This window comes from Streptomyces virginiae (assembly GCF_040638905.1).
Lineage (GTDB): Bacteria > Actinomycetota > Actinomycetes > Streptomycetales > Streptomycetaceae > Streptomyces > Streptomyces virginiae_B.
Genome location: NZ_JBEZYV010000008.1, coordinates 55,658 through 171,000 on the forward strand (window position 1 = coordinate 55,658; position 115,343 = coordinate 171,000).

Consider the following 115,343-nt stretch of genomic DNA (forward strand, 5'->3'; position numbering starts at 1 on the left):
CATGAAGAGCGCCAGCACCGCGAAGACCGGGACCGCCCGTCCGACGTTGGAGACGTTCACCGCGAGGGTGCCGCCCCGGCCGAGGTGGCCGAGGTACAGGCCGACCGGCAGCGCGACCGCACAGGCGATCGCCAGCGCGAGCCCGCTGACGTAGGCGTGCTCGCCGAGCCGGTGCCAGACGCCGCTCTCCCCGGACCAGTTGGCGCCGTCCGCGAGCCAGTCCCAGGCCCCTGCCGCCACGCCCATGCCGTCAGGCCCCCTTCGCGGGGGCGGCCGGGCGGGCGCCGGCCCGGGTCCACGGCGTGAGCAGCCGCTGCAGGCCGAGCAGCAGCAGGTCCGCGACGAGCGCGAGCAGGACGCACAGCACCGATGCGGTGAGCACCTGCGCCTTGAAGGAGCTGTTCACCGCGGGGGCGATGAGGTTGCCGAGGCCGCCCTTGCCGACGATGGAGCCGACCGTGGTCAGCGCGATCGTCGAGACCGTGGCGATCCGTACGCCCGCGAGCAGCGCGGGCAGCGCCAGCGGCAGTTCCACCTGCCACAGCAGCCGCCCGGGGCCGTAGCCCATGCCGCGCGCGGCCTCCCGGACCTCCTCGGGGACGGCTTCCAGGCCGGCCATCGCGTTGCGGACCAGGATGGTCAGCGAGTAGAGCACCAGGCCGGTCACGACCAGCGCCGCCGACAGCCCGAAGACGGGCAGCAGCAGGGAGAACATGGCCAGCGAGGGAACGGTGTAGAGCAGGGTGGTGAAGGTGAGCACGGGCGCCGACCAGCGCCGGCCGCGGCGGGCCAGCAGGGCCAGCGGCACGGACACGACCAGGCCGATCAGGACGGACGCACCGGTGATCCACACGTGTTCGACGGTGGCGTCGGTGAGTTCCTGAGAACGGGAGGTGACGTAGTCCCAGCAGATCCAGTCGTTCGCCACCAGGCAGTTCTGCGCCGGCATGCACCTCACCCCCCGTCATGAAACGTACGTATGCTCGATCGACCGCCCTTGGACGACCCTAACCCCCGCCGGTCCCGATGGCCGGAATCTTTCGCAGAGGGCAACACGCCCTTCACATTCGGACGACGCCCGTGGGGAAAGATGGGTCCGTGATCCGATTCGAGCATGTGACCAAGCGCTACCCCGACGGGACGACGGCCGTCGAGGACCTGTCCTTCGAGGTGGCGGAAGGAGAGCTGGTCACGCTGGTCGGACCGTCCGGCTGCGGCAAGACGACCACCATGAAGATGGTCAACCGGCTCATCGACCCGACGTCCGGCCGGATCCTGCTGGGCGGCGAGGACATCGCGGCCGCCGACCCGGTCGAACTGCGCCGCCGGATCGGGTACGTCATCCAGCAGGTCGGGCTCTTCCCGCACAAGACCGTGCTGGAGAACACCGCGACCGTGCCACAGCTGATCGGCACCCCCAAGGCGGCGGCCCGCGCCCGGGCGGCCGAGCTGCTCGAACTGGTGGGGCTGGACCCGTCGGTGTACGGCGGCCGGTACCCGGAGCAGCTGTCGGGCGGGCAGCGCCAGCGCGTCGGCGTGGCCCGCGCGCTCGCCGCCGACCCGCCGGTGCTGCTGATGGACGAACCCTTCGGCGCGGTGGACCCGGTGGTCCGCGAGCGGCTCCAGAACGAGTTCCTGACCCTGCAGAAGACCGTGCGCAAGACGATCCTGCTGGTCACCCACGACCTGGAGGAGGCCATCCGGCTCGGCGACCGCATCGCCGTCTACGGAACGGGCAGCATCGAGCAGTTCGCCCGCCCGGCGGCGGTGCTCGGCGCGCCCGCCACCCCGTACGTGGCCTCCTTCGTCGGCGCCGACCGGGGGCTCAAGCGACTCGCCGTCACCACGGTCGGGGCCGCCGACCTGACGCCGCCGGACGGGACGGCAACGGCGCCGCCGGTGTCGGTCCGGCTGGGCGCGACGCTGCGCGAGGCGCTCGCCGCACTGCTCCAGGAGGACTCGGGGCGGATCGCCGTCACGGACCCGGACACCGGCGAGCTGGCCGGCGTACTCACCCCCCAGGACATCCACCGGGCGCTGCGCCGGGCCGAGTTGCAGGAGGCATGAGAAGGGGCCCGACCTCAGGGTCGGGCCCCTTCCCCGCTGCCGTACCGCCCGGCCGTCAGGCCTGGATGCGGCCGCTCATCCACATCAGCATCGGCGGGATCTCACGGCGCCACGTGTTGAAGTTGTGGCCACCGCTGTCGAGGATGATGGAGGAGACCCGGTCCGGTCCCTGCACCTTCTTGATGAACTTCTTGGTGTCCGCGAGGTTCGGCTCGCCCTTCTCGCTGCTGGTGACGAGGAAGGACGTACCGGCCGGCTTCTTGTGCTCCATGACGTGCAGGATGTCCGCGCGCTTCTTCAGCTTCTCGTCCCCGTGGAAGAGGTCACCGGTCGTCGGGTCGTCAGGAGCGTCGTAGTACGCGGACAGCCCGGCGGCGGCACCGAAGGTCTGCGGGTAGTGCGCGGCGATCTTCAGGGCGCAGTAACCACCCGTGGAATTGCCGATGAAGCCCATGTTCTCGGGCTTCTTGCCGACCCGGAAGGTGTCCTGGATGGCCTGCGGGAGGTCCACCCCGAAGAAGGTCTCGGTCTGCGGGCCGCCGGGTATGTCGACGCACTCGGTGTCGCGCGGCGGCGCCACGGTCGGGCGCAGCATGACCAGGATCATCGGCTTCATCTTGCCCGCCTTGGACAGGCTGAAGGCCTTCATCGGGTAGTCGAGCCCTTTGATCAGGTTCTCGGCGGTGCCCGGGTAGCCCGTCAGGACGATGGACGCGGGGAAGTTCTCGTCCTTGTGCTGCGGCTGGAAGTACTCCGGCGGGAGCCACACGTAGCCGGGGCTCGTTATCTTCGACTTCTGCCCCGATATGGCAACCTTCAGGATCTGACCGCCCACCTGGGGCTTGGCACCACCGGGGACGTCCAGCTTCTGCTTGTCGACGACCTTGATGTCCTTGCTGCTCATCGAGTGGTCGACGACCTTGCCCATCGACGTCTCCCGGCCGAACAGGTCGGCCCAGGAACCGTAGAAGAGGAACGACTTGTTGGCCGCGAGACCCACCGCCGAGAACAGCGCCAGCTGGGTCGCCAGCAGGAGCCCGATACGGCCGGCGAACGCACGCCAGGTGCGGCCCGAGAGCTTCGGCCAGAACCAGATGGTGGCCGCGAACAGCAGCACACCGGCGAGGACGGCCAGCGCCAGGACCGTATTACTGGTGAGACCCATGAGCAGTCAGTCGACTTTCTGATGGCAGGACTGGAAATTTCCGACGGAAGAGTGAACCCGCTGTCCGTCGATGTCGTCCTAAGGGACGCACCACACACCGGAGGCTGTCGCGGCCTTCGGCCACATGATCTCTCGCGGAGCAACGGGAAGCGATGTCTAGCAGGATAGATGGCGATAAGTCGGGACAGGTTCCGAGCAGGGTCCGCCGAATCCTCCGAGGCCCACAGCCGGAGTCGGTGCCCGGCCTGGTAGGTACGGCCGTCATGATCGTCGGCCTTCTGGACATCGCGGCGGGCGTCTTCCCGCGTTTCCGGCACAGCCGGATCCACGCGGTCACCGAGGTGCTGCCGGGCTCCCTCGGCCCGTTCGCGGCCGCCCTCTCCATCAGCGCGGGCGTGTTGCTCCTGCTGCTCGCCCACGGCCTCAAGCGGCACAAGCGGCGCGCCTGGCGGGCCGCCGTCGTCCTGCTGCCCGCGGGCGCGGCGGCGCAGTTCACCTACCGCCACTCGGTCATCGGCGTGGTCATCGCGGCGGTGCTCCTCGCGCTCCTCCTGCGCCACCATGGTGAGTTCAAGGCGCTGCCGGACCCGCGCAGCCGCTGGAAGGCCCTCGCGAACTTCGTCCTGATGAGTGCCGGCTCCATCGGCCTCGGACTGGTCATCGTCAACGTCCACCCGGGCAAGGTCGTCGGCAACCCCGGCCTGTACGAGCAGATCACACACGTCGTCTACGGCCTCTTCGGCTTCGAGGGCCCCGTCGACTACGCAGGCCGGGTGTCCTGGACCGTCGGCTACTCCCTCGGCGCGCTCGGCATGCTGACCGCCCTCACCACCATCTACCTGGCCTTCCGCCCCGAGCACCCGGCCGCCCGGCTCACCGTCGACGACGAGGGCAAGCTGCGCGAGCTGCTCGCCAAGCACGGCGGCCGCGACTCCCTCGGCCACTTCGCGCTCCGCCGCGACAAGGCCGTCGTCTTCTCCCCCAGCGGCAAGGCCGCCGTCACCTACCGCGTCGTCTCCGGCGTGATGCTCGCCTCGGGCGACCCCATCGGCGACGTCGAGGCGTGGCCGGGCGCTATCGAGCGGTTCATGGAGGAGGCCAAGGCCCACTCCTGGACCCCGGCCGTGATGGGCTGCAGCGAGACCGGTGGCGAGGTCTGGACCCGCGAGACCGGCCTGGACGCCCTGGAGCTGGGTGACGAGGCGATTGTCGATGTCAAAGACTTCTCCCTCTCGGGCCGCGCCATGCGCAATGTCCGCCAGATGGTGAAGCGCATCGAGCGCAACGGCTACACCACCAAGGTCCGCCGGGTCAGCGAACTCACCGAGGAGGAGCTGGAGCAGGTCCGCGGCGCCGCCGAGGCCTGGCGCGGCACCGATACCGAGCGCGGCTTCTCGATGGCGCTGGGCCGGGTCGGCGACCCGGGCGACGGCGACTGCTTCATCGCCACCGCGCACCGCGTGGAAGAGGGCGACACCAGCCCCTTCGGCGACCTGAAGGCCATCCAGCACTTCGTGCCGTGGGGCAAGGACGGCATGTCGCTGGAGCTGATGCGCCGTGACCGCGGCGCCGACCCGGGCATGAACGAGCTGCTGATCGTCGCCTCCCTGGAGGCCGCCCCCTCGCTGGGCATCGAGCGGGTCTCGCTGAACTTCGCGATGTTCCGCTCGGCGCTTGCCCGCGGCGAGAAGATCGGCGCCGGGCCCGTGCTGCGGATGTGGCGCAGCCTGCTGGTCTTCCTCTCCCGCTGGTTCCAGATCGAGTCGCTGTACAAGTTCAACGCGAAGTTCCGCCCGCGCTGGGAGCCGCGCTTCGTGGTCTTCCGCACCACCCGCGACCTGCCCCGCATCGGCTTCGCCGCGATGCAGGCCGAGGGCTTCGTCACGCTGGCCCTGCCGCGGCTCTTCGCGAGCCGCCGCCGTCCCAAGCCGGTCCGTACCTGCTCGCACAACCTGATGGCGCCCGTCGCGAAGCAGCCCGAGCGCGAGGTCCAGGCCGCGTAGCCCCCGACCGCCCCGCGACGCGACACCCGAAGGCCCGGCAGGTTCCCTGTCCGGGCCTTCGCCGTGCCCGGCCCCGGCCGCGAGCCGTCCCGGGCGGCGGCGCCCGGGGAGGGCCGGGGCAGTGCCGGGGCGGGCCGGCGGCAGTCCCCGGACTGGGCCTGGGCAGTGCCCGGACTGGGCCTGGGCAGTGCCCGGACTGGGCCTGGGCAGTGCCCGGACTGGGCCGGGGGCAGTGCCCCGGGGTGGGGCGGGCGGGGCAGCCCTACCCTGGAGCCATGAACACCAAGCGCGGAGCCACCGGCAGGGGCCGGGTCGCAGGTCTGCCGGAATGGGACCGCTGCGCGGTCATGGGCGTCGTCAACGTGACCCCTGACTCCTTCTCCGACGGCGGCCGCTGGTTCGACACCACCGCCGCCGTCAAGCGCGGCCTCGACCTCGTCGCCCAGGGCGCCGACCTCGTCGACGTCGGCGGCGAGTCCACCCGCCCCGGCGCCTCCCGCGTCGACGAGGACGAGGAGCTGCGCCGGGTCGTCCCCGTCGTGCGCGGTCTGGCGTCCGAGGGCGTCACCGTCTCCGTCGACACGATGCGCGCCGCCGTCGCCGCCCGGGCCGTCGACGCCGGCGCCGCCCTGGTCAACGACGTCAGCGGCGGTCTCGCCGACCCCGGCATGGTCCCGGCCGTCGCCGCGGCCGAGGTGCCCTTCGTGGTGATGCACTGGCGCGGTTTCAGCGCCGGCATGAACAGCCTCGCCGTCTACGACGACGTCGTGGCCGAGGTCACCTCCGAGCTGCGGGCCCGGATCGACGCGGTCGTCGCCGGCGGCATCGCCCCCGAGCGGCTCCTGGTCGACCCCGGCCTCGGCTTCGCCAAGAACGCCGAGCACGACCTGGCGCTGGTCGCACACATGGGGGACCTGCGCGCCCTCGGCTTCCCGCTGCTGGTCGCCGCCTCGCGGAAGCGTTTCCTCGGCCGGGTCCTGGCCGGCGGGACGGACGCCACCCCGCCGCCGGCCCGCGAACGGGACGCCGCCACGGCCGCCGTCTCCGCGATCGCCGCCCACCAGGGCGCCTGGGCCGTACGGGTCCACGAGGTACGGGCGACGGCAGACGCGGTTCGGGTGGCCCGCGCCGTGGAAGGGGCTCTGTGATCCTCAACGACCGACAAGGAGCCCAGTGAGCAGAACCGACATCGAAGCGGTCGAAGAGGTCAACACGGCCTTCTACGAGGCAATGGAGCGGGGGGACTTCGACGCTCTGTCGGCGCTCTGGCTGGAGGACGAGATCTCCTGCGTGCACCCCGGCTGGCCGGTGCTCTCCGGCCGCGGGGAGGTACTGCGCTCGTACGCGCTGATCATGTCCCACACCGAGTACATCCAGTTCTTCCTGACCGACACCAAGGTGGCCGTCATAGGCGACACGGCACTGGTGACCTGCACGGAGAACATCCTCAGCGGCGGCCCCGCCGAGGACGGCGGGGAGCTCGGCCCGCTCGTCGGCCAGCTGGTCGTCGCCACGAATGTGTTCCGACGCACATCCGAGGGATGGCGCCTGTGGTCCCACCACGGTTCTCCCGTGCTCACGGAGTCCGACGAGGACGACGAGGACGACGCCTCCTGACCCCTACGGCGGGGGCCGGACTGTTTCGCAGGTAAATTCGAAGTCGGACGACGCCGACCGCACTCGGCGCAAGCCCATGGCCGCGGGGAGCCCCGAGGCCGGAAGCACCTACGAAAGCAGGAGTGATTCGCGTGGATCGTGTCGCGCTGCGCGGCCTCAAGGCTCGCGGGCACCACGGCGTCTTCCCCCGGGAACGCGAGGAAGGCCAAACCTTCATCGTCGACCTCGTGCTGCACCTGGACACCCGCCCCGCGGCGGCCGGGGACGACCTGACGAAGACCGTGCACTACGGGGTGGTCGCCGAGGAGGTCGTCGACGTGGTCCAGGGCGAGCCCGTCGACCTGATCGAGACCCTGGCCGAGCGGATCGCCCAGCAGTGCCTGAAGCACGAAGCGGTGGCGCAGGTGGAGGTCGTCGTCCACAAGCCGGACGCGCCCATCACCGTCCCCTTCGACGACGTGACCATCACGATCACCCGGAGCCGCGCGTGAACAACGGACTGAACGCTCAGAGCGACCCCACCGTCCAGCCGGTACCCGCCTCCGTCGTCGAGGCGGTCGACGCGGCGGACGTGACCCTGTCCAACCCCAAATGGGCCGTCATCGCGCTCGGCGCGAACCTCGGCAACCGCCTGGAGACCCTCCAGGGCGCCATCGACGCCCTCGGCGACACCCCCGGCCTGCGGGTCAAGGCCGTCTCCCCCGTCTACGAGACCGAGCCGTGGGGCGTCGAGCCCGGCTCCCAGCCCTCGTACCTCAACGCGGTCATCGCGGTGAAGACCACCCTGCCCCCGTCCTCCCTGCTGGAGCGCGGGCACGCCATCGAGGAGGCGTTCGACCGCGTCCGCGAGGAGCGCTGGGGCCCCCGCACGATCGACGTCGACATCATCGCGTACGCCGACCGCGTCTGCGACGACCCGGTCCTCACCCTCCCGCACCCGCGCGCCCACCAGCGTGCCTTCGTGCTGGCCCCCTGGCACGACATCGACCCGGAGGCCCAGCTCCCGGGCCGCGGTCCGGTGTCCGCCCTCCTGGCCGGAATCGGTCTGAGCGGCGTCACGCCGCGCCCCGACTTGGAACTCCACCTCCCCGAGTAGTCGTTAGTAGCCTGTTCACGGCTACTCGCTGAAAGTGGGGAACGGGCAAGTGAAGCAACTGAGGCCGGGGATCCTGGCAGGCATCTTCGTGGTCGCCGGGGTCCTGTCCTGGGCCGGCGCCCGGCTGTGGAACGCGTACGGCACCCTGCCGGGCGTTCCGCTGGCCGCGCCGATCGTCCTGGGGGCCATCGCGGTGGTGCTGCTGGACACGGCGCTGTCGTTGAAGGCCCGGCTGAAGGCCCAGCGGGAACGCCGGCCGGGCGCCAAGGGCGTGGAGCCGCTGATGGCGGCCCGCGCGGTGGTCTTCGGGCAGGCCAGCGCCCTGGTGGCCGCGCTGGTGGCGGGCATGTACGGCGGCGTGGGCGTCTTCCTGCTGACCGACTCCCTCGACGTCGCCGCCCGCCGCGACCAGGCCTGGTACGCCGGCTTCTCGGTCCTGGCGGGCATCGCGGTCATCGCCGCAGCCCTCTTCCTGGAGCGCGTCCTGAAACTCCCCGAGGACGAGGACCCCGCCCCGGAGCCCCCGGCCGCTCGGGCGTGACCGCCGGCTGGGTGCCCGGACGAGGTGCCCGCGCACCAGGAAGTCGGTGTCGCCCCCCGCGGGGGGTCTCGCCTGGGCGGCACCGGCGAGACCCGTTCACGATCTGCTTGCTCGGCAGCCCGCCCGTCCCGCCCCTGATCAGCTCAATGCTCTGATCGAGGACGTGGTCGGGCGGATCCGGCGATCCGGCTAGCGGGCCATGATCAGGGACATGGCTTCGGCGCGCGTGGCGGGGTCGCGGAGCTGGCCGCGGACGGCCGAGGTGATGGTCTTCGCGCCGGGCTTGCGGACCCCGCGCATGGTCATGCACATGTGCTCGCACTCGATGACCACGATGACCCCGCGCGGGTCCAGGATCTCCATCAGGGAGTCCGCGATCTGCGTGGTCAGGCGCTCTTGCACCTGGGGGCGGCGGGCGTACACGTCCACGAGGCGGGCCAGCTTCGACAGGCCAGTGATCTTGCCGTCGGTGGACGGGATGTAGCCGACGTGCGCGACACCGTGGAACGGGACCAGATGATGCTCACACGAGCTCATGACCTCGATGTCCTTCACGAGGACCATCTCGTCGTGACCGAGGTCGAACGTCGTCGTCAGGACCTCCTCCGGCTTCTGGTACAGGCCGGCGAATATCTCCCGGTAGGCGCGCGCCACGCGCGCCGGGGTCTCCAGGAGGCCCTCTCGGTCCGGGTCCTCGCCGACCGCGAACAGGAGCTCTCGGATCGCCGCCTCGGCGCGCTTCTCGTCGAACTCGCCGATCGTGCCCTCGTCACCGGTCAAGGTCACTGGGTCGGTCATTTCTTCCTCGTTCCTGTCCGCACACACGCGGTCGTACAAATGTGCCGCGCCCCCCAGGCTAGAACCTGGGGGGCGCGGCTTCCATTCCGGGTGGGTCGACCTGCCCTTACTCCGGGCGGTCCTCCGGAGCCACCTCGATGCCCTTCTCCGTGGAGACCGGCGCGACGGAGGCCGACGTGCCGTTCGCCGCGTTCGTCAGCTGCAGCTCCTTGGGGGAGAGCACCGGCGGGCGGGTGGAGGGGGTGCGGCGGGCGGAACCGGTCCACGCGGGGCGCGCCGGACGCTTGACGATGGTCGAGAAGATCTCGGCGATCTCCTGCTTGCCCAGCGTCTCCTTCTCCAGCAGCGCGAGGACCAGGTTGTCGAGGACGTCACGGTTCTCGACGAGGATCTCCCAGGCCTCGTTGTGCGCGGTCTCGATGAGCTTCTTGACCTCTTCGTCGACCAGCGCCGCGACCTCTTCCGAGTAGTCCCGCGGGTGCGCCATCTCGCGCCCCAGGAACGGCTCGGTGTTGTCGCCGCCGAACTTGATCGCACCCAGACGCTCGGTCATGCCGTACTGCGTGACCATGGCCCGCGCCGTGGCGGTCGCCTTCTCGATGTCGTTCGCCGCGCCCGTGGTCGGGTCGTGGAAGACCAGCTCCTCGGCCGCGCGCCCGCCCAGCATGTACGCAAGCTGGTCGAGCATCTCGTTGCGCGTGGTCGAGTACTTGTCCTCGTCGGGCAGGACCATGGTGTAACCCAGGGCCCGGCCGCGGGACAGAATCGTGATCTTGTGGACCGGGTCGGAGTTCGGGGAAGCCGCCGCGACCAGGGCGTGTCCGCCCTCGTGGTACGCGGTGATCTTCTTCTCCCGGTCCGACATGATCCGGGTCCGCTTCTGCGGGCCCGCCACGACGCGGTCGATCGCCTCGTCCAGCGAGTGGTTGTCGATCAGCTTCTTGTCCGAGCGGGCCGTGAGGAGCGCGGCCTCGTTCAGGACGTTGGAGAGATCGGCACCGGTGAAGCCGGGCGTGCGGCGGGCGACGGCGCCCAGGTCGACGTCCGGGGCGACCGGCTTGCCCTTCTGGTGGACCTTGAGGATCTCCAGACGGCCCTGCATGTCCGGGCGGTCGACCGCGATCTGCCGGTCGAAGCGGCCCGGGCGCAGCAGCGCCGGGTCGAGGATGTCGGGGCGGTTCGTGGCGGCGATCAGGATGACGCCGCCCTTCACGTCGAAGCCGTCCATCTCGACGAGCAGCTGGTTGAGGGTCTGCTCGCGCTCGTCGTGGCCGCCGCCGAGGCCCGCACCGCGGTGCCGGCCGACGGCGTCGATCTCGTCGACGAAGACGATCGCCGGCGCGTTGGCCTTGGCCTGCTCGAACAGGTCGCGGACACGCGAGGCACCGACACCGACGAACATCTCGACGAAGTCGGAACCGGAGATCGAGTAGAAGGGAACACCGGCCTCGCCCGCGACGGCGCGCGCGAGCAGGGTCTTTCCGGTGCCGGGCGGGCCGTAGAGCAGCACGCCCTTGGGGATCTTGGCGCCGACGGCCTGGAACTTCGCCGGCTCCTGGAGGAACTCCTTGATCTCGTGGAGTTCCTCGACGGCCTCGTCCGAGCCCGCGACGTCGGCGAACGTCGTCTTCGGGGTGTCCTTGGTGATGAGCTTGGCCTTGGACTTCCCGAAGTTCATGACTCGGGAGCCGCCGCCCTGCATCTGGTTCATCAGGAACAGGAAGACGACGACGATGAGGACGAAGGGCAGGAGCGAGAGCAGCACGCTCAGGAACGGGCTGGTCTTGTCCGGCGTGACGGAGTATCCGTCCGGGATCTGACCGGCGTCGTACTTGGTCTGGAGGCTCTGGGCGAGCTGGACGCCCTGATCCCCGATGTAGTTGGCCTGGAACTTGGTGCCGTCGTGCTTGCCGAGCTTCTCGCCCTGCTTGAGCTCAACCTTGATCATCTGGCTGTCGCCGGTGGTCAGCTTGGCTGTCTCCACCTGGCCAGTGTTGATCGCCTTGATGACCTCGCTGGTGTCCACCGACTTGTAGCCGCCGCCGGAGCCGACGACATTCATCAACACGACCACGGCGAGGACGGCCAGCACGATCCACATGACCGGCCCACGGAAGTATCGCTTCACGTCCATCCATACGGGGCGCCAGGCGCCCCGTCCCTCCTGCCCGTAGGTAAATGCTGCTGTGTGAGTAAAGACTGTTCTTCGGAATGTACCCCTGAATTGTCACCCGCGGCCCGTGGGACGGCTGACAGACCCGCCTTCCCCTGCTCCAACGGCGGGAATCGCCCCCAGGTTCCCCGGCGGCGCCGCGGATTCCCGGGGGCGGGGCGGGGTCAGCCGCCGTAGACGTGCGGGGCGAGCGTGCCGACGAACGGCAGGTTGCGGTACTTCTCCGCGTAGTCGAGGCCGTAGCCCACGACGAACTCGTTGGGGATGTCGAAGCCGACCCACTTCACGTCGATCGCGACCTTCGCGGCCTCGGGCTTGCGCAGCAGCGTGACGACCTCCAGGGAGGCCGGCTGGCGGGAGCCGAGGTTCGACAGCAGCCAGGACAGCGTCAGACCGGAGTCGATGATGTCCTCGACGATCAGGACGTGCTTGTCCTTGATGTCGGTGTCCAGGTCCTTGAGGATCCGCACCACACCGGAGGACTGGGTCCCGGCGCCGTACGAGGACACCGCCATCCAGTCCATGGTGAGCGGGGTGGACAAGGCGCGTGCCAGGTCCGCCATCACCATGACGGCGCCCTTGAGCACGCCGACGATGAGCAGGTCCTTGCCCGCGTACTCCGCGTCGATCTTCGCGGCCAGCTCGGCCAGCTTCGCGTCGATCTCTTCCTTGGTGATGAGCACCGACTGGAGGTCGCTGCCCATGTCCTTCTCGTCCACCCGCATCACTTTCGTTGTCGGCCGGGGCTCCGGGGTGGCCCCCGGAGGACTCAGCCGTGTTTCAGCACCAATCAGCCCTGCCGGATGACAAGTCTGCCACCCTGCCGCTGGGCCTCCACCCGGCCGGGCAGGTTGATGGCGCCCTGGCCGCGCCATCCGGTGATGAGGCGGTCGACTTCCTCGATGTGGCGGGCGAAGAGGGAGCCCGCGGGAGAGCCCGCGGCGACGACGGCCCTGCGCAGCACCCGGCGGCGGACGGCCGGGGGCAGGGCGTACAGCTTGGCGCACTCCAGGCGGCCGTCCTCGTCGCGTACGCCGCCCTCCGCCTCGGCGGCCCAGGCGTCCAGGGCGTCGGCGTCGTCACGGGAGAGCTGGGCGGTGCGGGCGAGGGCCTCGACGACGCCCTTCCCGAGCGCCTTCTCCAGGGCGGGCAGTCCCTCGTGGCGCAGGCGGGAGCGGGTGTAGGCCGGGTCCAAGTTGTGCGGGTCGTCCCAGACGGCCAGGGACTGGACCATGCACGCCTTGCGGGCGGTCTGCCGGTCGACCTGGAGGAAGGGGCGGCGGTAGCGGTGGCTGCGGCCGGGGCCGCCGGGGCCCTGGGAGACTTCCGGCATGCCGGAGAGCGAGCGGATGCCGGATCCGCGGGCAAGGCCCAGCAGGACGGTTTCCGCTTGATCGTCCCGGGTGTGGCCGAGCAGCACGGCGGCGGCGCCGAGGCGGTCGGCGGCCTCGTCCAGGGCGCCGTAGCGGGCGTCGCGGGCGGCGGCCTCGGGACCGCCGCCACGGCCGACGCGCACGGCGACGGACTCCACCGGGTCGAGGCCGAGTGCGGTCATGCGGGTGACCACCTCGGCGGCGCGCTGGTCGGAGCCGTCCTGCAGTCCGTGGTCGACGGTGATGCCGCCGGCCCGGATGCCGAGTTTGGGGGCCTCGAAGGCGAGGGCCGAGGCGAGGGCCATGGAGTCGGCGCCGCCGGAGCAGGCGACGAGCACGAGTGGCGCGGTGCCCGCGCCGGTGCGAGGGTCGGCGCAGGGGACGGCTCCGGACGGGGTCCGGGGGCGGTCGGTGAGCTCGGTGAGGACGTCGTGGAGTACGCGGCGGACCGCCAGGCGTATCGCCGCGACCGCAGGATGGGGACCCATGTCCGGTGCCCTTCGATGGAGTTCGGATGCCTCGGAGGCTTCGGGGTGGTGTGCTGGGAGGTGCTTGCCCGGCTGCCCCCGCGGAACGGGAGGTTGTCACTCAGAGTGCGTCGATGGTGACAGAACCGAGCCGTTCCCCGAGCATCGCACGCCCTTATACGGCTCACGGTCCCTCGGACGGGTGATGCTGCTTCCCCCAGGGGGACATGTTTAGGCCTCTCCGTCACGTGTGGCGCGGGTGAACGGGAGGGAAGCGGCGGGGCGCCGTGGGGCCGCCCCGGCGGTGCGGGGCGGGCCCGTTCCCCGAAATCACCCCTGCCGGTCCTCTCCGCCCCCCTCGCTCCCCTTGCCGTGGACCCGGGCCACCCAGTCCGCGGGCCGGTCGATCTCCGCCTTGGTGGGCAGCGTGTTCGGCGAGGTCCAGATCCGGTTGAAGCCCTCCATGCCGACCTGGCCCACGACGGCGCGCACGAAGCGCTCGCCGTCGCGGTACTGGCGCAGCTTCGCGTCGAGGCCGAGCAGTTTGCGCAGGGCGGCGTCGAGGCGGCCCGCCCCGCTGGCGCGGCGCTGCTGGAACTTCTCGCGGATCTCGGCGACCGAGGGCACCACCTGGGGGCCGACGCCGTCCATGACGAAGTCGGCGTGCCCCTCCAGCAGGGACATGACGGCGGTGAGGCGGGCGAGGATCTCGCGCTGCTCGGGGGTCTGCACGAGTTCGACGAGGGAGCGGCCCTCGTCCCCGTGCTCGGCGTCCGGGCGGGCGCCGGCGAAGGACTGGGCGGCCTCCCGGATGCGCTCCAGGACCGTCATCGGGTCGATTTCTGTGGCACCCAGAAACGTCTGGATTTCGCCTTCGAGGTGGGCGCGCAGCCACGGGACGGCCGTGAACTGGGTACGGTGCGTCTCCTCGTGCAGGCAGACCCACAGCCGGAAGTCGTGCGGGGCCACCTCCAGCTCGCGCTCCACGTGGACGATGTTCGGGGCGACGAGCAGCAGCCGGCCGCCCGAGGCGGAGGCCGGCAGGTCGCGGGAGACGGGCGCGAAGGTCTCGTACTGTCCCAGGACCCTGGAGGCCAGGAAGCTCAGCAGCATGCCCAGCTCGACGCCGGTGACCTTGCCGCCGACCGCGCCGAGTACGGCTCCGCCGGGGGCGCCGGCGCGGCGCTCCTGCATCTTGCCGAGGAGCGGCGTGAGCAGCTCCCGGAAGCCGGCGACGTTGGCCTTGACCCAGCCGGCCCGGTCGACGACCAGGACGGGGGTGTCGGGGACGGCGGCGCCGTCGGGGATCATCCGGGTGAACTCGCGCACGTGCCGTTCCGAGGTCCTGGCGTGCCCGCGCAGTTCGGCGACGACGGCCCGCGCCTCGTCCCGGGTCACCTCCGGGCCGGGTCGCACCAGCCGGGTCGCGGTCGCCACCGCGAGGTTCCAGTCGACCATCTCCGCACCACTGATGCTCGTCATGCGTCAACCGTACGTGGGCGAGCCCTCCTGCGGACCCCCTACGGAGCGGCCGCGACGGCCGCGGCCAGCTTGTCGAGGCCCTTCTCGGCGCCCTCGGGGCCGGGGCTGTTCGCCGTGAGGAAGGCGAAGGCGAGGAGCCTGCCCGTGGAATCGACGACGGTGCCGGCCAGGGAGTTCACTCCGGTGAGGGTGCCGGTCTTGGCGCGGACCAGCCCGGCGGCCGGTGAGGTGCCGGCGTTGCGGGCGCGCAGGGTGCCGGTGAAGCCGGCGACGGGGAGCCCGGTGAGGACGGGCCGCAGCTCGGGGTGGTGGGGGTCGGCAGCCTTGGCGAGCAGGCCGGTCAGCAGGCCGGCGCTGACCTTGTCGGCGCGGTTCAGGCCGCTGCCGTCGGCGAAGCGGGAGCCGCTCACGTCGACGCCGAGGCCGGCGAGCCGGGCGGTGACGGCCTTCTCGGCGCCCTCGAAGCCGGCGGGCTGTCCGGAGGCGAGGGCGGTCTGGCGGGCGAGGGCCTCGGCGATGTCGTTGTCGCTGTTGGTCAGCATCCGTTCGACGAGCCCGGCCACCGGGGTGGACTGGGTGACGGCCAGCGGCTGGGCGCCGGCGGCGGCCTTGGCCCGAACCGGTTCCGCGCCGACCTTGATGCCGCGTTCCGCCAGGAGGGTGCGGAAGGCGCGGGCGGCGGCCCTGGCGGGGTCGTCGGTGCGGTCCACGGGCCCGGACGTGGAGTCGTCGGGGCGGCCCTCGTCGGCCGCCAGGGCGGTCACGGGGGCGATGTTGGGGTTGACGCCGATCGGGTGCCGGACGGGGCCGGTGTAGAGGCTGTCGTCGTACCCGAGGGTGACGGTGTCGGTGCCGGCGGCCTTGAGTGCCTGGGCGGCGTCCGCGGCCAGGGCGACGAGGCTGCCGCCGGATCCGGCGGGGCTCTTCTTCTTCGCGGTGAGGGAGGGGTCGCCGCCGCCGACCAGGACGATCTGTCCGGAGGTGGTGCCGGGCACGACGGTGGTCCTGATCCGGTGCTCGGGCCCGAGCGCGGCCAGCGCGGCCGCCGCGGTGGCGATCTTGACGGTGGAGGCGGGGGTCATCGCCTCGCGCGCGCCGGACTCGAAGAGCACCTGTCCTGTGGCGGTGTCCACGACGGAGGCGGTACGGACGGTGCCGAGCGCCGGGTCGGCCAGCAGCGGCCGCAGCCGGGCGGCGAGCCCGTCCGCGGGTCCGGCCGCGGCGGCCTGCCCCCGCGGTACGCCGGGGCCGACGGCTCCCAGTACACCCGGGGCGCTGGGCGCGGCCTGCGGGAGGGGCCCGGAGCCGGCCGCTCCACCGTGATCTGCGCCACCCGTAAGGCCCCAGGAGGCGGCTGCGTCCCGCTCGGCCTTACGCTGGCCGGAGTCCCACGGACCGGCGGCGGCCACCGCTGCCACCGACAGGGCGAGGCCGGCGACGGCCGCACCCGCGGTGAGCTGCCACGTCTTGACCAATGGCACCTCGGACCAGCCCCTTTCGCGATCACACATATGCGTGAGGGACACTTAACCACTGCGTCTTGCCGCGAGCATGGCACCCCACCCGACAGGGCTGGGCCGGACGCGCACGCAGTTGAATCAATGCCGTCTCGAAGCAATGAAGCTGATCATGGAGGAGCAGGACGTGGAGTTCGACGTCACCATCGAGATCCCCAAGGGTTCGCGGAACAAGTACGAGGTGGACCACGAGACCGGCCGGATCCGTCTGGACCGTCGCCTCTTCACCTCGACCAGCTACCCGGCCGACTACGGCTTCGTCGAGAACACCCTCGGCGAGGACGGCGACCCGCTGGACGCGCTGGTCATCCTTGACGAGCCGACCTTCCCGGGCTGCCTGATCAAGTGCCGCGCCATCGGCATGTTCCGCATGACGGACGAGGCGGGCGGCGACGACAAGCTCCTGTGCGTGCCGGCCTCCGACCCGCGTGTGGAGCACCTGCGCGACATCCACCACGTGTCCGAGTTCGACCGCCTGGAGATCCAGCACTTCTTCGAGGTCTACAAGGACCTGGAGCCGGGCAAGTCCGTCGAGGGCGCGAACTGGGTCGGCCGTACCGAGGCCGAGGCCGAGATCGAGGCCTCGTACAAGCGCCTGGAGGCGCAGGGCGGCCACCACTGAGCTCAGGCTCGGCGGCGGTGACGGGCCGGGGGTCTGCCCCCGCGCCCCTGTGACATGGCGGGCGGCATCCCTTGGGGGTGCCGCCCGCCGTCGTGTTCCCGGGCGGTGCGGCCGGGCTGGGTATGCGGAGGGAGGAAACGATTCCGCATACTGATGCTCCGGGTGATCACGGACTGGAGGACGCGTGGCGCAGGCCGACGGGGCAGAAGACAGGAAGCCCCTGTCCGACGAGGCGCACAGCGCCTTCACGCCGCCGCCGGGGGTCGGGCCGGAATCCCCGGAGGAGGACCAGCCCACCTCGGAATTCGCTCTTCCGGCGGGCGCCGAGCCGGTGCGGCCGGAGCCCGAGGGGTCGGCCTTCGCCGCCCCCGCCACCTATCGGGCCGCGCATTCCCCGCCCGCCTACACCCCGGGTCAGGGCTTCCCCGTCGTGCGGATGACGGAATCGCCCTGGCAGGACCGCATGCGCACGATGCTGCGCATGCCGGTCGACATCCGGCCCGTACCGGAGCTGGTCCAGCGGCAGAGCGAGGCCGGCCCCGCCGTGGGCCGTGTGCTCGACCTGACGCTGCGCATCGGCGAGCTGCTGCTCGCCGGCGGCGAGGGCGCCGAGGACGTGGAGGCCGCGATGTTCGCGGTGGCCCGCTCGTACGGGCTGGACCGCTGCGAGCCGACCGTCACCTTCACCATGCTGTCGATCACCCACCACCCCTCGCTGGTGGGCGACCCCGTGTCGGCCAACCGGACCGTGCGGCGCCGGGGCACCGATTACAACCGGCTGGCGGCGGTGTTCCGCCTCGTGGACGACATCAGCGCGCACGAGATCGACGTGTCGCTGGAGGAGGCCTACCGCCGCCTCGCCGAGATCCGCCGCAACCGGCACCCGTACCCGGGCTGGATGCTCACCGCCTCCGCCGGGTTGCTCGCGGGGGCCGCCTCCACCCTCGTCGGCGGTGGGGTCCTCGTCTTCTTCGCCGCCGCGATCGGGGCCGTCCTCGGTGACCGGCTGGCCTGGCTGTGCGCCGGGCGCGGGCTTCCCGAGTTCTACCAGTTCGTGGTGGCCGCGATGCCGCCCGCCGCCATCGGGGTGGCGCTGAACATGACGGGGATCGACGTCAAGGCCTCCGCGGTGATCACCGGTGGGCTGTTCGCGCTGCTGCCGGGACGAGCCCTGGTCGCGGCCGTGCAGGACGGTCTGACCGGCTACTACATCACCGCTTCGGCCCGGCTCCTGGAGGTCATGTACCTCTTCATCGGCATCATCATGGGCGTACTGGTGGTGCTTTACGTCGGGCTGCAGTTCGACGCCTCGCCGCGGCCGGAAGAGGTGCTCCAGATCCAGCAGCGGCCGCTGATCCAGATCGCGGCCTCCATGGTGCTGGTCTTCACCTTCGCGATCCTGCTCCAGCAGGAGCGCTCCACGGTGTGGATCGTGACCCTCAACGGCGGAGTGGCGTGGGTGACCTTCGGGGCGCTGCACTACGCGGGCGGGATCCCACCGGTGCCGTCCACGTGCGTCGCGGCGGGACTGGTGGGCCTCTTCGGACAGCTCTTCTCCCGCTACCGCTTCGCCTCCGCCCTGCCGTACGTGACGGCCGCCATCGGCCCGCTGCTGCCCGGCTCGGCGACGTACTACGGGCTGCTGCTGATCGCCGAGAACCGGCTGAACGAGGGCCTGGGCTCGCTGGTGAACGCCGCGGCCATCGCGCTGGCCATCGCCATCGGGGTCAACCTGGGCTCGGAGGCCTCACGGCTGTTCATGCGCATCCCCGGCGCCGCGAGCGCCGCCAAGCGCCGGGCGGCGAAGCGGACCCGGGGCTTCTGACCGGCGCCCGGACACGCGTACGCCCCCGCATGCGGGGGCGTACGCGGTGACTCCGGCGTGTCCGGATCAGCGCTTGGCGTGGCGGCCGCGCTGGCCCGGGGACTGCGGGCCGCTGCCGTCGACGGCGGCGACCGCGTCGGGTGCCTGGCCGGCGTTCGCCCTGTTCTCCTTGCGGGCCTTCAGCACCTCGAAGATCACCGGGATGACGGAGAGGAGGACGATGCCGACGAGGATCGCCTCGACGTTCGTCTTGATGAAGTCGATCTGGCCGAGCCAGTAGCCCGCGACGGTGACGCCCGCGCCCCACCCGATGCCACCGATGATGTTGTAGGTCAGGAAGGTGCGGTACTTCATCGTGCCGGCGCCCGCGACCATCGGGGCGAAGGTGCGGATGATCGGCACGAAGCGGGCGAGCACGATGGCCTTGGGGCCGTGCTTGTCCATGAACTCGTGCGCCTTGTCCAGGTTCTCCCGCTTGAAGAGCTTGGAGTTCGGACGGTTGAAGAGCTTCGGCCCGAAGAACTTGCCGATCATGTAGCCGACCTGGTCGCCGATGACCGCCGCGGCGACGATCAGGGTGCAGACCAGCCACAGCGGCTGCTTGATGTACTGCCCGTCCGCGACCAGCAGGCCCGCGGTGAAGAGCAGGGAGTCGCCGGGCAGGAAGGCGAAGAGACCCGACTCGGCGAAGACGATGACCAGGATGCCGATCAGGCCGAAGTGCGAGATCAGGTAGTCCGGGGACAGCCACTCAGGGGTGAGCGCAAGCGTATACACGGGTTCCGGGCTCTCCTGGATCGGGGGGAAGGCAGGTGGGGACGGTTTCAATTATCAACGCACACGACCCCCGCCCGGTTCCAGGTACCGGCGGGGGTCGCCTACGTGACTTTCCGCCTACGCCTTGCGCACGCCGTTCGCGAAGATCGCGTCCCGCAGGTGTACGGCCATGCCCGGCTTCACCGCGTCGTAGAACGCCGTGAACCGCTCGTCCGCCACGTACATCTCACCGAGGCACGTGTGCATCTCGTACGGGCAGTCGTAGAACCACTTGTGGATGTGCAGGCGGTGCTCCTCGGCCAGGTCCATCGCGGCCTCGCCGTCGGCGGGTTCGCCGGCCTCCATGGCCGCCGCGTACCGGCGGCCCCACTCGGCGGACTCGTCCTGGATCCGCTGCCAGTCGTCCTTCGTGTACGAGGCCGCGCGGCGCTGGGACTCGGCGTACGCCTCGGTGTCGCCCCAGCGCTCCTCGACCTCCTGCGCGTAGCTCTCGGGGTCCACGTCCCCGAAGACCTCGAACTTCTCCTCGGGCGTGAGGTTGATGCCCATCTTCTTCGCCTCCATGGCGTGCTCAACGGCCTTGGCCATCTGCTGGAGCCGGGCGATCCGGTCGGTCAGCAGGGCATGCTGCCGGCGCAGATGCTCCTGGGGATCCGATCGCGGGTCGTCCAGCAGGACCGCGACCTCTTCGAGGGGGAAGCCGAGCTCCCGGTAGAACAGGATCCGCTGCAGCCGGTCCAGGTCGGCGTCGTCGTACCGCCGGTGTCCCGCGTGGCTGCGGCCGCCCGGGGAGAGCAGCCCGATCTCGTCGTAGTGGTGCAGGGTGCGCACCGTGACCCCGGCGAAACCGGCGACCTGGCCCACGGAGTAGCCCATTTCTTCCCTCCTCTGCTCGGGTACGCCCTTCACTGTGGTTCCTCACGCCGCGTGAGGTGCAAGTCCTCTTTCGCGGGCTGCTTGCCCAGACCCCGCTTTCGCGGGCTACTTGCTCAGCCCCCGGTAACGGCCCACCGCCAGCGGGAAGAAGACCGCGAGCAGCAGGAGCGGCCAGGCGACCGCCAGCAGGCCCGCGTGGTCGGCGGCCCACGAGGGGGGCGCCGCGGCCGGGTTGCCGAACAGGTCGCGGACGGCGGTGGCCGTCGCCGAGAGCGGGTTCCATTCCACCACCACGCCCAGCCAACCCGGCATCGACTCCGGCGTGGCGAACGCGTTGGACAGGAAGCCCACCGGCCACACCAGGATCTGCACCGCCTGGACCAGCTCCGGTCGGCCGGCGACCATGCCGAGCCAGATCCCGATCCACAGCATCGCGAAGCGCAGCAGCAGGAGCAGCCCGAAGGCGAGCAGCGCCGCCGCCGCGCCGCCGTGCCAGCGCCAGCCGAGCAGCAGCCCGACCGCGGCCAGGACCAGCAGGCCCACCGCCGACTGGAGCATGTCGGCGGTGCTGCGGCCCACCAGGACCGCCGAGGAGGACATCGGCATGGCGCGGAAGCGGTCGATCACCCCCTTGTTCAGGTCCTGGGTGACGGCCGTCATGGTGGCCTCCAGCCCGAAGGCCATGGTCAGGGCGAGCATCCCCGGCACGAGGAACTCGACGTACTCGCCGTCGATCCCGCGGCCGCCGCCCACCAGGAAGCCGAACATCAGCAGCATCATCACGGGGAAGACCAGGCCGACGACCATCTGCACGGGCTGCCGCGCCCAGTGCGCCAGCTCGCGCCGGGTCATCGTCCAGGAGTCCGAGACCACCCAGACCGCGCTCACGCGGCCACCTCCTCGCGGTCGGTCAGGTGCAGGAACACCTCGTCCAGCGTGGGGCGCCGGACGGTCAGGTCGGCCGCCTCGACGCCCGCCTCCTCCAGCGTCCGCAGGGTCCGGGCGAGACCCGCCATCCGGTCCTGGACCGGGAAGCTCAGGGTCAGGGTGTCGGGGTCGACGGCCGGGTCGGGCAGCAGCCGCGCCGCCTGGGCCAGCCTGGCCGCGTCCCGCAGGACCACGACGATCCGGTCCGCGCCGACCAGGGCCTTCAGTTCGTCGGCCGTGCCCTCGGCCGCGACCCGGCCCCCGTCGACGAGGGCGATGCGGTCGGCCAGCTGGTCGGCCTCCTCCAGGTACTGCGTGGTGAGCAGGACGGTCGTGCCGCCGCCCACCAGCGAGCGGACGGCGCTCCACACCTCGGCGCGGCCGCGCGGGTCGAGGCCGGTGGTCGGCTCGTCCAGGAACAGCACCTCCGGGTCCGTGATCAGGGAGGCGGCGAGGTCGAGCCGGCGCCGCATTCCGCCGCTGTACTGCTTCACCGCCTTGCGGCCGGTGTCCGCGAGGCCGAAGCGCTCCAGGAGCTCGTCGGCGCGCCGCCCGGCCCGGCGCGCGCCGAGGTGGTGGAGGCGGCCGAACATCTCCAGGTTCTGCCGCCCGGCCAGTTCCTCGTCGAGCGCCGCGTGCTGGCCGAGCAGGCCGATGCGGGAGCGCACGGCCGCCGGGTCCGCGGCCACGTCGTGGCCCGCCACCCGGACCGTCCCCTCGTCGTGCCGGAGCAGGGTGCTCATGATCCGCACGGCCGTGGTCTTGCCGGCGCCGTTGGGGCCGAGCACGGCCTGCACGGTGCCGCGCGCCACCTCCAGGTCGAGCCCGGCCAGGGCCTGCTTGTCGCCGTACCGCTTGTGGACGCCTTCGACGGAGATCGCCAAAGCCACTCCCTCACTAGTCAAATTTGATTACCGCGAGCCGCAAAGGTAGTGCCCCCTCACGGGCTAGTCAAACTTGATTAGGCGTAGGGGTTCTCCTGGCCCTCCGCCAGGACCCCCACGAAGGGCTCGCCGCCCTCGCCCGCGAAGGAGTACGCGCCTCCCTCGACCCGGGCGATCAGCCCCCGCGTCCACTCCGCCTCGGCATCGGCGGAGTGGACCCACATGTGCATGATCTCGCCGATGTGTCCCAGCGCCTCCGGGCCGCCCTCCGGCGTGTAGTAGTCGGTCACCGACGACCGCCAGCCCGCCAGCTTCGCCAGCCGCTCCCGCAGGAGCGCCAGCACCTCGTCCCTCGGCAGGTCGACCATGAATCCGATCGCCGCCGACAGCACGTCCGTCTTCTGGTCGTACGCCGAGAGCGCCTCGCGCAGCAGCCTGAAGTACTCCTCACGGCCGGCGTCCGTCACTTCGTACTCGGTGCGCGGCGGTCCGCCCGCCGCGCTCGGCGCCACCTCGTGGGCGTGCAGGACGCCCTGCTTCGCCATCTGCTTCAGCGCGTGGTAGATGGATCCCGGCTTGGTGTTCGACCACTCGTGGGCGCCCCAGTACTCCAGGTCGTTGCGCACCTGGTATCCGTGGGCCCGCCCGTGCTGGCGGACCGCGCCGAGGACAAGAAGCCGGATCGCTGACATGGGGCCAGGCTAAGCCCCTGCCCTGATCCGCCGGACACCCCCTAGCCCATGGCCTTGGTGCCGTCGATGGACTCGCGGACGATGTCCGCGTGGCCCGCGTGCCGGGCGAACTCCTCCACCAGGTGCAGCAGCATCCAGCGGATGGAGACCTTGCCGTCCTGCGGGAACCAGGGCGCGGGCGGCAGCGGGAAGGTGACGTCCAGGCTCGGCACCGCGGCGACGAAGGCCTCCGTCTCCTGCCGGATCCCGTCCCAGAAGGCCAGGACCGAGGCCACGGACTCGCCGTCCACGAGCCGGAAGGACTCGCTGCGGTCCTCCTCGGTGCGCTGGAGCTCGTTCGGCCGCTGCTGGGCCATGCGCAGCCAGGCCAGTTCGCACTCGGCCACGTGCTTGAGCACCCCGGACAGGCTGAGTTCGCTGACGCTCGGGCGGCTCGCCGCCTGCTCCTCGTCGAGCCCGAGGAGGGTCTCGCGGATCGCCGCGCGCTGGGACTCGACGAAGGCGAGGAGCGTGCCGCGCTCGTCGCCGAGGACCTCGGTGGAAATCTGGGCCATGACCGGACCGCCTCTGCGTGGTGTTGCCGGGGGCCTCTCCCCCGACAACCCACACGCTACGGAGCCTTGCGGTCAGATGCTGTCCTAATTCCCGGCTCGGTTCGACGCGTTCTCCTCGTCCGGCCGAATCGCGGGCAGCGCCGTGGCCGGCTTCGGGAGCAGGGCCTTGGAGAGGTCCTGCCTGCCCGTCGGGTCGAGCCCGTACATCGCCTCGTAGATCTTGCGGACGGCCGGTCCGGAGGCGCCGGAGCCGGTGCCGCCCTGGGAGATCGTCATGACGATCGCGTAGTCCTCGGTGTAGGAGGCGAACCACGAGGTGGTCTGCTTGCCCTGGACCTCGGCCGTGCCGGTCTTGGCGTGCATCGGGATCTGCTTCTGCGGCCAGCCGCCGAAGCGCCAGGCGGCGCTGCCGTCGGTGGCCACGCCGGCGAGGGCCTTGTCGATGTTGTCGCGCGTCTTGGCGTCCATCGGGAGCTTGCCCTGCTCCTTGGGGGCGATCTCCTTCACCGACGTCCCGTCGGCACTGACGATCGCCTTGCCGACGCTCGGCTGGTGCAGGGTGCCGCCGTTGGCGATGGCCGCGTAGACGGACGTCATCTGGAGCGGGGTGACGAGGGTGTCTCCCTGCCCGATCGAGTAGTTGATCGCGTCACCCTCGCGCAGCTGGTTGCCCTGGCGGCAGTTCTCGTAGGCGATCTTCTCGGCGAAGCTGCCGTTCTTCTTGCCGTCCCGGCACCAGGCGTCCTTGTTGGCGTCGAAGAAGTCCTGCTTCCACTTGCGGTCGGGGACCCGGCCGGGCACCTCGTTGGGCAGGTCGATGCCGGTGCGCTTGCCCAGGCCGAATTCGTGGGCCGTCTTGAGGAACCAGTCGTTCGGGTCCTTCTTCGGCTTGATGCCCCCGTCCTTCTTCCACTCCTGGTCGGCGATCAGGTAGTAGACCGTGTCGCAGGAGACCTCCAGGGCCCGGCCGATGGTGATGTCGCCGTGGCCCTGCGACTCGAAGTTCGTGAAGGTCTGGTTGCCCACCGAGTACGAGCTGGGGCAGGGGTAGCGGTTGTTGAAGGGATAGCCCGCGTTGACCGCGGCGGTCGAGGTGACCACCTTGAAGATGGAGCCGGGCGCCGCCTGTCCCTGGATCGCGCGGTTCAGCAGCGGGTAGTTGGACTCCTTGTCCGTGAGGGAGGCGTAGTCCTTCGCGGAGATGCCGCCCACCCAGGCGTTGGGGTCGTAGGTCGGGTTCGAGGCCATCGCGACGATCCGGCCCGTCTTGGTCTCCATCACCACGACCGCGCCCGAGTCGGCCTCGTAGTTGCGGCCGGTGTTCTTGTCGTGGACCTTGCGGGCGTCGATCATCGCGTTGTTCAGCTCCCGCTCGGCGACCGCCTGCACGCGAGAGTCGATCGAGGTCACGATGTTCGAGCCGGGCTGCGCCGGGTCGGTCTGGCCCTGCCCGATGACCCGGCCGAGATTGTCCACCTCGTAGCGGGTGATGCCGGCCTTGCCGCGCAGCTCCTTGTCGTACGTGCGCTCCAGGCCGGAGCGGCCCACCTGGTCGGAGCGCAGGTAGGGGGAGTCGGTCTTCTTCGCCTTGGCGATCTCCTCGTCGGTGACCGGCGAGAGGTAGCCCAGCACCTGGGAGGTGTTGGCCTGGTCCGGGGCCGCGTAGCGGCGCAGCGCTGTCGCCTCGGCCGTGATGCCCGGGAAGTCCTCGGGGTGCTCGCGGATCTGCAGGGCCTGCTCCGTGGTCGCCTCGTCACTGACCGGGATCGGCTGGTAGGGCGAGCCGTTCCAGCAGGGCTGCTTGGTCTGGGAGTCGCAGAGGCGGACCTTGTCGACGACCTCCTGCGGGTCCATGCCCAGCACCCCGGCGAGCCGGGTCAGCACGGACTTGCCCTTGTCCTTCATCTTCAGCAGCTCGGTACGGCTCGCGGAGACCACCAGGTGGGTGGCGTTGTCGGCGAGCGGAACCCCGCGCGAGTCGAGGATCGAGCCGCGCACGGCCGGCTGGACCACCTGCTGGACGTGGTTGTTCTTCGCCTCGTCCGTGTACTCCTGGCCGTTGCGGATCTGGAGGTACCAGAGCCGTCCGCCCAGCGTGAGCAGCAGGGAGAAGACCACGACCTGGATGACGACGAGCCGGTTCTGGACCCGAGGGGTCCGGCCGGTCTCCGGTATGTTGCTCAACTCGTTCTCCCCCGGGCGGCTGCCTACGCCCGGCCGAGTCTAGGGGCTGTCCGATCCTGATCCGCCGGACACCGCCTGGTGACCTAGAAAGGGAACGCCGTCCGCCCGTGCTGCACGGAGATCCACTTCTGCGTGGTGAACGCCTCGACCGTGGCCTCGCCGTTCAGCCTGCCCAGGCCCGAGGCCTTCTCCCCGCCGAACGCGGCCAGCGGTTCGTCCCCGATCGTGGAGTCGTTGACGTGGATCATCCCCGTCTCGATCCGCTGGGCGAAGCGCACGCCCCGCTCGACGTCCCGGGTGTGCACGGCGCCGCTGAGCCCGTAGGGGGTCGCGTTGGTCAGCCGTACGGCCTCGTCCTCGCCGTCGAAGACCACCAGCAGCGCGACGGGGCCGAAGATCTCCTGGCCCAGCAGCGGGGAGTCCTCGGGGATCCCGGCGAGCACGGTCGGCTCGACCAGGTTGCCGCGCGTAGACCCCCGTACGAGCGCCTGCGCACCGGATTCCACGGCCTGGTCCACGAGCGCGGTCAGGGCGTCGGCCTGGAAGGAGTTGATCAGCGGTCCGATGTGGGTGTCGGCCTCGTGCGGGTCGCCGGTCTTCAGGGCGCGCACGCGCGCGGTGAACTTCTCGGTGAACTCCTCCGCGACGGAGGCGTCGACGAGGATCCGGTTCGCGGCCATGCAGACCTGGCCCTGGTAGACGAAGCGGCTGAAGACGGCCGCGTCCACCGCGTAGTCGAGGTCGGCGTCGTCGAGGACGACGAGCGCGCTGTTGCCGCTGAGCTCCAGGACCGTGCGCTTGAAGTGGCGGGCGGCGATCGCGCCGACGTGCCGGCCGACGCGGTCCGATCCCGCGAAGGAGATGACCTTGGGGACGGGGTGCGTCAGGAGCGCGTCGCCTATCTCGGCGATGTCGGTGACGAGGACGTTCAGCAGGCCGGCGGGCAGCCCGGCGTCCTCGAAGATCTTGGCGATGACGCCGCCGCCGACGACGGGGGCGTTCTGGTTGGGCTTGACGACCACCGCGTTGCCCAGCGCCAGGGCCGGGGCGACGGACTTCAACGTGACCAGGAAGGGGAAGTTGAAGGGGCTGATCACGGTGACGACGCCGACGGGCAGCCGCTGGACCCGGTTCTCCTTGCCCTCGACCGGCGAGGGCAGGATCCGCCCTTCGGGGCGGACGGCCAGCTGGAGCGACTCCCGGATGAACTCCATCGCGAGGTGGACCTCGTACTCGGCCTTGGGACGGGTCCCGCCGAGCTCGTCGATCATCGCCTCGACGATCTCCTTCTCGCGCTCCTCGGTGATCCGCAGGGCGCGCTCCAGGACCGCGCGTCTGATGTACGGGCTGGTGGCGGCCCACTCCCGCTGGGCGCGCTCGGCGCCGCGGTACGCCTGGTCCACCTGCTCGACGGTGGCCACGGTGATGGCCGCGAGCTTCTCCCCGTTGTACGGGTTGACGTCGATGATGTCCCATGAACCGTTGCCGGCCAGCCATTCGCCGTCGATGTACTGGTGAGCGAGGTCGCTGAATATGGACATGCCATCCCTTACTGCGAGCGCGCACCCGTGCGCTGCACCGGAGACCGATCGGTCATCATGCACTGATCAGACGTCATACTACGTGCGGATCAAGACAGTTGGAGTAGGCCGCGAAGAAGATCCCGGGTCCGGTCGGGGTCGGGGCAGTCGGCCTGGAGCCGCTCCATCGCCCGCCCGTACTGCCCCACTTCCTCGTCCTTGTCCAGGTAGAGGGCACTGGTGAGCTGTTCCAGATAGACGATGTCCTGCAGGTCGGACTCGGGGAAGCGCAGCAGGGTGAAGGCTCCGCTCTCGCCCGCGTGCCCGCCGAAGGAGAAGGGCATCACCTGGAGCTGCACGTTGGGCCGCTGCGAGACCTCGATGAGGTGCTCCAACTGGCCGCGCATGACGTTGCGGTCGCCGTACGGGCGGCGCAGCGCGGCCTCGTCGAGGACGGCGTGGAAGACGGGGGCGCTCTCGGACACGAGCACCTTCTGCCGCTCCAGGCGCAGCGCGACGCGGCGGTCGATCTCGGCGGCGGTGGCGCCGGGCATGCCGCGGCTGACGACGGCGTGGGCGTAGGCCTCGGTCTGCAGCAGGCCGTGGACGAACTGCACCTCGTAGATCCGGATGAGCGACGCGGCGCCCTCCAGCCCGATGTAGGTCTGGAACCAGCCCGGCAGCACGTCACCGTAACTGTGCCACCACCCGGTCGCGTTGGCCTCGCGGACCAGCCCCAGGAGGGACTCGCGCTCGGCGCTGTCCGTGACCCCGTAGAGCGTGAGGAGGTCCTCCACGTCCCTTGCCTTGAAGCTCACCCTTCCCAACTCCAAGCGGCTGATCTTCGATTCGGATGCGCGGATCGAGTAGCCGGCCGCCTCACGGGTGATGCCGCGGGATTCTCGGAGTCGCCTGAGCTGGGAGCCCAGGAGGATGCGGCGCACCACAGAACCGCTTGCTTCTGCGGTCACTAGTACTGCCCTCCCCATCGCATTGGCGTGCGCGTGGTGTGCGCGGCGTCCAGGGGCCCCCGTACCCCAGGGGCCGCAGTCTGCCACCAAAACGCATCGGGTCGTACTCGTTCTGTAACGGAATCCCTTCTCCGGGGAAAGAAGTCCGTAAGTATGCGTAGGAAGAAATGAGCAAGAACCGTCACGTGAGCGGACAGGTCCGGCGCGTGCACGTGCATCTGCCCTTGCATCCGGCCCGAGCATTCGGAACGATGGTCCCCGCGCACCTGCGTGCTCTTCGCGCCGGCGCGGGACCCACCCCGCAGTTCTCTTTGGACACAAGCCACCGCTTCGTCCGCGAATCCCGGGAGTGCCTCGCATGGGGACGAATGGATCGACCATGCTCGAGCCGTTACGGCAGGGGCTTCCCCCGGTCGACCCCACGGCTGTCTCCGGGTCCGCCTCATGCGCTCTGCCCGCGCGGTTCGACGCGGTGCGGGGCGCGCGCACTTTCACCCGCTCGACGCTGACCCAGTGGGGCCTCGACGGCCGCTTCGACGATGTCGCCCTGGTCGTCTCCGAACTCGTCACCAACGCGCTGCGGCACGCCCTGCCGGACGAGTCGCGGGGGCCGGACGCCGAACCGGAGCCGCCGGTACGGCTGCACCTGATGCGGTGGAGCACCCGACTGGTGTGCGCGGTGCGCGACCCCAGCGAGGACCGGCCCGGCGGGGCGTTCTCGCCGGAGCGGACCGAGGAGAACTTCGACCTGGAGTCCGGGCGCGGGCTGTTCCTGGTGGACTCGTACAGCGACGGCTGGGGCTGGCACCCGCTCGCGGGGCGGCTGACCGGCAAGGTGGTCTGGGCGCTGTTCCTGCTCCACGACTGAGCCACCCGTACACGACCACTGGCCGGGACCGATCACTGTGATCAGTCCCGGCCAGTGCACGTGCATGGCTTGATGAATGCGCTGTTCCGTCAGCCGATCAGGTGATCGAACTCGCCGTCCTTGACGCCCAGGAGCAGGGCTTGTATCTCGGCCGGCGTGTAGACGAGCGCCGGACCGTCCGGGAAGCGCGAATTGCGCATGGCGACGTCGCCTCCGGGCAGCTTCGCGAACTCCACGCAGGAACCCTGCGAGTTGCTGTGTCTGCTCTTCTGCCACGTCAGCTCAAACAAGGAAGCGAGTTCTGCAGCTGCCATCCCGTTGTACGCGTGGTCCACAGGAAGCCCCCGATAGTGCAGATGTCAACTCCACCGGATCATAGCTGTGTTCACTGGCTGCTGCATGCGCAGATGCACGTGCACGCGGGGTGTTCCGGTGATCACAGACAGGTCCGCCCCCAGGGCCGGAGGGCGTCCGGGACCGCGTCGCGGCGAGCCCGGCTGCCCCGCCGGCCCGGTCCCCCCGCTCCGTCCACACCGCCCACACCGAATCCGCCGGTACGGCCCCCTGACGCCGCCCCACCGCAGAACGGGGCGCTCTCGCACCGCTAGGACTTGGGGAGCGGGCGGCGGCGGCCGCCCATGTGGGCCCGGTCCGCGGCCGCCGTGCCGTCCTCCCAGCCCGCGTGGTCGGTGGCGCCGCGGAGCCGGGTCGTGGTGGTCCGCGGGAACATCTCCTCGGCCCGGGAGGTGACCGCCACGTCGCGCGCCACCAGGGCCGGGAGGTTGTCCGGGGCCTCGGTCGCCGTGTGCTCGGCGGTCGCGGCGAGCCGGTGGCCGAGCCGGCTGGCGTAGGCCAGCAGGAACGACTGCCGGAAGGTCTTGGTCCGCTTGCGTCCGCCCGACCGCTGCGCGGCCTCGGCGCGGGTCATCGCGGCCGTCCCCTGCACCAGGAGCGAGGTGTAGAGCAGCTCCACCGCCTCCAGGTCGCTCTCGAAGCCGACCACCGTGGAGAACTGGAAGCCGCTGTTCCACACCGCCCGGCAGCGGTTGGCGGTGGCCACCGCGTCGAGCAAGACCGCCTTCGCCTCCTCGTACGGGGGCTCGACACCGATCCGGCAGGCCGCCGGCACCCGCGCCGGGCCGCCGCCGCGCGCGGCCAGCAGGGCCTCGTCCACGGTGTGCCGGGCCATCAGCTCCTGGGCCTTGGCACTCAGCGCCTCGGCCTCCTCCGGGTAGGTGGTCGCCTCGGCCTTGGCGAGCAGGGCCCGGATGCGGGCCAGCATGCGCGGTTCGATGTGGGCGTGCTCCGCGAGGGCGTCGACCGGGTCGCCGGGCAGCGGACCCACGGGCTCGACGGAGGGCAGCCGGATCAGCAGCCGCAGCACCTCCAGGAAGGCGGTCGCCAGCGTGAACCGGTCGGCCCGCTCCCGCTGCGCGAGCCCGTCGGCGTACTCCTCGTCGCTCTTCCACCACACCTCGGCGGTGCTCCAGCGCTCCGGGAGCCGGGCGTAGCGGCGCCCTTCGGCGGCGATGAGGTCCCCGGTGATCCGCAGGTGCCGCTCGTCGAGGTCCCGGCGGACCAGCCGGAGCACGTCGGCCGGCTGCCAGCCCCGCTCCCAGCCCTGCCGTACGTACGCCTCCCCGCGCGCCAGCAGCTCGCAGCCCACCCCGGGCCAGCTCCGGGAATCGGCGACGAGCAGCGAGGCCCCGGTGTCCAGCCCGGCGTCGTCCTGGGCGTAGAGGGCTGCGGCGAAGGCTCGGTCGACGGTCTCGGAAAGGTCTTTCACACCTCTCAGCTTGGCATGTCCGCCTTCGCGTCCCCCGCCCGGCGGGCGGCCTCGCTCCGCGGGCGGTGCGCGCCGGGCCGCTCCCCGCGTCCGGCCCCGGAGCCGGCGCCAAGACCGCCACGGCCGCCGGCACCCGAGGCGCGGAGCGGGGGCCGGCCCGGCGCGGCGCCACTGTCGGACCCCGGTGGGACACTCGCACCCATGAGCGACCGCACTCCCCGGTGGGCCCTCGCCGAGGACGGCGACGGGTGGTGGCACGCCGCCCCCGTGCACCCCGCGGACGCGACCCGGGCGGACGCGGCCCCGCTCCGCGTCCGTGATCCCGCCGAGGCGATCCGCCGCGCCCCGGCCGGCACCCGCTGGATCTGGCGGTCCACCGCCGCCGTGTACCCGCGCCTGCTCGCGGCCGGCGTCCGCGTCGAGCGGTGCCACGACATCGAGGACGCCGAGCTGCTGCTCCTCGGCCACGAGGGCCGCTCCGGCGAGCCCCGCTCGGCCGCCGCCGCCTGGGCGCGGCTGAACAACGCCCCCGTGCCGCCCGATCCGCCCCAGCGCGCGGCGGACCCGCGCGCCCAGGACTCGCTCTTCGACCCGCAGCCCGCCCCGCTCTCCCTCGACGCCCTGCTCGCCGTCCACGCCGACCAGGCGGGGCGGCTCGACGCGACCGCGCACCCCGACCGGATGCGGCTGCTCGTCGCCGCCGAGTCCGCGGCCTTCCTCGTCGCCGCCGAGATGAACCGGGCCGGCCTGCCCTGGCGGGCCGACGTGCACCGTGCCCTGCTGGCCGAGCTGCTCGGCGAGCGGTACGCGGGCGGCGGGGAGCCCCGGCGCCTCGCCGAGCTGGCCGACCGCGTCTCGGCCGCCTTCGGCCGACGCGTACGCCCCGACCTGCCCGCGGAGGTCATCAAGGCCTTCGCCAAGGACGGGATCAAGTTGAAGTCCACCCGCCGCTGGGAGATCCAGGAGCTGGACCACCCCGCCGTCGAGCCGTTGATCGAGTACAAGAAGCTGTACCGGATCTACACCGCCCACGGCTGGAGCTGGCTCGGCGACTGGGTCCACGCAGGCCGGTTCCGCCCGGAGTTCATTCCCGGCGGCACGCTCACCGGCCGCTGGGTCACCAACGGCGGCGGGGCCCTGCAGATCCCGAAGGTGATCCGCCGGGCCGTCGTGGCCGACCCGGGCTGGCGGCTCGTCGTCGCCGACGCCGACCAAATGGAACCGCGCGTGCTCGCCGCGATCTCCCGCGACCCCGCCTTCATGGAGGTGGCCGGCCGGCCCGAGGACCTCTACACGGCCGTCTCCCGCCAGGGCTTCTCCGGCGACCGCGACAAGGCCAAGATCGCCGTGCTCGGCGCCGTCTACGGGCAGACCTCCGGGGACGGCCTGAAGAACCTGGCCGCGCTGCGCCGCCGCTTCCCCCGGGCCGTGGCGTACGTGGACGACGCGGCGAAGGCCGGGGAGGAGGGCCGGCTCGTACGCACCTGGCTGGGCCGCACCTGCCCGCCGCCCGCCGGCTCCGGCGAGGGCTACGAAGCCGGCGACGGGGGCGTCGACCCCGGCGGCAGCGAGCCCGAGGGCGGGGCCGGGACCTCCCGGGACCGGGAGGACGGCTGGACCCCGAGCTACGCCTCCACCAACACCCGGGCCCGCGGCCGGTTCACCCGCAACTTCGTCGTCCAGGGCAGCGCCGCCGACTGGGCCCTGCTGATGCTCGCGGCCCTGCGGCAGGCGACCGCCGGGATGCGCGCGGAGCTGGTGTTCTTCCAGCACGACGAGGTGATGGTGCACTGCCCGGCCGAGGAGGCCGACGCCGTCGTGGAGGCGATCCGCGCCGCCGGCGACCGGGCCGGCCGGATCGCCTTCGGCGACACCCCGGTCCGGTTCCCGTTCACGACGGCGGTCGTGGAGTGCTACGCCGACGCCAAGTGACTCCTCCCGCAGCCAGGCCTCTTGTTCTTCAACTTTGGGCCGGGCACCTGCCGTTCGGCCCGCTCGCGGACAGTGGCAAAGTGAGCCGGATGATCGGACACCTGTACACCGTGGTCATCGACTGCCCCGACCCGGATGAGCTCGCCGGTTTCTACGAGAAGCTGCTGTCGCTCTCGCGGCGGGCGGACACGGGCGACTTCGTCGTGCTTCAGAACGCGGCGGGCGCACCGGTGGTCCTCTTCCAGCGGGTGGACGACTTTCGCGCACCTCGGTGGACGGATTCCGCGCGTCCTCAGCAGATGCACATCGACGTGCTGGTCACGGACCTCGATACGGCTGAGGCCCAGGTGCTCGCCCTCGGTGCGACGCTGCTGGACGGTTCGGACAAGCCGATCGGCTACCGCGTCTACGAGGACCCCGTCGGCCATCCCTTCTGCCTGATCACTCCCGAGGGGGCCTGACCCCAAAGGGCTGTCCCGTAATCCCCGGTGGATCAGCGCACGGCGTCAGATGCGGTGCATCGCAAGGCGGAGGAGCGTCTTGATACTGGGCGTATCCGGGCGTTCCGACAACGCGGCGAGGTGCCGTGGCTGTCGTCGTGCGCCCGCCGGGGATTACGGGACAGCCCTTAGTTGCGGTCACGGTTCCAGCCCGGCGCGAGTGCGATCTGCTTCAGCTGGTCCAGCGTGAGCGCGGGCGTCTCGCGGGTGGCGGCGCCGCTCTGGTTGGCGGCGTTGAAGGCGGAGACCGTCACGCGGACGCCGTTCTCGCGCAGGGTGGCCACGGTCCACTGGGCCACGCCTCTGCCCTTCTCGCCGGGACCCTGAGTGACCTTGACCCTGGTGCCGTCGGGCAGAACGGTGACGTCGGCGCCCGCGAAGCCCGAGGTGCTCTCGCCCTTGGAGACGTTGAGCTGGACCAGGGACTTGCCCTTGCCGTCGTCGAGCACGGCGTAGCCGTACTCCTCCTGCCCGCCCTTGGACGCGATCGGGATCCCGAACGGCGCCAGTAGCGACTCCAGGGCGTCGCCGGCGTTGCGGTCCTTGAGCGCCGCGCCCGATTCGCCACCCTGCCGGACCGGCTCCCGCTCGGCGGCCGGCAGGTCGTTGAGCGCCGTGAGCCATGCCGGCGAGGTGGCCAGAGCCTTCAGCTGCTCACTGCCCAGCGGCGGGTCGGGCCGCGTGATGCCCGCGCCCTTCTCCGCCGGGGAGTTCCACTCCGAAACGGCCACCATGAAGCCCTGCGGGGTCACGAGCACGGCCCGCCAGCACTTGGTGTCCACCCGGCGGTCGGCGTACTCGTACCCCTTGTGGATCAGCAGCTTCGAACCGTCCGGCAGCTTCTCGGTCCGGCAGTCGTCGTAGCCCTGGAGGTTCTTGTCCCCGCACTGGGTGAGCTGGCCGGCGTGGCTGCCGTCGGGGTCCACCCGGGAGAGGGCGACGCCGACGGCCGCCTTGCCCTTCCCGTCGTCGTACACGCCGGAGGCCGCCGGACCCGTGTCGCTGTCCGTGCCGCGTCCCGTCGCGGCGGTCAACTGCCCGCCCGCCAAGGCGGCTTTCAGATGGGCGATCATCTGCTCCCCGGTGACCGCGCCGCTGCCGACCCTCGGGTTCCCGGCACCCGCGTCGGGCGCACCGTCCGTGCCCGAACCACCGTCCTGCGTCGGCGCCGCGGCGACCGCGACGCCGTCCGCGCCGCCCGCGCCGCCGAGGAGGCCGCCGGCGTAGGCGCCGGCCGTCGCTGTCAGGGCCAGGGCCAGCACGGATCCGCCGACCACCGCGGCCCGGCGGCGCGCCACCAGGCGCCGACCGCGCTCCTCGCCGGCGTTCACCAGCGCGTGCCGGTCGGCCGTGAAGCCGTCCCCCGCCTGCCGGAGGGCCGCACCGAGATCATCTTCAAAGGGCATGAGGAACTAGACCTTCCGCTTCAAGGGTGGGGGTGGGCGGTGCAGGGGGCGCGCAGGGGGTGCAGGGTTCGGCGCCTTCGGCGCCCTCAGAGTTCCGCGAAGGCGCCGAGGCTGCCGCCCAGCTCCTCCCGCAGCCGGGCCAGCGCCCGGGAGGTACGCGTACGCACCGCCGCCGAGCTGACGTTCATGGCGTCGGCGGTCTCCTCGACGCTGCGGTCCTCCCAGTAGCGCAGCACCAGCACCGCCCGGTCCTTGGGCGCCAGCCGCCCCAGCACCTCCAGCAGGGTCATCCGCAGCGCCGGATCGCCGCCGCCCGTCGCCACGACCCCCGTGTCGGGGAACCGCCCGACCGGGCGCTCCCCCGCCGACCGGCGGCGCCGGTGCGTGAGGTAGGCCCGCACCAGCACCGTCTGCGCGTACGCCGCCGGATTGTCCACACGGGCGATCCGGCCCCAGTGCAGGTACATCCGGCCCAGGGTCTCCTGCACCAGGTCCTCCGCGAGATGGGTGTCCCCGCTCGCCAGCAGACAGGCCGATCGGTACAGGTGCCCCGACCGGCCCGCCGCGAATTCACGGAACCCGTCCCTGCGACCCTGTCGCATCCACTCCCCCTCGCGTCCGTCCCACCCCATTGACGCGACGGCCGTACGGGAATGTTTCACCCCTCGGTCGAAGTCACGCCGCCCAAGTCGTGGAAGTAGACGTGGAACTCCTCTCGGACGAAGCCCTCCGCCTCGTAGAGCCCCTGCGCGACCGTGTTGCCGTACGCGGTCTCCAGCTGGACGCCCGCCACCCCGGCGGCGCGGGCCCGGCGCAGCACCTCGCGCAGCAGCGCCCGGCCGGCGCCGGTACGGCGGCCGCAGGGGGCGACGTAGAGGTCGTTCAGGATCCAGGCGGTCGTCAACGACAGGGAGGAGAAGGCGCGGTAGACCTGCGCGAAGCCGACGGTACCGGCGCCGGCCACGTCGGCGAGCAGGACCAGGGACTCGTCCCTCGCGATCCGCTCCGCCAGGAACGCCCGCGGGGCGTCGGCGTCCTCGATGTCGACCTCGTAGAAGTCGAGGTAACCGCGGAACAGCGCGGCCGCCGTCTCGACGTCCGCCTCGCCGGCCGTGCGGACCACGACGTCCGGACCGTCCTGGATGGACTGCTCGACCTGCTGTGCCGCCTGACCGGTCATGTGCTCTCCCTGGGGTGTGTGTGGCGCGCGCCGCCTCGAAGCGCCCACGCTACGACGGACGTTGCCGCCGGTGGCCGCCGGCGCCGCCCGGTCGGTGCGCCTCAGCGCCCCTCAGTGCCCGGTCGCGGGCCGGGCCGGCAGCGTGCCCGGTTCACTCCCCGGTCCGGATGTGCTCGATCCGCACACATGCTCTATGTTGCAGAGGCAAAACACGGGGGCTCGGCATGGCGCACGCTCAGGAGCCGCGCCCTGGAGCGGTGGCGGGCGCTCGACGAGCCGGGACTGGGGCGACGGACGACAGATGGCACGGGACTACGACAGCCAGCTTCTGGAGTCGGTGGCGGTACGCCGCCGCAGGATGAGGGACGCCCTGCTCTTCGGCGCCCAGCGGGCGCGGCGCACGGCGGACGAGCGGCTGGGAAAGCTGTTCGCGGGCATCGCCATCGCGGCCGTCCTGTGCGCGGGTTGCGTCGGCTGGTCCTTCGTCCAGCACACCCTCGCGAAGCAGAAGGCCGAACAGCAGAAGCAGCAACAGCAACAGCAGGGGCAGTTGCAGCCGTACGGGCAGCCCACCACATCGCGGCAGCCGTCCGCTCCGGTGAGCCCGTCCGCGTCGAAGTCCCCGAAACCACCGAAGAAGACGTCACAGCCGACGCCCTCGCACTCGGCCCAGTCGCCGGGACCGGTGCAGTCGTAGAGGAAGAAGCATCAGGCGTGCAGATCCGGGAGAGTTCACGGTCCGGCAGCAGCGCCATGTACCCCTTGGCCCCGAAAGGTCGCAAACCCGCGATGATAGGTTCCCGCAAGTGGTGAGCACAGCAACGACTTCCCGGGCGCAACTCAGCCGGGTGACCCTGATCGGCGAGCGGCGCCGTGCCGACATGGTCCTGCCGTCCGACACCCCGATCGGCCAACTGCTCCCGGACATACTCCAGCTGCTCGACGACCGGGCCGCGTCCCGGCCGCTGACCCGTCAGCTGATCGCGCCGGACGGTTCCGCGCTGCCGCACGACAGCACGCTCGCGACGGCCGGCATAGCCGACGGCGCCGTCCTGCGCCTGGTCAGGAGCCACTCCGCACCGCCCGCCCCCGTCGTCCACGACGTCACCGACCTGGTCTCGGACGACCTCGACCTCCAGGCCTGGCGCTGGCGTCCCGCCGCCCGGCGGGGCAGCGCGGGCGTGGCGACCGTCGCCTTCACGGTGACCGCCGCCCTGCTCGCCCGGCACGAGTTCGCACTCGGAGCACTGGCCGGCGGCCTGGCCGCCGTCACGCTGGTCCTGATGGCGGCCGGCGCCCTCGTCTCGCGGATCGGCCAGGGCAACCGGGGCCTCGCGACGGCGCTCCTGCTCGCCTCCGGCGGCCTGGGCGTCCTCACCGCGTGGACCGCCGCGGACGCCCACGACTGGCCGGGCACCGCGCGGCTCGCCGCCGTCGCCGGCGCACTCGTCCTGACACTGGCACTGCTCGGCCACTTCTCGCCGCTCGGCCGCGGCGGGCTCTTCGGAGCCGTGGCCACCGCCGGGATCACCGCCCTGTGGGAGGCCGTCGCCGCCGTCCAGGACGACCCGGCCCGGCTCGGCGCGGTCATGGCCCTCGTCTCCGTGGTGCTGCTCGGCCTGCTGCCGCGGCTCGCCCTGATGGCCTCCGGGCTCACGGCCCTGGACGACCGCCGCTCCGGCGGCGCCTCCGTCAGCCGCCACGAGGTGGGCAACGCCCTCGCCGCCACGCACCGCGGGCTCGCCCTCGCCACGATCGTCACCGCGATCTCCGCGGCGGCCGCCGGCTGGCTGCTGACGCTCGCCGAGAAGCCCTCCGTGTGGACGGTCGCGCTGCCGTCGCTCGTCGCCGTCGTACTGCTGTCGAGGGCGCGCGCGTTCCCGCTGGTGGCCGAGGTCGTGGCGCTGATCGCCGCCGCGGCCCTGCTCGTCGTACGCCTGGTGATGCTGTGGACCGGGCACGACGGCGGCGCCGGTCCGCTCGCCGTGCTGGTCGTGGCCGCGCTGCTGCCGCTGCTCGCCCTCGCGGTGCAGCCGCCGGACCACGTGCAGGTCCGGCTGCGGCGCACGGCCGACCTCGTCGAGTCGGTGGGCATGGTGGGGCTCTTCCCGCTCGCCGTCGGGGTGTTCGGCGTGTACGGGCAGCTGCTCAACAAGTTCTGAGGAAGAGGGGCAGGGGCAGACATGCCGAACGCAGAGAACTGGCAGGGCGACGTCCTGCGCGACCTCCGGGGCGCGGCGCAGCCGGGCGCCGCACAGGGCCCGGGCGCCGGGTCGCAGGGCGCGGGCCCCGGGTCGCAGGCCGGGCCGCAGGGCGCCGGTGCGGGGCAGCGGCCGGCGGCCGGCCCCGGCGGGCAGGTTCCCGGCGGGCAGGTTCCCGGCCAGGCTCCCGCGTACGGGCACCCGCACCCCGGGGCGGGCACGGCCGCCCCGGCGCCCGCCGGCCCCCAGGGCAGCCTCCCGCCGCAGCCCCGGCCGTACCCGCACCCCCAGGCCCAGGCCCAGGCCCAGCCGCAGCAGCCCCAGCAGCCCCAGCCGCAGCAGCAGCCGCTCCAGCAGCCGCATGCCGCGTACGCCGCCGCAGGCCACGGGCAGCGGGCCCGTACCCCCGACTCCAAGCCCGCCGTGGACCGGCAGCTCTCCGGAGCCGGCCGCAAGCCCCGGCACGGCGAGCCCTTCACCGCCCGCGTCCTGCGCGCCGTACGGAGAACCGTTTCCTCGTCGGCCGCCCGCGAGGTCGCCGAAGCCACCCGCGCCGCCGAACTGCTCCAGCAGCCCGTCACCACCGGCCGCCAGATCGCCGTCACCTCCATCCGCGGCGGCGCCGGCAAGTCCACGGTCGCCGCCCTGCTCGGCACCACGTACGCGCACTACCGGCAGGACCCCGTCCTCTTCGTCGAGGCCGACCCGGCCCTCGGCTCCCTGCCGATCCGGCTCGGCGCCGAGACCCTGCGCTGGACCACCGGCGACGTCGCCGGCATCGTCGAGCCCCAGATGTCGCTGCTCGACATCACCGGCTACCTCGTCCAGCTCCGCGACAACGCCTGGCTGCTGCCCGGCAGCCAGGGCCAGATCGGCGCGATGCTCGACACCCCCTCCTACGAACGGGCCATGGTCGCGCTGCGCCGCTACTTCGGCGTGACCGTCGTCGACTGCGAGACGCTCCCCGCCGAGGTCGCCCGCGTCGCCCTGTCCGCCGCCCAGGCCCGCGTCCTGGCCACCCCCGCCACCCTGGACGGCGTCAGCAGCACGTACGCGGTCCTGCAGTGGATGCAGGGCCTGCCCCCGCACATGCTGGCCGGCACCTCCGTCGTCATCACGGAGCAGTCGCCGCACTGCGGAGTCGACCTCGCCGACGCGGTCCGCACCCTGGAGGCGGCCGGGCCGAGCGTCCACGTCCTGCCCTACGACCGCCACCTCGCGGACGGCGGCCACATCCGCACCGAACTGCTCGCCCACTCGACCCGGCAGACCGCCGCCCGGCTCGCCGCGGACGTCTTCCAGCTCTCCCAGAACCGCCACTGACGATGAGTACCCGACTGATCCACCGCCCGGCGCGGACCGTCAGGCCCCCGGCGCCGCCCGCCGCACGCACCATCGAGGCCCCGCCCAACCTCCCCGAGGGGAAGGCGGGCAGCATCGCGATGTCGCTGCTGCCCGTGGCCGGCGTCATGTCGTCCGTCGTGATGATGACGGTCGTCCGCAACAGCCAGTTCGCCGCGCTCGGCGCACTGATCCTCGTCGTCACCATCGTCGGCTCGGTCGCGCTCGTCTTCTCGCAGCGCGGCAAGGCCCAGCGCACGCGCCGCACCCAGCGCGAGGCCTACCTCGCCTACCTGGAGGACCTGCGCGAGGAGCTCTCCGCCGAGGAACGCGAACGCGGCGAGCACGCCGACGTGCTCAACCCGCCGCCGCACGCCCTGTACGACATCGTCCGCGACCCGGCCCGGCTGTGGGAGCGCCGCCGGGCCGACGGGGACTTCCTGCGCGTGCGGGTCGGCACCGGCGAGATGCCCGTACGCGACCTCCAGATCGGGCAGCAGGGCTCCTCCGTCCTCACGCCGCCCGACCGCTTCATGCTCAACGAGGCCTCGGCGCTCACCGCCCGTTTCCGCAACGGCACCGAACTCCCGCTCACCGTGCCGCTCGACCGCGTGGGCAACGTCAGCGTCATCGGCCCCCGCGAGGACTGCCTGCGCGTCGCCCGCGCCCTGCTGGTCCAGGCCGCCGCCATGCACGCCCCCGACGACGTGGCGATCGCACTGGCCGTGCCCGGCGACCGGCTCCCCGACTGGGAGTGGGCCAAGTGGATGCCGCACCTCCTCGACACCGAGCAGCTGGACGGCCCCGTCGCCGCCCGCCGCATCGCCCCCTCCGCGGACCAGCTCGCCCGGCAGATCGGCCCCGAGCTGCGCCGCCGGGCCTCCTACGCCGCAGAAGTGCGCCGCGGGCTGTCCGGCAAGGACGCCCTGTCCATGACGTCCCGGCTGCTCGTCGTGACCGACGGACACGGCGAGGACGCCGTCGAACTGCCGCGCCCCGACGACGCGGTCGGCCTGCGCGAGATGGGCGTCACCGTCCTGCACCTGCTGGAACAGCGCATCCAGGAGCCCGGGCACGTCGGCGTACGCATCACCGTCGACGGCGACCAGGTCCTCATCGAGGACCTGCGCCAGGACGAGCCCATCAGCGCCCACGGCACCGTCGACGAGGTCGGCATCCCCTTCGCCGAGGGACTCGCCCGGATGCTCGCCCCGCTGCGCCTGTCCGCCGAGTCCCTCATCGACGCCCCGCTGTCCGGACCCGTCGACTTCGCCGACCTGCTCGGCATCGACGACGTGGCCCGCCTGGAGCTGGCGAGCCTGTGGGCCCCGCGCGGCGAACGCGCCTTCCTGCGCGTGCCCATCGGCATCAGCGACGCCCGCGAGCCCGTACTGCTGGACCTCAAGGAGTCCTCCGAGCTGGGCATGGGCCCGCACGGCCTGTGCGTCGGCGCGACCGGTTCCGGAAAGTCCGAGCTGCTGCGCACCCTCGTGCTCGCCCTGGTGGCCACGCACCCGCCCGAGGACCTCGCCCTGGTCCTCGTCGACTACAAGGGCGGTGCGACCTTCGCGCCGTTCGCCGACCTCCCGCACGTCGCCGGCGTCATCACCAACCTGGAGAACCAGGCCGGGCTCGTCGAGCGCGTCCACGCCTCGCTGGCCGGCGAGGTCAAGCGCCGCCAGCAGGTCCTCAAGGACGCCGGCAACGTCGCCGACATCGGTGACTACGCCGCGCTGCGCGCCGACCGCCGGCCCGACCTGGACCCGCTCCCGCACCTGTTCGTCGTCATCGACGAGTTCGGCGAACTCCTCACCGCCAAGCCGGACTTCATCGACCTGTTCCTGTCCATCGGCCGCATCGGCCGGTCCATCGGCGTCCACCTGCTGCTGTCCAGCCAGCGCATCGAGGGCGGCAAGCTCAAAGGCCTGGACACCTATCTCTCGTACCGGCTGGGCCTGCGCACCTTCTCCGCCGACGAGTCCCGCACCGTCCTGGACACCACCGACGCCTTCCACCTCCCGCCGCTGCCCGGTTTCGGCTACCTCAAGGTCGACACCAGCCACTACGAACGCTTCAAGGCGAGCTACGTCTCCGGCGCCTACCGGGGCCCCGTACAGCGCGCCGAGGACGAGGACAGCGGCCCGCTCGCCCTGGAGTACGGGGCCTTCAACTCCCCGTCCGAGAAGGAGGGCACCGGCGGCCAGGAACCCTCGGCGCGCCGGCGCGAGACCGGTCCCACCGAGATGGGCGTCATCGTCGAGCAGCTGCAGCACGCCGCCGGTCCGGTGCGCCGCATCTGGCTGCCGCCGCTGCCCGACGCGATCTCCCTGGACTCCGTCGCCGGCCCCCTCGACGTGGGCGTGCGCGGAATGCAGCTCGCCAAGCGCCGCGACCGGCTCGCGGTGCCGCTCGGCCTGCTCGACGACCCGACGAAGCAGTGGCAGGGCCGCTGGTACCTCGACCTCACCGTCGCGGGCGGCCACGCCGCCGTCATCGGCGGCCCGCAGTCCGGCAAGACCACCCTGCTGCGGACCCTGGTCCTCTCGCTCGCGCTGACCCACACCCCGCAGGAGGTCGGCGTGTACGGCCTCGACCTGGTCGGCGGCGGCCTCCAGGCGCTGTCGGGCCTGCCGCACGTGGGCGGGATCGCGGGACGCGCCGACCGCGAGCGCGCGGCCCGCACCGTCGAAGAGGTGCGCACCATGCTCGCCCTGCGCGAGGACCTCTTCCGCGAGCACGGCATCGACTCCGTCGAGCAGCTGCGCACCCTGCACGCGGCCGGCCGGCTGCCGCAGCTGGCCTCCGCCGAGATCGTCCTCGTCATCGACGGCTTCGGCGCGCTGCGCGACGACTTCGAGGACCTCGACGACGCCGTCGTCGACATCCTCAAGCGCGGCGGCGGCTACGGCATCCACGTCGTCGCGGGCATGCTCCGCTGGAACGACGTCCGCATCGCCGTCCAGTCGAACTTCGGCACCCGGGTCGAGCTGCGCCTCAACGACCCCAGCGAGTCCAGCATCGAGCGCAAACTCGCCGAGACCCTCGCGCCCGACGAGCCGGGCCGCGTCCTCACCGACGGCAAGCTGTTCGCGCAGGTGGCGCTGCCCCGCACCGACGGACTCACCGACACCTCGGAGCTGGGCTCCGTCCTGGAGCGCACGGCCCGTACGATCCGCGCCACCTGGAGCGGCGACGCCGCGCAGCCGGTGCGGGTACTGCCGCACGTGCTGGAGCCGCACCTGCTGCCGGGCCCGGTAGCCGAGCCGAAGCGGGTGCCGATCGGCCTCGACCAGAGCGCGCTGGCGCCCGTGCTCCTCGACCTCTTCCACCACGACCAGCACCTGCTGGTCATGGGCGACAGCGAGTGCGGCAAGACCAACCTGCTGAAGACCATCGCCGGCGGTCTCATCGAGCGCTACGGCGAGGACGAGCTGGTCTTCGCCATCATGGACCCGCGGCGCAGCCTGCGCGGCGTGGTCCCGGAGGAGTTCAACGGCGGCTACGCCTACAACGCCAAGATGTGCGCGGGGCTGGCCGCGGGCATCGCCACCGAGCTGGAGCGGCGGATGCCCGACGACAGCGCCCCGCTGGAGGACCTGGAGCCGGGCAGCTGGGGCGGTGGGCCGCGGATCGTGGTCCTCGTCGACGACTACGACGTGCTGACCACCGCGGGACAGTCGCCGCTGGCCCCGTTCGTCCCCTACATCCCGTCGGCGGCGGACATCGGCCTGCACTTCGTCCTGACGCGCCGCGTCGCGGGCGCTTCGCGCGGAATGTACGAGCCGCTGGTGCAGGGCCTGCGCGAATCGGGGGCCTCGGCGGTCGTCATGGCGGGCGACCGGAGCGAGGGCCAGCTGTTCCCGGGGGTGTACGCCTCCCAGCAGCCGGCCGGCCGGGGCGTCCTCGTCCGCAGGGGCCAGTCCAACCGGCTGATCCAGACCGTGTACGCACCCGAGTGAAAGGCGGCGGGACCACATGACCAAGGACGTCGTAGCCCTGACCCAGCAGATGCCCGCCCCCTGGACGGTGCTCGCGGGTCTGCTCTCCGGCGGCCCCGACAAGCTGGTGGACACCGCCGGCGAGGGAGCGGTCATCCAGCTCTGCGACGAACAGGGGCGGCCGCTCGTCTCGGTCGAGGCTCCCCTGCTCGTACAGGTCGAGGGTGAGGCGGAACGGCTGCTCGGCGCCACCCCGCCGCGCGTCCCCTACTGGTGGACCGAGGCCCGCGCCACCACGGGCGTACCCGAGGCCGAACGCCTCGCGGGCACCTTCGCGGCCCGCCTGTCCTCGCTGGCCGGGGGGAGCGCCTGGCCGCCGGAGGCGGCGCGGTCGGTGGCGGTGGTGGAGAGCGACGGGATCAGCGTGGCCCCGACGCCCGCCGCGGCGCAGCCCGCCGTCGACGTGCTCACCCACAACGTCGCCGTGGTCATCATGGACCGCCCGGTCGTCGCGATGACGGCCTGGCTCTCCGACGCCTTCCGGGCCGCCGCCGCGGCCGAGCGGGGCCTGCAGATCGTCACCCCGCCCGGAACGGTGCTGTCCCCGGCGGTGCTCGCCAACATGCCGGACTGGCCCTCGCGGTGGGTCGTGCAGGACCAGCGGGACGGCTACTACGACGGCCTCTCGGGCGCGGTGCTGCGCTGGCAGGAGGGCATGTTCGCCACGCTCGTGTCACCGGACGCCACCGAGGAGGACCCGCGGACACCGGTCGCGGGCGCGTACAAGGAGGCGGTGAACACGGGCGAACGGCAGCTGGCCCTCACCTTCCGCACCATCCACCCCGCGGACGACCGGCTGGTCCTCGGCGGGGCCCTGGAGACGGCGTGGCGCGAGCTGACGGGCGCCCCGCCGGCCGGGTGGGGCACGGCCGAGCCCGCCAACCTCCCCTGGTCGCCCGGCCGGCTGACGGACGTGGCGTTCGCGCGGGCCCCCGAGCCGACGTGGTTCGTGGTCGTCGGCAGCCCGGAGCGGCCGGGACTGGCCACGGTGCGGATCAGCCGTACGAAGGCGGGCGTCGAGGAGACCGTGACGATGGCGCTCGGCTACGGCGACGGCGAGGAGCCGCCGCTGGACGCCCTCCCGCGCGTCGCGGAGGCCCTCGTCACCCGCCACCGCCTCCAGTCGATGCTCGTACAGCTCCGCAAAGCCCGACGTGATCTGCTGGTACCGCCGCGCTTCGAGGGGCCGGGGGTGCCGCTGGCCTTCGTACTGGGTGCGGAGGAGGTGCGCGGCATGCCGGACGACCGGGCCCGGCACACGCCGTTGGCCGAACCGCCGGTGCGGCTGGGACCCAAGTCCCGCCCCGGCTACTACTACCCCCTGCCGGGGGACCCGTCGGACCTGACGGGGTGGGCGGTCTTCGAGCGGCTGACGAGGCATCTGAAGGGCTCGTGAAGATGCCTGGCGGTTTGTCATGAGTGAGTCACAACTGGCTCGTTGCTAGTTGCAGGTGCGATGTATGTTGATAGAACTGGTCATACTGATGGCTGATTGTTGATCGCTCGAGAGTGCGGGGGAGTGTGGCATGAAGTTCGACATGGGAACTCAGGTTCTGACGAACCTGATGTCGGGGTCGCGTAACTCGAATACCGACCTGGGGTCGCTGGTCAAGCAGCTGGTGGCTGCGGCGCAGCCGCTGGAGGGCAAGTTCCAGGGGCAGGGCAAGGTCGCGTTCGACTCGTTCAAGCTGCGGGCGGACGGGATCGCGAAGGAGCTGAACGCTTCGCTGGCGGCGATCCTGGGCGGCCAGTCGGGTATGGAGCAGGCGTTCGGGTCGGGTGACCAGGAGCAGGGCGAGAACGCCCGTCAGACGCAGGGCTCGGCGAACTTCGATGCCGCCCGCTTCCGCGGCCGCTGAGCCCGCGGGGTTCCGGGTCTTCTTCTTTCTTCAACTTCAACGGGGAGTGTGGTTGGCATGTCGAGTGGTGGGACGGACCGTCGTGCGTACGACGTGGGCGCCTCGACGGAGGTGCAGGGCGGGATCAAGGGCGTGATCGGCCAGCTGGAGCAGGTGATCGCCGCGCGTGAGGCGCAGGTGGCGGCGGCGATGTCGGACTTCGCGGCGGACGGCGTGGCGGACGACTACCACGCCAAGGAACTGCGCTGGAAGAACGCCTCGCAGGAGGTCAAGAACATCATCCAGCTGCTGAACACGACGCTGGAGAAGAACGACGCGACGGCGCGCCAGACGCTGCAGCGCGCGAAGGCCGCGGTCGACAACATCGGCTGAGCAGGATCGTTTCTGCGGGTCAGCGGGTCAGCGGGTCAGTAGGGAAGTCGGGTTCACGGGGGTGGGTCGTCCATGACGTCATGGGACATCAAGCCGCAGGGTGTGCAGGGCCACTTGAAGACCGTCGGCGGGAACGCCGGTGAGCTGGAGAAGGCCCTGAACGCGCTGCTCACAGCCATGTCGGAGGCGGCCCAAGCCGCGGGGACGGCCGTCCCGGGCTCGCAGGCGGAGACGAAGCTGCAGGGCCCGGTGCCCGTGGGAGCGCCGCCCCTGTCCCAGAAGGCGATGGGCCCGGTGGCGGCCGCGCTGGGCGAGTACCTGACGGCGCGCAAGCCCGAGTTCAAGTCGATGGCCGAGCGGATCGAGGCGTGCATCCTCGGCGCGGTGGCGGCGACGAACGAGTACCTGGAGGGCGACCTGGACCAGGCCAAGGCCGCCCAGGACGCGGCCAGGTCCGTGAACCTCGACATCCTGCGCGAGAAGACGGGGGCCAAGAAGTGAGCGGGAACGCGCCGGTCGACCCGGCCGAGGTGCCGGTCTTCACGGGGCATCTGCCGACGCTGGACGAGAAGGTGAAGGCGATCTCGTCGGGCGGGGCCACGGTCTCGACGAAAGCGTCGGACGTCCACACGAGCTTCGGCGGCCTGCAGGCGTTCTACCAGGCGCCGGAGGCGGACCAGCTCTTCGCGACGACGAAGCCCGTCTCCGACCTCGGCCTGAAGCTCAGCTCCGACATGTGCACGATCGCCGGCGCACTCGGCACGTACTCCCGCGACGCCGCGCCCATCGTCAAGAAGCTGGAGAACCTCAAGCGGGAAGCGCAAGCGTTCCGCGAGAAGACGGACAAGGACGACAAGTGGCGTGAAGACGGCGACCTGATCGACGAGAACCTCGATCGCCGCAACGAGATCGCCGAGGTGTGGGCCGAGTTCCAGGAAGTGGAACGGGCGGCCTACGCGAAGATCGTCGCACTGGTGGGCGGCAAGCCGCTGCGGGTGAACGACGGCTCCAACGCCAAGGACATGTACGGCTACGACGCCGAGGCGATGAAGCAGTCCAAGTCCCTGCCGTGGGGCGACGCGGTGGAGGAGTCCATCCCCGCGTGGCAGGTGTGGGAGCACGCCTGGGAATTCGGCAAGGGCATCGTCGTCGACGGCGTCTGGGGCACCCTCAAGGGCCTGGGCGGCCTGGTCGGCCTGCAGGGCTGGGACGTGTTCAAGCAGTCCTGGACGGGCCTGGCCAAGCTGGGCACCGGCCTGGCGATCTCGACGATCCCGGGCGTCGGCCCCCTCTTCCTCGCCGCGCCGGACGACAAACTGCCCTCGTGGCTGCGGGATTCGCGTACGGCGATGAAGGAGACGGGCAAGGCGCTCCTGGCCTGGGACCAGTGGGGCTCGAACCCGTCCCGCGCGGCGGGTGCGGTCACCTTCAACGTCGTGACCACGATCTTCACCGGCGGCGCGGGCGGCGCCGTCTCCGGCGCCGGCAAGGCGGGCGCGGTCGCCAAGACCCTGTCGTTCGCGGGCAAGGCCGGCCATGCGATCGACCCGATGACGTACATCTTCAAGGGCGCGGGCGCGGGCTTCTCGAAGATCGGCGACGTGATGGCCGGCCTGAGGGGCATGGGCAAGGTCGAAGTCCCGAACATCAACCTGGACGGCGCGGTTTCCCTCCCCGAGGGAGCCATCCACCTCCCCGACGGCGCGATCCACCTCCCGTCGGGCTCGGCCGTCCCGGACGGCGCGATCAAACTCCCCGACGGCAACATCAAGCTCCCCGAGGGCACCACGACCTTCCCGCCGGGCACGGTCAAGCTCCCGGTGGACGGCCCGCCGAAGTTCATGGACCCCGACGGCAACATCTTCAAGGCGGACGGCTCCCTGGACCAGTCCGTCAAGGACGCCCCGACGGGCAAGCCGGACGCGGGCGCGGACGTCCCGCGGACCGACGCCCCGAAGGTCGACTCCCCCGCCACGGTCAAGGTCCCCGAACGCGAACTGGCCGGCGTCGGCGGCCGCGGAGGCGACGACGCCGTCCGCCTCGGCTCCGACATCTCCGACCCGGTCCACGCGATCGACAACGCCCCCGTCAGGGTCCCTGAACACGAGCTGGCCGGCGTGGGCGGCCGAGGCGGCGCCGACACCACCCCGGGCGGCCACGCGGGCGACCACACCCCGGGCGGCCACGCCCCGGACAACATGCCGCGCAACGACCTCAACAACCCCGGCGGCACCCGCCCGGACTCCCCGTCCACGGCCGGCACCCACGCGGACGGCCCGGGCTCCGGAGCCACCCACAGCGACGGCCCGGGCGGCACGGGCGGCACGGGCGGCACCCACGATCCGCTGGGCGGTCGCGGTCCCAACGGCTTTGACGACATCCCGCAGCTGGGCGACGACGCGGCCCGCGGAGCGGGCGACGGAACGTCCCCGGGCGGCGGTCAGGACGGCGGGCCGACGCCCCCCACGTCCGGGCAGCAGCTGACCCCCGAGCAGGTCAAGGCCAAGCAGGACGAGTTCGTCCAGAAGGCCAATGACGACAAGGCGTGGTTCGAGCAGTACTACCGGGTGGACGGGCATCGTCACAGCGTCCAGACCAAGATCGACGGAGTCGAGCTGCCCATCCTGGCCAAGGACAGCGACGGGGCCTGGATCTCCAAGAACAGTCTCCCGTCCGCCGGCTCCGAGACCAAGTTCGGCAAGGACCCGCTCGTCCGCGACGAGAACCATCCCGCCATCGACCACCTCGACGACGTCGCCCGGGACCGCAAGGTCTCGGTGGACCTCGCCAACGCCGAGCGTGCGCACAAGAACGCTCCCACCGCCGATACGCTGGCCGAACTGGCCAAGGCGCAGGAGCGTTTCGACACGCGCATGACCGAGCGATGGGGCGAGGGCACCTCCAACAACACCTCGTTCTCGGAACGCCTGGGCGAGGAGGCGGCACGGCTGCACGTGGTCCCGGAGAGGTTCCCCGGCTCGGTGGAGCAGCCGCTGCCCAAGACGCCCAACGGCGCCAACATGTTCGACCAGCTGTACCGCCGCCCGGACGGCAAGCTGATGGTCATCGAGGCGAAGGCGCCCTCGTCCAGTCTCCTCTGGCGCAAGGGCTTCGGTCCGGCCAAGGGCTTCATGGTCAAGCAGGGAACCGAGCCGTACCTGCGGACGATCATCGCCGAGATGAAGCGCCGGCCGGACCTGGAAGTGACCGATGCCGCGGGCAAGGTGTGGACGAACGCGGAACTTGCCACGGAACTCAAGACGGCCCTGGACAACGGCAACCTCGAGTACGGCATGGTCAAGGCCACGGACGGCGGCAATAAGTACGCTGGGGCCGTCCTCGAATTCTTCAAGATATGACAAAGGAGACACCGTCCGTGATCGTGCCTCGCCAGGACTATCGCAAGGACAAGATGGCGGCGGTGGTTCCCGTCATGGAGGAGTCGCTGTCCCAAGCCCTGGAGGGGATCGAGACCTCGCACAGCTCCAGGTCGGATGCCGTCATGGAGTCGCTGAACGTCGCCCTCGTCCGCACCGTGGGGGACCCCGGTTCCGTCATGCTGGAGACGTGGGAATCCTGGCTGCTGGCCATGCAGGTCCACTCGGCCGTCTTCGCCGCCACCGATCCCGAACGGGAGACGGTCACCTGCAAGATCCGCCAGGAGGAGCGCCACCTCACCACCACCGGACCGCAGACCTACCTTCACGCGGACACCTGGCTCGACGCCTTCTACCTCGCCGTCATCACCCGTGAAGCAGCCCGCCTCGACATGCTGGCCCGGGTGCCCGTGTCCCTGCTGCGCGACTTCGGCGGAGCCCTGGACGAGTACACCTACGCCTGGGTGGAGACCCTCCAGAGCTTCTGGCTCCGCCGTGACGACCTGCGCACGCACCTGGTGCGCGCCGTGGACCTGAGCGCTCCCGACCAGGCACGCGTCATCGACGCAGAGGAGATGGGCAAGCTCCGGTACCCGCCGATCATGATGCTCTACCGGTACCTGCGCAACGACGCCGCCGGCTTCAACGAGGCGCTGGCCGACGCCGTCCGGTGGCACAAGGAGTACTGGACCGCCGACGAGGACCGTGCGCGCAACATCCTGGGTGTCGTGGCCATCGCCCCGCTGGCGATGGCCTGCCTGGCCAAGGCCAACGGCATCCCGATCGAGACCCGGACGGACTACCTCCCCGAGGCCCTCCTCGACTTCGCCTGGCGCGGCGAGTTCGACGCGTGACCGTGAGTCGGCATTTCACCCCGGGTTCCACGGAAGAGGAGTGGGCCGAGCGTCTCTGGGTGAGTCTCGCTCGGGACATCGACGAGCTGGAGGAGTACCCGAATTCACTCCCCATGGTGTTCAACGACGCCCTCCTCCACCTCGGGGCGCGCTGCACCGTGGATCCGACCGCGGAGCGGCTGGAGACATGGGAGGCCGTGGTCAACACGCTGCAGCTCGGGTCGGCCGTGTTCGCCACCGTGTGCACGGATGAAGGCACCGTGGAGTGTCGGATCAACCGTGCGATGCGCACCCTGCCGGCCCAGGGCCCGGCGAGCTTCGCCGACCTGGGTACGTGGCTGACCACCTTCTGGTTGGCCATGGTGTGCCGCGATCGGGAACGGCTGAACACCCTTGCAGAGGTTCCGCTCAACCGCATCGCATCCAGCGGCTACGACAACTTCGTCTGGCATTGGGTGGACGCTCTCCAGACCTACTGGCTCCAGGGCCCCGCCTTGGTGGAGAAACTCACCCTCGCCGTCGAGATGTCACAGCCCGAAGCCGCCACCCTCACCCCGCACGGCCTGCTCCAGACCGTGCTGGCACCGCCCGTCAACCTCTTCCACCTGCTGATCACCAACAACGCCGACGGCTTCAACGAGTTCCTCGTACAGTCACTCGAACTCCACAAGGCCTACTGGACCGTCGACGAAAAGCGAGCAGAGAAGCCCGACGGACACCTCGCTCTGGCTCCTCTGGCCCTCGCCTGCCACGCACACGATGGCGGGATGCCCGTCAACGTGGAATCGGGATACCTTCCCCACCACCTCCTCACCCGCGACTGGGTGGGCGAGTTCCCGACGTAGCCAGATCCAGGAAGCTCGGACGAACGGACAGCGGAGCGTGGTTCGCGGTGCTTCTACGGGCGCCGATCCACCGGAAGACGACCGCCTCGACGTGCGGGAGCGGGCCTCGGCGGCGTGCTGGACGAGGAGGTCCGCTCCTGAGCGGAGGTCCCCCCGCACGAGCGTGGGGGCCGTGGAGTGCTTCATCAGCGGAAGGACACGGACCCTCAAGGCCAACGGCCGCCAGCCGTTCGCCGATGCGGGCAACTGGTTCTCGCCTTCTGGCTGGCCGTCATCTGCCGTGAGCAGCGCCGGATGACCGAGATGTGCGAGATTCCGCTGGAGCGACTGCGTTCGGCGGACGACTCCTACGAGGAGTTCTACTACCCACTGAGTGGATGTACAGCAGTCCTACTGGCTCCGGCGGCCGGGGGTGGCGGACTTCGGCCCGGCCCTCACGGAGGCGCTGAACCTCCACAAGGGCTACTGGACGCTGACCGAGGAACGCACGCAGGACATCGACGGCGCGGTCGTGTTGGCGCCGCTCGCCATGGCATGCCTGGCCTACGACGGGAAACTGCCGTTCGGCGTCGAGTCGCCCTTCGTCCCGAAATGCCTGCTCGAACACGCCTGGTGCGGCGGGTTCCCCACGTAGGCCCGCCCGGGGGCCTGAGTAGGGTGGCCGGAGATCGACACACACGGGGAGGGATCGCGCATGGAAGCGCTGCGTCATGGCGACCCCCTGCGGGTCGGGTCGTACATCGCTCTGGCGCGGCTCGACGCCGAGCCGGAAACCACCGCTGCCGAGCGGCGGTTCGTCGTCCGCAGTGCCGACGGGGACGGCCGTACCCTTCTCGCCCGGCTTCCCCGCCCCGACACCGACCTGACCCGCTGGGCCATCGAGGCCGAGGGGGCGCGCAGGCTCTCCATACCCGGGTTCCTGACGGTCGGCGAGGTGGGCGGTGGCCCCGCGGAACTCCCCTGGTGCACGGGCCCGTACGTGCCCGTCCTCCCGCTGCCCGCCGCCCTGCGCGCCCACGGCGGGCCGCTGCCCGACCCCGTCGTACGGGCGCTGGGCGCGGCTCTCGCCCGGACGCTGGCCACCGCCCACGCGCAGGGCGTCGCGCACGCCGGCCTGTCCCCCGCCACCGTGCTGCTCACCACCGACGGGCCCCGCCTGAGCTGCTTCGGCGCCGTACGGGCCGCCGCCCCCGACGGCGTACCGCGCAGCGGCCTGCCGGGGCTCGACTCCGGCAGTCTCGCCCCGGAGCAGGCGGCCGGCGGCCGGCCGCAGCCGCCGGGCGACGTGTACGCGCTGGGGGCGGTACTCGCGTACGCCGCGACCGGCCACACCGTCCCCGAACGCGACGAGCTCCCCGCCTTCCTCCGCGAGCCGGTCACGGCCTGCCTCTCCCGCGACCCCGCCCGGCGTCCGCAGGCACACCAGCTCCAGCTCCTCACCCACCCGGAGCCGGACGGCGGCCCGATGCCCCTGCCGGCATCCGTCGTCACCGCGCTCGCACGCCAGTCGGCGCAGCTCCTCGCCGCCGAACTGCCCGCCCCCGCCCCCCGGACCGCCCTCTGATGATCGCCCCGCTCACCCACGACGACCCCCACGCCCTCGGCGGCTACCGCCTCCTCGCCCGCCTGGGCAGCGGCGGCATGGGCACCGTCTATCTCGCCCGCTCGGCCACCGGCCGCACGGCGGCGCTGAAGACGATGCACGCCCACATCGCCACCGATCCCGCCGTCCGCACCCGCTTCCGCCTCGAAGTCGACGCGGCCCGCGTCATCGGCCCCGTCCACGGCGCCCGCGTCTTCGACGCCGATCCGCTCGCCGAAACCCCTTGGCTGGCCACCGAGTACGTCCTCGGCCCGCCCCTCGACGAGGCCGTCTCCGTCGCGGGACCGCTGCCCGAGCCCGCGGTACGCGCCCTGGGTGCCCTGCTGTGCGCGGCGCTGGCCCAGCTGCACGCCTCCGACGTCGTCCACCGCGACCTCAAGCCCTCCAACGTGATGATCACCGCCGAGGGTCCCAAGGTCATCGACTTCGGGATCGCCCGCGCCCTCGGCGACGACCGCCTCACGCGCACCGGCACCGCCGCCGGCACGCCCGCCTTCATGTCCCCCGAGCAGGCGACCGGCCTCGAACACACGCCCGCCGGCGACGTCTTCGCCCTCGCCGGCGTCCTCACCTACGCGGCCACCGGCCACGGCCCCTTCGGCAGCGGCAGCCACGCCGACCTCATGTACCGCGTCCGGCACGCCGAACCCGACCTCACCGGAGTCCCGCCGGCCCTCCTGCCGGTCCTGACCCGCTGCCTCGACAAGGACCCCGCCGGCCGGCCCACCACCGGCGAACTCGCCGCCCTGCTGCACCCCGGGCGGGACGGCTTCGCCGGCCACCTCCCCGCGGCCCTCCTCATGGAGATCGCCCGCCGCGTCGGCGGTGCCTGGAACACCCCGCCCCACCGCCTCCCGGCCCCGCCGGAGCACGCCCTCGCCGCGACCCTCCCGAGCAGCGACCAGTCACCTCCCCCATCGCCCTCCGGTATTTCCCGCCGCCGGCTGCTCGCGCTCGGCGGGAGTTGCGTACTCGGGGCGGCAGCGGCCGGCGCCTGGGCCTGGCTCGGCCGCCAGGACCCCACCGCCCCCAAATCGCCCGCCACCACTGCGGGGGCACCCGCCTGGGACCTGCTCTGGCAGGAGCCCGTCAGCTACGCCGACCCGCTCATCCCGCCCGCCCCGCTCACCCTGGACGGTCTCCTCGTCGTCGGCGAGTACGGCGTCAAGGGTCTGGATCCCGCGACGGGAGCGGCCAAGTGGCCCGACCCTTCGGTTTACTTCATGCGCCGCACCGCCACCGACGGCACGAAGATCTACGCCGCCGACTACACCCTCGACGAGGCCGACCCGCTGCGCGTCTCCACGGTCGACCCGGCCACCGGCAAAATCAACGCCCCCTTCAGCGAGCTCAAGGACCTGCGGGCGATCCTCTACGGAACCCAGCTGCTCTGCGCCACCGGCGACGCCGTCTACCTGGTGGGAGGCCGCGGCACCCACACCCGCGACGGCTTCGGCAAGGACCAGACGTGGTTCCTGCTGAAGGTGGACACCCGGTCCGGTGGAAAGCTCTGGGAGGTCCCGCTGCCCGCCCGCCCCGCCGGGTCCCCCCACCTGCACTTCCTGTCCGCCCGGGCCGTGGGCGGGCACCTGGTCCTCGTCCAGCAGTCCGCGGAGCGGGAGCCGCGCCTCGTCGTGCACGACGCCCTGACGGGCCGGGCCCTGTGGGACAAGCCGCTCCAGAGCCCGCAGCCGGTCCTGAACCGGGCCCACCTGGCCGTGGACGACCGGCACGTCTACCCGTCGGCGGGTGAACTCGTGGCGCTGGGCCTCGCCGACGGCAAGGCGGCCTGGCGTTTCGCGGGACAGACCCCGACGGCGCGGTTCGGCCCGCCGGCCGTCAAGGACGGCGTGGTGTACGCGGTCGAGGAGAACCGCGGCATGGTCGCGCTCGACGCCGCGAACGGCACCCTGCGATGGGCGGAGAAGACCCGCACGGTCAGGGCCGAGGACCTCGCCGCCCCGCCCGCGGTGGGGATCTCGTACGTGTACGCCTACGACGGCGCTTCGTCCGCGCTGGTGGCCGCCGACATCCGGACCGGCGCCCTCAGCCGTCCCTTCAAAGCCGCCAGGGCGCGGTACTTCGCCGACCCGGCCGCCAAGCGGCTCATCGCCATCGGCGGCGAATACGTCGCCGCGTACCCCCTCGCCTGAGCTCACAGAAAGCCTCACACCCCATGAAGCCCCTGGAATCCGGAGACCCGATCCGACTGGGCCCGTACCGCATCCTCGCCGTCCTCGGCGAAGGAGGCATGGGCAAGGTCTACGTCGGCCAGGACGGCGAGGGGCACGCCGCCGCGGTGAAGGTGCTGCACCCCCACCTGGCGCACGACCCGGACCTCACCGCGCGGTTCGTCCGCGAGGCCCTGATGGCCCAGGCGGTCGGCGGCGGGTCCGTGGCCCGCGTCCTGGACGCCCGGACGGAGGGCGGGCGGCCGTGGATCGCCACCGAGTTCCTGACCGGGCCGACCCTCGCCGACGCCGTGCGCTCCCACGGGCCGCTGGACGAGCCTGCCGTCCGGGCCCTGGCGGCGGCGCTCGCCGGGGCGCTGCGCGACATCCACGGCGCCGGCCTCGTCCACCGGGACCTGAAGCCCGCCAACATCGTGCTCACCGCGACGGGCCCGCGCGTCATCGACTTCGGCATCGCCCGCCCCGAACACGGCCTCACCCTCACCGCCACCGGCCAGGTCCCGGTCACCCCGGGCTATGGCGCGCCCGAGCAGGTCCTCGGGCAGCGCGTCGGACCGCCGGCCGACGTCTTCTCCCTGGGCGCGGTCCTGGTGTACGCGGCGAGCGGACGGCACGCGTACGAGGGTTCGCACGTCGCGGCCGTGCAGTACGAGGTCGTCCACGGCGAGCCGCGCCTGGACCGCGTACCGCCCGCGCTGCAGCCGTTGATCGGCCCGTGCCTCGCCAAGGACCCGGCGTCGCGGCCGCTGCCGGACCAGCTCGTCCGGTCCTCCGCCCCGCCCCTCGGAGCCGAACGCGCCTGGCGCCACGGAGCGATCGCGCAGGACATCACGGCCCGGGAGCACGGCTTGCACCGGCTGACCACCGTGCCGGGCGCGGTCGCACCGCGCCCCGTCTCCCGGCGCCGCCTGCTGACGGGCCTGGCGGTCGGCGGATCCGTGCTGGCGGTCGGCGGTGGCGCCGCGGCCTGGTGGGGCCTGGCGAGCCGGCCCGGTCCCTTCGACATCCCGCCCGCCGTGCCGACCCCGACGGCCGCGGTCCTGGACGCGAAGAAGGGTGACTACGTGCTCGGCGAAACGCCCGAACCGCTCTGGAGCGTCTCCTCGGCCGTCTCGGCCGACGCGCCCGCGCCCCTGCCCGTGCGGGACGTCGTCATCGTCGGCGCGCCGAAGGGCGGCATCGAGGCGCGCAGCGTCACCGACGGCACCCTCCGGTGGTCGGCCGGGGAGGTCGTGGCCACCCACCGCTACCTGTCCCTCTCCGACCGGCTGGTGGCGGCAGCCGACCGCGACGGCACCCTCGTGACCTTCGTCGCCTCGACCGGCGAGCCGAAGTGGACGGCTCCCGCCGAGGCCGCCTCCCTCCTGGCCGCGGACGACGAGGCCGTCTATGTGATCACCAAGCAGGGCCGGGTGCGCAGCATCGGCCGGTCCGATGCCAAGATCCGCTGGACCGCCTCCGTCGACGCGGACCTCGGCAAGGAGGCCGCCTCCCGTGGCCTGGCGGCCCAGGGCCGGCTCGTCGTCACGGCGGCGGACGGGACCGTCGTCGCCCTCGACACGACCGACGGCCGCACGGCATGGGACCGCCGCAAGCAGTCCGCCAACGGCCGGGCCAAAGTCGCCGTGTCGGGCCGCACCCTGTGCGTGACCGGCAAGAACCTCACCGTCGTCGACGTCGTCGACGGCAAGGAGCTCTGGACGGCCGAGAACCCCAAGCCGCCGAACGGCGCCCCGGTCTTCTGGGGCCCGCCGACCATCCACGGCGACCACGTGTACGCGACGGTTCTGACGCTCCCCCTCCGCCTGGACCTCCGGACCGGCCGGGGAACGGACTGGAACTTCGGGGGTCTCCTCGAATGCGACCCGCCCAGCCCGCTCGTCGTCCAGGGCAACGGCCTGTGGTCGGTCACCGTCAACAGGACGGAGGCGGGCATCAACGTCGTCGACCTGTCGGCCGAGAACCGGACGCCGTGGGTCTTCCGCATCATCAAGAACCCTGAGCGCTACTGGATCACGGGGGATGCGAACCGCGTGTTCCTCATGGACGGCACGACGCTGGCCGCCCTGCCCGTGTTCTGAGCCCGCGTAAGCGGGGGCCCGGTCGGCGGCGGGTCAGACCCGGAAGGGCGGCTGCGGCCAGCGGTGCGGGCGGTGCGGTGCCCACCACCAGAGGTCGCCGACGCCGACCAGGAGGGACTCCGCCGCGAGATCGGCCCGGACATGAGGGGCGACGCCGTCGGCCGTCGGGGCCGACCGGACCGCCTCCACCCCGGCGAGGTAGTCCGGTTCGTCGATCACGATCCGGTTCAGCACACCGGCCCGGTGGTCGCGGATCTCCAGGAAGCCGGGGCCTTTGCGGACGAGGCACTTGCCGAGGAAGAAACCCTCGGCCCAGGCGGAGCGGAGTTCCGCCGCGTCGTCCGGTCCCTCGATCCCGGACGGCGGGTAGAGATGGCTGAGCGTGAACGCCGACGGGCCGGACCGGCACGACCCCGCGGCGGGCAGGCGCACGCGCCAGTCGACGACGACGCCCCAGGCGGTCAGCTCCCGGACCAGGTCCAGGATCCGTACGGCGCAGATCGGCTCGGCGGCGGCAGACAGGTCCACCAAGGTGCTGAACTCGGCCCTGCGCACGCCCGTGCGGTACAGCTCGCGAGCGGTGTGCGCCGCGTCCACGGCGGCGTCGGCGACGGCGACGCTGCCGAGGTGCATGCCCGGGAGCGTCCGCGCGTGGTCACGGTAGTCCCGCCAGAGGTCGATCACCGGCTTGCGGGCGGCGATCACGAGGCGTCCTCGTAGGCGGGGCCGGGGGCCCGGGCGAAGTCCCGGGTCAGGTCCGGGGCGCAGCCGCCGAGACGGGTCAGCTCCGCGTTGGTGCCCAGGGGCACGACGTGGACGTACCGGTTGGCGTCCTCGTAGAGGAGGCCGGCCTCGCCCCACTCCGCGAGCAGTTCGGCGACCCGGGCCGCGGAGACGCTGGCGTTGAACCTGGCGCCGAGCCGGTGGGTCAGCGACTGCGGGCTCCGCGGGTCCTCCAGGAGACGGAACGCGGCCACCTCGACGGGGTCCGTGATGCTCCGCGTCGTCCAGCCGAAGTCTTCCCGCCGGTTCGTCAGCACGATTCTCGATCCGATGTCGCAGCGGGTGAGGCTGCTGTGGAGGTGCAGGTCGCGCCAGCGTTCGACAGCGGCGGCGAGCTGCTTGGCGGCGGTCTCGCCGATGCCGGCGGGCGGGGCGTCGAAGAGGTAGGCCAGGTCGTACAGTTCCGCCTCCGGCAGGTCGTACACGACCGCGTAGTGGGACGCCGGCCGCAGCGGCGCGAAGCCCAGCTCCGGCCGGTCGAAGTAGGGGCTGAACCGCTCGATCTCGATGCGGGTGACGCCGTCCGGCGGGGTGAGGTGGGCGAGGGCGGGCAACTGCCGGATCACGTCGGTGTAGTCGCGCTCCCTCTCGCCGGGGAAGCCGTAGAGGTAGTTCCACGTGGCGAAGAGCCCCGCGGACTGCGCGTCCCGCAGGTGGCGCACGTTCTGGCAGCCGGTGACGCCCTTGTCCATCAGTCCCAGGACCCGGCTGCTCAGGCTCTCGATGCCGGGCTGCACCTGGACGAGGCCGGCGTCGGCGAGCGTCTGCAGGTGGCGGTAGCGCAGGTTGGACTTGATCTCGTAGTGGAACCGCAGGTCGTGGCCCCGCTCGATCAGAGCGGGCATCACGCTCCGCAGGTATCCCATGTCGAGGATGTTGTCCACGACGAGGACGTCGAGCACCTGGTGGCGTCGGGTCTGTTCCAGGATCTCGTTCAGGAACGTCTCGGGGGCCTTGCTGCGGAAGGCCATCGACGATCCGTTGAGTCCGCAGAAGGTGCAGTGGTGCTTCTCCCCCCACCAGCATCCGCGCGAGCCTTCCAGCACCAGCTTCGGCTCGATCCTGGAGCGGGCCGCCGACGTCTGCACCCGGGTGAAGTAGGGCCGGTAGTCCGGCTGCTTCAACTCGCCCGGCGGGAGCGGGAGGCGGGTCATCGCGTTCGCCCGGTGCGCGCCGTCGGCCCGGCGCCAGCACAGCCCGGGGACCGTCGCGGGCTCCACCTCGCCGCGGACCACGCCGAGCAGCGCGGGGAAGGCGCGCTCGCCCTCGCCGCGTACCACGTAGTCGACGGCGGGGAAGTTCCGGTGCAGTGCCGCGCCCTGCGGGCCGTCGCAGTTGGCGCCGCCGAGCACCGTGACGGTGCCCGGCGAGAGCCTCTTGATCGCCGCGGCCGTGGCCAGGGCGGCCGTGTTCTGCTGGAACGTGGTGGTGAAGCCCACCACCTCCGGCCGGGTGTCGGCGATCCGCGCGGCCAGTTCCTCGACGAACCGCGCGGACGCCTCGTGCAGGGCCAGGGTGACGGCCCGCAGGTGCGGGCTGAGACCCTGCGCCATCCGCTCCTCGAATTCACGCACCCGCCACGCCGGAACACCGTGGAGGGCGCCGGAGAACACCCAGTCCCCATAGCCTTCGAAGTACGCGTGGCTGGCGAAGAACTCGTAGTCCTCGACGCTCAGTCCGATCGCTTCCGCCGCCCAGTCGTAGAAGTCCAGGTTGGCGTTCACCGTCTCCACGTCCGCCCGATGGGAGCGGCCGAGGGAGTGCAGGATCCCCAGCGCGAGGGACGGCGTGTCCAAGGAAGCCCACGGCATGTTCACCAGAGTCACACGCATGTGAGGAGCAGCCCTCCGGCCTTTCTCAGAGTCCTTCCACCGCAAGGGTCCTGCGCACGCCGATGACGTCCGTGCCGGATCTCTTGCCCGCGGCCCTCGCGCGTGGGTCGCTGACGATGGTGGTCTTCTTCACGATGGATCGCCGTCCGTTTCCGTGGTCAGTGGAGCGGTTGCAGAACCGGAACTCTAGACAGCGTCACTACCGGATTCCTTCCGGTCACTCTGCGTGCGGCCAGGGCGAGGATCGAATCGATGCGGCGGGCCGGTGCGGGGGTGCCGATGCACGCGGCCAGTTCGGTGAGCTCCAGGCGCAGCACCTGGGCGGCCGCCCGGTCCTCGGCCTCCAGCGCCCGGCAGAGCAGCTCGACGGCGGAGAGCAGCACGTGGTGGACGGGCTCCGCGCCGAGCAGCCGGATGGACTGGGCCAGCCGGTCGACGGCCCGGTCGATGTGGCCGTCGGCGAGCTCCAGAGAGGCCAGCACGTAGAAGAGTTCGCCCATCCCGAATTCCAGGTTCATGTCCCGCAGGACGGCGTGCCCCTCCTCGATGAACCGCCGGGCGGACGGATCGCGCAGCTCCAGCAGGCTCAGACCGAGGGTGAGACCGCTGAACGCCTCGTAGGGGCGGTCCCCCAGTTCGTGGAAGGCCGCGAGGGCGGTCTCCGCCTTCTCCCTCGCCTCCTGGAGCTCCCCGCGGTGGCGCAGCACGACGGCCCAGTGGCGCAACGCCAGGGCCTCCTCGCGCCGGTTGCCGGCCAGGCGGCCGAGGCGGACCGCCTCCTGGAAGGCGTCCGACGACAGCTCCCAACGGCCCTGCTCGTAACGGATCGTGCCCAGTTCGCGGGCGGCGAGCGCCTGTGCGAGCCGACTGGAGGAGTCCTGGGCCAGTTCGGTGGCCCGCACCACCTCGGCGAGGGCGGGTCCGAGCCGGCCCAGCGCGCGCAGCGCCCCGGCGCGGATCACCCGGCACTCGCTCCGCAGGGCGTCGATGCCCAGGCCGTCGAAGACGGCGCCCGCCCGGTCGACGAGTTCCAGGCCGGCCTCGGGGTCCCTGCGGATGCACCGCAGGTTGGCCAGGCGCAGGGACATGACGCCGACCCCCAGGGTGTCGCCGTCGGCGTCGGCCGCCGCCAGGGCGAGGCGGTGGCCGGCCTCCCAGTCGTCGTAGAGGTGTCGCAGCTCCAGGAAGCCGGTCGTGCTGTCGGCCAGCTCCCACGCGATCCGGCCGAACCCGTTCGAGCAGGCCATCGCGACCGCGGAGGCCAGTGCCGGGCGCTCGGCCTCGAACCAGAGGTAGGGGTCCTCGACGATGTAGTCGACATCGGACCGGTCGAAACCGTCGTAGCGTTCCGTGCCCCGCGCCGCGGCCGGCCACTCCTGGGAGCGCTCACCGGCGATGCGCCGGGCCGCCGTGGTGGACAGGGTGAGCCACCCGTCCAGCACCCTGGCGAGCGCCTCGCGGCACTGCGCCTGGGAGTACTCGGCCTGGGCGCGTTCCTTGGCGTACAGGCGGACCAGGTTGTGGTAGCGGTACCGGGTCTGCCCGGCGACGTCGCATCCGATGACGTCGAGGAGCTGGGTGCTGACGAGTTCCTCGATCAGGTCCTCGGCCTCGTCGATGGTGATGCGCAGCAGCGGCGCCAGTAACCAGGACGCGAAGTCCGGCGCGTCGATCAGACCCAGCAGACAGAACGCCTCGCGCTCGCGCGGCCCCAGCTCCTGGTAGCCGGTCGCGAGCGTGGCCCGTACCTCCAGGTCGCCGGAGACCAGTACGTCCAGTCGCCGCCGCTCGTCGGCGAGGCGGCGGGCGAACCGGCTGATGCCGCCCTGGGAGTGCTGTGCGAGCCGCGCGGCCGCGATCCGGACGGCGAGGGGCAGGTAGCCGCACAGCCGGGCGATCTCCGCCGTGGTCGCCTCGTCGCCGACGACGCGGTGCCGCCCGGCGATCCGTTCGATCAGCGCCCCGGACTCCTCCGCGTTGAACACGTCGAGGTCGACGTGGGTGGCGGATTCCAGGCCGGTGAGCCGCGGCCGGCTGGTGATGAGGACGACGCAGCCGGGCGAGCCGGGGAGCAGCGGTCTGACCTGCGCCTCGCTGACGGCGTCGTCGAGCAGGATCAGCATGCGGGAGGAGGCGGTCCGGCTGCGGAAGAGCTCGCTGCACTCCTCCAGGTCGTCCGGGATGCCCTCCTCGCCGACGCCGAGCGCGCGCAGGAAGCGTTTGAGCGCCACCAGGGGGTCGAGCGGCCGGGTGTCGGCGGTGCGCAGGCGTATGTACAGCTGTCCGTCGGGGAATTGCTCGGCCACGCGGCGCGCGGCCTGCACCGCGAGGGTGGACTTGCCGACCCCGCCCTTGCCCGAGAGGGCGACGAGGGCCAGTGACTCCTTGTCCCCCGTCGTCAGCGTCTCGCGGATGCGGCTGACCTGGTCGGCGCGCCCGGTGAAGTCGGCTATCGAGGGCGGGAGCTGGGCCGGTACGACCGGGACGATGGGCGACCATACGCGCTCGGGCGCCGCGTCGGGCGCCTTGCGGGGCAGGTCGAGGCCGGGGCCGCCGACCAGGATCGCCTCGTGGAGGCGCTGGAGCTCGCCCCCCGGTTCCAGGCCGAGCTCTTCGGCGATGAGGGTGCGCCCGGCCTGGTAGACCGCGAGGGCGTCGGCCACCCGGCCGCAGCGGTAGAGCGCCAGCATCAGCTGGCCGCGCAGCCGCTCCCGCAGCGGGTGCTCCCCCACCAGCGCCTTGAGTTCGCTGACGAGTTCGCCGTGGCGGCCCAGGGCCAGCTCCGCCTCGATGCGCTCCATGAGGACGCCGATCCGGCGCTCCTCCAGCGCCGGCGACTCCGTCCGTATCAGCTCCTCCGTGCCGTCGGCCAGTGGCTCCCCCCGCCACTGGGCGAGCCCGGCGCAGTACGCCTCCAGGGCGTCGAGCTGCCGGTCCCGGCCGAGCGCGGCCCTCGCGTCCGCGACGGCCTGGTCGAAGGTCCGCAGGTCGAACCGGTGGTCGCCGAGCTGGAGGCGGTAGCCGTTGCCCGATCGGATGATCAGCTCCGGGCCCAGCTCTCCGCGCAGTTGGGACACGCACTTCTGGATCTGGGCCACGGCGGTCGGCGGTGGCGATTCCCCCCAAAGGATCGCGACGAGTCGTTCCACCGGGACGACGTGGTCGGAGCGGAGCAGCAACGCGGCGAGCACCGATCTGGTCTTGCGCCCGTTCAGTCTGACTGCGAGTCCGTCACGCCATGCCGTGATCGGCCCGAGAACACGGAACTCGAATGTCACTCAGCTCCCTCCTGGCCCCGTCCGCCTTACGCGCACGGGGCACCGCCCCCCCCACCTGATGACCTGCGTTTCTGGACGATACCGCACGGTCGGAAGCCCGGCGGAAGCCAACCGGTAGCGGTGAGTGAAAAGCTCATTACATCCCGGACGCCGACGGAAGCTGCAGTTCAAATGACCAGAAATGCGGACACCGAAGGTGCGGCTGCGGACACCGCCGGCCTCGCGCCGGCAAGCGACCTCACCGGCCCGGAAGCCGCAGGGTGGACGGTCCCGCACGCAGCGGGGGCCCTCAGCGACGGCGCGTTCTTCGCCGGCCGCCATGCGGCCGGGCCGTACTCCGACGGCGCTTGCGCGGATGTGCAGGCGGTCTCCCGTCCGTGACCCAGCCGGCATGCCGCCGGCATGCCCGTGCCATTTCAACTTTGGAGGATCAGCGTGCACGATGCCTATGACGTTCTCTGCGTCGGATACGGACCAGCGAACGTCGCCGTCGCCGTCGCGTTCGAGGAACTGTGGCCGCAGGCCCGGGTGAAGTTCATCGAGCGGGAGCCCGGCCCCTACTGGCAGCGCGCCATGCTCCTGGACGGCTCCGACATCCAGAACAACCCGCTGCGTGACCTGGTGACCCCGCGCAACCCGCGGAGCCGGTACACGTTCACCAACTTCCTGCACGAGCAGGGCCGTCTCTTCAAACACCTCAACCTGCCCTCCCACTACCCGCTGCGCAAGGAGTACGCGCGCTACGTCCAGTGGGTCGCGCAGACCGTGCGGGCGGACGTGGACTACGGCCGTGAGGTCACCGGCATCGACGTGACCGCGACCGGCGACGGCCCGCTCGTAGAGGTCAGCACCGCCGACGGCACCACCTACCGCGGGCGCTCCGTGGTGGTCGCTCCCGGCCGCACCCCGAACGTCCCCGAGGTCTTCTCCGGCGTGCCGGCCCCGCACCTGTTCCACACCTCCCAGTTCCTCCCCAACATCGCCGGCCTGGAGCGGGACTTCGACGGCACGCTGGCGGTCGTGGGCGCCAGCCAGAGCGCGGTCGAGGTGGTGCTCGACCTGATCGCGCGCTTCCCCGCCGCCCGGATCGTCAACGTGATGACCGGCTTCGGCTACCGGCTCAAGGACACCAGCCCCTTCTCCGAGGAGGTCTACTTCCCGGAGTTCGTCGAGTACTACTTCCACGCGTCGGAGGAGGGCAAGAAGCGGCTGCGCGACCAGCTGCGGCCCACCAACTACTCCGCCGCCGACGCGGACGTGGTCAGCGCCCTGTACATGCGCATGTACGAGGACGAGCTGGACGGCCGCGAGCGCATACGCCTGTGCACCAACCGCCGCGTCGAGGCCGTGGAGCGCACCGCCGAGGGCGTGGCGCTGGACCTCACCGAGCACATCACCGGTGAGCGCGAGCGCATCCACGCCGACCGCGTCGTCCTGGCCACCGGCTACCTGGACCTGGGGATCACCGGCCGGACCGAGCAGCTGCCGCCGCTGCTCAAGGACCTCACGCAGGTGCTCGGCGTGACGGACGGCCGGCCGCTGTCCGTCGGCTACGACTACGGCGTGGTCCCGCACCCGGCCTTCGAGCGCGAGGTGCCGCCGATCTTCGTCAACGGGCTGTGCGAGTCCACGCACGGGCTCGGCGACGCGGGCTCCTTCAGCCTGCTGGCGCTGCGCTCCCAGGCCATCGTCGAAAGCCTTGAGCGGCGCCTGGTCGCCGAACAGGGCGCTGCCGACCTGGTCGCCGCGCAGGCGTCCGGTTCCGACATCTGAGAGAGACGATCATGCAGACGCTCGAAGCGACCTCACCGAGACCGGCGGTCGACCTCACCCAGCCCGGACCCAACGGACGCGTGCTGCTCGACAGCCAGGCGGCCACCGAGTCCAACGCCCGTACCTACCCCCGCCGGATCCCGGTCGCGATCGCCGAGGCGTCCGGGTCCTACATCACCGACGTCGACGGCCGCCGCTACATCGACTTCCTCTCCGGCGCGGGCGTCCTCGCCCTGGGCCACAACCACCCCGAGCTGGTCGCGGCCGTGACCGCGCAGCTGCCGAAACTGACGCACGGCCTCGACTTCCCGACCCCGGTGCGCGACGAGTTCAAACGCCGTCAGATCGGGATGCTCCCGGAGCACATCCGGGACGACTACAAAATGCACTTCTGCGGGCCCACGGGCTCCGACGCCGTCGAGGCCGCGATCAAACTGTGCAAGAAGGCGACCGGCCGCGGCCAGGTCGTGGTCTTCCAGGGCGCCTACCACGGCTCCACCCAGGGGGCCATGTCCCTCACCTCGGAGCACGCGCCCAAGACCGGTCTGCACAACCTGCTGCCCGGCATCCACTTCACCCCCTACTCCTACTGCCACCGCTGCCCGGTCGGCCTCGCTCCCAAGACCTGCAGCACCAACTGCGCCGATGTCCTGGTGAACACGCTGACCGACACCCACGGCGGGGTGCAGCTGCCGGCCGCGATCATCATGGAGCTGGTCCAGGGCGAAGGCGGCGCCATCCCGGCCCGCCGCGAGTTCGTCCACCGGGTCGCCGACACCGCCCGCGAACTCGGCATCCCGCTGATCGTGGACGAGGTCCAGACCGGCTGCGGCCGCACCGGCACCTGGTTCGCCTTCGAGCAGTACGGCATCACCCCCGATGTCGTCGTCGCCTCCAAGGGCCTGTCCGGGATGGGGCTGCCGGTCGCCGCCATCCTCTACCGGGGGCACCTGGACACCTGGACGCCGGGCAGCCACATCGGCACCTTCCGCGGCAACAACCTCGCCTTCGCCAGCGCCAACGCCTTCCTGGACGTCGTCGAGCGCGAGCAGCTGCTCCCGCACGTCCGCACCGTCAGTGCCCACCTGCTCGGCGAGCTGGAGCAGCTCGGCACCAGCCACCTGGTCTCCGACGTACGCGGTCTGGGCCTGATGCTCGGCATGGAGATGGCCGCCGCGCCGACGGCCGACGCGACCGAGGTCGCGGCCAGGTTCCAGCAGGAGGCACTGCGCCGGGGCCTGATCGTCGAGCTCGGCGGCCGGGGCGACAGCGTCGTCCGGCTGCTGCCGCCGCTGAACATCACCCGTGAGGTCGCCGACGACGCCGTGGCGATCCTGCGCGACGCGCTCACGACGCTGGAGGCGGAACTCGCCGCGGAGGCCGGCCGATGAGCACGATCGTGTCCGGACGAGCCGGCCGACTGCCGCGGATCGGCATCGTCAACCTGATGCCGAACGCGGAGCAGTACGAGAACTGGCTGCTGCCGCAGCTGTCCCTTGCGGGCCCGTTCGAACTGCAGTGGATCAGGATCTCCTCCCGGCGCTACCACCTGGACGACCCGGCCCGCATCGCCGCGACGTACCGCACCTACAAGGAGGCCACCGCCGACGCGCCGCTGGACGGCCTGATCGTCAGCGGCGCCGCGGTGGAGCACCTCCCCTTCGAGGAGGTGCGGTTCATGGACGAGCTGAACGACATGGTCCAGGACGTCCACGCGCAGGGATCACCGCTGCTCGGCCTGTGCTGGGGCGCGATGGGCGTGGGCCACTTGGTCTACGGGCTGCCCAAGGACATCTACAGCGCCAAGATCTCCGGCATGTACGAGACGGAGCTGCTGGCGCAGGACGGCCCCGTCGCCTCGTCCCTCGACGACCGCTTCTGGTCGACGCACAGCCGCTTCGCCGGCTTCGACGACAAGGCGCTGGACGCCAGCACCACCGTCCGCGCCCTGGCCCGGGCCGAGGGCGCCGGCACGGTGATCGCCGAGTCCTACGACCACTCCGTCCTCATGCACACCGGTCACCCCGAGTACTACGGCTCGCGGCTGGCGGAGGAGTACCGCAGGGACGTGGACCAGCAGGTGCCCGGCGTACGGGCACCGGTCGGCGTCGACCTGGACCAGCCGCTGCGGCTGTGGCGCAGCCACAGTCTGGCGTTCTTCGCGAGCTGGGTGCGGCTGGTCGGCGACCAGTCGGCCGCGCGCTAGAGGACGGGGAGGACCAGTGTCACCTGTGTCACCCGAGTCACCCGAGTCACCCGTGTCCGCGACGAGCCCGTCCGGACGCCCGCTGCGCCCGGTGGTGTGGAAGTTCGGCGGCTCCTCGGTCGGCGACATGGACCGGCTGCGCCGGGTCGCCCAGCGGCTGGTGGAGGCCAGGCGCGCGGGGGCGGACGTCGTCGCGGTCCTGTCCGCGATGTCGGACACCACCGACGACCTGCTGGAGATGGCGAACGTCCTCACGGCGCAGCCCGACGCCCGGGAGCTGGACGCGCTCCTGGCCGTCGGGGAATCCATGTCGTGCGCACTCGCCGCGATCGCCGTGCACGAGCTGGGCGAGCGCGCCGTCTCCCTGAACGGCCGCCAGGCCGGAGTGCTGACCGACACCGCGCACGGCAACGCCCGTATGCAGTCCATCGACCCGGCCCGGATCGTGGCCGCCCTGGAACAGGGCCTGATCGTCCTGGTCACCGGCTACCAGGGCGTCACCGACGACGGTGACGTCACCACGCTGGGCCGCGGCGGCTCGGACGCCTCGGCGATCGCCGTGGCGGCCGCGCTGGGGCTGCCCGAGTGCGACATCTGGACCGACGTCGCGGGGGTCTTCACCGCCGACCCCCGGGTGGTCCCCGACGCGCGGCGCCTGGACCGGCTCAGCCACGAGGCGATGCTCCAGCTGGCCGAGGCGGGCGCCCAGGTGATGCAGCCGCGAGCGGTGGAGCTCGCGGCGGCCCACGGTGTCGCCATCCACGTCCGCTCCTCGTTCACCGGCGAACCCGGCACGTGGATCACAGAAGTCAGGGAGGAGAACGACATGTTCGAGACGGCCAGAATCATCGGCGTCGCCCACCGCCGGCACGACCCGCTCTACCAGGTCGACGGCCTGACGCCCGCACAGGTGTCGGCGGCCCTCGCCGGCCACGGCCTGCCGGTCGGATCCATCATCGGCAGCCCGGGCGAACTCCGGTTCACCTCGCCGGGAGCCGAACCGCAGGCGGTCATCGCCGCCCTCGGTGACATCGGCGCCGCCGTCGCGGTCCACGACGAGGAGCTGGGCAGTGTGAGCGTGGCCGGGGACGCCTGCGGCAACCGGTCCGAGGTCACCCTGCGGATCCTGGAATCCCTGGAAAGCACGGGGATCCGGCCGGTGCTGGTCACCAGCACCCCCAGCCGGGTCTCCTGCCACGTCGCCTCCGGAGCGGTCGACGAGGCCGCCCGGGTCCTGCACAGCGCCTTCGGCCTGCACACCGACGCTGCGGCCCCGCAGCCCGTCGGCGTGGCCCTGGCCAACTGAGGAGGCGGGAGCATTGACCACCACGCAGGGGCGCCAGGACACCGCGGGCCGACGCGGCGTCCTCGCCAACCAGGACTTCGTCAAACTCTGGAGCGGGCAGACGGTCTCCCTCGTCGGCTCGCAGGTGACCGACATCGCGCTGCCGCTGGCGGCGGTCATCACCCTGAACGCCAGCGCGTTCCAGATCGGCCTGCTCAACGTCGCCAGGTTCGCACCGTACGTACTGGTGACCCTGCTGGCCGGAGTCTGGTTCGACCGGCGGCGCAGGAAGCCGACCCTGATCGCGGCGGACGCGGTCCGGGTGCTGCTGATCGGCGCCCTGCCGCTCGCCCACCTGCTCGGCGTGCTCTCGCTCCCGTGGCTCTACGCCGTCGGGTTCATGGCCGGCGTGGCGACGGTCCTGTTCGATGTGGGGATCCTCTCCTACATCCCGGGACTCGTCGACAAGGACGACCTGGCGGACGCGAACAGCAAGATGACGGCCAGCTACTCCGTGGCCGGCATCGCCGGCCCCGGGCTGGCCGGCTTCCTGGTCGGCGCGCTGACCGCGCCCGTCGCGCTGACCGTCGGCGCCGCCACCTACCTGGCCTCGGCCGTCGCCCTGTGGTGGATCCGCAGGCCGGAGGCCGAACCCGAGCAGCCCGCCGAACCGAAGTCGGTACGCGCCGACATCGCCGAGGGCCTCCGCACTGTGGTCGGCAGCCGCATCCTGCGGCACCTGGCCACCCAGTCGGCCGTGTTCAACCTGTTCGAGAACGTCATGACGACCGTCTTCCTGGTCTACGCGGTCAGGACACTGGAGCTGAGCCCGTTCCAGCTCGGCCTGGTCGTCGGCGCCGGCTCGGTCGGCGCACTGCTGGGCGCGACGTTCTCCGGACGGATCAGCAAGCGCCTGGGCTTCGGCCCGGCACTGCGCCTGGTCACGCTGCTGGCCTGCCTGTCACCCGTACTGCTGCTCGTGCCCGGCGGCACCGGCCTGCTCTCCCTGACGGTCCTCGGCGCGACGCTCGCCGTGCACGGATTCAACCTGGCCGTCTTCAACGTCAACTCGCTCACCCTGCGCCAGACCGTCACGCCGGCCCGCCTGCTGGGCCGGATGAACGCCAGCTACCGGCTCATCCTCTACGGCACGATCCCGCTCGGCGCGCTGCTGGCCGGCTCGCTGGCCTCCGTATTCGGGCTGCGCACCGCCCTGGCCGTCGGCGTCGCGGGCATCGCGCTGCCGGCGGCGTGGATCACCTTCTCGCCCGTCTACCGGCTGCGGGAGATGCCCCAGGGTCCCGTCGACGTGGACCAGCCCACAAGCGTCGCGTAGTCACGCGCGGCCGAGTCGTGACCGCGCCCCGGACGCTGCACCATCCACTGCCTGAAAGAAGGACCACCCAGTCATGTTGACCGATTCCCAGCGGGCCGCGCTGACCGCCAGGCTGCGTCGCACGGCCCCCCCGATCTCCTCGATCCCCCGCCGCTCGCCCGCGCTGCAGGACCTGCCGCTCTCGTACGGACAGGAGCAGCTCTGGTTCATCGACCAGCTGGCTCCCGGGGAATCCACCTACACCATCGCCGGCGCCGTACGGATGACCGGCGCCCTCGACCGCGCCGCCCTCGGTACGGCGCTGGACGCCCTCGTCGCCCGCCACGAGGCCCTGCGCACCCGCCTGGTCACCGTGGACGGCGCGCCGGTCCAGGTGATCGACCCGGCCGCGCCGGTCGAGCTGGCCTTCGTGGACCAGCGGCACGTCGCCGCGGACGAGGTCGAGGAGGCCTGGCGCGCGACGGCCCAGAAGGAGACGGCCCGCCCGTTCGAGCTGGACCGCGGCCCCCTGTTCCGCGCGCTGCTGCAGCAGCTGGCCGACGAGCACCACGTCCTGCTGATAACCGTCCACCACACCGTCTTCGACGGCTCCTCCTTCCCCGTGCTGCTGGCGGAGCTGTCCGAGTCGTACTCCGGCGCCGTCGCCGGCACGGCCGCGCAGCTGCCCGAACTGCCCATCCAGTTCGCCGACTTCGCCGTCTGGGAGCGCGACCGGCTGCAGGGCGAGACGCTGCAGGAACTGAGCGAGTACTGGAGCGAGAACCTCAAGGGCGCGCCCGTACTCCAGCTGCCGACCGACCGCCCCCGCCCGCTGGTCCAGACGTACCAGGGAACCACGGAGTCCAGGGACCTCGGCGACAAGGTCCTGACCCGGCTCACCGCGCTGGGCCGGGACGAGGGCGCCACCCTGTTCATGACCCTGATGGCCGCCTACCACGTCCTGCTCCACCGCTACAGCGGCCAGGACGACATCGTGGTCGGCACCGTCAGCGCCAACCGCAGCCGCCCCGAACTGCAGCCGGTGATCGGCTACCTGATCAACACCCTGCCGGTCCGGGTCGACCTGTCCGGCGACCCGACCTTCCGTGAGGTCCTGGAGCGCACCAAGACCGCCACGCTGGGCGCCTTCGGACACCAGGACCTGCCCTTCGCCAAGATCGTGGAGGCCGCCAAGGCTCCCCGCGACCCCTCGCGCTCGCCCGTGTTCCAGGTCGGCTTCATGCTCTCCGACGACCAGAAGCGCGACCTCCGGCCCGGCGGCATGACCTGGGCCTCCGAGGAACTCCCCGCCGAGGCAGCCAAGTTCGACCTGCTGGTCTCCGCCGTCGAAAGCGGCGGCCGGCTGGGGCTGAACCTCAGCTACGCCACCGCCCTGTACGACGCGGCCACCGCGCAGCGCCTGCTGGGCCACTTCGAGACGCTGCTCGACGGCCTCCTGGCCGAGCCCGACGCCCGCATCTCGCAGCTCCCGATCATGACCGAGGCGGAGCTCCACCAGGAGCTCGTCACCTGGAACAGCGACAAGGCCGACTTCCCCGACTGGAACCTGCACCAGGCCTTCGAGGCCAAGGTCGCGGCGCACCCCGACGTCATGGCCGTCGAGCTCGACGGCGAGGGCCTGACCTACGCCCAGCTCGACGCCCGCGCCAACCAGGTCGCCCGGCGGCTGCGCGAGCTCGGCGTCGGCCCGGAGGCGCTCGTCGGCGTCAGCATGCAGCGCACGGTGCGCCGCATCGTCGGCCTGATGGGCATCCTCAAGGCCGGCGGCGGCTACGTGCCGCTGGACCCGGAGTACCCGGCCGACCGCCTCGCCTTCATGGTCGAGGACGCCAAGATGACCGTGGTCCTCACCGACGAGGCCAGCGCCTCCGCGGTGCCGACCGACGACGTCACGGTGCTGGACCTGGACCGGTCCTGGAACGAACTCACCGCTCTGGACGACAGCCCCGTCGAGGCCCTCGCGAGCCCGTCGAACGTCGCCTACGTCATCTACACCTCGGGTTCGACCGGCCGTCCCAAGGGCGTGGTCGTCGAGCACCGCAACGCCGTCAACTTCTGCTACGCCGAGATCGAGTTCTGGCCGCTGGGCCCGGGCGACCGGATCCTGCAGTTCGCCTCGCTCAACTTCGACGTCTCCGTCCTGGACATCTTCGGCGCGCTGCTCTCCGGCTCGACCCTGGTCCTCGGCAGCACGCAGACCCTGCTCTCCCCGCCGCGCCTGGCCGACCTGATCCGCGGCGAGGGCATCACCTTCATGTGCCTGCCCCCGGCCGTGCTGAACCTGCTGGCCGAGGAGCAGTTCCCGAGCCTGCGCGTCGTCATCGCCGGCGGCGAGGCCTTCTCCTCCGAGCTGGTCCGCAACTGGGCGCGCCCCGGCATGCGCTTCATCAACGGCTACGGCCCCACCGAGACCACGGTCGGCTCGACCATGGCCCGTTGCCAGGACGACGGCATCGACCCGCCGCCGATCGGCCTGCCCCTGACGAACTACACGGCCTACGTGCTGGACAAGCACCTCAACCCGGTACCGGTCGGCGTCGCGGGTGAACTCCACATCGGCGGCGCCAGCGTCACCCGCGGCTACCTGGGCCGGCCGGAGCTGACCGCCGAGCGCTTCGTCACCGACCCGTTCAGCGAGGTCCCGGACGCGCGCATGTACAAGACCGGCGACCTGGCGCGCCGCCTGCCCGACGGCAACCTCCAGTACCTCGGCCGTCTCGACCACCAGGTCAAGATCCGCGGCCTGCGGGTGGAGCTCGGCGAGATCGAGGCCGTGCTCGCCGCCCACCCCTCCGTCGCCCAGGCCATCATCATCGTCGGCGAGGACCAGGCCGGCCAGAAGAACCTCATCGGCTACGCCCGGACCAACCCCGACGCGCCGGCCGTCACCGTCGGCGACCTGCGGGGGCACCTGGGCGAGCAGCTGCCCGCGTTCATGGTCCCCGCCCACCTGGTCATCCTCGACACCTTCCCGCTCAACGCGAACGGCAAGGTCGACCGCGCCGCCCTGCCCGCTCCCGACGGCCCCGGCGACTCGGGCGACTACGTCGCCCCGCGCACCATCCTGGAGACGGTCCTGGCCGACATGGTCTCCGACGTGCTCAAGCTCCCGCGGGTGGGCATCGAGGACAACTTCTTCGAGATGGGCGGCAACTCCCTCCAGGCGATGCAGGTGATCACCCGCCTGCGCAAGGACCTCGGCGTCGACACGGACGTGACCGCGATCTTCCTCGCGCCCACGCCCGCCCGGCTCGCCGCGACCCTGGTCGCCAAGCACGGTCTCGAGGACGCCCCGCTGGACGAGCTGGACGACCTCGACGCCCTGGAGGAGGCGGCCGGCCCGGCCGCCCCCAACACCGGGGCCGTCGCACCCGGTTCGGACATCATCGTGCCCCTGTCGGAGCGCACCGACGGCGACCCGCTGTTCCTCGTCCACGCCGTCGGCGGCACCGTGTACCCGTACTTCGGGCTGATGCAGGAACTCCAGGACCGCTACCGGGTGCTCGGCGTGCAGGCCTCGGGCCTGCGGGCCGGCAGCGAGCCGCGGCAGGACCTGAAGGAGATGGCCGACGCGTACACCGAGGCCATCCGCCAGGCCCAGCCGTCGGGCCCGTACCGCCTGGCCGGCTGGTCGATGGGCGGCCTGCTCGCCCTGCAGATCGCCCGCCGCCTGGAGGCGTCGGGCGCCGAGGTGGCCCTCGTCGGCCTGCTGGACACCCCGTTCTCCGCGGACGACGTCTCCGGCGTGAGCGAGCAGGCCTTCGCCGCCCAGTTCGTCCTGGACGGCGCCCGGGCCCTCGGCCCCGACGCGGGCGAACTGCCCGACCCGGAGACCACGCCGGTGGCCGAGCAGCTGCGCTGGTTCGGCGAGAAGCTGACCGGCGGATCGGGCGACACCGAGGAGGTCCAGGAGGACATCAACCGCAGGTTCCAGGTGTTCAAGGCCCACATCACCCTGATCGGCGGCCACCGCCCGGAGCCCGTGGCGGCCCCCGTCCTGGTCGTGTCGGCCGAACAGTCCCCGGACCTGTCGGCCCTCTGGACCGCCCTCCTCGGCACGGACACCCGAACCGTCCGCGTCCCCGGCGACCACTACACCTTCCTGCGCGCCCCCGGCGTCCAGCTGGCCGCCAAGGCGCTCCTCGCCGCCGACGAGGCCTGACCCGAACGGCCCGGTGCGCGGCACCCCACCCCGCCGCGCACCGCCCGCCGAAGCACACCCCACCCTGAACGACGAAACCCCAGGCCGGAACGCATCCGGCCTGGGGTTTCCCCATGAGCCGCCTTCGCTCAGCAGGACGGGCACGCAAGGGGCACGCAGGATGGCGCGCAGATCATCGCGTTCCGCCCCCGACTGGTCAGGGCATGAAAAAACCCCAGGTCACGGCGAGTGAGTCCTGGGGTTAATCCGAGCCGCCTTCGGGATTCGAACCCGAGACCTACGCATTACGAGATGTCCGATCCCCTTCCACGGCCATCCGCAGACGTATCCAGCGAACCCAAATCACCTAGTCGAAGCACGTCCTGGACGTCAACAGCCACCCGCGTACGATCCCGGATCCGGTCCCAACCGAGCCCACAACTGAGACACAGCTCAGCCTGCAGCCGGCGCCTGACCGACCCTCCGGTCATCACTCATCTGGCATCGCTATCTCTCTAGACTGCTCACTCGCCCTGCCGCGGCATCTGGTTTGACCAGACGGTCCGTCACCTCCTACCCCCCGTTGTCAGTGGCGTCTGTCATCCTGCTCACACTGTGCCAACACCGTGGGGATCGGGGGGGGTCGTGGCAAAGAGGACGAGGCAGCAGGCACGGAAGAAGGCTGTTAAGCAGCAGCCGGGAATTGCCATCTATCACGACATGAAGGTCTACGAGAATTTCGAGCGCTCAGCTCTTCGAATTTTCGAGATGGTGAAACAAGCCGAGAAGACAGCACCCGGTGTCCCCAGATATCTTTACATCGACATCCAGGGGCACAGGAATTCGGCAGGCGGTTATGATCATGACGCATTTGAACTAATTCATGACTTCGCTCTTGAATATCTCGGCAAGTATCTCACCGAAGTCAGCACCCCTCTAATTCACATCCGGAAAGGCAGCCAACAGAACGACATCCCGAACCGTCTGGCATTCAACTATCCCGACGATGGCAGCAAATATGGATACGATGCAGATTCTCTAGAGATCCAGCCGCGCGAAGTTTTTCCAGCCGAACGAAAGACCCCACCCACGGTTCGTGCAATCGTCAACTACCTCGGCCTAGAAGAGGCGGCATGCCTCGTTTGCTGGGCTAAGCCTGTCGAACGAGCGCATGTTGTACCGAGCGCACTTGGCGGTTCCATGGACGTAAGGAACTTCGCGTTGCTGTGCAAGAAACACCATGCAGAGGCGCCGGATGTCGCCGACGCGGAGAGTTTCTGGGCCTGGGTGGACTATGCAGAGATCAGGGACACACCCGACAAGTGGGCTGCCGCGCCCGACGACATCAAAAAATGGCTGCGTCAGCACAACGTGCGGGTGGACAGCGATCATCGAGAGAACCTGTCGTTTTTCTCCTTGGTCAAGGAAGAGCTCAGGTCTCTTTACGGGTGGACGGAAAGCGACTTCAAGTCGGCACAATGGGCGGAATTGATGGACGAATTCCATAGCGTTCTCGACGCTGCAACCGGACGCCACTTCTCCATCGATAAGAAAGTTTCAACATATGCATGGGCTTACGACATCGCCTTCCGGCGAGCAAAAGGCGAGGCCGCCGCGATCATACGTAACAAGCCATAAGAAGCGAATAGGGGGAATCGCGAAGCGCCATCGCCTTCCCGACCGTTCCTGTTGACCGGCAGCCTGGACTGGAACACCCATGGTGCAGGCGTCGGCCGGTCATGGCACTGCTACGAGCCGACTCGTGAAGCCGCTGCACCGGAGCCGCTCGTAGGCCACGGAAACGGCGGGCGGAACGTCCTGGTGGATCAGGAACCCCTGCTGGGGGTAGATGAGCAGCCGCTGCTGGGCGCCGACGAGCATGTCGAAGACCAGCCGGGGATCCTGGATGGAATCCACATACTCATTGAGCGTCATCGGCGCGGAGGCGCTGACGACCTCCACCTCCGGCCAAAGCTTGCGGGCCGTCGCGTAGGCCCGACGCTCCTCGTACGGCTTGCTGACCAGGAGCACGGACTCGACGTGAATGCCCCTCTCCACGAGCAGCGCACGAGAGAAACGGATGTTCTCGCCCGTGTTCCGCGCGTGCGGCTCCACGAGAATGACAGGGGCAGGTACGCCCAGCTCAATAGCCCGCTCACGGTAGTGCTCAGCCTCACCGCGGGGCATCCGCTCGCGGGTCGTTCGGCTTGTGGCGCCGGTGAACACGATCAGCGGCACCATGCCGCGGTGGTAGAGGTCGGCCGTGACCTCCGCGACCCCCAGGTCGTGACTACCGAGCCCGATCGCCACAGAGCAGGGCCGTGGCTCATGGTGCATCTGCTGGTAGTCCCAGAGCCGCTCGGCGTCGGCCCAGTTCTGTGCAGAGATCACGACGCTCCCTCTTTGGCGGAGTCGGGGACCTGGAAGTCGTAGGCCCACGCGAAGCGAGTGGCGGCGTGCAGGCCGACGGCGAACTCAACGACGGTGCCGTCCGCCGTGTACGTGGTGCGGTGGAGTTCAACGACCCACTCACCGGGGGCGAGCTGGAGCAACGTCGCCTCTTCCGGCGTCGCGACCCTCGCGAACAGCTCCTCACGCATGTGGTCGATCTCGTAGCCCGCGTCATAGAGGACGCGGAACCCGCCGCCACGGCCGGCGGGCCCCGGGGTCGGATCAACGATGCGTGTTCCCTCGACGTGCTCGGGCCGGTAGTAGCTGGTCAGGGTGTGCGTCGGCTGATCGCCTTCCTTCACAAGCCTGGCCCGCGCATACACCTCGGCCCCTTCGGGAAGCCCGTGCGCTGCTGCCACCAGCGGAGGCGCTGGCACACGGCTGACGCTCTGCGTCTGCTCACCGCGCTTGTACGCACGGCCTGATGCCACGCGGTCGGCGATGAACGCCACCTCGTCGCCGTCCCGCCACTTCGCCTTGTCATACCGGGCAATGCCCAGACGCTTCAACGGGGCCTGCTGCCGCACGACCGTCCCGTGGCCCCGTGACGAGGTCACCAAGCCCTCGGCTTCGAGCGCCTTGTACGCCGCGTGGACCGTGGATTTCGAGCCCTCACCCGCGTCGACCAGGTCGCGGATGTGCGGTAGCTGCTGGCCAGGCGCGTAGTCGCCCCGTCGGATCTGCTCCGCCAGCTTGTCTGCCAGCTCTCGCCACTTCGGTGCCACGCGAACTCCTCTCGATGGCTCCAGTCAAACACAGTCCCAGGACTGTTGACAGTCCTGGGACTGCGAGTCCATAGTCATCCACAGAAGCTCGCAGTCCTAGGACAGCGAACTGGAGAGGGGCCCTTCTTTGGGTTGCTCTCGGCGCCCGGAGAGCCCCGTGAGGGACCCCTCGAAGGAAGCGGCGGTTCTTTGAGAACTCAACAGTGGACGTGAATTTGAGTGTCAACCTTCCGGCCTAGCCGGACCGGTTGCCTCCTCCGCCCGTCCGGCGCTTCGGCGCTCGTACGGGCGGGGTGGGGGAGCTGGAGTTCTTCCTGCTTCACAACGACGTGCAGCCCCGGTGCGGGAACACCGGGGCTGCTGTTCGGGCCCGTTCCTGTCTGAGAGGAGCAAGACCCAATGAAGTCCATCGTTGCACGTCACACGGGTGTTACCCCGCTGCCGGCCGACCTGGAGCCGACGGACGCGGAGCTGAACGAGATCGAGGCCGAGATGGACGTGGTCCTGGCCGAGGTTGAGTTGCTGGACGCGCTGATCGTCCTGCTGGACCGGCCGGCGTCCGAGTTCGACGGCCGCCGGATCCGCCGGGCCCACCACCGCGTGCTGACCGCCCGCCGGGACGCGGCCAACCGCGCCACCGGCACGCAGGTCCCGGGGGACGCGGCATGAGCGAGCGCACCGAAGCCGCTCACGCCGACCTGCTGAACGCGATTGCGGAAGCGCTGAACCTGCCGCTGCCGTCGATCGCGGCGGCGGACGAGCGGGACTACCACCGGCTGTTGGAACGCCGGGCTCTCGCTGTACGGATCACCCTGGAGGCGAACCGGGCCGTCAGCCGGGACCCCCGGCTGGCCGCGGACGCGATCCGCATCCGGATCGCCGAGGAGCCCGTCACCTACACCCCGTGGAAGGACGAGAGGGACGGGGACGCCCGGTGAACGGCCGCCCGCCGCTGGAGCAGATCGCGGCATTGTCGGGTCTGCTGTCGCGGCTGACGCGGGTCCTGGTGGCCGTCGCCTCGGTGGCGCTGGTCTTCACCGCGTCGAACGTGACGATGTTCGCCATCGACCACCACGTGTCCGTGTGGATCGCGTGGCTGCTCGATCCGATGGTCGCGGTCGCGCTCGGTACGGTCCTGATTTTCGACGGTCGTCTGTCGGAGTACGGCCTGTACCCGTCGGGTTGGGCGACGGTGCTGCGCTGGTTCGCCGGTCTCGGCACGTGGGTGATGAACTGCTGGACCTCGCTCTGGCCGGCCGGATCCTCCTTCGGGATCCCCCGGCAGGTTGACCCAGCAGGTCTCGTCCTCCACTCCGTCCCCCCGGTCCTCCTGATCGTTCTGGCCGAGGCCATCAGCCACTACCGGCACCAGATCCTGACCAAAATCACCGACCTGCAAGCCCAGGTGGACGCCGGGGTGGACGAGGTGGAAACCACACCCGCCACCACCCCTTCCACCCCGCCCCCCGACCCCGCGCCGGTGGCTGCGACGCCGGATCCGGTGGCGGCGCCGGTACGGGCGATTCCGCTGGTCATCTGTGGTGACCGGCAGGTGTTCCACCCGCTCTTCCCCCTGGCGTCCACCCCCGTCCACCGCAAGGAGCTGGAACCGGCCCGGCTGTCGGCTGAGGAGGCGGCGAACGTGATCCGCGCCTGCTGGGTGCAAGGCACGTCCCTGCCGGAGGCGGCCCGGCTTTCCACCCGTTCCACCTCCTATGTCCACAAGATCTACCAGCGACTGAACGAGTCCCGCCAAGCCGGCGACGTCCTCACCGTGACGGTGTCCTGATGGCCACCGCCACCGTTCCCGTCTACCGGTGGCGCCTCGCCCCCGACGGGCTCGCCACCCGCCGGCAGCTCCGAGCGCTGGGCCTGCGCCCCGGCGGACAGGACGTCGTCGCCCAGGTCGAGCGGCCCCGCTACCGACGCGGGCCGCTGGTCGCCTACCTGTACCGGATCGAGTTGGCGCTGCCCATCCGCGCGATGACGGCGGCCAAGGCTGCCGCGCTCGCCAAGGCCAACACCGCTCGCCGGACCTGCCCCACCTGCCGACGCGACGCGGGGTACGTCATCCCGGCCTCACTTGGCATGTGCGTGCCCTGCGCCTACCCCGAAGAACAGCGCGCCGCCTGAACATCCCGTCGTCCTGACCTGCCTGTATCAGCAGGGCCCGGCCATCGCCTCCTACAGCCACCGGCCGGGCCCCTCATCCCCCGAAGGGGGCTCGTACAGCATGACCGAGACCGTCGTCGAAGTAGTACCGCAGACATCACCCGATCCAACTCCGCCCGCATCTAGGGGCCCTGAGGCTTTGGCGCCGTTGCCGGGTGTTCCGCTGGCCGTGGCCGGGGCGAATGCCCTGGGTGCGGTGGCGGCCGGCGCGGTGACCGTGGGCGGCCCGGCCGGGCTGGCCGTGACCGGCGCCGTCATGGGCGCCGCCGCGGCCACCGGCCTCGCCCGTCGCATCGCCGCCCGCCGGGCGAAGAACAAGCCCAAGTCCCTGCCCAAGCAGCGCACCCCGGCCGGCGGCCGGGACCGGCCCTCACCCTCGCCGGGCGGTGCGGGCGGTGGCCACAGCCGCGGGCCGCGTTCCGGTGGTCTCCTCGGCAAGGGGCCGGGGTCTTCCACCGCTGGTCTGCGGGCGATGGCCCGCAATCTGGGCCGTCACCGGGCCAAGAGCCCGTCCGCCGGTCCGCAGACTCCCGGCACGGCGAAGACCGCCCCGCCCGCGGGCGGCTCACCCAAGAAGCACAACACCAGCCCCAACACCCCCTCGTCCCGGCCCCTCTCGTCCGGCAGCGCCAACAAGCCACAGCGCCGCCCTGGCGGGCTGGTGCAGGCGGCCCGGCGGGCCGCGGTCAGCGCGGCTGCCGGGGCGATCCGAGCCGGGCACGCCCGCTACACCGCAGGCGCCCCGACCCGGAACGGGAAGGCCGCCGAGCGGTCGGCTCGCCGTGTGGCGAAGGGTGAGGCGAAGGCCCGCCGTCAGTCCGGGCTCGACCCGGCCGGCAACCCCACCCCCAAGACCGCACCTGCGGCGATACGGCAGAAGGCACTGCGCCGCTCGGCGCTGCGGCACGCCGCCCGGATGACCGGCAGTGCGCTGCTGGCCGCGGGGGCGGGGTTGGTGTCGGGGGTGTGGAACTGGAAGAAGCCCGGTGTCGCCACCCGTCACGTGCGGTCGGTGTGGCGGCGGTTGGCGGGCCGGGCCCGGCAGGTGCGGGCCGCCCGTGACGCCGCCATCAACGGCACCTCCAGCGACGGCACCGAGCCCGAGGTTGCAGTCCCGGCGACGCAGGTGAACAACCCCAACCGCCCGAAGGACCGAGTGCTCGCGCCGGTTCAGCAGACAGTCCAGGCCCGGCCGGTTGTGCTGGCGGGGGCCGATCGTAGTGGAGGCACTGTGTCCGAGTCCGGTACCGCGTTCACCCGCCTGTCCGACGCCGCCGAGGTCATGCTCCAGGCAGCGTCCACCTTCGACCCCGAGTACATGGCCGAGTTCCAGGCCCTCATCGACGACCTCCCCGAGGCCATGTCGACCGTGCAGGAAACCCTCCGCGTGCTCGCGGAACTCTCGCAGGAGAAGCTCCCCGTCGACCCGCTGGTGGTGGAGGAGATCGGCGAGGGCTACCGCGCCATGAGCCGCGTGGTCAGCGCCCTCGACGAGGTCGGCACCGTCTACCGCCGCGTCCACGCCGAGGACATCGAGCGCATCGAGAACCCCCGCAACGGCATCGACGGCGAACGCCGCTGGAACGTCGGCTGACCCCTCACCCCCTGCACCGCTCGTTCGGCCCGCCGCCCACAGCCTGTGGGCGGCGGGCCGCTGTCATCGCAAGGAGAGAACACCTGTGAGCAGCAACAAGAACACCGTGCGGGTCGACTGGAAGGCCCCGCACGGCATCCTGACCGGCACCCTGAACGCCACCGCCGGAACCTTCGTCACCACCGCCCTCGCCCACTCCGCCGGCATGCCCTCCGGCTACGCCCTCGCCGCCAGTGCGGCCGGAGCGGTCGGCTCGTCGGTCGCGGGCTGGCGCAACCGGCTGACCGGCGCCACCGTCGCCTTCCGCGCCGCGTGCTGGACCGCCGCCGGCACCTGGTCCTGCTGGGCTCTCGGCAGCGCGGGCCCGATGACCCTTGCCGGTCTCGGCTCGCTCCTCGTCGGCGGAGTCGCGACCGGGACACTTGCGGCGGGGTTCGCGGCGCGCGAGGAGACCGAGCAGGCCCGGCGCCGCATGCTCCTGTCCATCGGCACCCGCCGGGCACTCGCCGCCGAGTGGATCGCCCGCATCGCCCGCGTCTGCCGGGTCGAGGATGTGACCGTGCTGGGGATCGAGCACTGGCCGTCCGGCATGGGCTACACCATCGAGATCGAACTCCCCGAGGGCGGCGTCACCCGCAAGCACGTCGCCGACCGCACCGACGCCCTCGCCTCCGACCTCGACCTCCCCGACGGCTGCGGCCTCCAGGTCCTTCCCGGCATCTCCCGGCGCCGTCTGCTGATCGAGGTGGCGACCAAGACCTACCAGGGCCAGGAGATCCCGTTCCCGGTGGAGGAGATGGCCGAGACCACCACCGTCAACAACCCCGCCCCCATCGCCCTGCTGTCGGACGGCGGTCGGGCGGAGCTGGACATGCGGCAGGCCTCCACCGTCGTCGCCGGAGGCACCGGCAGCGGTAAGACGAACTGGCTTCAGACGCTGATCGCCCGGCTGCTGCAGACCAACGACACGCTCGTGTGGGTCATCGACCTTAACGCCGGCAGCCTGGGCCTGCCCTGGCTGCACGCCTGGCGTGAAGCGCAGATGGACCCGGAGCGGCGGGAGGAGGTTCCGGCGCCGGGGGTGGACTGGCTGGCCTCCACCCCGGCCGAGGCAAAGCTCATGCTCGAAGCGGCGATCGCCATCGCCAGTGCCCGCAAGATCGCCTACCAGCAGCACATGCGGGACGAGGACGACGACAAACTTCCCGTCTCCCCGCAGATCCCGGAGATCGTCATCATCATGGACGAGAGCGCCGAGGTCTCCGCGACCAAGGCAGCGAAGGAAGTGATGGCCGGGGTCGTGAAGGTCATCCGCGTCGCCCGCGCCATGGCGATCCGCGCCGTCATCTCCGCGCTGCGGGTCACCCAGGACGTCCTGCCGGACCCGATGGTGCGCAAGATGGCCTCCAACCGCGTCTGCACCGGCGCCAACGAGGACTCCGAACTCGGCCACCTCTTCGGCTGGCGCGCCCTCACCGCCGAAAACTCCTTCTCCGGACCGGGATCCATGCTGGTCGGGACCGAGGGCAAGCAGCCCAAGACCGCCCAGCAGTGGCGCATCACCCCCTCCGGCATCGACGCCGTCACCCGCGCCACCGCCCACCGCCGCCCCACCCTCGACACCGTCTCCCTCCAGGCCGCAGGCCCCGCCTACACCGAGCGGTGGAGCACAGACCGGTGCGGCCACCTGTGGGGCCAGCCCGTCTCGACCGGCGCCCCGGCCGCAGCTTCGGGACCGCTGCCGGGCCGCCCGGACGGGCAGTGGAAGGCCACCGCGGGATGGGACCAGCCCCGCCCGGTAGCCACCCCCGGCGCGGACGAGCTGGAGGCCCTCTTCCGGATGCCGTCGGCCGACCCTGAGGCCTGGGCCGAGAGCGACGGGCTCACGGACTGGTCCGACCCGTCCTCGTGGACGGCCGACGGCCCGGTACGGGAACCGGAACAGCCCGACGCCCGGCAGGCCGCACTCGATCTGATCATCGCCGCCGGGCCCGCCGGCACCGGCGCCTCCGCGATGGAACGGGACCTGAAGGACACCTACGGCACCCGCCGGCCGGTGATTCAGAGGTGGCTGAAGGAGTGGGCCGAAACCGGCGAAATCAGCCGCGTCGGGGAGGGCAGCAAGGCCCGCTACGTCCACCGCCGCCACCTCCCCGAAGCCTGACCACTGGCCGCCTGTCTGTCACCTGTCACACCCTCCCCGAACCCCCTCCCTGACGGCTCGGGAGCCTGTCACCCCTGCTGTGACCTGCGGATGACAGGTGACAGACAGGTGACAGGTGACAGACAGGTGACAGGCGCGATGACAGGCATCACCCACCGTCTTCCGCACGCCTGAAGGAGCCCCGACGTGCATGAGCCGAACCGCACGATCACCACCCCCACCACCCGCTACGGCGACCCCGTCCACCGCCCCCGGCCCGTCGAGCCGCACACCGTCCTGCTGCCGACCGAGGTCCCGCCCGGCGTCGACTGGGTAACCCTCCCCAACGGGATCCGCACCCTCGCCTACACCCACCCCCACCCTGGGCCGGTGGCGGAACTGGAACCGGTCCGAGAGTCGATCCCCCGGTGGGCCAAGACGACCGCACTCCTCGCCCCGACCCTCGGCGGCGGGATCGCGGCCGCCGGGTTCGGGATCTCCTACGCCGCCCCCGGAGTCCTCGCCATGGCCGAAGCCCTCTGGGCCACCGTCGCCCTCATCGCCGCCGGCGCCCTCGCCCCGCTCCTCCTCCGCGCCACCCGCAGGACGGGCGGCCGGGGTGCGGGGCCGGTGCAGCACATCACCCAGAACATCAGCGCGTCCGGGATGTTCGGACGCGCCTCCGGCACCTTCAACAACCGCTGAAAGGGCACCACATGCCCCATCCCCTGCCCGAGCGCGTCGGTGACGCGGTCGCGCTTCTCACCGGTACGCGGACCGTCCGCTGCCCGCAGCCGGGATGCCGTGTGTCCGTCCGCTACCGGCACGTCGCCCCCGACGAGGCGAAGCGGCTGATCGACCTGGCCACCGACCACACCCGCCACTGAAATCAGCGAGGGCGGCCCCGTCTCGCCAAAGTCCGGGCCGCCCTCTTCCAGTACCTACTGGAGGAATCCAGCATGGCTCATCAATCCGCATCCGCGCTGCTGACCGCCGCGCTCGATGGCGCCGCTCTCGGCTGGAGCGTGTTCCCGCTCCGGCCGGGCCAGAAGCGACCCGCGCTCCATGGGGAGGACCACTGCCCCGGCGTGGGGGACTGCGCCGGCGGCCACCGCAAGTGGGAGGACCGGGCCACCAGCGACCCGGACAGGATCCGCCGCGCGTGGGGCCGTCTCCCCTTCAACGTCGGGATCGCCACCGGCCCCTCGGCACTCGTCGTCGTCGATCTCGACGTCCCCAAGGGACAGGGCAGTTCGGACGCGCCTGGCGGCGCGGACACCTTTCGAGCGCTCTGCGAGCGCGCCGGGCAGGCCGTCCCGGCCACGCTCTGCGTGCGGACTCCCTCCGGGGGATCCCACCTGTACTTCACCGCCCCGGACGGGGTCCGGCTGGGCAACAGTGCGGGCAGGCTCGGCAAGCTGATCGACACCCGAGCGTGGGGCGGGTACGTCGTCGCACCCGGCAGCGTCACCGTGGCCGGCGCCTACGAGGTGACCGATCCGGTCGCTCCGGCACCGTTCCCCGCGTGGCTGTACGGGCTGCTCGCACCCAAGCAGGCACTGCGGACACTCACCGGCCGTCCCTCCACTGCCAAGTCAGGCCGGTACGCGGCCGCAGCCCTGACCGCGGAGACCGCCTCCGTGGAGTGCGCTGCCCAGGGCGAGCGGAACGGGACTCTGCTGCGGGCCGCACGCGCTCTGGGGCGGTTCATCGCCGTCGGCGACCTCCCCCGGAATGTGGTGGAGGAGGCTCTTCAGGCGGCGGGGGAGTCGGCCGGCATGCCGTCTGCCGAGTGCCGCACGACGATCCGATCAGGTCTGAACTGGTCCATCGCCCGCAACGCGATGCGGCGCACGGCATGACCGGCCGCCCCCGCCCCTCCCTGAAGAGCCTTCCTGCCACCCCCACCGGGGCCCGGTCCGCCGAACCGGCCCGCACCCCAGACGGCGGTGGTGCGCTGAAGGTCGTCGCCGAAGGCGTCCCTTCTGTCTGTCGTCCTGACCCGCGGGTGCGGGACGGCCGGTACGTCGTCGCCGTTCTGCACATCTGCGCCCCGTCCGCGCGGGCGGTGCCCACCGCGCACTCGAAGTGCGAGTGCGGCCACGACCGCAGCGCGGTCGGCCGTAACAACGTCCTCGCCCTGATCCAAGTCCACGAAGACCACCGCGCCGTCTGCCCGCTCGGCCGCGTCGCCAACGCCCGGAGGAAGGCCGCATGACCACCGCCACCGCCACCCCCACCCGTACCGAGCCCGACACCTCCACGGACGGATCCCGGCTGCTGGACGAGGTGGAGGCCTTCCACCGCCGCTTCAACGTCTTCCCCACCGAGGCCGCTTACGTCGCCGTCGCCCTCTGGGACGCGCACGCGCACCTGCTGGACTGCTTCGACTCCACCCCGCGGCTCGCGTTCCTCTCCCCCGAACCGGGGTCGGGGAAGTCCCGCGCGCTGGAGATCGTGGAAACCCTCGTCCCGCAGCCGCTCGTCGCGGCGAACGCGTCCGCGCCGGTCCTGTTCCGGGCCGTCTCCACCCTGGAGACCCGTCCGACGATCCTCTTCGACGAGGTCGACACGATCTTCGGCCCCAAGGCCGGGGACAACGAGCCCCTGCGCGGGTTCCTCAACGCGGGCCACCACCGGGGCGCCGGCATGTGGCGGTGCGTCGGGGACGGCACCAACCAGACCGTCCAGGAGTTCCCCAGCTTCTGCGTGGTCGCCATGGCCGGACTCGGATCGCTCCCGGACACGATCCTGACCCGGTCGGTCATCATCCGGATGCGCCGCCGGGCCCGCAACGAACGCGTCCAGCCGTTCCGCCGCCGCCTGCACGCCCCCGAGGGCCACGCCCTGCGCGACCGCCTCGCCGCATGGGCGGACAGTGTGCGCCACCTCGTCGACGGGGTGTTCCCCGAGATGCCCGACGAGGTCACCGACCGGCCCGCCGACGTCTGGGAGCCGCTCATCGCCGTCGCGGACGCCGCCGGGGGCGACTGGCCGGCACGTGCCCGTTCCGCGTGCGCGCAGATCGTCGCCGCCTCGAAGCAGGACGACAAGGGCAGCATCGGGATCCGGCTGCTGACCGACCTGCGCGACCACGTCCTGAACGGGATCGAGCGGCTGCCCACCATCTCCGTCCTGGACCGCCTCTACGCGCTGGAAGAGGCGCCCTGGGCCGACATGGGCGGCAAGCCCCTGACTTCGCGGGGCCTGGCGAAGATGCTCGGCGAGTACATGACCGGGGACAACAAGCCCATCGAGCCCCGCAACATCAAAAGCGGCGGAGCGGTCCTCAAGGGCTACTACGCGGCCGACCTCACCGACGCGTGGACGAGGTACTGCCCTCCCCCCACCCCCTGAGAATCCGCTACTTCCGCTACCTCCGCTACCTCGCAGGTCACAGGCCTGCCAGAGGTAGCGGATAGCCCAAAAACATCCGCTACCCCACCAGCAACTCCCGCTACCGGCCCGGCCCCCAACGGCCGGGCCGGTCGCGCATCTATCCGCTACCGCTACCCAATCCGCTACCAAAAACAGGCCCTTGACCAGGGCGGTAGCGGAGGTAGCGGCAGTAGCGGATTCCTACGAGCGGGGCGGCCAAGCCCCGTCACTCCGTCGCCGTGGAGGCAACCAGATGACCACCGCCGTCGCTCCCTCCGCCCGCGTCCTCTGCACCGTGGAGGTGGCCGCCGAGCTGCTGTCGCTCGGTCGCTCCACCGTCTACGAGCTCATGGCCGCAGGCGAGCTGCCGTTCGTGAAGGTCGGACGGGCCCGTCGGATCCGCCGGACCGACGTAGACGCGTTCGCCGCCCAGCTCCCGCCGCAGTCCGTCTGATCTCTCAGCGCCACCCAGAGGCGGCCCGGGGACTTCCCGGGCCGCCTTCCGCATGCAGGGAACATCGAGGAGCACATGAGCACCCGCAAGCCGAACATGGAATCGTCCATCTACCTGGGCAGTGACGGGTGGTGGCACGGCCGCGTCACCATGGGCGTGAAGCCCGACGGCGGACCAGACCGCCGGCACCGCCGGGCCAGGACCGAGGCCGCCGTCACGAAGAAGGTCCGCGAGCTGGAGAAGCTGCGCGACGAGGGCCGGGCCGTGAAGGCCGGGCGGAAGCCGACCGTCGCGGAATGGATGGACACCTACCTGTCGACCATCGCGAGCCTGAAGCTCAAGCCGCGGTCCCTGGACGACTACTGGTCCAAGACCCGCAACGACATCATCCCCGGCGTCGGAAAGCACCGCCTCGACAAGCTCGCGCCCGAACACCTGGAGGTGATGTACGCAGCCATGATGGAGGAGGGGCACGCGCCGTCGCACGTAGTCAAGGTCCACCGGATCCTGTCCCGGGCCCTGAAGATCGCCCACCGCCGCAGGCTCATCAACGAGAACGTCGCCACGCTCGTCGACCCGCCGTCCGTCGACGAGACGGAGGCGAACCCGTTCTCGCGGGACGAGTCCAAAGCCTTCCTCGCGGCCGCGGCGAAGCGCCCCTCGTTCATGCGGTGGGCCATCGGCGTCGGCATGGGTTTCCGACAGGGCGAAGCCCTGGGCCTTCGCTGGCAGTACGTCGACCTGGAGCAGGGCCTGTTCCACCCGGCCTGGCAGCTCCAGCGCCTCACCTGGAGGCACGGCTGCAAGAACGCGCACGCCTGCGGCGCTCGGCTCCACCGGTTCGAGCCTTGCCCCGCCGAGTGCTCCACGCACAAGGGCTACAAGCGTGGTTGTCCACAGCCATGCACGAAGACCTGCCGCCGGCACGCCAGCACCTGCCCCGAGCGGAAGGGCGGCGGACTCGCCTTCACCCGGCCGAAGACGAAGAAGAGCCAGCAGCCGGTGCCCATCCCGCCGCCCTTCGTGCCCTACCTCCTGGCGCACAGAGCGAAGCAGGACGAGCAGCGGCAAGCCGCCGGCGAGCTGTGGGAGGAGTGCGGCGCGGTGTTCACCCGGCCCGACGGCCGGCCGCTCGACCCGCGGGCTGACTGGGCGGAGTTCAAGGAGCTGCTCGACGAGGCGGGGATCAGCGATCGTCGCCAGCACGACGGGAGCCGTCACACGGCCGGGACAATCCTCAACGAGTTGGGCATCGACATGCCCACCATCATGGAGATCCTCCGGCACACGCAGATCAGTCAGACGAGGCGGTACGTGAAGGGCCGATCAGAGCTCTCGCGAGAGGCGATGCGCCGGATGGGCGAGGCGTTCATGCCTGGCCCCAATCCGGTGTCTGAGACCAGAACTGAGACCGAGAGCACCCGGGCGGCCCGTGCACGGCGGCGGCGCAAGATCCGGTAAATAGCAAAAGCCCCAGGTCACGGCGAGTGAGTCCTGGGGCTTCTACAGAGCCGCCTTCGGGATTCGAACCCGAGACCTACGCATTACGAGTGCGTTGCTCTGGCCAACTGAGCTAAGGCGGCACCGCTGCGGAGACAAGGATTCCCTTGGAAGGGATCGCTCATCAGCAGCGGCGCCAAGTCTACAGGGTCTCGGCGGGTGCCCCGAACCAGGTTCTGCAGGGGTGAGGCGCAGGTCACGGCCCGGCCGGAGGTCGCACGCACTCCGCCTGTTCAGGCGGCCCGTCGGCGCGTCAGCACTTCTTGCCGTTCTGGGGTGGCTTGCCCTCCAGCAGGTAGCGGTTGATCGCGGTGTCGATGCAGTCGCTGCCGCGCCCGTACGCCGTGTGGCCGTCGCCGTCGTAGGTGAGGAGGGTGCCCGAGTCGAGCTGGCCGGCCAGCGACTGCGCCCACTTGTACGGGGTCGCCGGGTCGCGGGTGGTGCCCACCACCACGATCGGCGCGGCCCCCTTCGCGGTGAGCGGCTCCGCCCGGCCCGTGGGCTTGACCGGCCAGTACGCGCAGTTCAACGCGGCCCAGGCCAGGCCCGCGCCGAAGACCGGGGAGGCCTTCCGGAAGGACGGGAGCGCCGCGTCGACCGCGTCCGGGCTTTGGAAGGCCGCGGGCTGGTCGAGGCAGTTGACGGCGGCGTTGGCGAACATCAGGTTGGCGTACTTGCCGTCCGCCCCGCGCTCGTAGTAGCTGTCGGCCAGGCCCAGCAGGCCCTCCCCGTCGCCGTTCATCGCCGAGGTCAGCGCCTCGCGCAGCTGGGGCCAGGCGTTCTCGTCGTAGAGCGCCGCGATCACCCCGGTCGTCGCGAGGGCCTCGCCGAGCGGGCGGCTCCCGTCGCCGCTGGGCACGGGCTGGGCGTCGAGTTTGCGGAAGAAGTCCTTCAGGCGGGCGGCCACCTGCTCCGGGCTGCCCTTGCCCAGCGGGCAGTCGGGCTGCTGCGCGCAGTCCTTGGCGAAGGAGGTGAAGGCCGTCTCGAAGCCCGCGGTCTGGTCCCGGTTGAGATCGAGCGCGGCGCGGGTGGGGTCCATCGCGCCGTCCAGTACCAGCCGGCCGACCCGGTCCGGGAAGAGGTTCGCGTACGTCGCCCCCAGGAGGGTGCCGTAGGAGGCCCCGACGTAGTTGAGCTTGTCGTCCCCGAGGACGGCGCGCAGCAGGTCCATGTCGCGGGCGGCGTCGACGGTGGAGACGTGCGGCAGGACCCGCTTCGAGCGGGCCTGGCAGCCGGCCGCGAACTCCTTGAAGGCGGCCACCAGGCTCGCCCGCTCGGCCGCGTCGTCCGGGGTCTGGTCCACCTGGGTGTACTTGTCCATCTCCGGGCCGGTCAGGCACTCGACGGGGCTGCTGCGCTCCACGCCGCGCGGGTCGAAGGAGACCATGTCGTACCGGGCCCGGACCGGGGCGGGATAGCCGATGCCCGCGTACGCCTGGAGGTAGCCGATTCCGGAGCCGCCGGGGCCGCCCGGGTTCACCACGAGCGAGCCGAGCCGCTTGCCGGGCCCGGTCGCCACGCGGCGGGCCACTGCGATGTCCACGTCCTCGCCGGAGCCGGGGTTCGCGTAGTCCAGCGGGGCCTTCATCGTGGAGCACTGGAACCCGGGGACACCGCATTCGCGCCAGGTCAGCTTCTGCTCGTAGTACGGGCGCATCGCGGCGGCGTCGGGGGACGGCTGCACCGACGGCGTGCCGCCGGCCTCCCCGCGCGCGGACGCGGCGGCCCGGAGCGTCTCCGGCCCACCCGAGGTGCATCCGGAGAGCAGCAGCCCGGCCGCTGCGATCACGGTCCCGGTGGTACGCAGCACGCGACTGGTGTCCATCCTCGGAGCCTACGTCTTGGCGGAGGACCCGGGCGGGCCCTCTGCGCCGGACGGATACGGGCCTTCCGTGGCTCCCGCCGGGCAACGAACGGACCGGGCCCGCTCCGGCTCCGGCAGCCGGTTCCCCCTTAAGGGTGAGCCGGTCCACGGGAGTGGACCCCGCCCGGCGGGGGGTCAGCCCGCGCGCAGAGACATCGTCATGGCCTCCACCGCGAGGAGGGGGGCGACGTTGCGGTCGAGGGCGTCCCGGCAGGCGATGATCGCCTCGATCCGGCGCAGGGTCCGCTCGGGGCCGGAGGCCCTGGCGATGCGCTCCAGGTCCTGCCGTATGTCCTCATTGGCGATGGCGAGGGCGGAGCCCAGCTGGAGGGCCAGGACGTCGCGGTAGAAGCCGGTGAGGTCGGTGAGGGCGAGGTCGAGGCTGTCGCGCTGGGTGCGGGTCCGGCGCCGCTTCTGCTTGTCCTCCAGCTCCTTCATCACGCCCGCCGTGCCGCGCGGCATCCGCCCGCCCGTCCCGGCGGGGGCGCCCAGGGCGGCCCGCAGCTCGTCGGTCTCCTTGGTGTCGACCTCCTCGGCCACCTGCTTGGCGTCCTCGCCGGCGGCGTCCACCAGCTCCTGGGCGGCCTTGAGGCAGGCTCCGATGTCGTCCACCCGGAGCGGCAGCTTCAGGACCGTGGCCCTGCGCTCCCGGGCCGCCTCGTCCGTGGCCAGCCGGCGGGCGCGGTCGACGTGCCCCTGCGTGGCCCGGGCGGCGGCCAGGGCCACCGCCGGCTCGACGCCGTCGCGCCGTACCAGCGTGTCGGCGACGGCCGCGACCGAGGGAGTGCTCAGGTTGAGGTGCCGGCAGCGGGAGCGGATGGTGGGCAGCACGTCCTCCAGGGAGGGCGAGCACAGCAGCCAGACCGTGCGCGGCGCGGGCTCCTCCACCGCCTTGAGGACCGCGTTGGCGGACTTCTCGTTCAGCCGCTCGGCGTCCTCGACCAGGATGATCTGCCAGCGGCCCGTGGCGGGGGACGTGTAGGACTTGCGGACGGTGTCGCGCATGTCGTCGACGAGGATCTGGCTGCCGACCGCGGCGATGCTGGAGACGTCCGCGTGCGTGCCGACCAGTGAGGTGTGGCAGCCGTCGCAGAACCCGCAGCCCGGCTCACCGCCGAGAGCGCGGTCCGGGCTGGTGCACTGCAGAGCCGCCGCGAAGGCACGGGCGGCGGTGACCCGCCCGGATCCCGGCGGTCCCGTGAAGAGCCAGGCGTGGGTCATCTTCGACGCGGCGGGCGGCGCCGTCCCGTCCGTGGCGGCCGTGACCAGCGCATCGGCATCGCGGGCGGCGGCGGCCAGCTGCGTCTGGATCCGCTCCTGGCCCACCAGGTCGTCCCATACGGACATCCCGCCCACCACCTCTCACTCTCCGTGCACCCATTGTCGCGGGCCCCACTGACAATCCCGTACCGCCGCCGTCAGCGGCGGCGGCGCGCTCCGCGTTCGCCCTCGTCGTCGTCCTCGTCGTCCCTGCGGCGGCCGAGGAGCTCGTCCGCCAGCGTCGGCAGGTCGTCGAGCGGGGTCTCCTCCGCCCAGTCCGGGCGGGAGCGGCGCGGCCGCCCGTCGTCGTCGACGACGGGCAGCTCCCGGGTCCGGTCGTTGCTCGAATCCCGGAAGATGCCCGACGGCACCCGGTCGGCCGGGTCCTCCTCGGGGCGCCGGGCCGTCGGCCGCGTGGCGGAATGCGCCCGTCCGCCGCTGCCGGAGCCACCACCCGACCCACTTCCCGAGCTACCGGAGCCGGAGCTGCCGGAGCCGGAGCCGCCGCTCGGGCCGGAACGCCGCGGGTCCTCCGGGCGCACGGGCGGCAGCACGGCCGTCTCGTCGGCCGGACGCACCGGCGGCAGCACCGCCGTCTCCGCCACGTCGGGCGCCGCAGCCGACGGGTCGACCTTCGGTACCGGGACGGTCTGGGTGACGTCGTCCGGCCGGACGACCCGCTTGACCGCCGGGGTCTCGATCGTCACCGCGTCGTCCGGATGCGGCTCCTTCGTCATGTCGACCCTGGGCGCGGCCGCCCCGGCGGAACCCCCCGCCGGACCGGACGCCGGAGCCGCGGGAGCCGCTGCCGCAGCCGCCTGGGCCTCGGCCGCAGCAGCGGCAGCCGCCGCCTTCGCAGCCGCCTCGGCCGCCGATGCCTCCACCAGCCGGCGCGCCTCCTCTGCCTTCAGCAGGGCCTCCTCGGCCCGCCGCTGCTTCTCCAGCCGCCGTTCCTCGGCCTCGGCCCGCAGCCGGGCCTCCTCCTCGGCCTGCCTGCGCAGCCGCTCGGCCTCCGCCGCGCGTGCCTTCGCCTCGGCCTCCACGCGCAGCCGCTCGGCCTCGGCCCGCGCCCGGGCCTCCTCCTCGGCCCGCAGCCGCTCCTCCTCCGCCTTGCGGGCGGCCTCGGCCTCGGCCCTGATCCGCGCTTCCTCGGCCTCCTTGGCCTTGCGTGCTTCCTCCTCGGCGCGCAGCCGCGCCTCCTCGGCCTTGCGCGCCGCCTCTTCCTCGGCCTTGCGCCGCGCCTCCTCCTCGGCGAGGCGCCGGGCCTCCGCCTGCGCGGCCACCTCCGCCTCGGAAAGCGGGAGCATCCGGTCCAGGCGGTGCCGTACGACGGTGGTCACCGAGTCCGGGTCCTGCCCGGCGTCGACCACCAAGTAGCGGCCGGGATCGGCCGCGGCGAGGGTCAGGAACCCGGCCCGCACCCGCTGGTGGAACTCCGCCGGCTCCGACTCCAATCGGTCCGGCGCCTCCGTGAACCGCTCCCGCGCGGCCTCCGGCGACACGTCGAGCAGCACGGTCAGGTGCGGTACGAGCCCGTCGGTGGCCCAGCGCGAGATCCGGGCGATCTCCGTCGGGGAGAGGTCGCGGCCGGCGCCCTGGTAGGCCACCGAGGAGTCGATGTAGCGGTCGGAGATGACGACCGCCCCGCGCTCCAGGGCCGGACGCACCACCGTGTCCACGTGTTCCGCGCGGTCGGCCGCGTAGAGCAGGGCCTCCGCGCGGTTCGACAGACCGGCCGAGGACACGTCGAGGAGGATCGAGCGGAGCCGCTTGCCGACCGGGGTGGCTCCCGGCTCCCGGGTCACGACGACCTCGTGGCCCTTGGCCCGTATCCAGTCGGCCAGCGCCTGCACCTGGGTGGACTTGCCGGCTCCGTCGCCGCCTTCCAGGGCGATGAAAAAGCCGGTGGCGGCCGGGGCCTGTACGGGCTCCCCGCCGCGCAGCGCGTCGCGCAGGTCACGACGCAGCGGCACGCCGCCCCGGTCGTCGGCCTTGGTGAGGACGACCACGGCGACCGGCAGGAGCAGCGCGCCGACGAGCATCAGGGTGAAGGCGGCCCCGCCGTGCGAGAAGACGACCTCGGCACCGGTCAGCCGGTGCGGGCCGATCACCGCGGCCAGGACCGGCGCGGCGACGGCGCCGACCGCCACGGCCACCCGTACGACGGCCTGGAGGTGCTCGGTGAGCCGGGCCCGGCGGAACTCCTCGGCCTCCTGGTCCAGCAGCGTGTGGCCGGCGTTGGCGGCGATGCCCGCGGCGGTGCCGGCGAGCAGCGAGAGGAACAGCACCGTCGCCATGTCCGGGACGAGGCCGCTCAGCAGCAGCGCGAGGCCGGTCACCGCTATGGCGAGGGCCAGCAGCCGGCGCCGGGACAGGCCGGGCAGCACCTTGCCGGCCTGGGTGGCGCGGATGCCGGCGGCGGTGCCGCCGACCAGCGCGAGGACGAACAGCGCGAAGGCGGCCGGCCCCCCGCCCAGGTCGAAGGCGTGCAGGACGGCCACGGCGACGGCACAGGACACCGCTCCGGCGACCGCGGCGCAGCTCAGGACCAGCAGGGGAATGGCGCCCGTACGGCCCTTGTCGGGCCGGTCTCCCGCCTTGGGGGCGCGCAGGCCCTCCAGCGGGGAACGGGGCCGCGGAGTCGCCGCGTTCGGCAGCACCAGCGGCAGCAGCAGGGAGACCGACGCGGCGAAGAGACCGGCGGCGACGTACGAGCCGAGGGCGGACTGGTTCGCGGCGAACCAGTCCACGCCCAGGCCGAGGGCCTTGCCGACCAGGGTCGCGGCCAGCAGCGCGGCCGCCGCGACGGGGAGCGCCGCGAAGGACGTACGCAGGGTCAGTCGCCGAAGGGCGTCCATGTGGTCCGGGAGCGGCCGTACGGTGGCCCCCTCCGGCGGCGGCTCGGGCAGCAGGGCGGGAGCCGCGCTCTCCTTGGCCAGCGTCCACAGCCGTTCGGCGGCGCCGGACACGAAGACGGTGGCCAGCAGCGCGGTGAGCGCGTGGGCCGGGATCCAGTCGAGCCACAGCGGGGCGACGACGAACAGCGCGAGGCGCACCCCGTCGGCCCCGATCATCGTCCAGCGGCGGTCCAGCTTGCCGCCCGCGCCGACGAGCCCGGCCAGGGGGCCGAGCAGGACCGCGCCGAAGAACAGGGTTGCGAGGATCCGGACGCCGAAGACGGCGGCGACGGCGAGGGCCGCACCCCGGTACCCGCCGCCGAAGGCGCCCTCGGAAGCAGCGGCCTGAAGGGCCAGCAGCACCAGCACCAGCAGGGCGAGGGCGTCACCGATGCCGCTCACCAGCTGGGCGCTCCACAGCCGCCGCAGCCGGGGGGTGCGCAGCAGTGCGCGCACCGCACGCTCACGGGAATCCGCGGCTAGGGCTTCGTCGTAGGTGGGTTTCGCCGGGGCGGTCACGACCGCCGGCTGCTCGGCTCGCGTCATCCGCCCAGCCTATCCGCTGCGCCATGCGGGTGCGGAAGCCTGTGGACAAGGCCGGGTGTGACCCCGGACCCACCTTCCGCCGAGGCGGCCCGGGCGCCGTCGCGGGGGCTCTGCCCCGCACCGCGCGCTCGAACGCCGGCGGGGCCGGACGGCGGATACGTGAGAGCCCCGCGCCGGAGCACGGGGCTCGGGACACGGGGCTCTCGTCGCGACTACTCGTCCGCAGCCGGGGCCGCGGCCGTCTTCTTCGCCGCCGTCTTCTTCGCGACCGTCTTCTTCGCGGTCGCCGCCTTCGCGGTCGTCGTCTTCTTCGCGGCGGTCTTCTTCGCGGCCGCGGTCTTCGTCGCGGTCGCCTTCTTCGCCGGGGCCTTCTTGGCGGCGGCCTTCTTCGCCGTCTTCTTGGCCGGGGCCTTCGCCCGCTTCTCCGCGAGCAGCTCGTAGCCCCGCTCCGGCGTGATCGTCTCGACGTCGTCGTCCCGCCGCAGCGTCGCGTTCGTCTCGCCGTCCGTCACGTACGGCCCGAAGCGGCCGTCCTTGACCACCACCGGCTTCTCGCTGACCGGGTCCGTGCCCAGCTCCTTCAGCGGCGGCTTGGCCGCGGCCCGCCCGCGCTGCTTGGGCTGCGCGTAGATGGCGAGCGCCTCGTCCAGCGTGATCGTGAAGAGCTGGTCCTCGGTCTCCAGCGACCGCGAGTCCGTGCCCTTCTTCAGGTACGGGCCGTAGCGGCCGTTCTGGGCCGTGATCTCCACGCCCTCGGCGTCCGCGCCGACGACACGCGGCAGCGACATCAGCTTCAGGGCGTCGTCGAGGGTGACGGTGTCCAGGCTCATCGTCTTGAAGAGAGAGGCCGTCCGAGGCTTGACCGCGTTCTTGCCGGTCTTCGGCGTGCCCTCGGGCAGGATCTCCGTCACGTACGGCCCGTAGCGGCCGTCCTTGGCGACGATCTCGTTCCCGCTGACCGGGTCCTTGCCGAGCTGGAACTCGCCGCTCGGCTTCGCGAACAGCTCCTCCGCATAGGCGACCGTCAGCTCGTCCGGAGCCATCTCGTCCGGGACGTCGGCGCGCTGGTGGCCCTCGGCGTCCTTCTCGCCCCGCTCCACGTACGGGCCGTAGCGGCCGACGCGCAGCACGATGCCCTCGCCGACCGGGAAGGAGGAGATCTCCCGGGCGTCGATCGCGCCCAGGTCGGTGACCAGCTCCTTCAGACCGCCGAGGTGGTCGCCGTCGGCCGGTACGACCTCGGTGGCGTCCTCGGAGCCGAAGTAGAAGCGCTTCAGCCACGGCACGGACTGGGCCTCACCCCGTGCGATGCGGTCGAGGTCGTCCTCCATCTTCGCGGTGAAGTCGTAGTCGACGAGCCTGCCGAAGTGCTTCTCCAGCAGGTTGACCACGGCGAACGACAGGAAGGACGGCACGAGGGCCGTGCCCTTCTTGAAGACGTATCCGCGGTCGAGGATCGTGCCGATGATCGACGCGTACGTCGACGGCCGGCCGATCTCCCGCTCTTCGAGCTCCTTGACCAGCGAGGCCTCGGTGTAGCGGGCCGGCGGCTTGGTCGAGTGGCCGTCCGCCGTGATCTCCTCGGCGGCGAGCGCGTCGCCCTCCGCGACCTGCGGCAGGCGCCGCTCGCGGTCGTCGAGCTCGGCGTTCGGGTCGTCCGCGCCCTCGACGTACGCCTTCATGAAGCCGTGGAAGGTGATCGTCTTGCCGGACGCGCTGAACTCGGCGTCGCGTCCGTCGGACGCCCGGCCGCCGATCTTCACGGTGACGCTGTTGCCGACCGCGTCCTTCATCTGGGAGGCGACGGTGCGCTTCCAGATCAGCTCGTACAGGCGGAACTGGTCGCCGGTCAGACCTGTCTCGGCCGGGGTGCGGAAACGATCACCCGAAGGACGGATCGCCTCGTGCGCCTCCTGCGCGTTCTTGACCTTGCCCGCGTAGACGCGGGGCTTCTCCGGCAGGTAGTCGGCTCCGTAGAGCTGGGTGACCTGCGCCCGGGCGGCCGACACCGCGGTGTCGGACAGCGTGGTGGAGTCCGTACGCATGTAGGTGATGAAGCCGTTCTCGTACAGCTTCTGCGCCACCTGCATCGTCGCCTTCGCACCGAACCCCAGCTTGCGCGAGGCCTCCTGCTGGAGCGTCGTCGTACGGAACGGGGCGTACGGGGAACGGCGGTACGGCTTGGACTCGACGGACCGGACGGCGAACGAAGCACCTTCCAGCGCGGCGGCCAGCGCCCGGGCGCCCGCCTCGTCGAGGTGCAGCACCTCGCTCTTGAGCTGCCCGTTCGAGCCGAAGTCTCGGCCCTGGGCGACGCGCTTGCCGTCCACCGTGTTCAGGCGGGCGACCAGGGTCGACGGGTCGGAGGCGTCTCCGGCCCGGCCGGTGGAGAAGGTTCCGGTCAGGTCCCAGTACTCGGCGGAGCGGAAGGCGATGCGCTCGCGCTCCCGCTCGACGACGAGGCGGGTGGCCACCGACTGGACGCGGCCGGCCGACAGGCGCGGCATGACCTTCTTCCACAGGACCGGCGAGACCTCGTAGCCGTAGAGGCGGTCGAGGATGCGGCGGGTCTCCTGGGCGTCGACCATGCGCTGGTTGAGCTCGCGCGGGTTGGCGACGGCGTCGCGGATCGCGTCCTTGGTGATCTCGTGGAAGACCATCCGGTGGACGGGGACCTTGGGCTTGAGGACTTCCTGCAGGTGCCACGCGATGGCTTCGCCCTCGCGGTCCTCATCGGTGGCGAGGAAGAGTTCGTCGGACTCGGCCAGCAGCTCCTTGAGCTTGCGGACCTGGGCCTTCTTGTCGGCGTTGACGACGTAGATCGGCTGGAAGTCGTGCTCGACGTCCACGCCGAGCCGGCGGACCTCACCGGTGTACTTGTCGGGAACCTCGGCCGCGCCGTTCGGGAGGTCGCGGATGTGCCCGACGCTCGCCTCGACGACGTATCCCGGGCCGAGGTAGCCCTTGATCGTCTTCGCCTTGGCTGGGGACTCGACGATGACGAGTCGGCGGCCGCCCTTTGCGGTCTCGCTAGTCGGGGACAACTTGGCTCTTCTCTCCGGTCGGCACTCGGTCGCAGTACGGCGACGCTGCGGAGTGTGACGGTACAACCCGCCCCCGTGTCAAACGGCACAAGCCCGCAACGGCCACTCGAACGGTAACCCGACAAGTGCCGTTTCTGCCGCCCGGATGCCGCGCCCGCCCCTTCCCGATCACCGGGCCGAGTGGCCGGGGGGCCGTCTGGCCCCGCTCCCGCACCCCGTCCCGCACCGGCATTCCGGGCCGGTGCCACGGCCGCGGCGGACCCGCCGCGGCGGGTCCGGAGCCGTGCGGCGCGCCGGGCCCCCGAAGGTGGCGAAAGCCTCACCGAAGCCCTGCCGGAAAAACGGAACCATCGCTTCGACCACGACGGGGCGCGCACCTCGGGCCACCGGCGCACAGCGGCCGGCGCGCGCTCCCGTCCAGGCCTGCAGAGCGGCCCCGAACAGCGGGAACACGGCCCTCGCGAAGATCGCCGGACCGCCTTCCGCGCTGTTCCCCTCTCCCCCGGGCCACTCTCGGGACCCCCCCGGATCCCGTTGTCGCGCATACTGCCGGCCCCGGGGATACGCCGGGCGAACCCCCGGTTACATCCCGGTGCCGGCTACTGGCCGGGGCGCGCCACGGGCTCCAGGAACCCCTGCTCGACCAGCAGCCGGATGGCCTCCGGGGTCCGGTCCCGCAGCACCACGGGGTCCTCCTGCATCAGCTGCGCGATCGCGTCGAGGATCCGCCCGGCGCTCAGTGAGCCGTCACACACTCCCGCGAAGCCCGCGCCGACCGTGTCGACCTTCGTGGCGCGCCGCATTCCGCGGTTCTGCCGGAGCACGACGTGTTCCGGGTCCTCCGCGCCGGGCGGGCCGACCTGCTCCTGGACCACTTCCTCCACCAGCGTGAAATGGGCCTCCAGCAGGGCCGCGTCGTCGTGCTCGCGCAGGTAGTCCTGGCGGGCGAAGTGGGCGAGGACGGCCTCGCCGAGCGGCTGCTCCACCGTGTGCGGCCACTCCTCGACCACGATCGAGGGCTCGGCCGCGTCCGTCCGCCGCAAGGTGATCCATCCGAAGCCGACCGACCTGGTCTTGCGGGCGTCGAACTCGTCGAGCCAGTCCTCGTACCGCCGCGCGTACTCGGCGGGGTCGGTGCGGTGGTCCCCCGCGTCGCGCAGCCACAGCTCCGCGTACTGCGTGACGTCCTGCACGTCACGCTGCACGATCCAGGCGTCGCAGCCGCGCGGCACCCAGGAGCGGAGCCTGTCGTGCCAGTCCTCGCCCTCCACGTGCTGCCAGTTGCCGAGGAACTGCGCGTACCCGCCGGGGTTGAGCCGCTCGCCCGCCTCCTGGACCAGGGTCCGGCACAGGTCGTCGCCGCCCATCCCGCCGTCGCGGTACGTCAGCCGGGCGCCGGGGGAGATCACGAACGGCGGGTTCGAGACGATCAAGTCGTACGTGGCCTCGCCGACCGGCTCGTAGAGCGAGCCGGTGAGCAGCTCGGCCTCCGGCGCCCCGGAGAGCGCGAGCGTCAAACGGGTGAATCCGAGGGCCCTGGGGTTGACGTCGGTGGCGGTGACCCTCGTCGCGTGCCGGGTGGCGTGCAGCGCCTGGATGCCGGATCCGGTGCCGAGGTCCAGGGCGGAGCCGACCGGGGTGCGCACGGTGATACCGGCCAGGGTGGTGGAGGCGCCGCCGACGCCGAGGACGACGCCCTCCTCCCGGCTGCCGATCCCGCCGGCCCCGCCCACGGCGCACCCGAGGTCCGAGACGATGAACCAGTCCTCGCCGCCCGGGCCGCCGTACGGGCGCACGTCGACGGTGGCGTGCGCCTCGTCGCCCTCGCGCCGCAGCCAGCCGTCGGCCAGGGCGGCCTCGACCGGCATCGCCGACGCGGCGTGCACGTACGGCACGGGCTGCTGCAGCAGGAACAGCCGGACCAGGGTCGCGAGCGGTCCCTCGCCGCCGCCCCGGGTGGCGCGCAGCGCGGGCACGGTCTCACTGCGGGCCAGCGCGGCGTAGGCGGGGGCGCCGAGCAGGTCGAGCAGCCCGTCGGCGGTGAAGCCGGCGGCCAGCATGGCGCTGCGGAGCTCGGCGGCATGGTCGGGGGTGGGGAGGCTCGTGGTACTCACGCGTCCATTGTGTCCGCTGGGGCCCGTTCTGCCGCTCACCACGGGCCCGTACGCACGAAAGGGCGGCCGCGATCCCCTCACGGGAGCCCGGCCGCCCGGGTCTTCGTACGGCGCTGCGCGGCCCTGCGGGGCCTGCGGGCCCGGCTACTTGGGCGATGCCGACGGCGCCGCGACCTGGCAGCCCTTCTGGCTGTTGATGGCCTTGTCCAGGCCGCCCTCGTTGAGCGTGGCGAGCGCGTCCTGGCCGCCCTTCGTCGCCGCTTCCAGACCGCCCGCGACCTCCTTGAGGCCGTCGGCGAACTTCGTCTGGTCCGCGGGGTCGAGGGTGTCCATCTTCGCCTTCAGGTCGGCGTACCCCTTGGAGGTCGACTCGAAGCCCTTGACCGCCGCCGCCTGGGTCGTGGCGCCGTCCTTGACAGGCGGCACCCCCGCCTGCTGCAGGGCGCTACCCATCGTCTTGTACGACTCGGACATGGTCGCGAAGGCCGCCGCGTCCGTCTGCTTGACCTCGTCGGGCTTGCTGCTCTCGGTCGCCACCCGCTTGATGTCCGCGTTGGCGGTCTCGATCTTCTTGAGTTCGGGCTGCCACTGGTCGCAGACCTTCTTGGCCCAGGCGTTGGCCTTCTCGTCGCCGTCGTCTCCACCGCAGCCGGACAGGACGAGCATCAGCACCGCACTGCCCGACAACGCGGCCGCAAGCTTCTTGTTCACCGGATTGGTCCCTTCGAAGGCTCTCGGCCCGGAAGATACACGCCTGCCATCCGCGACGCAGAAAGGCGGACAGACGGCGCGTCAGTCCGCGCCGCCTGTCCGCCGTTCGGGCGCACGGCCGGCCCTGCCCGGCCCGGCCCGTCCTGTCGGTCGGTGCCTCGGTCAGGAGACCGTCGCCGGGTCTGCGGACTGGGCCACCCGCTCGGCCGTCCCGTCGCCCTCGTCGCCCACGGCGATGCCGCGGCGCTTGGAGACGTACACGGCGCCGATGATGACGCCGATCGCGAGAAGCGCTACGACCGCCCGTACGGTCGGGCTGGTGTCCGCGCCGTAGCTGAACTGCACGACGGCGGGCGCGATCAGCAGCGCCACGAGGTTCATGACCTTGAGCAGCGGGTTGATCGCGGGACCGGCGGTGTCCTTGAACGGGTCGCCGACCGTGTCGCCGATGACGACCGCCGCGTGGGCCTCGCTGCCCTTGCCGCCGTGGTGGCCGTCCTCGACCAGCTTCTTCGCGTTGTCCCACGCGCCGCCGGAGTTGGCGAGGAAGACCGCCATCAGCGTGCCCGTGCCGATGGCGCCGGCGAGGAAGGACCCGAGCGCGCCGACGCCGAGGCTGAAGCCCACCGCGATCGGCGTCAGGACGGCGAGCAGGCCGGGCGTGGCGAGCTCGCGCAGCGCGTCCTTGGTGCAGATGTCGACGACGCGCCCGTACTCGGGCTTCTCGGTGTAGTCCATGATCCCGGGGTGCTCGCGGAACTGGCGGCGCACCTCGTAGACCACGGCGCCCGCGGAGCGGGAGACCGCGTTGATGGCGAGGCCGGAGAACAGGAAGACCACGGCCGCGCCCAGGATCAGCCCGACGAGGTTGTTGGGCTGTGCGATGTCCAGGCTGAGGTTCATCTCCCCGGCCTTGGCCCCGACTTCCTTGACGGCGGTGGCGATCGCGTCGTTGTACGAGCCGAAGAGCGCGGCGGCGGCGAGCACTGCCGTGGCGATGGCGATGCCCTTGGTGATGGCCTTGGTGGTGTTGCCCACGGCGTCCAGGTCGGTCAGGACCTGGGCACCCGCGCCCTCGACGTCGCCCGACATCTCGGCGATGCCCTGGGCGTTGTCGGAGACGGGTCCGAAGGTGTCCATGGCGACGATGACGCCGACGGTGGTGAGCAGGCCGGTGCCGGCCAGGGCCACCGCGAAGAGGGCGAGCAGGATCGACGTGCCGCCGAGCAGGAACGCCCCGTAGACGCCGAGACCGATGAGCAGCGCCGTGTAGACGGCGGACTCCAGGCCGACGGAGATGCCGGCGAGGACGACGGTGGCCGCGCCGGTCAGGGAGGACTTGCCGATGTCCCGGACGGGACGGCGGTTGGTCTCGGTGAAGTAGCCGGTGAGCTGCTGGATCAGGGCCGCCAGCACGATGCCGATGGCGACGGCGACGACGGCCAGGACGCGCGGGTCACCTGAGTGGTTGGTGATGGCCGCGTTCTCGACGCCGACGAGGTCCTTGTAGGAGGCCGGGAGGTAGGCGTACACGGCGATCGCGACCAGGACCAGGGAGATCACGGCCGAGATGAAGAAGCCGCGGTTGATGGCGGTCATGCCGCTGCGGTCGCTGCGGCGCGGGGAGACCGCGAAGATGCCGATCATCGCGGTGATCACGCCGATCGCGGGGACGATCAGCGGGAAGGCGAGGCCCAGGTCGCCGAAGGCAGCCTTGCCGAGGATGAGCGCGGCCACGAGGGTGACGGCGTAGGACTCGAAGAGGTCGGCCGCCATTCCGGCGCAGTCTCCGACGTTGTCGCCCACGTTGTCGGCGATGGTCGCGGCATTGCGCGGGTCGTCCTCCGGAATGCCCTGTTCGACCTTGCCGACCAGGTCGGCGCCGACGTCGGCGGCCTTCGTGAAGATTCCGCCGCCCACGCGCATGAACATCGCGATCAGGGCGGCGCCGAGACCGAAGCCCTCCAGGACCTTGGGGGCGTCCGCGGCGTAGACCAGGACGACGCAGGAGGCGCCGAGGAGGCCGAGGCCGACGGTGAACATGCCGACCACGCCACCCGTACGGAAGGCGATCTTCATCGCCTGGTGGGAGACCTCGGTCAGGTCCTTGGCGGGCTGCCCCTCGGCCGGTGTGGCCTGGCGCGCCGCCGCCGCGACGCGGACGTTGGCGCGGACCGCCAGGCGCATGCCGATGTAGCCGGTGGCCGCCGAGAAGATGGCGCCGACGAGGAAGAAGGCGGAGCGTCCCGCCCGCTGGTTCCAGTCGTCGGCGGGGAGCAGGAAGAGCAGGAAGAAGACCACGACGGCGAAGATGCCGAGAGTGCGCAGCTGCCGGCCGAGGTAGGCGTTGGCGCCTTCCTGGACGGCCGCGGCGATCTTCTTCATGCTGTCGGTTCCCTCGTCGGCGGCGAGGACCTGGCGGACCAGGAACTGCGCGACGACGAGTGCGGCGAGTGCCACGGCCGCAATGACCATCACGATGAGCCGATTGTCATCGGTGAGTACTGCGGATGCCAGATCAGCGGTGCTGTCCGGCGCGAGAGGGGTGAAGAGCCCCGTCATTCGTCCTCCTTGACGTGATGAGCTCAAGATGTGGACGGATTGTAGGGAGCCCGCCCCGATCAAAACAGTGCGCAGGAAACGCAATTGGCGTGCTCCTGCTCCTCAGCAATAGATCGCGTCACTCCATTACCCTCGAAAGTGGTAATGGGGCAAAGGCATTGACGAATGCTCATTGATCTAGAGAAATGAAAAAAGGCCCTGCTCAGCAGGGCCTTGATAAAGATCAGAAGATAGGAGGTTTGTGCGCGCCAGGATGCGCGCCAGGATCACGTTGTGATCTCAGTGAAGGTCGACGGAACCCATAACGGGCCAGCTCATCCGGATGGTCCCGCCCGATTCCCCACTGGTCACCTCGACGTCGTCGACGAGCCCGCTGATCACCGCGAGACCCATCTCGTCCTCGGTGTCCCCGTCGGAGTCCTCGACCGCGGCGATGCCGGACATGGTCTCGGCCGGGCCCCCGCCCGGGCCGGGGACCTCGTCGCCGACCTCGATGGAGAACGTCTTGTCCTCTTCGGTCAGCACCACCCGGACGGGCGCGGTGAGCCCGTTGGTCCGGTGGAGTCCGACGGCACGCGAGCAGGCCTCGCCCACGGCGAGGCGGACCTCGTCGAGGACGGCTTCCTCCACGCCGGCCCTGCGCGCCACGGCGGCCGCGACCAGGCGGGCCGTCCGGACGTGTTCGGGCTGGGCGCTGAAGCGCAGTTCAACGGTGGCCATGCGCGTCCCCCTCGGACTACGGGCGTGCCTTGACAGGGGTCCGGACCATCCATGGCCCGGCACCCCCGCTCTCCTTGTCGGCCCCCAGCTGCCCGGAGACTGCCGGGGGCCGCCTGGAGCCGTCAGTCGGTGGCGTTGACGGCGTCTTCCACCGTGGTGTGGATCGGGAACACCTTGGTCAGACCGGTGATACGGAAGATCTTCAGGATGCGCTCCTGGTTGCACACCAGGCGGAGCGAACCCTCGTGCGCGCGGACGCGCTTGAGGCCTCCCACGAGCACACCCAGTCCGGTGGAGTCGAGGAAGTCCACTCGCTCCATGTCGACGACCAGGTGGTAGCTGCCGTCGTTCACCAACTCGACCAACTGCTCGCGCAGCTTGGGCGCGGTATACACATCAATCTCGCCACCGACCTCCACGACCGTACGGTCGCCGACAGTGCGAGTCGACAGGGACAGGTCCACGGATCCTCCAGCACCTTGCTATCGAGCGGCGCCCCCCAGGGGCCTCCCCACCCGAAGGTAGGTGAGGGATTGGCTGCCGCAATGGCATTCAATCACTTACCGGCAGGCGCGCACGACGCCTTCCGACCATTGTCCCGCACGCCGGTGACACACTCGGTTCCGATGGCCAACACTCACGGTCCCGGACGGCCCACGGCAGACGCGGACTCCCGACCCACCCCCGGCACGGTCCTGGACCGCCTGTCACGGGGGCCTTTCCGCTCTGCGCGCATCACCCATACGGAGCACTTGCCCCCTCGGGAGGGCCGTCATGCAGTCTGGCCCGACCGCATCCGAACGGACGTAGTAGCCGCCATCCAGTCCGCCGGAATCGACCATCCGTGGGAACACCAGGCCGCGGCCGCCGAACACGCCCTGGACGGAGAATCCGTGGTCGTGGCCACGGGGACCGCCTCGGGCAAGTCCCTGGCCTACCTCGCACCCGTGCTGTCGGCCCTCGTGGACGGCGCGCAGGCGCCGAACGGCAGGGGCGCGACCACCCTGTACCTGGCCCCCACCAAGGCCCTGGCGGCCGACCAGCGGCGCGCCGTACGGGACCTGGCCGCCCCGCTGGGCAACGCCGTCCGCGCCGCGGTCTACGACGGGGACACGCCGGTCGAGGAGCGCGAATGGGTGCGCCAGTACGCCAACCACGTCCTCACCAACCCCGACATGCTGCACCGCGGGATCCTCCCCGCCCACCCCCGCTGGTCCTCCTTCCTGCGCGCCTTGCGCTACGTGGTGATCGACGAGTGCCACACCTACCGCGGCGTCTTCGGATCCCACGTGGCCCAGGTCCTGCGCCGGCTGCGGCGGCTGTGCGCCCGCTACGGCTCGCAGCCGGTGTTCCTGCTGGCCTCCGCCACGGCCAGTGATCCTGCGGCCGCCGCGTCCCGGTTGACCGGCGTACCCGTGATCGAGATCACCGACGACGCCTCACCGCGCGGCGAGGTGGTCTTCGCCCTCTGGGAGCCCCCGCTGCTCACCGAGCTGCGGGGCGAGAAGGGCGCTCCGGTACGCCGTACGGCCACCGCGGAGACCGCCGACCTGCTGACCGACCTGGTGGTCCAAGGCGTCCGCACGGTCGCCTTCGTGCGCTCCCGGCGCGGCGCCGAGCTGATCTCCGTGATCACGAAGGAGCGCCTCGCGGAAGTGGACCGGTCCCTGCCGCGGCGGGTCGCGGCCTACCGGGGCGGCTACCTGCCCGAGGAGCGGCGGGCCCTGGAGCGGGCCCTGCACTCCGGCGAACTGCTGGGGCTGGCCGCCACGAGCGCCCTGGAGCTGGGCGTGGACGTCTCAGGCCTGGACGCCGTACTGATCACCGGCTACCCGGGCACTCGGGCCTCCCTGTGGCAGCAGGCGGGCCGGGCCGGGCGCTCGGGCCAGGGCGCCCTGGCCGTGCTGGTCGCCCGCGACGATCCGCTCGACACCTACCTGGTCCACCATCCGGAGGCGCTGTTCCGCCAACCGGTGGAGGCCACTGTCCTGGACCCCGACAACCCGTACGTCCTCGCCCCGCACCTGTGCGCGGCCGCGGAGGAGCTCCCGCTGACCGAGGCGGACCTGGACCTCTTCGGCCCCACCACCAAGGAGCTCCTCCCCCAGCTCGAAGCGGCGAAGCTGCTGCGCCGCCGCGCGTCCGGCTGGCACTGGACCCGCCGGGAGCGGGCCTCGGACCTGACCGACATCCGGGGCGGCGGCGGCCGCCCGGTGCAGATCGTCGAGGCCTCCACCGGCCGGCTGCTGGGCACGGTCGACGAGTCGGCGGCCCACACCACCGTCCACGAGGGGGCCGTCCACCTCCACCAGGGCCGCACGTATCTCGTGCAGCACCTGGACCTGGAGGGCTCGGCGGCCCTCGTGGAGGCGGCGGACCCGCCCTTCTCCACCACGGCCCGCGACACCACCTCCATCTCCATCCTGGAAACCGAGACCGAGATCCCCTGGGGCTCGGCCCGGCTCTGCTTCGGCTCCGTGGAGGTGACCAACCAGGTCGTCTCCTACCTGCGCCGCAAGCTGATCACCGGCGAGGTCCTCGGCGAGGCCAAGCTGGACCTGCCGCCCCGCACCCTGCGCACCAGGGCCGTCTGGTGGACGGTGACCGAGGACCAGCTCGACGAGGCCCGGATCAACCCGGAGATCCTCGGCGGCGCCCTGCACGCCGCGGAACACGCCTCCATCGGCATGCTGCCGCTGTTCGCCACCTGCGACCGCTGGGACATCGGCGGCGTTTCCGTGCCGCTGCATCCCGACACCCTCCTCCCCACGGTCTTCGTCTACGACGGCCACCCCGGCGGCGCCGGCTTCGCGGAGCGGGCCTTCCACACGGCCCGCCCCTGGCTGACGGCCACCCGCGACGCCATCGCCGCCTGCGAATGCGAGGCCGGCTGCCCCTCCTGCATCCAGTCCCCCAAGTGCGGCAACGGCAACGACCCCCTCCACAAGCGCGGCGCCATCCGCCTCCTCACCCGCCTCCTCTCCGAAAGCCCTTGAGGCGCCTCCGCCCCCGACCCGTCCCAGCCCTCACCTGGGCCTGACGTGGGCCTGACCTGTGGTCCCGGGCCCGGCCGGGACGTGTCCGGGGCCTGCCCCAGCCCTGTCCGGCGCCTGTCCTAGTGCTGTCCTGGGCCTGTCCGGGCCCTGGCCGGGGCCTGTCCTGTCCGGGGCAGCGCCCCGGACAACCCGGAGCCGACCCGAACCGGCCCCCGGCAGGCGCCCCTGGCGCCCCGGGCGGAACCCCGGCTTGGCCCGGCCGGGCGTCCCCCGGGCGCCCCACGGGACCCTGCGGGGCCTGAGCCGCCGGCACCAAGGGCGGGGCCGGGACGCCTTGGGGCGCCCCGGGCGGCCTGCCGGGCCCGCTGCCCCACGAGGCCCACAGCCTGCGGCTCTCGGGACCGCGAGCCCCTGGCTGTCCGGCCAAGATGCCGGGCCCGCCGCCCCCGGACGGCCGGCCCCACCGGACCCTGCGGGAACTGAGCCGCCTAGTCCCAGAGCGGGGCCCGAGCGCCCTGGGGCGCCCCAAGCGGGACTGTCGGGCCTACCTCGGACGGGTCCCATGAGGCCCTCAGCCTGCGGCTCTGGGCCGAGCCCGCGGGCAGTCCCGCCGATATACCGGGCTTGCCCCGGACGGCCCCACCGGGCCCTCAGCCCTGCGCCACGGGCAAGCCCGACCAGCCCCGGCTGCTCCAAACGGGCTGCGGCCTACCCCTGACGGCCCCGCAGGGCCATCAGCCCGGCGGCTCAGGCGCCAGCCCGCGAGCCCCCGCCAGACGGCCCCACCGGGTCGTCAGACCGGCGGCTCTCGGGGTGGGCCCGCGCGGGCCCGTATCCGGGGCGTGAAGGGGCCCGCCGCAACCCGGGCCTCCACCTCGGCGACCTCGCCCCCGAGGCGGCACCCGGCGAGTTCCGCGCCCTGCGCCCTGGCCACCCTGAGCGCCGTGGCGCAGGCGGTGTCCGGGCCGTGCGCCCAGGTGGCCGCCGCCGCGAGCGCCGCCAGGTCCGCGGCCGCCGCCGCCCGGTGGCGGGCCACGACGGCCTGGCCGAGCAGCAGCACCCCTGCGAACACCGCCCCCAGCACCGTCGCGACGAGCGCGGCCCAGACCGTGGCCGAGCCCCGGTCCCGGCTCACGGCGGCGGCCCCACGCTGTCCTCGGCGAGTGCCACCGCCTGCGCGCCCAGCCGCAGCGGGATCCCGCCCGGCCCCGGAACGGGCGCCGCCACGCGGACCCGCCAGAGGTCGCCCACCCGCTCCAGCTCCACCCGTGCCCGCGGCGGCGCAGCCTCTCGTGCCGCCGCCACCGCCACCTCCGCGGGCTCCGACCTGGACGCCGCCCGCGCACCGGCCCGCGCCGCGTCCACGCACCGGATCTGTCCGGCAGCCGCCATCAGAGCCCACACCAGCATGGCCGCGAAGAGCACCAGCGCCGGAATCACCAGGGCGGCCTCCGCGGTCACATATCCGCGGTCCCCCATTCCCCGGCCTGCCCCGGACTTCCCCTCAGAACGGCACATCGAGCGCCTTCCCGATGGTCGACTGAAGGGCCGTGGCGACGACTTCGCTCGTCACCACCTTGTAGAGGACAGCCGCGAATGCGCAGGCCGCGATCGTGCCCATGGCGTATTCCGAAGTGGACATCCCCGCATCGCTCCCGCGACCGCCGAGCGCCGTCCGCACACGAACCCAGATGATCCTCATGGCAACCTCCTGTGTATTTCCGTTGTTGATGTGTGATCAATGTGACTTCAGGTGCCGGAGAGAAGTCCCGAGGCCATACCGATCACCACCGGAGCGACCCCGATCGAGAGAAAAGCGGGGAGGAAACACAGCCCCACCGGGGCCGTGACGAGGACCGCCGCCCGCTGCGCCCTGGCTCCGGCCCGGCGGGCCCGGTCCTCCCGGAGCCCTGAGGCGAGCCGGGACACCGGCTCCGCCGCGGGCGCCCCGGTCCGCGCGGCACGCTCCAGACAGTCGGCGAGTGCCCGGGCACCCGGTATCTCCGCCAACCTCCCCCACCCGGCGCCCGGTTCGCCGCCGAGCCGCAGCTCCGCCCCGGCACTCGCGAGCCGCTCGCCCACCGGGCCGCCCAGCGACTCGCCCACCACCTCCGCGGCCTCCACCGGCCCGGCGCCGGCCGCCAGGCACGCGGCCAGCAGCTCGGCGGCAAACGGCAGCTGGCGCTCAGCCTCCCGCGGATCAATGCCGGCCGGCGGCCGCGGCCGGGCCTGCCAACGCCGCACCCCGACCGCAGTCAGGCAGCCGACAACCACCCCGGTCACGCCGCCGAGGAGCACCCAGCCCGCCAGCAGCGCCCCGGCCGGACCGGCCCACACCACCGCCCCGCCCCGCAGCGCGGCACCGAACACCGGCCCGCGAGGCCGAGGCCGCGCCCCCAGCAGCGCGGCGGTCCTGCACCGGACGGCGCGCGCCTTGACCCGCGCCACCACAGCCGACACCGTCCACAGGGCCGCCGCGAGGCTCAGCACAATCCCCAGCCTGTGGACGAAGAATCCGGCCATCACCGCTCACCCGCCCGGACGATCCGCCGGCACCACAGCAGCCCCAGCGCCTCCAGCACCCCGCCCGCCAGCAGACAGCCCCACCCCATCGGCGTGTGCAGCAGGACATGCAGCGGATCCGCCCCCAGCCCGGTTCCGATCAACAGGCCCACCAGCGGCAGCAGGGCGAGCACCAGCACCGTCGACCGCGCCCCAGCCAACTGGGCCCGCAGCGACTCCTGCCGGTCCCGTTCGGCCCGCAGAGCCCCCTCCAGCCGGTCCAGCCCGGCGGCCAGCCCCGCTCCGCCGTCCACGGACACCCGCCAGCAGGCGGCCATGCCGGCAAGTCCCTCCGCGCCCGGCTCCCGGGCCGCCAGCCGCAGCGCACCAGGGACGTCCCCACCGAACGCCGCGGCGGCCAGCACCCCCGCCTCCGCCGCACCCGGCCCGCCGGGGCCCGCGGCCGACCGCCGCATCGCCGCCATCAGCGCCTGCCCGGGCTGGGCCCCGGCCCGCAGCTCGCCGACCGCCGCTCCGCACAGGGCCACCACCTCGGCGGCCCGCGCGGACCGGGCCCGCTCGCGCGCCCGCACCCGCAGCCACCGCCGCACCAGCGGCACCGCGGCCCCTCCCGCCAGCAACGGGAACACCGACCCGCCCAGGAGCGCGACCACCAGCCCGACCCCGAGACAGGCCCATTCCCGCCACCGCACGGCCCGCACCCGGACAGCGCCCAGCACCAACTCCCGGCGTGGCGGCCCGCACACGAGCGGCCTCCCTGCGTCAGCAAGCACCAACCGGGCCCGCCGGGACACCCGGTCGCACCCGGTGAGCCCCCAGGCGGCCGCGCCCGCGCACAACACTCCTGCGAACAGCGGCAGCGGCAGCCCCGCCCCGGCGCTCACCGGGCACCTCGCAACAGCGGACGCAGCCGGTCCCAGCCCTGCTCCCGTACGAAGCCCCGGGCGGCCCACCGCAGCGCGGGTACGGTCACCACCAGTCCGGCGGCGTCCCGCTCCAGCACGTGCACCTCGGCCAACCGGCGCCGCCCCTCCCGGTCCCGGACCAGGTGCAGCACCAGGGTCAGGGCGGCGGCCAACTGGCTGTGCAGAGCGCCCCGGTCGAGCCCGGCGGCCGTCCCCAGCGCCTCCAGCCGGGCCGGGACATGGGCGGCGGCATTGGCGTGCACCGTGCCGCAGCCGCCCGGGTGCCTCGCCTAGTACTCCATGGCGTTCGACTCACCAGGACCCAACGTGAGCCAACCCACCTGCATCATCTACGACCGACTGTCCCGTCTCTTCGCTGAGGAAGCACCCGACCACCGGATTGCCGCTTGCAAGGCATACGCCGAACAGCGCGGGTGGAAGGTGGTACACGTCGCCACGGACACCAACGTCAGCGGAGCCAGCAAGCTCGAAACCCGCCCCGGTATGCGTGAAGTCCTTTCGTGGCTTCCCCGTGTTGACTTCGTCCTCGCAGCAAAGCTCGATCGGTACGCGCGAAGTGTGCTGGAGTTTCAGCGACTCCTTGACGCCGCCAAATCGACCAAAACAACAATCATCACGGCGGACGGCGTTGTATCGCCGGAAAACGCAAGCATCATCATCAACGTCCTTGCCGCCTTCGCTGAATACGAGCGCGATATGATCACGTCGCGAATAACGGAAAGCAAGAAGCACTTTCGTTCGCGCGGCAACCATCTAGGCGGACTGGCCCCATACGGCTACGCGGTCACCGGCCCGATCAATGACAAGCGATGGACCATCGACGAGACCACCGTAGCAATTACAGAGGAGGGCGACGATAAGGACAAGACTGCCGCTGCAATAATTCGCGAGTGCGCAGACAAGCTCATAAACCACGGAGCTACGTTGACTGGCCTTACCCGCGAACTCAATGAGCGCGGAATCCTCCCTCCGGCAGACCACGCACGGAAGCGAGACGGGCGCGAACTGCGCGGCGGCAGATGGCACTCAACCACGCTGCGCGATGTTCTTTATACAGCCGCAATTCGGGGATGGCTCATTCAGGCTTCCCCTGGGGAGAAGCGTGGTGCCCTCACAAATCAGCCCGTGCTTGATTCTCAGGGAAAGCCCGTATCGGCCGGACCGGCGATCCTCTGCGCTGAGACATGGTCCGCAGTACGCGCGATCATTGACGGAAAGGCGAAGGGGCGTGGCAGCGAACGAACCGGTAAGGCGCTACTCCTTCATGTGGCGATCTGCTCTGAGTGCAACGGTCCGATGTACCGGCAGCGCCGCACTGTGAACGGAACGGATTACAGCACGTATGTATGCCGCAAGGGCGTAGGAAAGCAAGGAATCCACAAGCCCAACGTCATCACTGCCCGGTATCTCGAAGAGCTGGTAACTGCCGAATACAGAAAGCGGTTTGGGACATTCTCCCTCATGCGCTGGGCTGAACCGGATGGCAGCGCGGTACTGCAACACTCAGAAATCACGGGGCGAATTGAGCGCCTTGCAGGGAGCCTAGGGGAACTGGACCCGAACGGCACTGGGGCACGCATGGTAATCAGCCAGATCACCGCACTGGAAAAGCGACAGACTGAACTAATGGCGGAAGCTGAACACGCCGAAGGCCGCTGGGTGGATGCCGGAGGCACCATTAACGAAGCCTGGGGTTCGCGCGATGAAGAAGGGCGGCGGGCCTTGCTCACTGACCTAGGAACACGGGTCGTCATTCGCCCGGCAACTCCGGGAGCACCCAAGCGATTCGACTCCACGCGGGTCACGCCGAGTTTCGCTGGCCCTGCCTGGTGGCGCGAGTCTGAACCGGCAGAAGCCCACTTGATCGCTCTCGCGTTGGAAGAAGAGTTGAGTTGACCCCCTAGCCCCTGAGGCTCTGAGCCCCGTTCGGTCATTGACCGGGCGGGGCTTTCTCATGCCCTGAGTGCCCCTCAGGCGGCTTCATGCATGCTCGCCGGCACTCGGGACCGGCGGACGGCTTAGAGGCAGTCAGGCGGGCACACGGGGCCCGCAGGGGTGAGCAGCGAATGAGGGGCGAAAAGCGCCTCAGTGCAGAAAGGTTTCTGACGGTTCATCGGGAAACCTGATCTGAACTGCAAGAATGTAGAAGTGTAGTTTTGCACTACCAAATCAGTTCGAGCTAAGAGTCCTAGCGCCAACCTCAAACCACCCTCCGAACCTACATCTCTACACGGCGCGCGACTCCACCTCTCACAGGTATTTGCCCGTCGCTGCTCCCCTCTGTGAGTTGGGCCACGGCCGGCCGAGATAGTCGAGTTTTCGGCTTCCGGCAGGCGGTCGACTCACTAGATACCTTCGAAGACACCTTTACATCTTCGTCGCCGCGCGCCTGCCAGGGTATCCGTGCGGCTCACAATCGACCCCGTACCCGGGTTGAGCGCATTCCTTCGAGCCCTGGCAGGCGAAGGCATGTACTCCCCGGGTGCGGGGTTTTCTTGCTTTCTGCCAGGAACGAGGACTTACCCGTGGCTACTGCACAGCATGAATACCGACAGGCTCACCGGCAGGTGGTCGACGTGAAAGGTCCGGCCAATCTCAAGCCGTGTGCCTTCTGTGGCACCTTCGCTGAGGAATGGGCGTACGACCACCAGGACCCGCGAGAGGTCTACCGAGAAGGACACCTGTGGAGCACCAGCACGGCGCACTACATGCCGCTCTGCAAGCGGGACCACCGCGCATATGACCGCGCATTCCGCCAGCACGGAAAGGCGGTTCTCCCCACCGTAATCGAGGCTCTGACGGAAGCCGGGCGGGACCGATACCCGGACGAGACCCGACAGCACGTTGAGGCGTCCTGTGCCAATTCATTTCGGATATGGGACGCGGCAACCCCACCCAAGAAATTTCCGGCAGTTCCGCCGGAAGCAAAGAAGGCGACCATGGCAATTCTAGTCACGGCATACGCGAAGGCGACCACAGGGAGGCAGGTCGATGCCGGAGGGGATAACGCCAATGGCTGAGTTCCGTCCCGAAGACCTCCCGCACGTAACGAATATATGCGCCGCCCTAGATGTCAGCGTGAAACCAGTTCCCGGGGCTTATGAGCGCATCAGCCACGTCTATGTGCATACCCAGAATTGGCTAGCGGCGAATGACCGGCCGTCCGTTCCACTCGGGGCATTCACGCGGACTCTTCGCGCGCTGGGTCTCAGGACTGCAAATAAACACGTAGTCGGCATCGTACCGATTTCCCGCCGGCACCAATGATCACCTACCGAGTTCCGTAGGTGACCCCCTCTATCAACAAGGAAAAGACTGATGACTGATCGACCCTGGTACTTGAACAGCACTGACACGACGAACGTCGACAAGGGAAGTCTGGAGCGAAACGAGAAGCACATTCGCTCTATCGCTGAGACTGCCAGCGAAGAGGAGGACGCGATTGTCTCGCATCTAACGGCCGCTGAGGCGAGTGGAGTTGAGCTTAGCTCCGCTACCGCATCGCTATGGGCTACGCGAAGAACGCCCGCAGCGCTGCCACTCAGCTAGGCGTCCGGCCGTCTAAGCCAGAGCCTTCGCCGTCCGGCGACGACCTGACCCCCGGCCAGCGCATTGCGCGCGGATACGGAGCCTGACCCATGACCACCAATGCCCTTGAGAAAGCCCGTGCTGCCGCCGAGAAGGCCGCACAGGATCTAGCTGCCCTGGAGGCCACAGAAGCCGAGAAGGCCGCTCAGAAGGCCGCTGAGCGCGACGCACGCCAGCGAGAGCTAGACATCAAGTTTCTGGCTCAGTGGGAGGTGCTTGACGCTGAGCTGTTGGACGCTGGATCGAAGAGTGCCGCTGACGCCGTGTATGAAGGGGCGGACCCGATTGCTGCTGTCGCTACCTACTGGGTGGCACGTGCGAAGCGGAACACCATCCGCCAGCATGCCCGCATGGCGTACTTCCGTGTTCACGGCGAGCACCCCGCCGATTCCTTCGCAATGGAACTAAACCATCGGGACATGATGCTCGCTGCCCGACTGGAAGAGGCGATGAGCACGGCAGCCAGCCGTCACGCTGCTGACCTCTCAGACGCACTTGAGGCTGAGTGGACGGTGCCGGATGCCGCATGACGCACTGGACCCGGGACCGGATGGCGATTACCCATTCTTCCCCCGGCTGCCGGACGGCTCACCCGCGTGGTCTGACCGGTGTCCTGCTGACTATCACGGTTCCCGTGTGCCCCGGGGTGTGACGACCATTTTTCGGAATGGCCAGCGATTCGTGATTGACCAGACTCCGCGTCATAGCGATGGCAACCAAATCAACCCGCCAGACATCTCTCGATAGACATGGGATCGCCCTGCGCAGAAACTAGAAACCAGCAGGGCGATCCTCCACTACCGACTACCGTCGTCATCCAAAGCGAATTGCGCTTGAAGAATGAAATCTTGCAAGGCGGCATCATACTTCTTGGCATATTTCATCACACTTCTGCGGGATTGATCTCGCATTCTCTGGTGGCGCTCATCACCCATCTCACGGAAGTTGCCCACGCAGGCAGTCAGACTAGAGGCCAGTCGCGCAATTTTGAGTGCAGATTCTGTAATCTTCCTCGGTCCGGCGAGGGCGACTTCGGTCGCCTTGTCATTAATTGCACGTGACGCCTCACGCGCCTGTCGAATACGCTCTTCCGTGAAGTAATCAGGCATGAGTGTAGAGCCGAGTGCGGAGTAAACCCCAGCATGCAAGCCTAACGGTTTTGCCTCAGAAATGAACTGCCGGTAGATATCGTGCCGAGGTTCACGCCGTGCCCGCCTGTGTTCAGACCGGGCAGTGATCCGCACCCCTTCCCGCTGAGCCCAACCTGTGGCCAAGGCGGCGCCGATGGTCGCCACCGAACCTGCCAACGCCCCGAGCACTGCTGCCAATCCTGCGTCCATGCGGGCAACCTTCTTGGCTCAGAGATCGAGCCGTCAAGGTTGCCGCAGCACCAGTAGGCAGGCGCCTTCCCTTGCGCAACCCTGCCCCTGTCGCCGGCATTTGGGCCCCACCCTCGGTGGCCAGCGGATTTGCCCCCGCGCGGTCGTACCTGGCCCCCTTCGCTGCCGCTACGCCCCGACCCCTGTCGGCGTCCAGACCTACCGGAGTAGCCATGCCCCGAAAGCCCAAGAAGCCATGCACTCAGCCTGGTTGCAGCGAGCTCACGGATGGCGGTCCGTGCCCTGAGCACAAGAGGCAGAGAGAACAGCAGCGAGGATCAGCGAGCAAGCGCGGTTATGACGTTGGCTGGCAACGCAAGCGAAAGGCGTACCTGTACGCGAATCCATGGTGTGTGATGTGCAGTCGACATGCGAACGTCGCGGACCATTGGCCATTGAGCCGTAAGCAATTGCTGGCAAGAGGTGAGGTAATGCCTGATGCGCCAAAGCACCTTAGGCCGTTGTGCACGGCTTGCCACAATAGAGAAACGGCTAAGAACCAGCCGGGCGGATGGGCTGCCGAGAAGGCCAAGCCAAAGCCGAATGACGTTCCGCCGTTCTGATTCGCGCTGGCCTCGACTCGCTACCCCTGGGGGGTGCCCCCCTCCCAGCCCTGAGATCGACCGGCAGGGAGGG

The 115,343-nt window shown here is 71.3% G+C and carries 92 protein-coding genes, 1 tRNA gene and 3 pseudogenes (1 of these 96 cut by a window edge); 51 read left to right on the top strand and 45 right to left on the bottom strand.

Features of this window, described 5'->3' with window-relative positions:
* Nucleotides 1–246: the start of an ABC transporter permease gene (locus AB0F82_RS13805; protein ID WP_356810184.1), read on the bottom strand. The gene continues 423 nt to the left of window position 1, outside the view; only the first 246 of its 669 coding nucleotides appear in the window; the start codon lies at nt 244–246; its stop codon lies off the left edge, out of view.
* Nucleotides 247–250: 4 nt separating this feature from the next.
* Nucleotides 251–949, bottom strand: a complete 699-nt coding sequence (locus AB0F82_RS13810; RefSeq protein WP_356810185.1) for an ABC transporter permease — start codon at nt 947–949, stop codon at nt 251–253.
* Nucleotides 950–1,098: 149 nt separating this feature from the next.
* On the opposite strand from AB0F82_RS13810, the gene AB0F82_RS13815 reads away from it, so the two are divergent.
* Nucleotides 1,099–2,067: an ABC transporter ATP-binding protein gene (locus tag AB0F82_RS13815; protein WP_356810186.1), complete on the top strand. Its 969-nt coding sequence runs from the start codon at nt 1,099–1,101 to the stop codon at nt 2,065–2,067.
* Nucleotides 2,068–2,122: 55 nt separating this feature from the next.
* Here the strand turns inward: AB0F82_RS13815 and AB0F82_RS13820 are convergent, their stop codons facing one another.
* Nucleotides 2,123–3,232, bottom strand: a complete 1,110-nt coding sequence (locus AB0F82_RS13820) for an alpha/beta hydrolase (protein WP_356810187.1) — start codon at nt 3,230–3,232, stop codon at nt 2,123–2,125.
* A 152-nt stretch (nt 3,233–3,384) separates the two neighbouring features.
* On the opposite strand from AB0F82_RS13820, the gene AB0F82_RS13825 reads away from it, so the two are divergent.
* From AB0F82_RS13825 to AB0F82_RS13850, 6 genes are all read left to right on the top strand, one after another.
* Nucleotides 3,385–5,235 (top strand): phosphatidylglycerol lysyltransferase domain-containing protein, encoded by a 1,851-nt coding sequence (locus AB0F82_RS13825; RefSeq protein WP_362626753.1) that lies wholly within the window; start codon nt 3,385–3,387, stop codon nt 5,233–5,235.
* A 275-nt stretch (nt 5,236–5,510) separates the two neighbouring features.
* Complete coding sequence (gene folP, locus AB0F82_RS13830; RefSeq protein WP_356810189.1) at nt 5,511–6,383, top strand: dihydropteroate synthase; 873 nt, start codon at nt 5,511–5,513, stop codon at nt 6,381–6,383.
* A gap of 25 nt (nt 6,384–6,408) precedes the next feature.
* Nucleotides 6,409–6,852, top strand: a complete 444-nt coding sequence (locus AB0F82_RS13835; RefSeq protein ID WP_362626756.1) for a nuclear transport factor 2 family protein — start codon at nt 6,409–6,411, stop codon at nt 6,850–6,852.
* A 131-nt stretch (nt 6,853–6,983) separates the two neighbouring features.
* Nucleotides 6,984–7,343: a dihydroneopterin aldolase gene (folB, locus tag AB0F82_RS13840; protein WP_362626759.1), complete on the top strand. Its 360-nt coding sequence runs from the start codon at nt 6,984–6,986 to the stop codon at nt 7,341–7,343.
* Nucleotides 7,340–7,948 carry a 2-amino-4-hydroxy-6-hydroxymethyldihydropteridine diphosphokinase gene (gene folK, locus AB0F82_RS13845; RefSeq protein ID WP_356810191.1) on the top strand — a complete coding sequence of 203 codons (609 nt, stop codon included), beginning with the start codon at nt 7,340–7,342 and terminating at the stop codon, nt 7,946–7,948. The genes folB and folK overlap by 4 nt, the downstream gene beginning before the upstream one ends.
* A gap of 49 nt (nt 7,949–7,997) precedes the next feature.
* Nucleotides 7,998–8,489, top strand: a complete 492-nt coding sequence (locus AB0F82_RS13850; RefSeq protein WP_362626763.1) for a DUF3180 domain-containing protein — start codon at nt 7,998–8,000, stop codon at nt 8,487–8,489.
* A 189-nt stretch (nt 8,490–8,678) separates the two neighbouring features.
* On the opposite strand, the gene folE is transcribed toward AB0F82_RS13850, so the two are convergent.
* The 6 genes from folE to dacB form a co-directional block, all read right to left on the bottom strand.
* Complete coding sequence (gene folE / locus AB0F82_RS13855) at nt 8,679–9,287, bottom strand: GTP cyclohydrolase I FolE (RefSeq protein ID WP_356810193.1); 609 nt, start codon at nt 9,285–9,287, stop codon at nt 8,679–8,681.
* 106 nt (nt 9,288–9,393) lie between these two features.
* The gene (ftsH, locus tag AB0F82_RS13860; protein WP_362626766.1) at nt 9,394–11,421 is read right to left on the bottom strand and encodes an ATP-dependent zinc metalloprotease FtsH; all 2,028 of its coding nucleotides are present in this window, start codon (nt 11,419–11,421) and stop codon (nt 9,394–9,396) included.
* 203 nt (nt 11,422–11,624) lie between these two features.
* A complete protein-coding gene (gene hpt, locus AB0F82_RS13865) occupies nt 11,625–12,185 on the bottom strand; it encodes a hypoxanthine phosphoribosyltransferase (protein ID WP_030228417.1) in 561 nt (186 codons plus the stop codon).
* A gap of 65 nt (nt 12,186–12,250) precedes the next feature.
* The gene (gene tilS / locus AB0F82_RS13870; protein ID WP_362626769.1) at nt 12,251–13,321 is read right to left on the bottom strand and encodes a tRNA lysidine(34) synthetase TilS; all 1,071 of its coding nucleotides are present in this window, start codon (nt 13,319–13,321) and stop codon (nt 12,251–12,253) included.
* A 309-nt stretch (nt 13,322–13,630) separates the two neighbouring features.
* Nucleotides 13,631–14,782: a zinc-dependent metalloprotease gene (locus AB0F82_RS13875; protein ID WP_362626772.1), complete on the bottom strand. Its 1,152-nt coding sequence runs from the start codon at nt 14,780–14,782 to the stop codon at nt 13,631–13,633.
* A 38-nt stretch (nt 14,783–14,820) separates the two neighbouring features.
* Nucleotides 14,821–16,263, bottom strand: coding sequence for a D-alanyl-D-alanine carboxypeptidase/D-alanyl-D-alanine endopeptidase (gene dacB, locus AB0F82_RS13880; RefSeq protein ID WP_362626775.1), 1,443 nt, complete (start codon nt 16,261–16,263; stop codon nt 14,821–14,823).
* Between the two features lie 163 nt (nt 16,264–16,426).
* Here dacB and AB0F82_RS13885 point away from each other — a divergent pair, with 163 nt between their 5' ends.
* Together AB0F82_RS13885 and AB0F82_RS13890 are read left to right on the top strand one after the other, a co-directional pair.
* Complete coding sequence (locus AB0F82_RS13885) at nt 16,427–16,921, top strand: inorganic diphosphatase (protein WP_008742522.1); 495 nt, start codon at nt 16,427–16,429, stop codon at nt 16,919–16,921.
* A 184-nt stretch (nt 16,922–17,105) separates the two neighbouring features.
* Nucleotides 17,106–18,746: a threonine/serine ThrE exporter family protein gene (locus AB0F82_RS13890; protein ID WP_356810198.1), complete on the top strand. Its 1,641-nt coding sequence runs from the start codon at nt 17,106–17,108 to the stop codon at nt 18,744–18,746.
* 66 nt (nt 18,747–18,812) lie between these two features.
* Here AB0F82_RS13890 and AB0F82_RS13895 read toward each other — a convergent pair whose 3' ends face one another.
* The 9 genes and pseudogenes from AB0F82_RS13895 to AB0F82_RS13935 all read right to left on the bottom strand — a co-directional run bounded on the left by AB0F82_RS13895 (nt 18,813) and on the right by AB0F82_RS13935 (nt 28,149).
* Nucleotides 18,813–19,523, bottom strand: coding sequence for a DedA family protein (locus AB0F82_RS13895; RefSeq protein WP_362626778.1), 711 nt, complete (start codon nt 19,521–19,523; stop codon nt 18,813–18,815).
* 117 nt (nt 19,524–19,640) lie between these two features.
* A complete protein-coding gene (locus AB0F82_RS13900; protein ID WP_356810200.1) occupies nt 19,641–20,399 on the bottom strand; it encodes a MerR family transcriptional regulator in 759 nt (252 codons plus the stop codon).
* A gap of 105 nt (nt 20,400–20,504) precedes the next feature.
* Nucleotides 20,505–21,251, bottom strand: coding sequence for an ABC transporter permease (locus tag AB0F82_RS13905; protein WP_356810271.1), 747 nt, complete (start codon nt 21,249–21,251; stop codon nt 20,505–20,507).
* Between the two features lie 32 nt (nt 21,252–21,283).
* Nucleotides 21,284–22,216: an ATP-binding cassette domain-containing protein gene (locus AB0F82_RS13910; protein ID WP_362626781.1), complete on the bottom strand. Its 933-nt coding sequence runs from the start codon at nt 22,214–22,216 to the stop codon at nt 21,284–21,286.
* 71 nt (nt 22,217–22,287) lie between these two features.
* Nucleotides 22,288–22,902: a PadR family transcriptional regulator gene (locus AB0F82_RS13915; protein WP_362626784.1), complete on the bottom strand. Its 615-nt coding sequence runs from the start codon at nt 22,900–22,902 to the stop codon at nt 22,288–22,290.
* Between the two features lie 41 nt (nt 22,903–22,943).
* Nucleotides 22,944–23,456: a DinB family protein gene (locus AB0F82_RS13920; protein ID WP_356810203.1), complete on the bottom strand. Its 513-nt coding sequence runs from the start codon at nt 23,454–23,456 to the stop codon at nt 22,944–22,946.
* Nucleotides 23,457–23,573: 117 nt separating this feature from the next.
* Nucleotides 23,574–25,640: pseudogene (gene mrdA, locus AB0F82_RS13925) on the bottom strand (penicillin-binding protein 2); the annotation flags it as partial.
* 83 nt (nt 25,641–25,723) lie between these two features.
* The gene (locus tag AB0F82_RS13930) at nt 25,724–27,181 is read right to left on the bottom strand and encodes an aldehyde dehydrogenase family protein (protein WP_356810204.1); all 1,458 of its coding nucleotides are present in this window, start codon (nt 27,179–27,181) and stop codon (nt 25,724–25,726) included.
* Nucleotides 27,182–27,270: 89 nt separating this feature from the next.
* Nucleotides 27,271–28,149: a helix-turn-helix domain-containing protein gene (locus AB0F82_RS13935; protein ID WP_356810205.1), complete on the bottom strand. Its 879-nt coding sequence runs from the start codon at nt 28,147–28,149 to the stop codon at nt 27,271–27,273.
* 361 nt (nt 28,150–28,510) lie between these two features.
* Here AB0F82_RS13935 and AB0F82_RS13940 point away from each other — a divergent pair, with 361 nt between their 5' ends.
* Complete coding sequence (locus tag AB0F82_RS13940; protein ID WP_390079932.1) at nt 28,511–28,999, top strand: ATP-binding protein; 489 nt, start codon at nt 28,511–28,513, stop codon at nt 28,997–28,999.
* Between the two features lie 89 nt (nt 29,000–29,088).
* Here AB0F82_RS13940 and AB0F82_RS13945 read toward each other — a convergent pair whose 3' ends face one another.
* Together AB0F82_RS13945 and AB0F82_RS13950 are read right to left on the bottom strand one after the other, a co-directional pair.
* Nucleotides 29,089–29,334, bottom strand: a complete 246-nt coding sequence (locus AB0F82_RS13945; protein ID WP_350989850.1) for a DUF397 domain-containing protein — start codon at nt 29,332–29,334, stop codon at nt 29,089–29,091.
* Nucleotides 29,335–29,603: 269 nt separating this feature from the next.
* A complete protein-coding gene (locus tag AB0F82_RS13950) occupies nt 29,604–30,785 on the bottom strand; it encodes a DUF2786 domain-containing protein (RefSeq protein WP_362626790.1) in 1,182 nt (393 codons plus the stop codon).
* 201 nt (nt 30,786–30,986) lie between these two features.
* Between AB0F82_RS13950 and AB0F82_RS13955 the strand changes: the two genes are divergently transcribed.
* Complete coding sequence (locus AB0F82_RS13955) at nt 30,987–32,717, top strand: bifunctional 3'-5' exonuclease/DNA polymerase (RefSeq protein WP_362626793.1); 1,731 nt, start codon at nt 30,987–30,989, stop codon at nt 32,715–32,717.
* Between the two features lie 89 nt (nt 32,718–32,806).
* Nucleotides 32,807–33,178, top strand: a complete 372-nt coding sequence (locus AB0F82_RS13960) for a VOC family protein (RefSeq protein ID WP_356810209.1) — start codon at nt 32,807–32,809, stop codon at nt 33,176–33,178.
* A gap of 167 nt (nt 33,179–33,345) precedes the next feature.
* Here AB0F82_RS13960 and AB0F82_RS13965 read toward each other — a convergent pair whose 3' ends face one another.
* The 3 genes from AB0F82_RS13965 to AB0F82_RS13975 all read right to left on the bottom strand — a co-directional run bounded on the left by AB0F82_RS13965 (nt 33,346) and on the right by AB0F82_RS13975 (nt 35,803).
* Entirely contained in the window at nt 33,346–34,623 is a 1,278-nt protein-coding gene (locus tag AB0F82_RS13965; protein WP_362626796.1) for a hypothetical protein, read from the bottom strand.
* 86 nt (nt 34,624–34,709) lie between these two features.
* On the bottom strand, nt 34,710–35,225 hold the full coding sequence (locus AB0F82_RS13970; RefSeq protein WP_362626799.1) for a SigE family RNA polymerase sigma factor: 516 nt from the start codon (nt 35,223–35,225) through the stop codon (nt 34,710–34,712).
* A 56-nt stretch (nt 35,226–35,281) separates the two neighbouring features.
* Nucleotides 35,282–35,803, bottom strand: coding sequence for a GNAT family N-acetyltransferase (locus AB0F82_RS13975; RefSeq protein WP_362626802.1), 522 nt, complete (start codon nt 35,801–35,803; stop codon nt 35,282–35,284).
* Nucleotides 35,804–36,104: 301 nt separating this feature from the next.
* Here AB0F82_RS13975 and AB0F82_RS38665 point away from each other — a divergent pair, with 301 nt between their 5' ends.
* The 16 genes and pseudogenes from AB0F82_RS38665 to AB0F82_RS14055 all read left to right on the top strand — a co-directional run bounded on the left by AB0F82_RS38665 (nt 36,105) and on the right by AB0F82_RS14055 (nt 56,526).
* A complete protein-coding gene (locus AB0F82_RS38665; RefSeq protein WP_390079922.1) occupies nt 36,105–36,500 on the top strand; it encodes a hypothetical protein in 396 nt (131 codons plus the stop codon).
* A gap of 109 nt (nt 36,501–36,609) precedes the next feature.
* Nucleotides 36,610–37,965: a type VII secretion integral membrane protein EccD gene (gene eccD / locus AB0F82_RS13985; protein ID WP_362626805.1), complete on the top strand. Its 1,356-nt coding sequence runs from the start codon at nt 36,610–36,612 to the stop codon at nt 37,963–37,965.
* Between the two features lie 21 nt (nt 37,966–37,986).
* Nucleotides 37,987–39,327: a MinD/ParA family ATP-binding protein gene (locus AB0F82_RS13990; protein WP_362626808.1), complete on the top strand. Its 1,341-nt coding sequence runs from the start codon at nt 37,987–37,989 to the stop codon at nt 39,325–39,327.
* A gap of 2 nt (nt 39,328–39,329) precedes the next feature.
* Nucleotides 39,330–43,304, top strand: coding sequence for a type VII secretion protein EccCa (eccCa, locus tag AB0F82_RS13995; protein ID WP_362626811.1), 3,975 nt, complete (start codon nt 39,330–39,332; stop codon nt 43,302–43,304).
* A gap of 16 nt (nt 43,305–43,320) precedes the next feature.
* On the top strand, nt 43,321–44,739 hold the full coding sequence (locus tag AB0F82_RS14000; protein WP_362626814.1) for a DUF6177 family protein: 1,419 nt from the start codon (nt 43,321–43,323) through the stop codon (nt 44,737–44,739).
* Nucleotides 44,740–44,869: 130 nt separating this feature from the next.
* A complete protein-coding gene (locus tag AB0F82_RS14005) occupies nt 44,870–45,202 on the top strand; it encodes a hypothetical protein (protein ID WP_356810217.1) in 333 nt (110 codons plus the stop codon).
* Nucleotides 45,203–45,259: 57 nt separating this feature from the next.
* The gene (locus AB0F82_RS14010) at nt 45,260–45,574 is read left to right on the top strand and encodes a pore-forming ESAT-6 family protein (RefSeq protein ID WP_356810218.1); all 315 of its coding nucleotides are present in this window, start codon (nt 45,260–45,262) and stop codon (nt 45,572–45,574) included.
* 72 nt (nt 45,575–45,646) lie between these two features.
* The gene (locus AB0F82_RS14015; protein ID WP_356810219.1) at nt 45,647–46,075 is read left to right on the top strand and encodes a DUF6507 family protein; all 429 of its coding nucleotides are present in this window, start codon (nt 45,647–45,649) and stop codon (nt 46,073–46,075) included.
* Nucleotides 46,072–48,933, top strand: coding sequence for a hypothetical protein (locus AB0F82_RS14020; RefSeq protein WP_362626818.1), 2,862 nt, complete (start codon nt 46,072–46,074; stop codon nt 48,931–48,933). Before AB0F82_RS14015 ends, AB0F82_RS14020 begins: the two co-directional genes overlap by 4 nt.
* A gap of 17 nt (nt 48,934–48,950) precedes the next feature.
* The gene (locus tag AB0F82_RS14025; RefSeq protein ID WP_362626821.1) at nt 48,951–49,805 is read left to right on the top strand and encodes an immunity 49 family protein; all 855 of its coding nucleotides are present in this window, start codon (nt 48,951–48,953) and stop codon (nt 49,803–49,805) included.
* Nucleotides 49,806–49,864: 59 nt separating this feature from the next.
* Complete coding sequence (locus AB0F82_RS14030; protein ID WP_362626824.1) at nt 49,865–50,650, top strand: immunity 49 family protein; 786 nt, start codon at nt 49,865–49,867, stop codon at nt 50,648–50,650.
* A 177-nt stretch (nt 50,651–50,827) separates the two neighbouring features.
* Nucleotides 50,828–50,962, top strand: a pseudogene (locus tag AB0F82_RS14035) (hypothetical protein); the annotation flags it as partial.
* Between the two features lie 61 nt (nt 50,963–51,023).
* Entirely contained in the window at nt 51,024–51,284 is a 261-nt protein-coding gene (locus tag AB0F82_RS14040) for an Imm49 family immunity protein (RefSeq protein ID WP_362626827.1), read from the top strand.
* Between the two features lie 60 nt (nt 51,285–51,344).
* A complete protein-coding gene (locus tag AB0F82_RS14045) occupies nt 51,345–52,214 on the top strand; it encodes a serine/threonine protein kinase (protein ID WP_362626830.1) in 870 nt (289 codons plus the stop codon).
* A complete protein-coding gene (locus AB0F82_RS14050) occupies nt 52,214–54,406 on the top strand; it encodes a protein kinase domain-containing protein (RefSeq protein WP_362627134.1) in 2,193 nt (730 codons plus the stop codon). The genes AB0F82_RS14045 and AB0F82_RS14050 overlap by 1 nt, the downstream gene beginning before the upstream one ends.
* Before the next feature lie 23 nt (nt 54,407–54,429).
* Entirely contained in the window at nt 54,430–56,526 is a 2,097-nt protein-coding gene (locus tag AB0F82_RS14055; protein ID WP_362626833.1) for a protein kinase domain-containing protein, read from the top strand.
* Nucleotides 56,527–56,559: 33 nt separating this feature from the next.
* On the opposite strand, the gene AB0F82_RS14060 is transcribed toward AB0F82_RS14055, so the two are convergent.
* The 3 genes from AB0F82_RS14060 to AB0F82_RS14070 all read right to left on the bottom strand — a co-directional run bounded on the left by AB0F82_RS14060 (nt 56,560) and on the right by AB0F82_RS14070 (nt 62,419).
* A complete protein-coding gene (locus AB0F82_RS14060; protein ID WP_362626836.1) occupies nt 56,560–57,231 on the bottom strand; it encodes a DUF5825 family protein in 672 nt (223 codons plus the stop codon).
* Entirely contained in the window at nt 57,228–59,141 is a 1,914-nt protein-coding gene (locus tag AB0F82_RS14065; RefSeq protein ID WP_362626839.1) for a RiPP maturation radical SAM C-methyltransferase, read from the bottom strand. Before AB0F82_RS14065 ends, AB0F82_RS14060 begins: the two co-directional genes overlap by 4 nt.
* Before the next feature lie 158 nt (nt 59,142–59,299).
* On the bottom strand, nt 59,300–62,419 hold the full coding sequence (locus tag AB0F82_RS14070) for an AfsR/SARP family transcriptional regulator (RefSeq protein ID WP_362626842.1): 3,120 nt from the start codon (nt 62,417–62,419) through the stop codon (nt 59,300–59,302).
* 435 nt (nt 62,420–62,854) lie between these two features.
* Between AB0F82_RS14070 and AB0F82_RS14075 the strand changes: the two genes are divergently transcribed.
* The 7 genes from AB0F82_RS14075 (at nt 62,855) to AB0F82_RS14105 (ending at nt 74,798) form a co-directional block, all read left to right on the top strand.
* Nucleotides 62,855–64,192, top strand: a complete 1,338-nt coding sequence (locus tag AB0F82_RS14075; RefSeq protein ID WP_362626845.1) for a lysine N(6)-hydroxylase/L-ornithine N(5)-oxygenase family protein — start codon at nt 62,855–62,857, stop codon at nt 64,190–64,192.
* Between the two features lie 11 nt (nt 64,193–64,203).
* Nucleotides 64,204–65,583: an aspartate aminotransferase family protein gene (locus tag AB0F82_RS14080; RefSeq protein WP_356810231.1), complete on the top strand. Its 1,380-nt coding sequence runs from the start codon at nt 64,204–64,206 to the stop codon at nt 65,581–65,583.
* Complete coding sequence (locus tag AB0F82_RS14085; RefSeq protein ID WP_362626849.1) at nt 65,580–66,398, top strand: homoserine O-acetyltransferase/O-succinyltransferase family protein; 819 nt, start codon at nt 65,580–65,582, stop codon at nt 66,396–66,398. The genes AB0F82_RS14080 and AB0F82_RS14085 overlap by 4 nt, the downstream gene beginning before the upstream one ends.
* A 52-nt stretch (nt 66,399–66,450) precedes the next feature.
* Complete coding sequence (locus AB0F82_RS14090; protein ID WP_362626852.1) at nt 66,451–67,704, top strand: aspartate kinase; 1,254 nt, start codon at nt 66,451–66,453, stop codon at nt 67,702–67,704.
* A 13-nt stretch (nt 67,705–67,717) separates the two neighbouring features.
* Nucleotides 67,718–69,019 carry an MFS transporter gene (locus AB0F82_RS14095; RefSeq protein WP_362626855.1) on the top strand — a complete coding sequence of 434 codons (1,302 nt, stop codon included), beginning with the start codon at nt 67,718–67,720 and terminating at the stop codon, nt 69,017–69,019.
* 73 nt (nt 69,020–69,092) lie between these two features.
* Complete coding sequence (locus AB0F82_RS14100; protein ID WP_362626858.1) at nt 69,093–73,181, top strand: non-ribosomal peptide synthetase; 4,089 nt, start codon at nt 69,093–69,095, stop codon at nt 73,179–73,181.
* Nucleotides 73,182–73,805: 624 nt separating this feature from the next.
* Nucleotides 73,806–74,798 carry an HNH endonuclease signature motif containing protein gene (locus AB0F82_RS14105; RefSeq protein WP_362626860.1) on the top strand — a complete coding sequence of 331 codons (993 nt, stop codon included), beginning with the start codon at nt 73,806–73,808 and terminating at the stop codon, nt 74,796–74,798.
* A 99-nt stretch (nt 74,799–74,897) separates the two neighbouring features.
* Here the strand turns inward: AB0F82_RS14105 and AB0F82_RS14110 are convergent, their stop codons facing one another.
* Entirely contained in the window at nt 74,898–75,551 is a 654-nt protein-coding gene (locus AB0F82_RS14110; protein ID WP_362626863.1) for a YdcF family protein, read from the bottom strand.
* A complete protein-coding gene (locus AB0F82_RS14115; protein ID WP_362626865.1) occupies nt 75,548–76,336 on the bottom strand; it encodes a GntR family transcriptional regulator in 789 nt (262 codons plus the stop codon). The genes AB0F82_RS14110 and AB0F82_RS14115 overlap by 4 nt, the downstream gene beginning before the upstream one ends.
* A 399-nt stretch (nt 76,337–76,735) precedes the next feature.
* Here AB0F82_RS14115 and AB0F82_RS14120 point away from each other — a divergent pair, with 399 nt between their 5' ends.
* From AB0F82_RS14120 to AB0F82_RS14180, 13 genes are all read left to right on the top strand, one after another.
* On the top strand, nt 76,736–77,005 hold the full coding sequence (locus tag AB0F82_RS14120; protein ID WP_362626868.1) for a DUF6284 family protein: 270 nt from the start codon (nt 76,736–76,738) through the stop codon (nt 77,003–77,005).
* Nucleotides 77,002–77,274 (top strand): hypothetical protein, encoded by a 273-nt coding sequence (locus AB0F82_RS14125; RefSeq protein WP_362626871.1) that lies wholly within the window; start codon nt 77,002–77,004, stop codon nt 77,272–77,274. Before AB0F82_RS14120 ends, AB0F82_RS14125 begins: the two co-directional genes overlap by 4 nt.
* Nucleotides 77,271–78,125 carry a hypothetical protein gene (locus tag AB0F82_RS14130; protein ID WP_362626874.1) on the top strand — a complete coding sequence of 285 codons (855 nt, stop codon included), beginning with the start codon at nt 77,271–77,273 and terminating at the stop codon, nt 78,123–78,125. Before AB0F82_RS14125 ends, AB0F82_RS14130 begins: the two co-directional genes overlap by 4 nt.
* Nucleotides 78,125–78,469 (top strand): RRQRL motif-containing zinc-binding protein, encoded by a 345-nt coding sequence (locus AB0F82_RS14135; protein WP_362626877.1) that lies wholly within the window; start codon nt 78,125–78,127, stop codon nt 78,467–78,469. The genes AB0F82_RS14130 and AB0F82_RS14135 overlap by 1 nt, the downstream gene beginning before the upstream one ends.
* Before the next feature lie 208 nt (nt 78,470–78,677).
* Nucleotides 78,678–80,102 (top strand): hypothetical protein, encoded by a 1,425-nt coding sequence (locus AB0F82_RS14140; protein WP_362626880.1) that lies wholly within the window; start codon nt 78,678–78,680, stop codon nt 80,100–80,102.
* A gap of 85 nt (nt 80,103–80,187) precedes the next feature.
* Nucleotides 80,188–82,266, top strand: a complete 2,079-nt coding sequence (locus AB0F82_RS14145) for a hypothetical protein (protein WP_362626883.1) — start codon at nt 80,188–80,190, stop codon at nt 82,264–82,266.
* 186 nt (nt 82,267–82,452) lie between these two features.
* Nucleotides 82,453–82,950, top strand: coding sequence for a hypothetical protein (locus AB0F82_RS14150; protein WP_362626886.1), 498 nt, complete (start codon nt 82,453–82,455; stop codon nt 82,948–82,950).
* An 11-nt stretch (nt 82,951–82,961) separates the two neighbouring features.
* Nucleotides 82,962–83,132, top strand: coding sequence for a hypothetical protein (locus tag AB0F82_RS14155; protein ID WP_362626889.1), 171 nt, complete (start codon nt 82,962–82,964; stop codon nt 83,130–83,132).
* A gap of 72 nt (nt 83,133–83,204) precedes the next feature.
* Nucleotides 83,205–84,107 (top strand): bifunctional DNA primase/polymerase, encoded by a 903-nt coding sequence (locus AB0F82_RS14160; protein ID WP_362626892.1) that lies wholly within the window; start codon nt 83,205–83,207, stop codon nt 84,105–84,107.
* The gene (locus AB0F82_RS14165) at nt 84,104–84,463 is read left to right on the top strand and encodes a hypothetical protein (RefSeq protein WP_362626895.1); all 360 of its coding nucleotides are present in this window, start codon (nt 84,104–84,106) and stop codon (nt 84,461–84,463) included. Before AB0F82_RS14160 ends, AB0F82_RS14165 begins: the two co-directional genes overlap by 4 nt.
* A 557-nt stretch (nt 84,464–85,020) precedes the next feature.
* Nucleotides 85,021–85,602: a DUF3631 domain-containing protein gene (locus AB0F82_RS38670; RefSeq protein ID WP_436842093.1), complete on the top strand. Its 582-nt coding sequence runs from the start codon at nt 85,021–85,023 to the stop codon at nt 85,600–85,602.
* Nucleotides 85,603–85,876: 274 nt separating this feature from the next.
* Nucleotides 85,877–86,077 (top strand): helix-turn-helix domain-containing protein, encoded by a 201-nt coding sequence (locus AB0F82_RS14175; RefSeq protein ID WP_362626898.1) that lies wholly within the window; start codon nt 85,877–85,879, stop codon nt 86,075–86,077.
* Between the two features lie 75 nt (nt 86,078–86,152).
* Nucleotides 86,153–87,538, top strand: coding sequence for a tyrosine-type recombinase/integrase (locus AB0F82_RS14180; protein WP_362626901.1), 1,386 nt, complete (start codon nt 86,153–86,155; stop codon nt 87,536–87,538).
* A gap of 48 nt (nt 87,539–87,586) precedes the next feature.
* On the opposite strand, the gene AB0F82_RS14185 is transcribed toward AB0F82_RS14180, so the two are convergent.
* The 10 genes from AB0F82_RS14185 to bldG all read right to left on the bottom strand — a co-directional run bounded on the left by AB0F82_RS14185 (nt 87,587) and on the right by bldG (nt 103,759).
* Nucleotides 87,587–87,660: transfer RNA gene (locus AB0F82_RS14185), tRNA-Thr, on the bottom strand.
* A 170-nt stretch (nt 87,661–87,830) separates the two neighbouring features.
* Nucleotides 87,831–89,402 carry an alpha/beta hydrolase gene (locus tag AB0F82_RS14190; RefSeq protein WP_356810237.1) on the bottom strand — a complete coding sequence of 524 codons (1,572 nt, stop codon included), beginning with the start codon at nt 89,400–89,402 and terminating at the stop codon, nt 87,831–87,833.
* Nucleotides 89,403–89,576: 174 nt separating this feature from the next.
* Entirely contained in the window at nt 89,577–90,788 is a 1,212-nt protein-coding gene (locus AB0F82_RS14195; RefSeq protein ID WP_362626904.1) for a DNA polymerase III subunit delta', read from the bottom strand.
* A gap of 71 nt (nt 90,789–90,859) precedes the next feature.
* Entirely contained in the window at nt 90,860–94,144 is a 3,285-nt protein-coding gene (gene tmk / locus AB0F82_RS14200; protein WP_362626907.1) for a dTMP kinase, read from the bottom strand.
* Nucleotides 94,145–94,356: 212 nt separating this feature from the next.
* Nucleotides 94,357–97,188 carry a type I DNA topoisomerase gene (gene topA, locus AB0F82_RS14205; protein ID WP_356810240.1) on the bottom strand — a complete coding sequence of 944 codons (2,832 nt, stop codon included), beginning with the start codon at nt 97,186–97,188 and terminating at the stop codon, nt 94,357–94,359.
* Nucleotides 97,189–97,787: 599 nt separating this feature from the next.
* Nucleotides 97,788–99,302, bottom strand: coding sequence for a DUF7059 domain-containing protein (locus tag AB0F82_RS14210; RefSeq protein WP_362626910.1), 1,515 nt, complete (start codon nt 99,300–99,302; stop codon nt 97,788–97,790).
* Between the two features lie 144 nt (nt 99,303–99,446).
* On the bottom strand, nt 99,447–100,013 hold the full coding sequence (locus tag AB0F82_RS14215) for a hypothetical protein (RefSeq protein ID WP_030648192.1): 567 nt from the start codon (nt 100,011–100,013) through the stop codon (nt 99,447–99,449).
* 162 nt (nt 100,014–100,175) lie between these two features.
* Nucleotides 100,176–102,575: a sodium-translocating pyrophosphatase gene (locus AB0F82_RS14220; protein ID WP_362626913.1), complete on the bottom strand. Its 2,400-nt coding sequence runs from the start codon at nt 102,573–102,575 to the stop codon at nt 100,176–100,178.
* Between the two features lie 279 nt (nt 102,576–102,854).
* On the bottom strand, nt 102,855–103,295 hold the full coding sequence (locus AB0F82_RS14225; RefSeq protein ID WP_362626916.1) for an ATP-binding protein: 441 nt from the start codon (nt 103,293–103,295) through the stop codon (nt 102,855–102,857).
* A 122-nt stretch (nt 103,296–103,417) separates the two neighbouring features.
* Nucleotides 103,418–103,759, bottom strand: a complete 342-nt coding sequence (gene bldG / locus AB0F82_RS14230) for an anti-sigma factor antagonist BldG (RefSeq protein ID WP_008743037.1) — start codon at nt 103,757–103,759, stop codon at nt 103,418–103,420.
* Between the two features lie 81 nt (nt 103,760–103,840).
* On the opposite strand from bldG, the gene AB0F82_RS14235 reads away from it, so the two are divergent.
* A complete protein-coding gene (locus tag AB0F82_RS14235; RefSeq protein WP_362626919.1) occupies nt 103,841–106,291 on the top strand; it encodes a DEAD/DEAH box helicase in 2,451 nt (816 codons plus the stop codon).
* 793 nt (nt 106,292–107,084) lie between these two features.
* Here AB0F82_RS14235 and AB0F82_RS14240 read toward each other — a convergent pair.
* The 6 genes and pseudogenes from AB0F82_RS14240 to AB0F82_RS14265 all read right to left on the bottom strand — a co-directional run.
* Complete coding sequence (locus AB0F82_RS14240; protein ID WP_356810245.1) at nt 107,085–107,426, bottom strand: Rv3654c family TadE-like protein; 342 nt, start codon at nt 107,424–107,426, stop codon at nt 107,085–107,087.
* Entirely contained in the window at nt 107,423–107,809 is a 387-nt protein-coding gene (locus AB0F82_RS14245; protein WP_362626923.1) for a TadE family type IV pilus minor pilin, read from the bottom strand. The genes AB0F82_RS14240 and AB0F82_RS14245 overlap by 4 nt, the downstream gene beginning before the upstream one ends.
* Nucleotides 107,796–107,993: a DUF4244 domain-containing protein gene (locus AB0F82_RS14250; protein ID WP_356810247.1), complete on the bottom strand. Its 198-nt coding sequence runs from the start codon at nt 107,991–107,993 to the stop codon at nt 107,796–107,798. The genes AB0F82_RS14245 and AB0F82_RS14250 overlap by 14 nt, the downstream gene beginning before the upstream one ends.
* Before the next feature lie 47 nt (nt 107,994–108,040).
* Nucleotides 108,041–108,814: a type II secretion system F family protein gene (locus tag AB0F82_RS14255; RefSeq protein ID WP_362626927.1), complete on the bottom strand. Its 774-nt coding sequence runs from the start codon at nt 108,812–108,814 to the stop codon at nt 108,041–108,043.
* Complete coding sequence (locus AB0F82_RS14260; RefSeq protein WP_362627137.1) at nt 108,814–109,668, bottom strand: type II secretion system F family protein; 855 nt, start codon at nt 109,666–109,668, stop codon at nt 108,814–108,816. Before AB0F82_RS14260 ends, AB0F82_RS14255 begins: the two co-directional genes overlap by 1 nt.
* A gap of 26 nt (nt 109,669–109,694) precedes the next feature.
* Nucleotides 109,695–110,003, bottom strand: a pseudogene (locus tag AB0F82_RS14265) (TadA family conjugal transfer-associated ATPase); the annotation flags it as partial.
* A 43-nt stretch (nt 110,004–110,046) separates the two neighbouring features.
* Between AB0F82_RS14265 and AB0F82_RS14270 the strand changes: the two are divergent.
* Nucleotides 110,047–111,636 carry a recombinase family protein gene (locus AB0F82_RS14270; protein ID WP_362626930.1) on the top strand — a complete coding sequence of 530 codons (1,590 nt, stop codon included), beginning with the start codon at nt 110,047–110,049 and terminating at the stop codon, nt 111,634–111,636.
* Between the two features lie 1,742 nt (nt 111,637–113,378).
* Nucleotides 113,379–113,858 carry a hypothetical protein gene (locus AB0F82_RS14275; RefSeq protein WP_362626933.1) on the top strand — a complete coding sequence of 160 codons (480 nt, stop codon included), beginning with the start codon at nt 113,379–113,381 and terminating at the stop codon, nt 113,856–113,858.
* A 267-nt stretch (nt 113,859–114,125) separates the two neighbouring features.
* Here AB0F82_RS14275 and AB0F82_RS14280 read toward each other — a convergent pair whose 3' ends face one another.
* Nucleotides 114,126–114,668 carry a hypothetical protein gene (locus AB0F82_RS14280; protein WP_362626936.1) on the bottom strand — a complete coding sequence of 181 codons (543 nt, stop codon included), beginning with the start codon at nt 114,666–114,668 and terminating at the stop codon, nt 114,126–114,128.
* Between the last annotated feature and the right edge of the window lie 675 nt (nt 114,669–115,343).

What these genes read in the sequence shown, in the direction of transcription:
- AB0F82_RS14010 (WP_356810218.1), top strand. Translation starts at nt 45,260, where the DNA reads ATGTCGAGTGGTGGGACGGACCGTCGTGCGTACGACGTGGGCGCCTCG.
- AB0F82_RS14055 (WP_362626833.1), top strand. Translation starts at nt 54,430, where the DNA reads ATGAAGCCCCTGGAATCCGGAGACCCGATCCGACTGGGCCCGTACCGC.
- ftsH (WP_362626766.1), bottom strand. Translation starts at nt 11,421, where the DNA reads ATGGACGTGAAGCGATACTTCCGTGGGCCGGTCATGTGGATCGTGCTG.
- eccCa (WP_362626811.1), top strand. Translation starts at nt 39,330, where the DNA reads ATGAGTACCCGACTGATCCACCGCCCGGCGCGGACCGTCAGGCCCCCG.
- AB0F82_RS13965 (WP_362626796.1), bottom strand. Translation starts at nt 34,623, where the DNA reads ATGCCCTTTGAAGATGATCTCGGTGCGGCCCTCCGGCAGGCGGGGGAC.
- AB0F82_RS13900 (WP_356810200.1), bottom strand. Translation starts at nt 20,399, where the DNA reads ATGGGCTACTCCGTGGGCCAGGTCGCCGGTTTCGCCGGGGTCACGGTG.
- AB0F82_RS14280 (WP_362626936.1), bottom strand. Translation starts at nt 114,668, where the DNA reads ATGGACGCAGGATTGGCAGCAGTGCTCGGGGCGTTGGCAGGTTCGGTG.
- AB0F82_RS14005 (WP_356810217.1), top strand. Translation starts at nt 44,870, where the DNA reads ATGAAGTTCGACATGGGAACTCAGGTTCTGACGAACCTGATGTCGGGG.
- AB0F82_RS14080 (WP_356810231.1), top strand. Translation starts at nt 64,204, where the DNA reads ATGCAGACGCTCGAAGCGACCTCACCGAGACCGGCGGTCGACCTCACC.
- AB0F82_RS13930 (WP_356810204.1), bottom strand. Translation starts at nt 27,181, where the DNA reads ATGTCCATATTCAGCGACCTCGCTCACCAGTACATCGACGGCGAATGG.
- AB0F82_RS14165 (WP_362626895.1), top strand. Translation starts at nt 84,104, where the DNA reads ATGACCGGCCGCCCCCGCCCCTCCCTGAAGAGCCTTCCTGCCACCCCC.
- AB0F82_RS14245 (WP_362626923.1), bottom strand. Translation starts at nt 107,809, where the DNA reads ATGTGCCGTTCTGAGGGGAAGTCCGGGGCAGGCCGGGGAATGGGGGAC.
- AB0F82_RS14085 (WP_362626849.1), top strand. Translation starts at nt 65,580, where the DNA reads ATGAGCACGATCGTGTCCGGACGAGCCGGCCGACTGCCGCGGATCGGC.
- AB0F82_RS13825 (WP_362626753.1), top strand. Translation starts at nt 3,385, where the DNA reads ATGTCTAGCAGGATAGATGGCGATAAGTCGGGACAGGTTCCGAGCAGG.
- AB0F82_RS14015 (WP_356810219.1), top strand. Translation starts at nt 45,647, where the DNA reads ATGACGTCATGGGACATCAAGCCGCAGGGTGTGCAGGGCCACTTGAAG.
- AB0F82_RS14135 (WP_362626877.1), top strand. Translation starts at nt 78,125, where the DNA reads ATGGCCACCGCCACCGTTCCCGTCTACCGGTGGCGCCTCGCCCCCGAC.
- AB0F82_RS13810 (WP_356810185.1), bottom strand. Translation starts at nt 949, where the DNA reads ATGCCGGCGCAGAACTGCCTGGTGGCGAACGACTGGATCTGCTGGGAC.
- AB0F82_RS14155 (WP_362626889.1), top strand. Translation starts at nt 82,962, where the DNA reads ATGCCCCATCCCCTGCCCGAGCGCGTCGGTGACGCGGTCGCGCTTCTC.
- AB0F82_RS13905 (WP_356810271.1), bottom strand. Translation starts at nt 21,251, where the DNA reads ATGACCCGGCGCGAGCTGGCGCACTGGGCGCGGCAGCCCGTGCAGATG.
- AB0F82_RS13960 (WP_356810209.1), top strand. Translation starts at nt 32,807, where the DNA reads ATGATCGGACACCTGTACACCGTGGTCATCGACTGCCCCGACCCGGAT.
- AB0F82_RS38670 (WP_436842093.1), top strand. Translation starts at nt 85,021, where the DNA reads ATGCGCCGCCGGGCCCGCAACGAACGCGTCCAGCCGTTCCGCCGCCGC.
- AB0F82_RS14050 (WP_362627134.1), top strand. Translation starts at nt 52,214, where the DNA reads ATGATCGCCCCGCTCACCCACGACGACCCCCACGCCCTCGGCGGCTAC.
- AB0F82_RS14190 (WP_356810237.1), bottom strand. Translation starts at nt 89,402, where the DNA reads ATGGACACCAGTCGCGTGCTGCGTACCACCGGGACCGTGATCGCAGCG.
- AB0F82_RS14045 (WP_362626830.1), top strand. Translation starts at nt 51,345, where the DNA reads ATGGAAGCGCTGCGTCATGGCGACCCCCTGCGGGTCGGGTCGTACATC.
- AB0F82_RS13820 (WP_356810187.1), bottom strand. Translation starts at nt 3,232, where the DNA reads ATGGGTCTCACCAGTAATACGGTCCTGGCGCTGGCCGTCCTCGCCGGT.
- AB0F82_RS14225 (WP_362626916.1), bottom strand. Translation starts at nt 103,295, where the DNA reads ATGGCCACCGTTGAACTGCGCTTCAGCGCCCAGCCCGAACACGTCCGG.
- AB0F82_RS14195 (WP_362626904.1), bottom strand. Translation starts at nt 90,788, where the DNA reads ATGTCCGTATGGGACGACCTGGTGGGCCAGGAGCGGATCCAGACGCAG.
- folP (WP_356810189.1), top strand. Translation starts at nt 5,511, where the DNA reads ATGAACACCAAGCGCGGAGCCACCGGCAGGGGCCGGGTCGCAGGTCTG.
- tmk (WP_362626907.1), bottom strand. Translation starts at nt 94,144, where the DNA reads ATGACGCGAGCCGAGCAGCCGGCGGTCGTGACCGCCCCGGCGAAACCC.
- AB0F82_RS14000 (WP_362626814.1), top strand. Translation starts at nt 43,321, where the DNA reads ATGACCAAGGACGTCGTAGCCCTGACCCAGCAGATGCCCGCCCCCTGG.
- AB0F82_RS14100 (WP_362626858.1), top strand. Translation starts at nt 69,093, where the DNA reads ATGTTGACCGATTCCCAGCGGGCCGCGCTGACCGCCAGGCTGCGTCGC.
- AB0F82_RS14175 (WP_362626898.1), top strand. Translation starts at nt 85,877, where the DNA reads ATGACCACCGCCGTCGCTCCCTCCGCCCGCGTCCTCTGCACCGTGGAG.
- AB0F82_RS13955 (WP_362626793.1), top strand. Translation starts at nt 30,987, where the DNA reads ATGAGCGACCGCACTCCCCGGTGGGCCCTCGCCGAGGACGGCGACGGG.
- AB0F82_RS14120 (WP_362626868.1), top strand. Translation starts at nt 76,736, where the DNA reads ATGAAGTCCATCGTTGCACGTCACACGGGTGTTACCCCGCTGCCGGCC.
- AB0F82_RS13975 (WP_362626802.1), bottom strand. Translation starts at nt 35,803, where the DNA reads ATGACCGGTCAGGCGGCACAGCAGGTCGAGCAGTCCATCCAGGACGGT.
- AB0F82_RS13940 (WP_390079932.1), top strand. Translation starts at nt 28,511, where the DNA reads ATGCTCGAGCCGTTACGGCAGGGGCTTCCCCCGGTCGACCCCACGGCT.
- AB0F82_RS13935 (WP_356810205.1), bottom strand. Translation starts at nt 28,149, where the DNA reads ATGGGGAGGGCAGTACTAGTGACCGCAGAAGCAAGCGGTTCTGTGGTG.
- AB0F82_RS14160 (WP_362626892.1), top strand. Translation starts at nt 83,205, where the DNA reads ATGGCTCATCAATCCGCATCCGCGCTGCTGACCGCCGCGCTCGATGGC.
- AB0F82_RS14250 (WP_356810247.1), bottom strand. Translation starts at nt 107,993, where the DNA reads ATGAGGATCATCTGGGTTCGTGTGCGGACGGCGCTCGGCGGTCGCGGG.
- AB0F82_RS38665 (WP_390079922.1), top strand. Translation starts at nt 36,105, where the DNA reads ATGGCACGGGACTACGACAGCCAGCTTCTGGAGTCGGTGGCGGTACGC.
- AB0F82_RS14125 (WP_362626871.1), top strand. Translation starts at nt 77,002, where the DNA reads ATGAGCGAGCGCACCGAAGCCGCTCACGCCGACCTGCTGAACGCGATT.
- tilS (WP_362626769.1), bottom strand. Translation starts at nt 13,321, where the DNA reads ATGGGTCCCCATCCTGCGGTCGCGGCGATACGCCTGGCGGTCCGCCGC.
- AB0F82_RS13990 (WP_362626808.1), top strand. Translation starts at nt 37,987, where the DNA reads ATGCCGAACGCAGAGAACTGGCAGGGCGACGTCCTGCGCGACCTCCGG.
- AB0F82_RS13875 (WP_362626772.1), bottom strand. Translation starts at nt 14,782, where the DNA reads ATGACGAGCATCAGTGGTGCGGAGATGGTCGACTGGAACCTCGCGGTG.
- AB0F82_RS13915 (WP_362626784.1), bottom strand. Translation starts at nt 22,902, where the DNA reads ATGTCAGCGATCCGGCTTCTTGTCCTCGGCGCGGTCCGCCAGCACGGG.
- AB0F82_RS14180 (WP_362626901.1), top strand. Translation starts at nt 86,153, where the DNA reads ATGAGCACCCGCAAGCCGAACATGGAATCGTCCATCTACCTGGGCAGT.
- AB0F82_RS14065 (WP_362626839.1), bottom strand. Translation starts at nt 59,141, where the DNA reads ATGCGTGTGACTCTGGTGAACATGCCGTGGGCTTCCTTGGACACGCCG.
- AB0F82_RS14220 (WP_362626913.1), bottom strand. Translation starts at nt 102,575, where the DNA reads ATGACGGGGCTCTTCACCCCTCTCGCGCCGGACAGCACCGCTGATCTG.
- hpt (WP_030228417.1), bottom strand. Translation starts at nt 12,185, where the DNA reads ATGCGGGTGGACGAGAAGGACATGGGCAGCGACCTCCAGTCGGTGCTC.
- AB0F82_RS14235 (WP_362626919.1), top strand. Translation starts at nt 103,841, where the DNA reads ATGGCATTCAATCACTTACCGGCAGGCGCGCACGACGCCTTCCGACCA.
- folE (WP_356810193.1), bottom strand. Translation starts at nt 9,287, where the DNA reads ATGACCGACCCAGTGACCTTGACCGGTGACGAGGGCACGATCGGCGAG.
- AB0F82_RS14255 (WP_362626927.1), bottom strand. Translation starts at nt 108,814, where the DNA reads ATGGCCGGATTCTTCGTCCACAGGCTGGGGATTGTGCTGAGCCTCGCG.
- AB0F82_RS13920 (WP_356810203.1), bottom strand. Translation starts at nt 23,456, where the DNA reads ATGGCCCAGATTTCCACCGAGGTCCTCGGCGACGAGCGCGGCACGCTC.
- AB0F82_RS13970 (WP_362626799.1), bottom strand. Translation starts at nt 35,225, where the DNA reads ATGCGACAGGGTCGCAGGGACGGGTTCCGTGAATTCGCGGCGGGCCGG.
- AB0F82_RS14275 (WP_362626933.1), top strand. Translation starts at nt 113,379, where the DNA reads ATGACCACCAATGCCCTTGAGAAAGCCCGTGCTGCCGCCGAGAAGGCC.